The following is a 112,647-nucleotide window of genomic DNA, read 5'->3' on the forward strand; positions in this document are numbered from 1 at the left end:
AAGACGACGACACTGCGCATGATCGCAGGGCTGGAATTGCCGACGGCCGGCACCATCAGGCTCGGCGGCGAGGATGTTACGATGAATCGCGCCTCGGCGCGCGATATCGCCTTCGTGTTCCAGCTGTTTGCGCTCTATCCGCACATGAATGTCCGGCGCAATATCGGCTTTCCCCTGAAATGCGAGGGCGTCGGAGCGGCGGAGCACGATCGGCGGGTGGTGGAGGCCGCGCGTATTTTGCGTATCTCCCATCTGCTCGACCGGTCAGTGTCGGGCCTCGCCGGCGGCGACCGGCAGCGCGTCGCACTTGGGCGAGCCATCGTCCGCCAGCCCAAATGCTTCCTGATGGACGAGCCGCTCGGTGCGCTCGATACCGAAATGCGCGAGGCGATGATTCATGAATTGCGCGGGCTGCATGACCGGCTCGGCGCGACGACCGTGTATGTCACGCATGATCAGCTCGAGGCGATGGCGATGGCCGACATGATCGCGGTGATGAATAATGGCATCGTTGAGCAGGTCGCGAGCCCGCGCGACATCTACGACCGGCCTGCTTCGCTCTTTGTCGCAGACTTCATCGGTTCACCGCCTATGAATTTCCTGCCGTTCCGCGGTCGACTGCAAGTCGGCGCGCAGGCGATCTGGCTCGGCGAGCGCGAAGTTGCAATTCCTGCTGCACGCGAGGCGCTGGTGGAAAGCGACCTCGTCCTCGGGGTCCGGCCGGAGCATGTGCGGTTCACCGATCGCGGCATGGTGCGGGGTGAGGTTTATGGGTCGGAATATCTCGGCACGACGCAGATCGTGACCGTAACGACGCGTTACGGCGCGCTCAAGGCCCGTTCGCCCAGCAGCATATGCTTTCGGACTGGGGAAAGTGTCGGGCTGGACTTCCGGCCGGATACGCTCTCGGTCTTCGACAAGGCGTCGGGCCGGGCCATCCGCACTGCGTTGTATGAAGGAGGTGCGCATGGCTGAAGTTGAGATCAGGGCGGTCTCCAAGGCGTTCCGCCGGACGCACGCCGTCGTCGACCTGTCGCTCTCGGTTGGAGACGGCGAATTCGTTGCGTTGCTGGGGCCGACGGGTGCCGGCAAGACGACGGCGCTGCGACTTGTCGCCGGACTGGAGACGCCAGACAGCGGTTCGATCCGGATCGGTGGACGTGATGTGACCGGCGATGCGCCGGCCGATCGCGACGTCGCCTTCGTCTTCCAGCAATATTCCTTGTATCCGCATCTTAGCGTGTTCGAGAACATGGCCTTCGCGTTACGCGCGCCGATCCGCCGCGTACCCGAGGCCGAGATTCGCGCGAAGGTGCAGGAGGTCGCGCGTCTTCTCCACATCGAAACCAAGCTGCACAACAAGGCGACGCAGTTGTCGGGCGGGCAGATGCAGCGCGTCGCGATCGGCCGGGCCTTGGTGCGCTCGCCCTCGATCTATCTGATGGACGAGCCACTCTCCTCGCTGGACGCCAAGCTGCGCGGCGAAATGCGCCTCGAACTCAAGCGCATCCAGACCGATCTCGGCGCCACGATCCTCTATGTCACCCATGATCAGACGGAAGCGATGACCATGGCTTCGCGCATCGGCGTAATCGAGGCGGGCCGGCTGATGCAGATCGGTACGCCGCGCGAGATTTACGAGAATCCGATCAACGCCCATGTCGCCGCGCGGCTTGGCCAGCCGATGATCAACCTGCTGCCGGCGGCTCTATTTGCCGGCATTCCGCCCGGCGCCAAGACCATTGGCGCGCGCACCGAGCACCTGATGATCGCACGCAGCGGCGGAGACGTGTCGGCAACCGTCACGCGAGTCGAACATCTCGGCGACCAGAGCCATCTCCATCTCGACCTCGGCGGCCGGCCGGTCGTGACGTTGGCCGACCCCGAGGCGAGGTTGGGCCCGGGAGACATGGTGTCGCTCCGACTCAACAAGCCGCTGTTATTCGATGCGGCCGGCGGGAGGGTGGCGGCATGAGTCTCGATCGGGCTGCCAGGGAAAAGCTGGTGCGGGCGTTAGCGGAATCCGTGATCCAGCACGCCGACGAATTGACCAGCCTCGATCAGGCGATCGGCGACGGCGATCACGGGCTGAACATGAAGCGCGGCTTCGAGGCCGTGCTCGCGACACTGCCCGGCCTTGCTGACAAATCGCTACCGGAAATGCTGAAGGCGATCGGAATGACATTGGTCATGAAGGTCGGCGGCGCTTCCGGGCCGCTGGTTGGCACTTTCTTCATGGAACTAGGTAAGGCGCTTCCGGAGCAGTCGATCCGAGCGGATCTCGTCGCGGCGACGGCGAAGGCGATTGATGCCGTCAAAGCGCGCGGGCGCTCGGAGGCGGGGCAGAAAACCTTGCTGGATGTGCTCGTGCCGGTGCAGGTCGTGTTGGCCGGGGGCGGCGATGCCAAGGCGATAGCTGCGGAAGCGGCGCAAGCGGCCGATCGCACCACGCCCATGCTTGCGATCCGCGGCCGTGCGTCCTTTCTCGGCGAACGTTCTATCGGTCATATGGACCCTGGTTCGCGTTCGGCGTCCCTTTTGATCGGCGCGGCAGTCAAGGTGCTGGAATTCGAGGCAAGTTCATGAACAGTTCAAATTCCGGCAATGTCGGGATCGTTATCGTTTCACATTCGCCCAAGATCGCGGAAGGCGCGGCGGATATGGTGCGCCAGATGGTAGGCAGCGCCGTGCCGCTTGCCTGGACAGGCGGCGACATCGATGGAGGGCTCGGCACGAATGTTGCCGGAATCCTCGAGGCGATCGAGGCGGCGTGGTCGCCCGCAGGCGTGGCGGTGCTGGTTGATCTCGGCGGCGCGGAGACAAATTCCGAGATGGCCGTAGAAATGCTGCCTGAAGATCGACGGGCGCGCGTCGTCGTCTGCAATGCCCCGGTGGTCGAGGGAGCTGTGATCGCGGCAACCGAGTCTTCGGGTGGCTCGCCGCTTGCCGCCGTCAAGCGTAGCGCGGAGGAATTCTATGCATGATGCTCACGCCAGCCGGCCGAGCGAAACGCCGGTGCCGCTGACAGCCTCGGCGGTTCTCGTCAACAAAGTCGGACTTCACGCGCGGCCGTCGGTCAAGCTCACGCAGTGCGCGAAGGGCTTTGCCGCGAAGATCGAGCTTGCCCTCGCGGTGGACGGGCCCTGGACGGACGCAAAGAGCCCGGTGAAGGTGATGCGCGTGAAGGCGCCGCAGGGCGCAACGCTGCATTTCCGCGTTACCGGGCCCGATGGCAAGGCAGCGCTCGCTGCCGTACTGGCGCTTGTGCATGATGGTTTCGGCGAGGCCTGATCGCGGTGGCAGAGATTCATCTCATCGGCCGTACTGCCTCGCCGGGCCTCGCGATCGGACCGGTCACCATGCTGACTGCGGCTGTGGCCAAGCGAACGGCGAGCGACGATCCCGCGCAGGAGGCCGCGGCACTGCGGGCTGCGATTGAAGGCGCGAGGGCGGAGATCGCCGAGCAGATCAAGACGATTCAGGGCGAGGTGGCCGACATTCTGGAATTCCAGGTCGCCATGCTCGAGGATGACGCGCTGGCGGATCCTGCATATGGGGTCATCTCGGAGGGGATCACTGCCGACCACGCCTGGCGCTTGGCACTCGATGTGGAGATAGCTGGCTATCGCGCTGCTGAAGATGAATATTTCCGTGCCCGGGCGGCTGATATCGTCGACATCCGCGACCGCGTGCTCGCGCATCTGAGCGGCGTGGATACGGTCGCCAGGATTACCAGCGGCTCGATCGTAGCGGCTGACGACATCACGCCTTCCGCTTTTCTTGCCGCTGACTGGTCGCACGGCGGCGCCATCGCGCTGGCTGCGGGCTCACCTTCCTCGCATGTTGCGATGTTGGCGCGGGCGCGCGGGGCGCCCATGGTCGTTGGGCTCGGGCCACTGTCGTGGAACGGACAGCCACCGGCGTTGGCGCTCGTCGACGGCGATGCCGGCACCGTGATCTTCGATCCTGAGCCGGAAACGCGCCGCCTGTTCGAGCACCGCATGGCGGTTGCGAATGCTGCGCAAGCCGCCGTCGATGCCGGCCGCCTCGACTCGGCACGCACGGCCGACGGCCAGCGGATCGCGGTCCTTCTCAATATCGCCGCGCCCGAAGACCTCGCTGGCCTCGATCCTGCAATCTGCGACGGCATCGGCCTCGTGCGTACGGAATTTCTGTTCGAGGCGTCTCAAGGCCTGCCGGACGAGGATGCGCAATATGCAGTCTATCGGCGCATTCTCGACTGGGCCGAGGGAAGACCGGTGACGATCCGCACCCTCGATGCCGGCGGCGACAAGCCGATCGCCGGCTTGACGATCGATAGCGAGCGCAATCCGTTCCTCGGCCTGCGCGGCATCCGTCTCTCGCTCGCGCGGCCGGACGTGTTTCGGGTGCAACTGCGGGCACTGTGCCGTGCGGCTGTGCACGGGGCGCTGAAGGTGATGCTGCCGATGATCGCGGTCCCTTCGGAGCTCGACCGTGCCAGTGCCCTGCTGGATGCGGAGTTCACGGCGCTCAGGGCGGAAGGGATCGCCTGCGCCCGACCGCCGCTCGGCATCATGGTCGAGGTCCCGGCGGCGGCGCTCCGCGCCGAGGCTTTCGGCGCGGCGTTCTATTCCATCGGCTCGAACGACCTGACCCAGTACACGATGGCGGCGGCGCGCGACATCGGTGCCGTCGCGGACCTCAACGATACCGGCAATCCGGCGGTGCTGGCGCTGATCTCCCGGACTGTCGAGGCCGGACGAAAGCGTGGCGTGGAGGTCTCGCTCTGCGGTGACGCCGCGGCCGATACGCGCCTGACCACGGCGCTGATCGCCACCGGCTTGACAACTCTCTCGGTGTCGCCGATTGCCGTCGCGCGGCTCAAGGCCGCAATCGCAAAGGTGCGTTCATGACGGATGAAGCAGGCGAGGATACCCGCGCGCCTGGTGACAGCAATGTGGCGGATTACAAGGCCATCCTGCGACGGGTGCTCGACAATCGGCCCTCGGGGACGCGGCTGAAGCTGGCGGCGGCGCTGGGCAAGAATCGCTCCTTCGTGACCCAGATCACCAATCCGGCGTATCTGGTGCCGATTCCGGTGAAGCATGTCGCGATCATCTTCGAAGTGTGCCATCTGTCCGGCGCCGAGCGCGCGGCATTCCTCCAAGCCTATGGACGCGCGCATCCCGGCCGGCTGCGTGCACCCCACCGCGAAGCGCACACCCGCACCGTCTCGGTGACCGTACCCGACCTCGGTGACGACAAGAAGAACCGCGCGCTCGAACAGCTGATCGTGGATTTCGCTGCGCAACTCGCGCGCTATGCCGAAAGTGTGGGTTGAGCCATTGATTTGAACTTCAGACGAGATGGGGAGGACGTTCATGAAAAAGCTGATCAACAGCACCGATACGATACTCGAAGAAAGTCTGGACGGTTTCGCGGCAGCCCATGCGGGTATCCTGCTTCTTGGTGCCGAGCGAAAATTCGTCCGGCGCCGCACGTTGAAGCCAGGCAAGGTCGCGCTGATTTCGGGCGGCGGCTCGGGACATGAGCCGCTGCATGCGGGCTTTGTCGGCCTCGGCATGCTCGATGCCGCTTGCCCCGGTCAAGTCTTCACCTCGCCGACACCGGACCAGATGATCGAGGCCGCGGAGGCCGTCGACACGGGCGCAGGCGTGCTCTTCATCGTCAAGAACTACGAAGGTGATGTGATGAATTTCACCATGGCAGCCGAGATGGCCGGGCGGGAAGTTGCGAGCGTGGTGACCAACGACGACGTGGCGGTGGAGAAATCGACCTATACGACCGGTCGTCGCGGCGTCGCGGGGACATTGATCGTGGAAAAAATGGTCGGCGCTGCGGCCGAGACCGGAATGCCGCTTGCCGCTCTCGCGGCGCTGGGCGAAGAGGTCAACCGGCGCACCCGCTCGATGGGGGTGGCGCTGTTGCCATGCACCGTGCCGGCGGCAGGGCGGCCAAACTTCGCATTGGCCGACAATGAAATGGAAATGGGCGTCGGCATTCATGGCGAGCCCGGCCGGCGCAGGGTGCCGTTGGCGTCCGCCGATGCAATCGCCGCCGAGCTGCTCGATGCGATCCTGAAGGATCTGGCGCCCGGCAAGGGGAGTGAAGTGCTGCTTCTCGTCAACGGGTTTGGTGCGACGCCTCTGATCGAACTCTATCTGATGGTCAATGCCGCAAAGCGGATTCTGGACAGCGCGGGGGTGGCAGTGGCGCGCTTCCTGACCGGTTCCTACGTCACATCCCTCGACATGGCCGGTGTTTCGATCACCGTATCTGTGCTCGATAGCAAGTCGACGAAATTATGGGATGCCCCGGTGCTGACCGCAGCTCTGCGGTGGGGCGTCTGATCTCAGCTCGCGGCTTGGTTTTGACCGCAAACAATGACTTATCGACTCCGCTCCCGCGAAACTGAGCCTCGTCGTTCCCACCAAGAGAAAATCCATCGAGAGTTCAATGCAGCTCTCGCGGCTCCGGTCAGCCGGCTCTCATTGTTCTGCCGTCGTCCCCTATTCGCCAGTCCGTTGCCAGGAACAGCTGACGCTGGCCGTTGTCGACAACGAGCGCGAGCTGCTCACCACCGACACGGCCTTCTATGTGCCCGATGACGCCGACGGCCGGTTGACGCTGCGCACGACAATGTATCGATGCGGGCCAATGACGGACGGGTCCACGCCTGCGGCGCGCTGTGGACCGGACCATGAGACGCCAGGCCGAAAGGGCATGGGCGCGATCTATCATTTCCACCGCGGCGAGCTGAAACGGCTCTATGCTAAGGTGACCATGCCAAACGCGATCTGCTTTTCGCCCGCCGGTGGCACCGCTTATGTCAGCGACACAAGGACGGCGCTGCTGCGGCGCGTCGCGATCGATCCCTTGACCGCGCTGCCGACCGGCGAGCCGCAGACGCTCTGCTATCACCGCGGCCAGACCCGCGGCCTAGACGGTCAGGGCCGCCGATCCGCTTCACGGCCAAACATTCGTGCTCGAGGTCGGCGCCACCAGACGCCCCGAGCCACGCATCAGGCTAGCCCGAGCACTAAACCCGAACTTCGGATATAGATCACGATTTTGGTTGTTCACCAGTTTTCCCCCATCTAGGATCGCGCGCACAACAAGCGCGAGCCCTGAAGCCTCGCACGATGAGGGAGAAAACGATGAACCGCATTCGTGCGTTACTGCCGGCGGTGTGTGCGCTGGCGCTGCAACTGTTCCTGCCTGTGATTTCCGGTCAGGCACAGGGCATTCCGCAGAACATTCCCCGCAAGGAACTGCTGATCCTGGAGAACCCGGAAGGCACCATCAAGAACGCCGGCTGGTTCAACATCTGGGCGATCAACGCCGGCGCGCAATCCAACGGCTTGCAGCAGGCCGCGCTCGATACGCTGTGGTACATCGATCCGGAAAGCGGCATCAACGGCGTCTGGGAGAACGCGCTCGCCGCCGACAAGCCGCAATACAATGCCGATTTCACCGAAATGACGGTGAAGCTGAGCAAGGGCATCTTCTGGAGCGACGGCGTCGAATTCACCGCCGAGGACGTGCTGGCGACGGTGATGCTGCAGATCAAGAATCCGGGGATGCGCTACAGCGCGGTGATGGCCAGCAACGTCGCCTCGGTCGAGGCGCCGGATCCGTATACGGTGGTGTTCAAGCTCAAGAAACCGAATTCGCGCTTCCACGCCAACTTCACGGTGCGCTGGGGTGCGGTCTGGATCCTGCCCAAGCACGTGTTCGAGAAGGTGCCGGATCCGGCCAAGTTCGACTTCAACAAGCCGATTTCGCTTGGCGCCTATGTGCTGCACAGCTTTGACCCCGACGGCAAATGGTACATCTGGCAATTGCGTGACGACTGGCAGCGCACCACGCTGGGGCGCTTCGGCAAGCCCGGTCCGAAATATCTTGCCTATGTCGATCCCGGCCCGCCCGACAAGCGCGTGATCGCGCAGCTCAACCACGAGCTCGACGTCATCCATGACATCGCCCCGGAAGGGATGTTCGCCCTCGCCAAGCAAAGCAAGACCACCCGCGCCTGGTTCAAGGGGTTCCCCTACGGCCATCCGGACCCGACATTGCCGGCGGTGATTTTCAATGACCAGAACGAGCTGTTCAAAAACCGCGACGTCCGCTGGGCGCTGGCGCTGCTGATCGACATCAAGGCGGTGTCGATGGCGTCCTATCGCGGCGCCGCCACCATCTCGGCGATCGGCGTGCCGCCGACCGGGACGCATCCGGCCACCTACCATCAGCCGATGGAGGAATGGCTGAAGAGCTTCGAGATCGATACCGGCAAGCGCAAGATCAAGCCCTACGATCCGACCGTCGGCAAGCAGATCGCCGACATGCTGCGGCCCTCGATGGGCGAGCAGATCCCGTCGGATCCGAAGGAGATCGCCCGCGCCTTCGGCATGGGCTGGTGGAAGACCGATCCGCAGGCCGCCGCCGAACTCCTCGAGAAGGCCGGATTCACCAAGCGCGGCGGCGCCTGGTCGACACCGGACGGCAAGCCGTTCACGGTGCGCGTCATGGTCGAAGGCGATCTGCGGCCGGTGATGACCCGCGCCGGCACCATGATCGTGCAGCAGTGGAAGCAGGCCGGCATCGATGCCAAGATCGACGTTGCGCAAGGCACGCTGCCGACCCGCCGAGCCGCCGGCGATTTCGACAGCTTCATCGGCTGGAGTGTCGAGACCTGGGGCGGCCATCAGGACCTGTCGTATTTCCTCGACAGCTGGCACTCGCAGTTCGTTGCCGAGCCCGGCAAGTCGCAGCCGCAGCGCAACTGGCAGCGCTGGTCCAACCCCGAGCTCGACAAGATCATCGAACAGACCCGCAGCGTCGGCTTCGACGATCCGAAATCGATCGAGCTCGGGAAGGACTACGTCAAGCTCGCCGTCAAGGAGATGCCGACCATTCCGCTGATGGCCTACAATGTGTTCACGGCAATGGACCAGACCTACTGGACCGGCTACCCGACCGCGGAAGATCCCTACACCGATCCGGTGCCGAACTGGGGCAACTCCCGCTACATGTTCGTGAAGCTGAAGCCGGCGCATTAAACCGGCAGCGCCGTTTTCTTATCCCTCCTCGCAAGGGGAGGGATCGCAAGCCGCTCACCGCTCAAGCAATGAACTCATGAACGGATACCTCATCTACATCGTGCGGCGGCTGGGGCAATTCGTGCTGGTGGTGTTCATCGGCATCAATCTCGCTTATGTGATCACCCATGCCACGCCGATCGACCCGGTCGAGCAGTCGATCTCGGCGGCGACCTCGTTCGGAAACACCGCGCCGGATGCCATCGAGCAGATGCGCACGTCACTGCGGGAGCTCTACGGGCTCGGCGGCTCGCCGGTCGAGCAGTATCTGGTGTTCTGGAGGCGCATCCTGCGGGCGGATTTCGGGCCGTCGATGTCGGCGTTCCCGACGCCGGTCTCGACGCTAATCGGTCGCGCGCTGCCATGGACCGCGGGGTTATTGGTGATCTCCACCATCATCACCTGGGTGCTCGGCAACCTGCTCGGCGGGCTCGCCGGCTACTACCAGAAGAGCCGCGGCCTGAAGCTGATGGGCGTGATCGCGATGGGGCTGCATCCGATCCCCTATTACATCCTGGCGCTGCTGCTCCTGATCGTGTTCGGCTTTCTGTGGCCGGTGCTGCCGATCGCCGGCGGCTCGGCGATGAACCTGCCGCAGACCTGGACCTGGGACTTCATCTCCAGCGTGCTGATGCATGCCATCCTGCCAGCGCTGTCACTGATCCTGATCGGCATCGGCAGCTGGTTTCTCGGCATGCGTTCGCTGGTCTCAAACGTGGTGACCGAGGATTATGTGATCTACGCCGAACTCGGCGGCGTCGACCGCCACCGCATCTTGACCTCCTATGTGATGCGCAACGCGCTGGTGCCGCAGGTCACCGGGCTGGCGATCTCGCTCGGCGGCATCTTCAACGGCGCGGTCATCACCGAAAAGGTGTTCGGCTATCCCGGCATCGGCTCGCTGCTGGTCGATGCGGTATATGCCGGGGACTACGGCTTGGTGCTCGGCGTCACCACCATTTCCATCGTCGGCGTGTCGATCGGCGTGCTCGCCATCGATCTCCTGTATCCGCTGCTCGATCCCAGGGTGAAGGTGCGCTGATGCTGCGGATCCTGCGCGACCTGCTGCGCTACAACCCCGAATTCCGCATCGGTATCGTGCTGGTGGGTTTTGTTTTGATCCTGTCGGTGTTGGCGAGCTTCTCGCCCTATCCGCCCGATCAGGTCTACGTGGTGCCGCCGGACGTGCCGCCGTCGCCGATCTACTGGTTCGGCACCACCTCGCGCGGCCAGGACGTGTTCTGGCAACTGACCTTCGCGATCCGCAACACCTTGCTGTTCGGAGGTACCGTGGCGCTGATCAGTCGGGTGCTGGCGCTCGTGATCGGGCTTGTCAGCGGCTACAAGGGCGGCTGGATCGACCGCGTGCTGATGTCGATCAACGACACCTTCATCGTGATGCCGCTACTGCCGATCCTGGTGCTGTTCTATTTCGTTATGCGCGACTCGATGTCGTGGCTGATTCTCGCGCTGATCATGGCCTGCCTTGGCTGGGCCTATGACGCCCGCCTGATCCGCTCGGTGGCGATGAGTCTCAAGACCAGGGAGTTCACCCAGAGCAGCGTGTTCTCCGGCATGAGCACTCGCGAGATCCTGGTGCAGGAGCACCTGCCTTACGTGATGCCGATCGTGTTCTCGACAACGATGAACAATATGGTGTGGTCGATCGGGCTCGAAGTGACGCTGTCGGTGCTCGGCTTCACCGACATCAATACCCCGACGATTGGCGGCATGATCTACTGGGCCAACCAGCATACCGCGATGGTCGCCGGCATCTGGTGGTGGATCGCCTTTCCCACGGCCATCGTCGTCATGACCTTCATCGGGCTGTTCCTGCTGGCGGTCTCGATGAATGAATACATCGATCCGCGCAGCCGCCTGAGCCGGATGGGAGGCGCCTCATGACGGCCTCGCCCGCCCTGCCGGCTCGTCCCGATGCGGCTGCGCCGATCCTGGCGGTGCGTGACCTCAAGGCGCATTTCCGCACCAATCATTTCGGCGTCAAGCGCTATGTCAAGGCGGTCGACGGCATCAGCTTCGACGTCCGGCGAGGCGAGATCTACGGCCTCGCCGGTGAATCCAGCTCCGGCAAGACCACGCTGATCAAGACCATCGCCGGGGCTATCAAACCGCCGCTGGAGGTGGTCGGGGGCACCGTCGATTTCGCCTTCCTGCCAGGCTACGGCGGGCTGCACCGGGCGCCGCCGGCCGAAGTGGCGCGGATCCGCTGGCGGCATCTGTCCTACATCATGCAGGGCTCGATGAACGTGTTGAACCCCGTGCGTCGGCTGTGCGCGACCTTTGCCGATTTCGCACGCTCGCATATCGATGCGAGCGACCGCCAGTTCGAGCAGGCCGTGGTCGATCACCTGGCGCGCGTCAAACTGGATGCCTCGGTGCTGACGGCCTATCCGCATGAACTCTCCGGCGGCATGCGCCAGCGCGCCACCATCGCGCTCGCCACCATCTGCCGCCCCGATTTCATCATCGCCGACGAGCCGACCACCGCACTCGACGTCGTGGTGCAGAAGGACGTGCTCGGCATGATCCGCGGCATTCAGCGCGAGATCGGCTCCTCGGTGCTGTTCGTCACGCACGACATGGGCGTGCACGCCCATCTCACCGACCGGCTCGGCATCATGTATGCGGGCCGCCTGGTCGAGGAAGCCGCGACGGCGGAGATCTTCCGCCGGCCGCTGCATCCCTACACCCGGCATCTGATCTCGAGCCTGCCTCGGATCGGCGACGACATCCAGCGCAAGGGCCTCGAAGGCTCGCCGCCCAGCCTCGCCGACCCGCCGCCCGGCTGCCGGTTTCATCCGCGCTGCCCGCTGGCCATGGCGGCTTGCAGTGAGCGCGTGCCCGACATGGTCGAAACCGAGCCGGACCATCGTGTCGCCTGCTTTGCCGTCAACGGGGACCAGGCTCCATGAGCAACGCATTGCTCGAGGTTTCGCACGCCACCAAGGTGTTCAGCCGCGGCGGGCTGTTGTCGAGCCGGCGCATCGTCGCCGTCAATGATGTCAGCTTCCGGATCGAGGCGGCACGGCCGGTAATATTCACCATCATCGGCGAGTCCGGCAGCGGCAAAACCACGCTGTCGCGGATGATCCTGAACATCGAGCAGCCCAGTGCCGGATCGCTGGTGCTCGATGGCACCGATCTTTCCACCGTCCGCAGCAACCGGGATCGCCTCGCGTTCATGCACAAGGTGCAGCCAATTTTCCAGAACCCGTTCGAGGCGTTCAATCCGCTGAAACAGCTCGACCGCTATCTGTTCACGACGCGGCGGCGATTTTCCGCGGCCGTCGGCCAGGACGCGCTCGAAGCCGCCGTCGACGAGGCGCTGCGCAAGGTCGGGTTGTCGCTGAAGGAAGTGCGTCATCGCTACCCCCACGAGATGTCCGGCGGGCAACTGCAGCGCGTCGCCATCGCGCGCGCGCTGCTCTCAAGCCCGAAACTGATCGTCGCCGACGAGCCGGTGTCAATGGTCGATGCCTCGCTGCGCATGTCGATCGTCAACCTGTTCAGGGCGCTGCGCGATGATCTCGGCATCTCGATCATCTACGTCACCCACGATCTCGCCACCGCCTATTACATCAGCGACCGCATCATGATCATGCAGAATGGCCGCGTGGTCGAAAGCGGCGACGCCAGGACCGTGCTGAACGCCCCGCAACACCCCTATTCGCAACAGCTGCGCGCCGCCGTGCTCCTGCCCGAAGTTGCCGGCGGTACAGCGCCGGCCAATTCGCCGTCAACGTAACACCAGGCACCGCATCGGAGAGAAAAGTGAGAAAAGCAAAAGTTCTGATGGACCGCGATTTCGTCATCGGCCAGACCGATCCGCGCCTGTTCGGCGCCTTCGTCGAGCACCTCGGACGTTGCGTCTACGGCGGCATCTACGAGCCAGGCCACAAGACCGCCGACGAGAAGGGATTCCGGAAGGACGTGCTCGATCTGGTGAAGGAGCTCGGTCCCACCATCATGCGCTATCCCGGCGGCAATTTTGTTTCCGGCTACAATTGGGAGGATGGTGTCGGCCCGGTCGACCAGCGGCCGGCGCGGCTCGACCTTGCCTGGTTTACCACCGAGCCGAATACGTTCGGCACCAACGAGTTCATGGACTGGTGCAAGGTCGCCGGCGTCGAGCCAATGATGGCGGTGAACCTCGGTACCCGCGGCGGCGACGCCGCGCGCAACCTCGTCGAATATTGCAACCATCCCGGCGGCACCTATTGGTCTGACCTGCGCCGCGCCCATGGCTGGGAGAAGCCGCACGGCGTCCAGTTCTGGTGCCTGGGCAATGAAATGGATGGTCCCTGGCAGATGGAATACAAGACCGCGGCCGCCTACGGCGCCGTGGCGCGGGAAGCCGCCAAGATGATGCGCTGGGTCGATCCGACCATCGAGCTCGCCGCCTGCGGCTCGTCGGCGCGCAACATGCCAACGTTCGGGCATTGGGAAGACACCGTGATCGAGCACACCTTCGATCACGCCGAATACATTTCGCTGCACACTTACCTCAACAACTACAAGCAGGACACCGCCGCCTTCCTGGCCGCCCCCGACCTGATGGACAGGTTTATCGACGAGGTCGTCGCGATCGCCGATTCGGTAGCGGCGAAGCGCCGCTCAACCAAGCGGATGATGCTGAGCTTTGACGAATGGAACGTGTGGTATCGCACCCGGCGCAAGCGCGCCGACCGGGTCAAGGAAGGCTGGCCGGCGGCGCCGCCGATCCTGGAGGAGATCTACACCATGGAGGACGCGTTGGCGTTCGGCGGCGCCTGCATCTCGCTGCTCAACCATGCCGACCGGATCAAGTCCGCCTGCCTCGCCCAATTGGTCAACGTGATCGCGCCGATCATGACCGAGACCGGCGGACCGGCGTGGCGGCAGACCATCTTCTTCCCGTTCGCGCATGTGAGCCGGCTCGGTCGCGGCAAGGTGCTGCGCGCCCAGGTCGAGTCCGAGACCTACGATTCGGCCTATTACGATCCGCGCGGTACCGACGAGCAGACCTTCCCGGTCAGCAATGTGCCGTACCTGAAGCTGGCGGCGGTCGCCGGCGAGAGCGGCGGCCTCTCGCTGTTCCTGCTCAACCGCGACCTCAGCCAGGAGACAGATATCAGTCTCGAAGCCAGGAGTTTTGGGCGGCTCGCGGTTGGCGAAGCGCTTGAACTGCGGCATGACGACCTCCAGGCGACCAACACCAAGGATGCGGCGGAGCGCGTCAAGCCGGCTCCACTGCAGGGCGTGAGCGTGGAGGGCGGCCAGATTCGGGCTCGGCTGAAGCCGGCGTCGTGGAATGTGATTCATTTGTACGCGAACTGACATCGCGGATCCCGAGCCGGTGCGGTATTGCCGGCTCGGACAGCGAGGACTCCAGCATGCTCGACAGGAATTCGGATCCGAAGAAGCGGACAAGACTCGCCGGCAAGCGGGAACGGGCACGGGCCGTGCCGAAGTCGAACGGTATCCGCAGCTTTCTCAACGTCGATCCCGAGCAGCAGTTCGAGATCGTCCGCGGCCTCGCCTCACCGGTGCGGGTGCGCATCCTGCGGCTGCTGCGGCGGCGCGGTCCGCTCAACGTCAACCAGATCAGCGAGGCGCTGGGGCTGCCGCAATCGACCATCGCGACCAATATCCAGATCCTGGAGGAGTCCGAACTCATCGACACCGAGATCGGTCGTGCCCGCAAGGGCCAGCAGAAGATCTGCGCCGCTCGGTTCGACGAGATCGTGATCCGGCTCGATGGTGAGGAGACCAGTCGGCAAAAGGACATCATCGAGGTCGAGATGCCGGTCGGGCTGTACACCAGTTATAATGTCTCGGCACCCTGCGGGCTGTGTTCGACCAAAGGCATCATGGGCGTGCTCGACGTGCCCGACCTGTTTCTCGATCCGTGCCGGGTGCAGGCCGCCCTGATCTGGTTCGGGCGCGGTCATGTCGAATACAAGTTTCCCAACAACGCAAAAGTGCTGAATGCCAATGTCGAGGCGCTCGAATTCGCGCTGGAGCTATCGTCGGAGGTGCCGGGCACCAATGCCGACTGGCCCTCGGACATCAGCCTGTGGGTGAATGAGGTCAAGGTCGGCACCTGGACCTCACCGGGCGACTACGGCGATCGCCGCGGCGTCCACACCCCGCGATGGTGGAAGCTCGAAGGCTCGCAATACGGCGCGCTGACCCAGTGGCACATTTCCCCAAAGGGCACCTACATGGGAGCGAAGAAGCTGTCGTCGGTGACCCTGGCCCAGTTGCGACTCGCCGAGCACCATTCGATCCGGCTGCGCGTCGGCATCGACGACGACGCGGCCCACCCTGGAGGGGTCAACATCTTCGGCCGCGGCTTCGGCAATCACAATCACGATATCCTGATGCGACTGCACCTGAAGTAGGGACCGGTCCCCCATCGGCGCGACCAGCTGGGTTGCGCGTGCCCTCTTGAGCGTTACGGAAACTCGGCGGTCGTGACGCCAATGCGAGGGGGCGAGCGCTCGAGGGTTCTTGATCCCGCATCGTTTCATCCAGAACCTTCATTGCGGCCAGGGCGCGGCGGTCTTCACCGTTCTCGCTCCAGAACGCCGCAGCAAGAAAAATCAACAGCTTAGAAGATGTTCACTGCGTTCGGGACGCAGGGATGGCCTCGATTAGATCGCAATTTGCACGAGTGTCGGTATCGGCGGTTGCGCCTCCCGCAGCCACCGACAGTTCCCGCAGCAGCTGCTGCGCGAGTCGCCGGAATTCTCAAACTACGACGCCTGCGAGTCAGCTGCCCTCGGCTATCGGACTGCTGGAGCGCTACGCCGAGCTGGACTCTATATTACGGTGACAGTGCACTTAACTGCTATCGCGAATATGTTTGGCGCGCGATGACGAGGCGGGCCGAGTGGCTCACCGCTCCAGCTGGGAAGAAGCTTTGGCGGTGCTTTAGAGCCGCTCCTGCAAGCTCAAATCGTGCAGCTGTTTGTGCGCCTTCACTTGCTCTTCGTCTTGGGCTGCTTTTTTGGCGCCGGGCCCGCTGCGGCTTCCCGCGCCAGCCGCTCTGCCTTCAGCCGCTCTCGATTCTGAGCGAAGGCCTGCTCGGCGAGCGCGTGCTCGGACATTGCCTTCACTGCATCGACTTGGCGGAAGGCCTTGCGTGCTTCACGCTCCGCTTTGCTGATTGGCTTCGGCGGTTGGTGCTCACCAAATGTCTTTGTCATCTTTTCTCGATCCAGACGCTGCTCGATAGTCGGGTCAATTCTTGCTTGTCAGCCCGGCATCTCGCGCCAGGCGCTCCGCCCTGAGGCGCTTATGGTTTTCCTGGAACTCCGGATCGGCGTGGCTGTCCGCGATCGTTTGGCGCGCCCCGATTGGATTTTGCGCCTTTCGGTCTGCTTCATCCGCGAGCTGTTGCTCGGCGGAGCGCGTCCGTTTGGTCATGCTCGATCCTTGCACCTGCGACTTGTCCAGAGCTGTTCAAATGAGTCGTGGGAACAATAGACGCTTGTCGCGCAGTCGGCGACCTCAAAAGTGCAGGGCGTTCACCCAACGGTTCTAGCGCACCGGCGAAGCTGCCACACGAACGCAGACCGGCCCCAAACCTGAGGACATCGTTGGACACGGTCGGACTGCGCAGCGCTGTTTTTGCTGGTCTGAGCGGGAGGGCAATGGTTACATTGCGTCACAGCATGCTCTACAGTAGAGCAATCGTAGATCACTTTAGAGGTAAGCACATGTCATATGCCTATAAGCTGAATGAAGACGTTCGCCACCAGCCCCAGGGTCCACAAGGACGTGCAGCCATTGATCCGGCAATGGTTTACACCATCGTTCAATGCATGCCCATCGAGGCAGATGGACGTCTTCGATACCGTATCAAGAGCAAGTCGGGGAATGTCGAACGGGTCGTGACTGAAGATCAGCTGTCGTACTTTCAGTGATCTGGCGCGCTTGTTGGTCGGAGGAGTTTCGTTGTGCTGAATGATCGAGAAAATATCCTGATCGCGCTTCGAGAGAAGCCGCTCAAAGTCTACGAAGTCATGAAACGCGCCAATGTCGCGAACGAGGAAGCTTGTCAGTCCCTCCTGTTGAAAATGCGAGACGAAGGCTCGGTGAAGTTCGATATCCACAAAGGGCGATGGCTCATCGGATGAGCCGTGAATTGCGGCGACGGTCCGAGCATGTCTTCCTTTTCGGCATGTCTTCAAGCCCCGTCCTGTTTCGCATCCCGTCAACCCCTTCCCACAAAAATATTCCACTTTACCGAAATTCGGAAATGGCGTATGTGTTGCGGCGTCCCGGCTCATCCTTGAGGGGTGATCTCGTGTCGTCTTGTTCGCGAGCCGGGCTTGCGGTGGACGCGGGCAGCGTTGGGTGCGAGAGGAGCGGGCAGGGCGGGTAGTCCCTGTGAGCCCGAAACCGCGTGCCGACGAGCGGCACTATCTAGGGTTCGTCTCGCCTGCATTCTTCCGGCGACGTCGACAACGCTGGAAGATAATGCGGCGAACCAGCGAGCCGTGCGTAAAACCGTGTGGTCCTGGCCGTCGTCGCTACGGCCAAGCTTTCGCGGAGGTGTGGAGCGCCCAACCGGGTCAACCGCACCGTCAATTCGCTGGAAGTGAGGGAGGCCAGAACGAACTCGGCTCCCGGGAGAGCACAGCATAAGCCGTCAAACCACTGCGCAGGGAAGGCGGAGTGATCGGCGCCACCTGGTATGCTGCTGTGCGGTTTTCCTGCGCTACCATTTCGCGCAGCAGACCGCGGGTGCGAGATCAGCACCCGGCCTTCCCTGCGCCCTCTCGGCTTCGAGTGATCATGCAAAGCTCGGGCGAAATGCGGAGCGAAGCCGTTGCCTCATACTCCGTCATTGCGAGCGCAGCGACTTGTCCGCCGAAGCCTTGGCGAAGGCGGAAGCAATCCAGAGTCTTTCCGCGGAGGGATTCTGGATTGCCTCGCTGCGCTCGCAATGACGATGTGGGTAGAGCGGAGAAGCGAAACCCATCAAGGCCAGGCGAACGACGAAGGATGATGGGTTTCTCAAGTGCTGGACCCATCCTACGGAATGTGTCCGCCCTCAGCTCCGATACCAGCTCGCCACATTCCACGTCGTGACGTCCCACCCCGAGATGTCGGTCATGAGGTTGTTGACGGCGCCGCCGGTGATGTAGCGCGACAGCAACGGCAGGAAGATGTTGGCCGCGCAGAAGATCTCATTGACCTTGATCAGCAGCGCGGCGCGCTTGACCGGGTCGAGCTCCTGTTGTGCGGCCTTGTAGGCCTTGTCGGCCTCCGGATCGGACCAGCGCGAGACGTTGCGGCCGAGCCATTTGTTGTCCTTGTTGGCGATCTCCCAGGACACGCACTGGTTCAGGAACCGCTCCGGATCGGGCTGCGGCATCGTCGTGTTGTACATCTCCATGTCGCAATAGAATTTGGAGTAGGTGTCGGGGTTGCCGACGTCGGAGGAGAAGAACACCGATGCGGTGACCGATTTGAGCTCGATCTCGATTCCGGCCTTCTGGCAGGCCTGCTTGATGATGGCCTGCGTCTTCTGGCGCGGGGCGTTGATCGAGGTCTGGAATACGTATTTGAGCTTCTTGCCGTCCTTCTCGCGGATGCCGTCGGCACCCATCTTCCAGCCGGCCTCATCGAGAATCTTGTTCGCCTTGTCGACATTGAACTCGTAAACCAGCTTGCTCGACTTGAACTGGCGGGGCTGGTTGACGAAGCTGGCGGTTGCGACGGCGCCGCGGCCGTAGATGAATTTCTGAATCCCGTCGCGGTCGATCAGCAGGTTGAGCGCGCGGCGCACGGCCGGGTCGGACAGCGTCGGGTGTCTCGTCTTGGCGCTGGAGCGTTCGCTGTCGACCTCGGTCCACGGGTCGGTCGTGTTGAGGATGATGAACTCGACGCCGCCGGAGATCGTGAACTCCACCTTGCCTTTGCCACCGGCCTCCATGCGCTTGAGGATCTCATCCTCGACCAGCAGATTCCAGGCATAGTCATATTCGCCGGTCTGCAGCACGGCGCGCGCCGCGGAGACCGCGTCGCCGCCGCCCTTGATCTCGAACGTGTCGAAATAAGGCTGGTTCTTGACGTGGTAGTCGGGATTGCGTTCGGCCCGGAGCAGATCGCCCGGCTTGAACTCGACGAACTTGTAGGGACCGGTGCCGACCGGCTTCAGATTGCCCGGCGCGTCGCGCGATTTCGCGCCGACGTAGTCGACAAAATGATGTTTCGGCAGGATCTGACCGACCGAGCCGACGAAGGGGTCGGCCCAGAACGGGGTTGGGGCCTTGAAGGTCAGCTTGACGGTGTGGTCGTCGATCTTCTCGACCGTGATGTTCTGATAGGACCCCGTGGTGTAGGCGGCGGTGGCGAGATCCGCGGCGTATTGCCAGGTGAAGACGACATCGTCGGCGGTGAAGGGCTTGCCATCGTGCCATCGCACGCCCTGCTTCAGCTTCCAGATCACGGTGGTGCCGTCGGCGGAGAGGCCGCCATTCGCCTTGGTCGGGACCTCGGCGGCGAGGCAGGGGATGAGATTGCCTTCCTTGTCCCAGCCGGCGAGCGGCTCGAAAAAGACGCGCGAGGCGACCTGGTCTTTGGTGCCGAGTGCGAAATGCGGATTGAGCAGCGTCGGAGCCTGCCAGAGCAGGAGCTTGAGCGGACCGCCGCCGCCGGCCTTGGTCGGCTTGTAGGCCAGCGTGGCGTCCGCCATCGCCACGCCGTTCCAGAGCAGGATCTGGCTCGCGACTGGAGCTGCGATCCCGACCGCAGCCATGGTCTGGATGAACGCGCGTCGCGAGAGCGTGCCCTGCTTCACCTCCGCGATGAAGCCGCGGATGTCGTTTTCGTCCATCAGATGACCTCCAGCTGCCACAGGAACAGTCGTCACCGACCCCATCATGTTGCATCAGGGACGAGGCGGCAATGCCGACAACGTCGGAAAGGCCTGCGGCGAAATGACGAGCGCGCGTTCGGCAAGACGATGTGGCGGCAGGTCGGCAGCTTCTGCCGGGACAGATTTGCCGTCGCGATGGATCTGCCGACTCGCGTTCGCGATAAGTCCTTGATGGCAATGAATCTCCCGTCTGGCATGCCCATTGCACGCGGAACGTGCGTTCGCAATGACAGTGGAGTTCGCGTATGAGCATCGGCAGCATGAGCAGCATCAGTGGTGGAAGCGCGACGGGTTCGTCGTCATCCACCGGCCCCTCGAAATCGACCGATGGTTCGCAGGGAGACGTCTCGACCTTCGCCTCGCTGATGCATGACGGCACGCCTTACGACGAGGTCAAGGTCAATTTGCCGAACGGCATGTCGGTCGGCATCGTTCATTTCGGTGGCGGCGGCCTGGACGCCAGCGCGCTCAAATCCATCGAAGATTTCGTGCAGCGGTTTGCGAGTCAGCAGGTATCGGGAAATTCGTCCTCCGCGACTGGCCAATCGCAGAATGACGACTCCCCTGATACCGTCGGAATCGACAAGATCCACGTCGATCTTCCGAACGGATTGTCGTTCGAGGTCATTCATTCTTCCGGCAATCAGGTCACGGACAGCGCCGCGGTGATGAAGGAGCTCACCGAGGCTGCCGAGGAGCTCACCGAATCCCTCGCGCAATATTCACCGACATCGTCAGCTGCGTCCGCCTATGCCGCGCGGCAGGCCGCGTCATCCGATCGTACGAGCCAGGTTGACGCCCAGAGCTGAGCGGGGGCGCAGCTCGAGATGCCCGGTTGAGGGGGAACGCGCCGCAGGCCGCCGTGCGATCTGCGGGATGCGGCCATGCGCGCGGTTCCAGGGGTCCGTAATTCGTTGCCCTCCACGTGCGCGCCTCATTATATTGCGTCCATGATTGCGACCGGAGCCGCCTGCACGGCGCTCCGCGACGAGGGCCACGCGATGGACGATACGATTGGCTTCCCCGACCCCGGCCTCGATTTGTCGGACGGCTTCAAGCCGCACACCTCGCATTGGGGCGTGTTTTCCGCACGCAATGGCGCAGCCGGGTTGGAGGTGAGGGCCTATGCGGGCGATCCCGATCCGAACGGCATCATCGACAATTTCCCCGGCGCGTTGCGCCACCAGGCGCGCATCGCACAGCCTGCGATCCGCCGCGGCTGGCTCGAGCGCGGGCCCGGTCCCGATAACAGGCGCGGCCGTGACGAATTCGTCTCCGTCAGCTGGGAGAAGGCGCTCGATTTGCTCGGCGATGAGCTTATGCGCATCCGCGACACGCGCGGCCCCGGCGCCGTGTTCGGCGGTTCCTATGGCTGGTCGAGCGCGGGCCGGCTGCATCACGCGCAGAGCCAGGTGCATCGCTTTCTCAACATCGCGATGGGCGGCTATGTCCGCTCGGTGAACTCATATTCCTCGGGCGCTTCCTCGGTGCTGCTGCCGCAGATCATGGCGGGCTACGAGGACATCACCAAGCGCAACGTCACCTGGGAGCAGATCGCGGCCGAGACCGAGATCGTGCTCGCGTTCGGCGGCATGGCGCTGAAGAACTCGATGGTCGCCGGCGGCTCGATCAGCAAGCACGTCGAGCGCGGTGCGATGGAAGCGGCGCGGAAGCGCGGCTGCGAGTTCATCCTGATGAGCCCGCTGCGGGATGACCTGCCTGTCGAGGCCGGCGCGGAATGGATGACATGCATCCCCGGCACCGACACCGCCCTGATGCTCGGCATCGTCCACACGCTGGTCAGCGAAGCTCTGCATGACCAGGCCTTCCTCGATCGCTACACCGAGGGATGGCCGGTGTTCTTGCGCTATCTCACCGGGGAGAGCGACGGGCAGGCCAAGGACGCCGCATGGGCGGCCGCGATCTGCGGCGTCGACGCGAACACCATACACACGCTGGCACGGCGCCTTGCCGGCAAGCGCGCGCTCATCACCGTCTCGCATTCGCTGCAGCGCGCCGAGCATGGCGAGCAGCCGGTTTGGATGGGCATGGTGCTGGCGGCAGCCCTTGGCCAGATCGGTCTTCCCGGCGGCGGCTACGCCTATTCACTGGGCGCGATCGGCTATTACGGCCGCCGCGTCAACGACGTGCCAGGGCCGACGCTGGGGCAGGGCCGCAACGGCGTCCGTGATTTCATTCCGGTGGCGCGCATCGCCGACATGCTGCTCAATCCTGGCAGCACCTATCGCTACAATGGCGAGACGCGCACCTATCCGGACATCCGCCTGGTCTATTGGGCCGGCGGCAATCCATTCCATCATCACCAGGACATCAACCGCCTGCGCAAGGCCTTCGCGAAAGTCGATACGCTGGTGGTGCACGAGCTCGCCTGGACTGCGACGGCGCGCCACGCCGATATCGTGCTGCCCTCGACCATGACGCTGGAACGCGAGGACATTGGCTATTCCACCAACGATCCGCTGATGGTTGCGATGCACCGCATTGCCGAGCCGTTTGGGCTTGCGCGCGACGATTACGATATCTTCGCCAATCTTGCCGATCGCCTCGGCGCCCGCGAGCCCTTCACCGAGGGGCGCACCTCGCGAGAGTGGCTGGAGCATCTCTACGAGCCGACCCGCGTCTCGCTCGCCAAGCGCGGGTTAGAGGCCCCGAGCTTCGAGGAGTTCTGGCAGCGCGGCAGCCTGGTCGTGCCGCAGCAGCCCGACGATGGCGGCCGGCTGCGCAGTTTTCGCGAGGACCCGGTCGCGCATGCGCTGCCGACGCCGAGCGGACGCATCGAGATTTACTCCGCGAAGATCGCCGGACACGGCGATGCGGATTGTCCGGGACATCCGGTCTGGCTCGAGAAGAGCGATATGCCGAAACCCGGCGCGCCGTGCTTCCTCGTCGCCAACCAGCCGGTGACGCGGCTGCACAGCCAGCTCGACTTCGGCGGACATTCGCTCGCCGCCAAACATCGCGGCCGCGAGGTCGCGCGGATGAATCCGCGCGACGCTGACGCGCGCGGCATCAAGGACGGCGATATCATCCGTCTCTTCAACCAACGCGGCGCCTGCCTGGCCGCGGTGAACGTCACTGACGGCATCGCGCCCGATGTGGTGCAGCTCCCGACCGGCGCCTGGTACGACCCGATGGACCCCGAAGACGAGGCGCCGCTCTGCGTTCACGGCAATCCGAACGTGCTGACCCGCGACATCGGTACCTCGTCCTTCGCGCAAGGCTGCACCGGCCAGCTCACGACGGTCGAGGTGGAAAAGTTCACCGGCAATCTGCCGCCGATCCGGGCGTTCGATCCGGTGTAGCGATCACGAAAGCCGAACCGGTCAGCTTTGCCGAGCAGGAAACTGGACCGTCGCTTGACAGCGGGTTCAGGCGACGGTCCAATGCGAACTCAGCGAACTTGTGGAAGTTGTAAGGCCGCGCACAGACGCTAACCGGCCGCTGCCGGGACATCAAGTTTCGCTGTATTGCAACGGCCAGAGAATCATTTCAGCCGCCTCCAAAGCACCACAGATGGCGGCCGGACGTTCGAACGCGTCAGCGTTCGTTGGCAACGGCAACCGCCGCTTCCACCGCATTCTCCAGAATCTCGTCGGACAATGGCTTGTCGTTGACCGCGCGCGCCAACTGAAGTGCGCCGACCATGGTCGCGTAGATCGTGATCGCCTTGCGCCGACGCTCCTTCGCTGTGCCCAGTCTGATCTGCTCCGCCATCAGCACGACGATGTCGGCGACCTTGCCGGTGAAGGCATCGCGTGTCGCCTTCGGATGCCGCGCGATCTCGGCGACCAGCGCGGCGATCGGGCAGCCGGTCCCGGCGTGGTCGCGATGCCGCGTCGAAAGATAGTCGCGGATCGTGGTCTCGAGCGCGACGCCGTTCTCCAGATTGGCCTTGTGCCGCTCTTCGCGCCGGGTGAGCGCATCGGTCAGCACCTCCCGCACCAGATCCTCCTTGGAGGCGAAGTGCGAGTAGAAGGCGCCATTGGTGAGGCCCGCCTCCGACATGATGCCGGCGAGGCCGACCGCGGCTATTCCACTCTCGCGGAACTGCGCCGAGGCGACATCGAGGATGTGCCGGCGGGTTTCGTCCTTGTGTCCCTTTTCGTAGCGCATGGAGCCTGACTCCCTCCTGTGGCCGGCCCGGAAGGTGCCGGCCACAGGATCGTGAGCGATTTGTCTATTGCATTACGACCATAATAAAGCATTATGATAATAATTCAATGGTTGCCGGACCGCTGGTAGCCCCCCGGAAAACCACAGGATCGTGCCCAATGTCAGTCGAGGACGTCGCCGCACCGCCCTTGTCCGCGATCGAGCCCCCGGCGCGCAGCGCGATCGCGCCTCGCACCGTGCCGACATCCGCCGATCAGCGGCGCGCCGCGCTTCTGACGGCACCGATCTTGCCGACGCTGCTCAAGCTCGCGCTGCCGACCGTGACCGTCCTGGTGGCACAGACCGCAGTCAACATCGCGGAGGCCTATTATGTCGGCTATCTCGGCACCGATGCGCTGGCCGGTGCTGCGCTGGTGTTTCCGATCTTCATGCTGATGACCATGATGTCGAATGGCGGGTTCGGCTCCGGCGTCGCCTCGTCGGTGGCGCGTGCGGTCGGCGCCGGTCGCGGCGACGATGCGGATGCGGCACTGTTCCATGCCATCGTGCTTGCGATCATCGCGGGCGCGCTGTTTACGCTGGGCGTGCGCCTTGGCGGCCCCGCGCTGTTCCGCGCGCTCGGCGGCCGCGACGGCGCGCTCGACGCGGCCATCACTTATTCGAACTCTCTGTTTGCAGGCGCGATTCCCGCATGGATCGTCAACCTCCAGGCTGCCGCGCTGCGCGGTTCCGGCAACGTCAAGGTGCCGGCGCTGGTGACGCTGATCGGCGCGATCGTGACGATTCCGGCGTCGCCGCTGCTGATCTTCGGCTTCGGCCCCGTCCCAGGCCTCGGCATCGGCGGCGCCGGCGTCGCCTTCGGGCTCTATTACGGCGCGGCCATGCTGTTCCTGCTGCGCTACATGGCCTCGGGCGCATCCGGCCTGAGGCTGCACATCGTGCCGCTGCGCGCAAGGATTTTCGGCGACATGTTGAAGGTCGGCATCCCCACAGCATTCAACGCCCTGCTGACCAACCTCACCGTCATCCTCGTCACCGGCGCGGTCGGCCTGTTCGGCACCTCTGCGCTCGCCGGCTACGGCATCGCCTCGCGGCTCGACTACATCATGATCCCGCTGCTGTTCGGCATCAGCACGGCGACGCTGACCATGGTCGGCGTCAACATGGGCGCAGGCCAGACCGCGCGGGCGCAAAGGATCGGCTGGGTCAGTGGCGCCGCGGGCATGATCATGACCGGCTCGATCGGCCTCCTGGTCGCGATCTTTCCGACGGCCTGGCTGCATATCTTCAGCCACGACGCGGACGTCGTGAACGAAGGCATGACGTACCTGCGTATCGTGGCACCGGCCTATGCGGCGCTGGGTTTTGGCTTCGTCACGTCGTTCGCCGCGCAAGGCACGGGCCGGGCGATGGGCCCCCTGCTATCCGCGGTCGCGCGCATCCTGATCGCGGCCGGTGGCGGCTGGATTGCGGTTGCGTATTTCGGCGCGGGAATGACCGGGCTCGCCGCCATGGTCACGGTGTCGCTCGCCGCCTACGCCATGATCTGCGTGCTGATCATGCTGTCGCCCTCGACCTGGCGCGCCGATCGCGGCTAGAGCGGGTGCGTGCCTCCGGATTCTTTCCCATTTGACGTCTCACGGAGAAGCATCGCCCGCCGCAGGCGGCAAATATGAACGTTCTTTTCATTGATTTCGCGCTCCGGGCAGGGGAAGACGGTTCCCATCGTTGCTACAGCCGGAGACCAAAGATGTCGTTTCGTTCCGCCCTGATCCTCTCAACCGTGCTTGCCGCATGGTCGGCCGCGGCTTCGGCCGAGACCATCAAGATCGGCGTGACGCCGGGGCCGCATGCGCAGATCTTCGAGGCGGTGAAGCCGGTCGCCGCCAGGCAGGGGCTCGACATCCAACTTATCGAGTTCTCCGACTATGTGGTGCCGAACGCAGCGCTCGATGCCGGCGACATCCAGGCCAATTCGTTCCAGAACCAGCCTTATCTCGACAACCAGAAGGCCGACCGTGGCTACAAGATCGAACAGGTCGGGCTTACCGTGAATTTCCCGATCGGCGTCTATTCGAAGAAGCACAAGGCTTTCGCCGACATTCCCGATGGCGGCAAGATCTCGATCCCCAACGATCCGACCAATGGCGGCCGCGTGCTGCTGCTGCTGCGCGACAAGGGCGTGATCAAGCTGAAGGACGGGACGGGCTTCAAGCCGACCGTGCTCGATGTCACCGAGAATCCCAAGAAGCTGAAGTTCATTGAGGTCGATGCGGCCCAGGCGCCGCGCGCGCTCGATGACGTCGATGCGGCCGCGATCAACACCAATTATGCAACCCAGGCGGGCCTTGATCCCGTCAAGGATCCGATCCTGCGCGAGGACCCCAAGGGCCCCTATGTCAACCTGATCGCGGTGCGCAGCGCCGATAAGGACAAGCCCTGGGTCAAGATCCTGGTCGACAGCTATCACACGCCCGAGGTGAAGGAGTTCATCCTCACCAAGTTCAAGGGCGCCGTGTTGCCGAGCTGGTAGGCAATCTGCCTCGCCAAGGTCCAGCGCAGGACGCCGATCCCGGCGGGCAGCCTTGCGCATTGCCCGCTTGTCTCGGGCTCCGGCAACCGACATCATTGGGCGGCCGTGGCCATCCTCGCCCGACAGGGGTCGTATGAAACGCTTTGCAAACCTGAAACGCCTGGGATTTTTCACGCGGCTTCTCGATGAAGCTCCGCCCGCGGAGCGGTATCGCTTCGCCGCCGAGCAGATCGTGCGCGCCGAGAAGGCCGGTCTCGATTCCGCATGGATCGCGCAGCACCATTTTCACGAGCGCGAGGGCGGCCTGCCGTCGCCCTTCACCTTCCTCGGCTATGTCGCAGCCCAGACCTCGCGCATTCGCCTCGGCACCGGCATCGTCACGCTGCCGCTGGAGAGCGCGGTGCGGGTGGCGGAGGACGCCGCGGTGCTTGATCTCCTCTGCAACGGCCGGTTCGAGCTCGGCGTCGGCACCGGTGGTAATCCGTCCGCCTTCGCCGCCTTTGGCCTCGACGGCACAGAGCGTAACGAGATCTTTGCGCGCAATCTGGAGATCGTCCGCAAGGCGCTGACCGGCAAGCCGCTCGACGGCGGCGACACGCTTTATCCGCAGCGGCCGCAGCTGGACAAGCGAATCTGGCAGGCGACATTCTCGGTTGCAGGCGGCGCGCGCGCCGGCAAGGCTGGAGACGGCCTGCTGCTCTCGCGCACCCAGCCCCGGGCCAAGGACGCGCCAAAGGCCACGCTCGCCGAGATCCAGAATCCGATCATCGATGCCTATCTCGCAGCGCTGCCGCCGGGCGCGGAGCCGCGGATCATGGCGTCGCGCAGCGTGTTCGTCGCCGACGATCATCGCGAGGCCCTGCGGCTCGCCGATATCGGGCTGCGCCGCGCGCTGCCGCAGTTCATGAAGGGCGGTCGCCTTCCCCCCGGCGAGACGCTGGAGGAGATGATCACGGCGTTCGACACCCATGTCGGCGGCGCCGACGAGGTCATTGCCTCGCTGCGATCAGACGCGACGCTGGAGCGGGTGACTGATCTGGTCTTTCAGGTTCACTCGGTCGATGCGCCGCACCCTTATGTGCTGCGCTCTATCGAGCTCGTGGCCGACAAGGTCGCACCGGCGCTGGGCTGGAGCCGGACGGCTGCCGACGTGGTGCTGGCAGGCTAGTTGGGATTTTTTGGATTGCACGAGGCATTATGATGAGTACGCCTGACATCATCGACACGCTCGCCGGGATCAAGCCGGGATCGGCGCTTGACGCCATTCGCGCACGGCGCCTGCAGGCGCGTGACAACGCGCAGAAGAGCTATCTCTCGCTGTTCGAGCCGATCGACGCCGGCGATGTCTCGCTGCTCGAACGCGCCGCGGTCGCGGCCTTCGTGACCGGGCTCCATGGCGAGTCTCCCGTTGCGACCTTCTATCGCGAGAAGCTTGCGGCAAGCGCGGGTGGCGCGGCCCTGCTTGAAGCGGTCGAGGCCGAGATCGCGCGGGGCAAGACCTCGGGGCCGTATGGCTCATTTCCTTCAGGTCCGCTGTCGGTCGAGAACACAGCCGGTCTGATTTATCGCGTGAGTACGGCGAGCAAGTCCGTTCTCGGCACCCGGCTCGTCGCGGCGCTCGAGCATGCGCACCTCCTGGTGTTCCGGCCACGCGATGCGGCATCCACCGACATGAAGGCGCTGCTGGCCGCCGGCTGGTCCAACACCGGCATCGTCACCTTCTCCCAACTCGTCGCATTCCTGTCGTTTCAGGTGCGCGTCGTCAGCGGCTTGCGCTCGCTCGCCGCAGCGAACGCCTAAGAGGAGGCCGCATCATGAGCGCCACCGTCAATCCGCCCGTCGTCTTCACCCAGGATGAGCTTGGCTGGGTCTCGTGGATCGAGCCGTTGCCCGAGGCCGCGCTCACCGAGCGGCATTTCGCCGGTCTCGTCGATCGCGCCCGCGCCAAGTCGGAATATTTCCGCTTGCTGGTGCGCGATCCCGAGGTGCTGGAAGCCCGCACCAAGACCGACAAGGACATCTTCTACAACACAGCCGACGGCCTGCCGCGCGCCGAGCGTGAGCTCGCGGCGGCTGCGACCTCGCGCTACAATGGCTGCATCTATTGCGCCTCGGTGCATGCGCGCTTCGCCAGCACCTATTCCAAGCGCCGCGAGGACGTGCAGAAGCTGCTTGACGAAGGCGTCAACGCCGATCTCGGCGAGCGCTGGAACGCCGTGGTCAAGGCGTCCGTGGCGCTGGCATCGACGCCGATCGCGTTCGGCCCCGATAATATCGCGGAGCTGCGCAGTGCCGGCCTTGACGACGCCGAGATCGTCGACGTCATCAACGGCGCCTCGTTCTTCAACTGGGCGAACCGGCTGATGCTGTCGCTCGGCGAGCCCTCGAAATAGGCAATTTCACCGGCACAAGAATTGCTGCTTGTCTGTAACACCTGACTGGATGGAGCCGTGCATGAGCAACATCAATCGCCGAACCCTGGTCAAGGGCTCGCTCGCCGCCGCAATCGCGGGAACGGCGCTTTCGCGCGCAGCCTTTGCCGACAGCGCCGAGCCGATCCTGCTCGGCGTCAGCGGTCCCCTCACGGGACCGAACGCGCAATATGGCACGCAGTGGAAGCAGGGCTTTGATCTCGCGCTCGACGAGATTTTGGCCGGCGGCGGCATCAACGGCCGCAAGCTGGCCTACAGCTTCGAGGACAGCCAGAGCGACCCGCGCCAGTCGGTGGCGATCGCTCAGAAATTCATCTCCGATCCCCGCATCGTCCTCGAGCTCGGCGATTTCTCGAGCCCCGCATCGATGGCGGCCTCGCCGATCTATCAGCGTGGCGGTCTCGTGCAGTTCGGCTTCACCAATTCGCACCCTGACTTCACCAAGGGCGGTGACTTCATGTGGAGCACGTCGGTCAGCCAGGCCGACGAGCAGCCGCTGCTGGCGGCCTATGCCGTGAAGAAGCTTGGTTTGAAGAAGCTTGCCGTGCTGCACCTCAACACCGATTGGGGTCGCACCAGCCGCGACTACTTCAACAACGCCGCCAAGGAATATGGCGCGGAGATCGTGGTCACCGAAGGCTATATCGCCGAGGAGCGCGACTTCCGCTCCACGCTGGTCCGGGTGCGCGACGCCAATCCGGACGGGCTGGTCCTGATCTCCTATTATTCCGACGGTGCGCTGATCGCGCGGCAGGCCCGGCAGGTCGGGCTGAAGCAGGTGATCTGCGCCGCGAGCTCGGTCTACTCGCCCAAATTCCTCGAGCTCGGCGGCGACGCCGTCGAGGACGTCCATGTCGGCACGCGCTACTTCCCGGAGGATCCGCGTCCGGAGGTGCAGAAATTCATCGCCGGCTTCAAGAAGAAGTACAATGGGCTCGAGCCCGACGCGTTCAATGCGTACGCCTATGACGCGATGAACATGGCCGCCGCCGTGGTGAAGATCGGCGGCACCGATCGCAAGGCGATCCGCGACGCCTTTACCAAAGTGAAGGACGTCCCGAGCGTCATCTTTGGCGCTGCGACGTTCGACGTTGCCAGCCGCCGCGTCAAGGGTGCTATGAATGCCGAGCTCGTCGTGCGCAAGGGCCAGTTCGCGCTTTGGGACGGCAAACCGACCTGACCCGATGGCCGGGGCGCTGGCTTCGGCCGCTTTTCTCTGATTGGGACCATCGCGTGGCTTCCTGGCTCGACTACACGATCAACGGGCTGATCGTCGGCAATGTCTACGCCCTCGTTGCGGTCGGGCTCGCGCTGATCTTCGGCGTCAGCCGGCTGATCAACTTTGCGCAAGGGTCGATCTATCTCGTCGGCGCCTATATCGGCTGGGTCGCGGTGGTGCAGCTGCACACGCCGCTGCCGATCACCATCATCTTCGTCGCGGTGGTGGCGGCGCTGGTCGGGCTGATCATCGAGCGGTTCGGCCTGCGGCCGCTGCAGAACTCGGTGCGGATCGCGCCGCTGCTGGCGACGATCGGCATCAGCTTCGTGCTCGATCAGCTGGTGATGCTGACCTTCTCGCCCAATCCGCGTGCGCTGCCGAGCCAGTTGCCGGACGTGCGCTTCCAGCTCGGCGGCGGCACGATCGGGCCGCTTGATCTCCTCATCGCCGGTGTCGGTATCTCCAGCGCGCTCTCGCTGTTCGTGTTCCTGCGCTACAGCAAGCTCGGCTGGGCGGTGCGCGCAGCCTCGCAGGACCGCGACGCCGCGATGCAGATGGGCGTCGATGTCAACCGCGTCAATCAGGCGGTGTTTGGCATTGCGGCTGCGCTCGGCGGCGTCTCCGGTCTGCTGGTCGGCATGTACTACAACCAGATCGACACCGCGATGAGCCTGCAGGCAACGCTGAAGGGCGTTGTCGCGGAAGTCGTCGGCGGCGCCGGCAACGTGCCGGGTGCTGTTGTCGGCAGTCTGCTGCTCGGACTGGTCGAGAGCTACGGCGTTGCCGTGTTCGGCACCAGCTACCGCAATCTGTTTGCTTTCCTGTTGCTGGTCGTCGTGCTGGTGCTGCGGCCGAACGGCCTGTTCGCCAGCGCCCGGCAGGCGCCGCCCGAGCCGCTCACCGGCACGTTCATCGCGCCGAGCCGGCCGGTGCGCATTCCGCGCTGGGCCTTGGCTGTCGCGGTCGCGGCGTTCGCAGTCCTGCCGCTGCTTCCGGTGTCCTTTTACATGCTCCAGACCCTGATCAACGCCTGGCTGCTTGGCATGCTTGCGCTGAGTCTTACGCTGGTTGCCGGCACGATCGGGCAGGTCTCGCTGGGGCACGCGGCGCTGCTCGCGATCGGCGCCTATACGTCCGCGCTGCTGTCGCTGACGCTCTCCGTTCCGGTCGGTCTCGCCATCATCGCCGGCGGCTTGATGAGTGCCGCGCTCGGCACGATCCTGATCTCGCCGTCGTTCCGCCTGCGCGGGCATTACGTCTCGATCGCAACGCTCGCCATAGGCGAGATCGTGTCGCTGGTGATCTTGAACTGGGAGAGCGTGACGCGCGGCCCGATCGGCATCTCCGGCATCCCGCCGCTGTCGCTGTTCGGCTACGATCTGATCAGCCCCACGTCTGTGTACTGGTTCAGCTTTGCCGTGATGGTCGCGCTGGCGCTGCTCCAGGCGCGCCTGCTCTCGTCGCATCTCGGCCGCAGCTTTCGCGCCATCCGCGACGACGACATCGCCGCGCGCGCCTATGGGCTGAGCCTGAACCGCTACAAGTCGCTCGCCTTCATCTTCGGCGGCTTCGCCGCCGGCGTCAGCGGCGGTATCGCCGTGCATCTGTATTCCTACATCAACCACGAAACCTTCAACACGCAGCAATCCATTTTGGCGCTAACGGTCGTCATCCTCGGCGGCCTCGGCAACGTCGTGGGCGCCGTGGTTGGGGCGGTGGCGTTGGTCGGCCTGCCGGAGATATTCCGGATCGCGGCGGAGTATCGCATCCTGATCTACGGCATCGTGCTGCTGCTGCTGGTGCGGTTCAGGCCGCAGGGCCTGTTGGGGACGATCTGATGGCGGAGGCGCATGCACCGCTGTTGTCCCTGCGCGGCTTGACCCGCCGCTTCGGCGGACTGACCGCCGTCGATGGCATCGATCTCGATCTCGCCAAGGGTGGGCTCGTTAGCATCATCGGCCCGAACGGCGCCGGCAAGACCACGCTGTTCAATCTCGTGACCGGGCTCGACCGGCCGGATGCGGGCGAGGTTCGGTTCGAGGGGCAGGACATCACCGGCCTCTCGCCGGAACGGCTGGCTGGCGGCGGCATCGCGCGCACCTTCCAGCTCGGCCGCGTGTTCGGCAATCTCAGCGTGATGGACAACGTCCTGATCGGCGCCCACACGCGCTTGCGCGCCGTGAAGCCGGCGGTGCCGGTGATCGGCCCGCTCCTGGAATTGGGGCTGGCGCTGTTGCGCCCTTCCAGCGTTAAGGCTGAGGAAGAGCGGCTGCGCGAGGAGGTCAAAACCATTCTCGCCCGCTTCGGCGAGCGGCTGCTGCCGCGGATCGACCAGCCCGCCTACAGCCTGTCCTACGCCAATCGCCGCCGTGTCGAGATCGCTCGCGCGCTGGCGCTGAAGCCGCGCCTGTTGCTGCTCGACGAGCCGACCGCCGGCATGAACCCGAGCGAGACCACGGAGATGCAGGGCCTCGTCGCCGAATTGAAGGCTGAAGGCCTGACCATTCTCCTGATCGAGCACAAGCTGGAGATGGTGATGCGTCTCTCCGACCGCGTCATCGTCATGGACGAGGGCAAGAAGATCGCGGAAGGGCCCGGCGAAGAGGTGCGCAAGGATCCCAAGGTGATCGAGGCCTATCTCGGCCACGGCCTGTCGGGAGCGGCGGAACAGGAGAGCGCGGCATGACCATGAGCGCACCCGAACCGCTGCTGGCCCTGACAAACGTCAACACGTTTTACGGCCAGGCGCAGGTGCATTTCGACCTGTCCATCACCGTTGGCCGCGGCCACATCGTCTGCCTGCTCGGCGGCAATGCCAGCGGCAAATCGACGACGATGAAGATCATTCTGGGCCTGGTGAAGCCGCGCTCGGGCGAGGTGACGTTTGACGGCGCCTCGCTGATCGGGCTGACGACGCCGCAGATCGTCCGCCGCGGCATCGCCTCGGTGCCGGAGGCGCGGCGGTTGTTCGCGGATATGAGCGTCCGCGAGAACATCTTGATGGGCGCTTTCGTGCGCAACGACCGCGAGGCGATCGCGCAGGATCTCGACAAGATGCTGACGCTGTTCCCGAAGCTTGGGCAGCGGCTGTCGCAGCGTGCCGGCTCACTTTCCGGCGGCGAGCAGCAGATGGTCGCGATGGCGCGCGCGCTGATGAGCCGTCCCAGGATGATCGTGATGGACGAGCCGACCATGGGCCTGTCGCCGCTCTATGTCGACCGCGTGCTGGAGCTGATCCGCACCATCAACCAGGAAGGCGTCTCGGTGTTCATGGTCGAGCAGAACGCCAGCCTTGCGCTCGAGATTGCCCACGAGGCCTATGTGCTCCAGACCGGCAAGATCGTGCTGTCGGGGTCAGCGCGGACACTCAAGGACGACCCCCGTGTGCGCGACGCCTATCTCGGCGGGTCGGAGGCGGCGTAAGGCGGCCATGCACGAAAATCGGCCCGATCGCACGGGATTGCATTGGTCCGTATGATCATTCTATGAAAAGATCATACCGTTGACGCAATGAGGCGCGCGGCGGGATGAGTTCGGTGACGAGATGGTCTTTGCGAGCGGTCGAGCCCGCCACCGTGCTGCTGTTCGGCGGGCTCGTCGCCGCCAACGTTGCCGCATGGGCCTGGGCTTTCGCCTTGTTCGCGGACCGGCCCGCGGTGATGGCGACCGCGCTGCTGGCATGGGTGTTCGGCCTGCGCCACGCCGTTGACGCCGACCACATCGCCGCCATCGACAACGTCGTCCGCAAGCTGATGCAGACAGGCGATACGCCGCGCAGCGCTGGCCTCTATTTCGCGCTCGGCCATTCCACTGTTGTTGTGATCGCGACCGTGCTGCTCGCGCTCGGCGTGGTCAGCCTCGGTGGCGATAGCCTGCTTAGGGATCTCGGCAGCCTGATCGGCACCTCGGTGTCGGCGCTGTTCCTGCTCGTCATCGCAGCCATCAATTTTGTCATCTTTGCCGGCCTGTGGCGGACATTTCGGATCGCTCGCGCGTATGGCGTCCATGACGCAGGCCAGCTCGACGCGCTGTTGGCGAATCGCGGCTTTCTCGCCCGCCTGCTCGGCCCGATGTTCCGCCTGGTGACAAGACCCTGGCACATGTTCCCGCTCGGATTGCTGTTCGGGCTCGGCTTCGACACCGCGACCGAGATCGGCCTGCTCAGCATCTCCGCCACCGAAGCCGCGCGCGGCGCGTCGCTCGCCGATATCCTGGTCTTCCCCGCGCTGTTCGCGTCGGGCATGGCGCTGGTCGACACCGCCGACTCCGCGCTGATGGTGAGCGCCTATCGCTGGGCCTTCGTCGATCCCATGCGAAAGCTCTGGTACAACCTCACCATCACCGGCGCGTCCGTCGCGGTCGCGCTGTTCATCGGCGGTATCGAGGCGCTTGGTTTGATCGCCGATCGACTTGGACTTAACGGCGGCGTGTGGGCACTGGTCGATGCCCTCAACGACTCGCTCGCGAATGTGGGCTTCGCGGTGATCGCGCTGTTCGCGCTCGCCTGGCTCGTCTCAAGCCTGCTCTACCGCCGCATGTTCGCGGATCAGGCGCGCCGTTTGCCCGATGCGACCGAGGCGGCGTAAGTGACGAGGTGTCCCTGAATTCGTCGGCTTAGAGCGAAGCCGCGCTCGGCATCGGCTCCACCGGCAGATCATCGCCATTGGGATCGCCCGGGGCGGTCGCCCAGGCCAATTCCACCAGCGTCACGAACCTGCGTCCGCCGCCGTCGAGCTGGACGACGATCAGGCCCTGCTCCTCCATGTAGCCGAGCAGGCGCTGGGCCCGGCGCAGCGAATGCGAGCCATAGGCCCGCGCGATCGCGGCATCGCCGGGGCAGGGCCAGCCTTCCTTGGCGGCGCGGGCAATCATCATGAACACGCCCTGCATGTCGTCGGGCAGGATCGAGGCGCGCAGCGTCACCTCCTGCCAGGCATCGTCCTCGGCGATGTCTGTGCCGAGGCCTGCGCGCGCATGCGTCAGCATGCGGCGGAATTCGCCGAGGTCGGGGACGGATGCGCCGAGGCCCTCGATGCGGCAGCGGACCACGAATTCCTGATAGAGCACGCCGATGGCGCGGAAGCCGGCATCGGGCGCAGCCAGCACGGCGCGCAGCGTCCGATCCACCCGCTCGCGCCGGTCCGCGACCTCTTCGGCACTGACCAGGACCTCGACCACCTCGGGGCGGACTTCGGGCGCTGCTGCCTTGGCCGCACGGAGCTGCTCGAGCAGATCGGGCGCAGGGCGACGCTGCGGGCGGCTGGCATCGGGCGGCGGCGCGGCCAGGATCACGGCGCGGGCATCCTCCAGCGCCGCTTCGGGCATCGGCAGCAGCCGCGGCGTCGAATTGCGCGGGGAGGTCGCGGTCGGGCCGATGTTCAGCCGTAGCGGACGGCGCGACAGCGCAGGTCCGAGCGCCATGAATTGTCCGCGCTCGAGATCGCGGAAGGCTTCAGCCTGCCGCCGCTCCATGCCGAGCAGATCGGCGGCGCGCGCCATGTCGATGTCGAGGAAGGTCCGGCCCATCAGGAAGTTCGAGGCTTCGGCCGCGACATTCTTGGCGAGCTTTGCCAGCCGTTGCGTGGCGATGATGCCGGCGAGCCCGCGCTTGCGGCCGCGGCACATCAGATTGGTCATGGCGCCAAGCGAGAGTTTTCGCGCCTCGTCCGACACTTCGCCCGCGACGGCCGGCGCAAACAGCTGCGCCTCGTCGACCACTACCAGCATCGGGTACCAATGGTCGCGCTCGACGTCGAACAGGCCACCGAGGAAGGCAGCCGCGCGCCGCATCTGGTTCTCGGCATCCAGTCCTTCGAGATTGAGCACGGTGGAGACCCTATGCAGCCGGGCGCGTTCGCCCGCGACCTGAAGGCCGCGCTCGGTGTGATCCTCGGCCTCGATCACCAGATGGCCGAAGCGCTCGGCCAGCGTGACGAAATCGCCTTCGGGGTCGATGATGGCCTGCTGCACCCAGGGCGCGCTCTGCTCGAGCAGGCGCCGCAACAGATGCGACTTGCCGGAGCCCGAATTGCCCTGCACCAGGAGACGGGTCGCCAGGAGTTCCTCGAGGTCCATGGCCGCCACAGCGCCCGCCGTGGTCAGCCCCATCTCGATCGCAACCGTCATATCCCGACTCAGGCCCTTCCATTCGCGGACAGGGGCTTATCAATCGGATCGGGATGCGTCGAGCGAAACAGGACGAATCATCCCGCGTTGCCCACGTCGGATTTCAGTCGGGATTCGAAAGCCGTGGAAGTGCGGTCCGGGGCGGGAGCCGAATCGTCGAGGACTCCTGATTCCGGTAAAACGGAAAGTCGCTTCAGAGGAACCGCGCCGCCGTCTCGTCCGGGAGACGGAATAATCGGCGCGTCCTTGTATGCAATATCCCAGTTGCCATCCCCGGCCGGTTTGCCTTACATGCCGCCAACTCGCCCGCGAATGGGGCGCAAAAATCGCACAAGTTCTCGAGGGGTGAACATGGCGCGTAACGTTCTGATTCTGGGAGCTTCTTACGGCTCCCTGCTGGGCACCAAGCTGCTGATGGCCGGGCACAACGTGACCCTGGTCTGCCGCGCCAAGACCGCCGAGCTGATCAACCGCGACGGTACCGAGGTGCGTATCAAGCTGCGCGACGAGGCCGTGCACCGCGCGATCTTCTCGCGCGACCTGCCCGGCAAGCTCGACGCGGTAACGCCGCAGAATGTCGACGTCTCCCGCTACGATCTCGTCGGCCTGGCGATGCAGGAGCCGCAATACACCAACCACACGGTCCGCATGCTCATGATCAAGATCGCCGCGGCGAAGCTGCCGTGCCTCTCGATCATGAACATGCCGCCGCTGCCTTATCTCAAGCGCATTCCGGCGCTCGCCGACATGGATCTCGAGGAGGCCTACACCAATGCGCTGGTGTGGGAGCGGTTCGAGCCGGGGCTCGTGACGCTGTGCTCGCCCGATCCGCAGGCCTTCCGTCCGCCGGAAGAGGCGGCGAACGTGCTGCATGTTGGCCTGCCCACGAATTTCAAGGCCTCGGCCTTCGCCGACGAGGCGCACAACAAGGTGCTGCGCGAGCTCGAGGCCGATATCGACGCGGTGAGGCTCGACGGTCATGACGTGCCGGTGAAGCTGAAAGTGTTCGAGTCCCTGTTCGTGCCGCTGGCGAAATGGTCGATGCTGCTCACCGGCAATTACCGCTGCATCACCCCGCACGAGCCGCAGTCGATCCGCGACGCCGTGCACGGCGACCTCGCGCGCTCGCAGACGATCTACGACCATGTCGACGCCATCGCGCGCCGCCTCGGCGCCGATCCGCAGGACCAGGTGCCGTTCGCGAAATACGCCAAGGCCGCCGAAAGCCTGCTCAAGCCGTCGTCGGCAGCGCGGGCCGTGGCCGGCGGTGCGCCATTTATCGAGCGCGTCGACCTTCTGGTGAAGCTGATCTCGCATCAGATCGGCGCGCCCAATGCCGAGATCGACCGCACGGTCGATACCGTCGATCAGAAGCTGAACGAAAAGATCGTGCAGGGCGGATCGGGCGCGCAGTAACGGCGCCCGACGGGCAAAACACCTGCAGGAGCTGTCAATCCGCGCTGGCGAAAATATTCCACTTTACCGAAATTCGGAAATGGCGTATGTGTTGGGCATCCCGGCTCATCCTTGAGGGGCGATCTCGTGTCGTCTTGGTTGCGAGCCGGGCTTGCGGTGGACGCGGGCAGCGTTGGGCGTGAGAGGTGCGGGCAGGGCGGGTAGTCCCTGTGAGCCCGAAACCGCGTGCCGACGAGCGGCGCTGTCAGGTTCGTCTCGTCTGTAAGTTTCCGGCTCCGTCGACAGGGCCGGGAAAACTGCGGCGAAATGGCGAGCCGTGCGTACGGCAAAACCGTGTGGTCCTGGCCGTCGTCGCTACGGCCAAGCTTTCGCGGAGATGTGGAGCGCCCAACCGGGTCAACCGCATCGCTAATCTGCGAGGCGAGGGAGGCCAGAACGAACTCGGCTCCCGGGAGAGCACGGCATAAGCCGTCAAACCACTGCGCAGGGAAGGCCGAGTGATTGGCGCCACCTGTATGCTGCTGTGCGGTTTTCCTGCGCTACACATTCGCGCAGCAGACCGCGGGTGCGAGGTCAGCACCCGGCCTTCCCTGCGCCCTCTCGGACAAGAGGGGGCGCGACGAAGCAAAGCTCGGGCGAAATCAGCCGCGAGGACGCGAAGGCGTATCTGCGATTCAAAATGCGAACCGGAAGAGCAAAGCTGTTGCCTCATACTCCGTCATTGCGAGCGCAGCGAAGCAATCCAGAGTCTTTCCGCGGAGGAATTCCGGATCGCTTCGCTGCGCTCGCAATGACGGTGTGTAGCCGCGCGCGGCTGCCTCAACTCCGGCTTGCCACCCGCGCGCGATCGAGATGCTCCTCGATCTTGGGGCGGTCACGGGTGCGCTCGAAGCTGGTGCAGAGCAGCTCCGTCTCCTCGAGTGAGACGGGCGCGCGATACAGCCGGCACATGAACTCGGCGGTGGCGCGTCCCTTGCCTGTGCCGGGGCTGCGCTCGGCCAGGAACATGCAATCGCGGCAGATGCTGGCATCGAGCCGCTGATGGGCTGCGTCGAGATGATTGAGAACCTCGCGCAGCGAGTCGCGCAGGTGAAGGCGATCGTCGGTCTCGAGTGCCCTGACCGCATTGACGACGTGATTGATCGGATCGTGCTGGCTCAGGCATTTCTCGCCCTGCGCGGTGACGTGGAGCACGACAGAACGCTTGTCTTCCTGCGACGGTTTCCGCACCAGGAGGGATTTGCTTTCCAGCGTCTTCACGATCTGCGATGCGGTCGCCCTGGTCGCGCCGATGAAGCCGGCGAGCGCGGATGGCGTGCGCGAGAAGCGATTGGCGCGGCCGAGGAAGCGCAGCGCCATCCATTCCCGATCGCGCAACCCGTGTTGATTTCCTTCGAAGTACCAGGCTCTGGCCGCCTGAACCAGCAGCTCGACGGCCTCGCGTGCCAACGGCATAAATTCCTACCTCGCCCCGGGAATCGCGTGTGCGGCGCCCCGAAGCCGCTTTCCACCATGGCGCACGAATGTCTCGCGAGAGTCCCACATGACCTGGACTGATGAGCACGGCAGGATACTGCGCGAGAAACGCTGCTGCCGACGGCATGCCAACTGCAGAGTCGTCGAACGCAGGCCCGAGCTGCCGTCACTGCCGGACGATGGATCGGAGTTGTACAACCGAAGCCCCTGAGTTCAAGTCACACGCAGACGTTTCTTATGTTCCACCGAAACGATGAATGAGCTTATCAACAAAATCAAGTACAGACACTCGTGAAGACCGGATGTCGCTGCAGGCGAATGTAACGTTCAAGACAATCTCGCTGTTCGGGACACATGATAGTGAACACAATACGTTGCTCCGCAGGCAGCATGCACGCAACTATACGACGGTTTAATTGCACGGCATGTTGTTGTTCGTCGTTGATGCAAATTGATCGAAGCTTGTGCATGACGACGATGTGCATCGGCATGTCATCCACAGGCTTGTGCGATGGGGCCGGGAGAATCGCCAGGGGAACTCGGAAGGAATGCACGCGCCGGTTGTCTCGGCCGTGATCGCAGAATCATGCGTTCGGTCGCTTTCGCCGCTGCCCGCGCTGCTCATCCGGATGGTTGATGCCCAGGCCAGTGGCGGCGATGCATGCGCATGCGCCGGAAGCGGGGCGCCATGCGCGATCGACTGTCGAGAACCACGAGCAGGGCGAGAGCGCAGGCGCGAAGCGCGCCGTCTCCCCTGATTAGTCGCCCTTGAGCATGTCCCTGAGCTCGCGGAACGGATCGCCGCTTGGGGACGCCGAGGCGTCCTGCCGCATCGCGTTGTAGATCCTCGGAACCATGTCGACGGCCTGGTCTAGCCCCGAATCACGTCCCGATTGGTATCCGCCCATCAGGCGAAGGTCGCGGGTGTCCTCGTATTTGGCGATCAGGGTGCGCAATTTGCTCACCAATTCGCGCTCCTCGGGGTCCCAGACGTTGTGGGCGAGACGGGAGACCGAGGCCAGCACATCCACGGCGGGATAGCGCGCCTGGTCCGCAATGTGCCTGGAGAGCACGATGTGCCCGTCCAGTGTGCTGCGGATGGTGTCGGCGATCGGCTCGTTATGGTCGTCGCCGTCGACCAGCACGGAGAAGATGCCGGTGATGGTGCCGGAGCCCTCCTCGCCGGGCCCGGCACGCTCCAGCAGGCGCGGCAGGTCGGTGAAGACTGTCGGGGCATAGCCGCGGGCCACTGCGGGCTCGCCGGCTGCAAGCGCGACCTCGCGGGAAGCATGGGCGAATCGGGTGATGGAATCGACCACGAGCAGCACCGATTCGCCGCGGTCGCGGAAGTATTCGGCCACGGCCATCGCCGTCTTCGGCGCCAGCCGCCGCATCATCGGGCTTTCATCGCCGGTCGATACAATGGTGACGGAGCGGTTACGGTCGTTGCCGAGCACGTCCTCGATGAATTCGCGCACCTCGCGGCCGCGCTCGCCGACCAGCGCCAGCACGACCGTATCAAAACCCTGGCTGCGGGCGAGCATCGCGAGCAGTGTCGATTTGCCGACGCCGGAGCCGGCAAAGATGCCGACGCGCTGGCCGGCGCAGATCGGCGCAAACAGGTCGATGACACGGACGCCGGTGCGCAGCGGCTTGTGGACGCGCGCCCGATTCATCGCCGGCGGCGCTTCCCTCTCCGCCGAGACCGCCCGCGATCCCGGGGTGAGCGGGCCCATTCCGTCCAGCGGAGCGCCGAGCGCATTGATAACGCGTCCCTTCCAGCTCGGATCCGGCGCGAACGACAATGCCGGCATGCGGTAGGCGACCGAGCCGAGCCCTCCGGCGAATTGCCGGTCGAACGGCTTTGCGACGATGCCGTCGCTGTCGATCCGCACCACCTCGCCGATCTGGGGCTTGCCCCCGGAATTGACACCGATCAGCTCGCCGAGCTTGACGGCGCGCGACAGGCCGGAGACGCGGAAATGCGTCGGCGCGATCTCGGAGACCGCGCCGCTGACGCTTGCCAGCGGCGTACTCTGCTGGAGCTCGAGCAGCGCCCACTCAAGTTGACGAAGAGCGTTCAAGGAAACCGTCCACCCAAATTACGCGCGACGCGCAGCCTACTTGCTGGGGTCGCCCAGCGTCTGAATTGCGTTCCGGAGCGTGCTCTCCGTGCCCTCGATCAGCGAGTTGGTGCTGTCGAAGGCGCGCGAGGCCGACATCAGCTTTGTCAATTCCATCATGGGGTTGGCGCTGGAGCCCTCGACATAGCCCTGCTTGAAGCCGTCCCGGCTGAAATCGCCGATGGCGGTCGCGGGACGGTCTGGCGTGACGCCGGAATTGCCGTACCGGTCGAGATCGGCATCGGCCGGAATGCTGAACAGGCCGATGGTGCCGATCTCATTGTTGTCCTGGGTGATCGCGCCGCTACGCGAGATCGAGACCGGCCCGCCGTTCGGGTCGAGCGAGATCTGCGCACCGCCGGAATCGATGACGGGGAAGCCCGACACCGTCTGAAGGTCGCCGTTGGCGGCGATCTGGAGCCGGCCGTCGCGGGTATAGACCGTGCCGTTGGGGCCGGCGAAGGCGATCCAGCCCTGTCCGACCACGGCGACGTCGAGCGGGTTGCCGGTCTCGGTAATGCTGCCTTGCTCGCGCGAGATGATATTCTCGCCGGGCGAGGAGAACGCGACCGGATTCGCGGCGGCCTTCGACAACACCGTCTCGAATTTCACCACGTCGGTGCGAAAGCCGGACGTGTTGACGTTGGCGACGTTGTTGGCGATCGTCTGGAGGCGCTTCTCGAGCGCGACCTGCGCCGACAATCCCACATAAAGAGCCGATTGCATGGTTTACCTGTTGAACTTGATGTTCTGAAGTGTCGTGAGCAAGCCGGCGTCCATGCTGGCCGACGACGTCGACGCGCCGGTGATCAGGACCAGTGCGGGGTTGGTCGAGGTGTCGCTCTGGGCCTGCGTCGCGTCCCACATCGCGGCGAAGCGCTGCACGAATTTGGTGACCTTGGTCGAGTCCTGGAAATCGGTGAGATTGATCTTGTCCGTGATCATCTTGGCCTGCATGTCGATATCGGACGAAGAGATCGTCGGCGACCATCCCATTGCGGTCTGCACCACCTGGGTCAGCGCCTTGTCGGCGAGGATCTGGTAGGGGCTCGTGATCGAGGAGGCCTTGCGCGTGAAGTAGAGCGCAAGCCGCAGGCCCTCGTTCTGGTCGCCGGCGTTCTGCTCCATCGTCTGCGTGACGTATTGGGTCGCCGTGCCGGTCGTGGCCGCGGTCGTCGAGGTCGCGTTGGCGCCATTGGCGGCGAAATTGAAGGCCGTGGCGAATTCCTTGTAGCGGCTGTCGCTGAGCTGGTTGGCGAAGGCGTCCTTGGCCGAGACGCCCTCGGTCAGCACCTTGCGCATGAAGGCCTTGGCATAGGTCATGTCGCTGAGGCCATAGGCCTTCATCGCGTAGGAGTAGAGCCGATAGTCGCCCAGGAAGTCGTCGATCGTCTTCACATTGCCGATATGGCTCAGAAAGTAGTCGGTGTCGCGGCTCACGTCCGGTTCATCCGCGACCTGCGTGAGCGACTTGCTCATGTCCTTGGTCAGTCTGGTGTAATCCGCGATCGTGGATAGCATGGCACGCGCCCCTTTGGCCGCTATTGCGACATCGCCTCAAGCTGCCGCGAATTGCTTGCGTGGGGCTGGCCATGCCGAAGCCAGCTTCGCGCAAGCGTCGCCGACTAGATATTCCCGATGTGATCGGCGATGGAGTGGCGCGTTGCTCAGTTTCGTGGGGATTTTCATCACGGTGGCAGCACTGCTCGGCGGATTTGCCGCCATGGGCGGCCATCTGGCCGTGCTGATGCAGCCATGGGAATTCGTGATCATCTTGGGCACCGCGGTCGGCACCTTCATCGTGGCCAATCCGTGGAAGACGGTCGTGGACACCGGGGTGGCCTGCGTGCAGGCCATCACCGGAGCGGTGCCGGGCGAACGCTATTATCTCGATCTGCTCGGGGCGCTCCATGCGCTGATGCGCGAGCTGCGCGGCAAGGGCCGTAACGAGGTCGAGGCGCATATCGACGATCCTTCGGCCTCGGAGATCTTCAAGGCGTTCCCGAGCGTGCTCGGCGACGCGTCCCTGCTCCAGTTCATCTGCGACTATGTTCGCCTCATCATCATGGGCAATGCGCGCACGCATGAGATCGAGGCGCTGATGGACGAGGAGATCCACACCATCGTGAAGAGCAAGTTGACGCCCTATCACGCGCTGGTGGTGGTGTCCGAGGCGCTGCCGGCGCTCGGCATCGTCGCCGCCGTGCTCGGCGTCATCAAGGCCATGGGCGCGCTCGACCAGTCGCCGAAGCTGCTCGGCGGCTTCATCGGCGCGGCGCTGGTCGGCACCTTCGCCGGCATCTTCCTGTCTTACGGCATCATTTCGCCCTTCGCGCTGAAGATCAAGATGACGCGCGAGAAGAAGTGCCGGCCCTATATCATCGTCAAGCAGACGCTGCTGGCGTTCATGAACGGCGCCATGCCGCAGATCGCCGTCGAGCACGGCCGCAAGATGATCGCGAGCAGCGAGCGGCCGTCGATCGACGTCGTCGAGAACGAGACGATCGCAGGTCCCAAGGCCGTCGTGACCGAAGCTGAACCCAAGGTTGCACGCGCATGACGATGGAGGACGTCGAGATCGATCAGCGGAAGCAGCTGCCGAACTACCTGCTGGATGCAGCCGGCATTTCGATCGAACGCATGCCGATGCTCAATGTGATCTTCGATCGCATGGCAGCATCGTGCACGGACAGCCTGCAGCCGATGGCAGGAACACCGTGCTATTTCTCGGTCAACGGCATCGTCAACGATCGCGTCGGCGACATCATCAAGGACTACGAGGGCAACGCGGTCGCCGCCGTGCTCTACGCCGAGCAGTGGGACTCCCGCGTCATCATCGTGCTCGACCGCGATTTCGTGTTCACCATGGTGGAGGCGATGTTCGGCTCCGATGGCGCCGAGCCGCCGCTCGACGTCGAGCGTTCGTTCTCGAACATCGAGATTCGCCTGGTCCAGGCGCTGTTCGAGCGGTTCGCCAAGGCGCTGCAAACAGCCTTCGCCGGCACCTCCAACGTCACCTTCCGCGTCGAGCGGGTCGAGACCGCCATGGCGTCGCTGGCGATCGGGCGGAGCGGCAACATGTCGATCTGCGCGAACATCATGCTGCAGGCGCTCTACCGCGGCGGTCAGATGTTCCTGATCGTCCCGCACTCCGCGCTCAACCCGCTGCGGCAGAAGCTCGCCCACGTCGTCGTCAGCGACGGTCGCGCGGCCGACCCGCGCTGGCGCGAGCAGATGGAAAGCGAGGTTCACCGCACCGAAGTGACGCTGAGCGCGGTGCTCGACGAGAAGATGATCTCCCTTGAGGACGTCGTGAAGTTCAAGGTCGGACAGGTGCTCGAGCTCGAAGCCACGCCGCGCACGCTGGCGCGGCTCGAGAGCAACAACCAGGTGCTGTTCTGGTGCCAGATCGGCCAGCTTGATGGCTACTACGCCATGCAGGTGGCAGATCCCGTCGATCAGAAGCGGGAGTTCGTCGATGATATCCTATCTCGTTGATGCCGTGCTGCTGATTGCGCTGGCGTTCACCAGCATGCGGGTGACCCGGATGCACCGCGAGCTGGCGCGGCTGCGCAACTATCAGGGCGAGTTCTCGACCATCGTCCACGAGACCGCGGGCGCGTTCGATACTGTGATCACCGCGGCGCATGATTCCACGGCAAATCTCGGCCGGCTCGCCAGCGTGCTGAGCACGAAGATCGACCAGGCTCACGAGGTGATTGCGGCGCTCGACGCGCGGACCGGGCTGCAGCCCGCTGCGACCGCGAACGGCGCCGAGGTCAACAAGCACTAGGGCTGGGGCCGGCTGAACGGACAGATCGGAACGTCGCGGCGCTCCGGGAGCGGAAATACCAAGAGGCGATAACAAATGGCGCAATCCTTCGACTACGAGTCAGCACCCGCATCCGATGATGCCGAGACGTCTCCGCTGGAGCGGCTGGCGGAGATCGCCGCGCGCACTGCGGAGGAGGCCGGCAAGTTCGCCAATGTCGATGCCATCCTGCGCATTCCCGTCACCATGCAGGTGGTGCTGGGATCGGCGACCATCCCTGTGGCGAATCTGATGAAGCTCGGCCGCGGCGCCGTGGTTCCGCTGGATCACCGCGTCGGCGAGCCCGTCGACGTCGTGGTCAACGGCCGCGTCGTGGCCCGCGGCGAGGTGGTCGTCGTCGAAGAGGACAATTCGCGCTTCGGTGTCTCGCTGACCGAGATCGTCGGACCTCTGGGGCAGGGTGATTCCTGACCATGGCGGCACAGGTCGGCATCGCTCCCATCAAGCAGCGAGGCGTTGCCACGCTGGGCGGAACGGAAAAGGTCGCGGCGCTCCTGTTGGCCATGGGCCGGCAGGCGGCCGCGAGCGTGCTCGCGCAATTCGAGCCGCAGGATATCCGGATCGTCACCAAGGCCGCGGCTGAGCTGCGGCCGATTACGGCGCAGGAACTCGAGTCGATCGTCGAGGAGTTCGCCCAGCAGTTCTCGATGGGCGCCAACATTCTCGGCACCCTCGGTGGCCTCGAAGCCGTGCTCGGCGACGTGCTTCCCGCCGACCAGGTCTCGGCGATCATGTCGGACCTGCTCGGCAATTCGAGCCGGTCGGTGTGGGACCGCGTCTCGTCGGTCTCGGAAAACTCGCTGGCGACCTACCTCTCCAAGGAGCATCCGCAGACCGCGGCGCTGATCCTGTCCAAGGTCAAGCCGTCCTGCGCCGCCAAGGTGATGAGCCAGTTGCCGTCGAGCTTGCGCAACGAGCTGATGCGGCGCGTGCTCAGCCTCAAGCCGATCGTCGACGACGCGATGAAGGTCCTCGAGAAGACGCTGCACGAAGACCTGACGCTCAATTTCGCCCGCAACCTCGGCGCCGACACCTACGCCCGCGTCGCCGACATCATCAACAAGATGGAGCGTGGTCATATCGAGGACATGCTGAAGAGCCTGTCGGAGAAGCGGCCGAAGTCTGCCGAAGTGCTGAAGGAGCTGCTATTCACCTTCGACGACGTCGTCAACCTGGCGCCGAAGGCGCGCACCATGATCTTCGACCAGGTGCCGACCGATCGTATCGTCGTCGCGCTGAAGGGCACCGACAAGCACTTCCGCGAACTGATCCTGTCCGCGGTCGCCTCGCGCGTCCGTCGCGTCGTCGAGCACGAGCTCGCGATCGGCGAGCCGTCGAACCAGCGCGACGTGCTGGAGGCGCGCCGCGTCATCACCGACCTCGCCCTCGACCTCGCCGAGAAGGGTGAAATCGAGCTCAATCCCGACCAGGACGATGAGCTGGTCTTCCGCTGACCGCTGAACTGGCATGGCAGAGACATCCGACCAGGAGAGCAAAACAGAAGAGCCGACCGAGAAGAAAGTCCGCGATGCGCTCGAACAGGGCAATATTCCGGTCTCTCGGGAGGCGTCTATTCTCGCGACCATGGCGGCGCTGATGGTGATTCAGGCGTTCCTGATCGGCCAGGGCGTGCAGCGACTGACGCCGACCTTGAAGAGCTTTATCGACGAACCCGACGGCTTCCCGCTCAGCACCGCGGCGGACGCACTGAATCTTATCACCGTGGTAGGCCTCGAGGCGCTGCGATTCCTGGTGCCGCTGGTCGTGATCATCGCGGTGTTCGGGCTCGCCGCGTCGCTGCTGCAAAACGCGCCGCGGTTGGTGCTGCAGCGCATCTTGCCCGACGTCTCCCGAATCTCGCCCGCCAGCGGCTGGAGCCGCATTTTCGGAACGCAGGGCCTCGTGGAGTTCGCCAAGTCGGTGTTCAAGCTCGCCTCGGTGACCGCCGTCGTCTGCTTCGTGCTGCGATCGTCGGAGGCAAGGGCGTTCGAGGCGATGTATACCGATCCCGTCGCGCTGCCGGAGATGATCCTCACCATCGCGATGCGGATCGTATCGGCGATCTGCATCGCGACGATCGTGCTGGTCGCGATCGATCTCGCCTGGGCGCGGTTCCGCTGGCGGCGCGAGCTGCGCATGACCAAGCAGGAGATCAAGGACGAGCACAAGCAGGCCGAGGGCGATCCGCTGATCAAGGCGCGCCTGCGCTCGCTCGCGCGCGACCGCTCGCGCCAACGCATGATCGCCTCCGTGCCGCGCGCGACGCTGGTGATCGCGAACCCGACGCACTTTGCAATCGCATTGCGCTACAACCGCGACGAAAACCCGGCCCCTCTCGTGGTGGCCAAGGGCATGGACGTGATCGCGCTGAAGATCCGCGAGGCCGCCGAGCAGAACAGGATCCCGGTGATCGAGAACAAGGCTCTCGCGCGCGCGCTCTACGAAGCGGTGCAGGTCGATCAGGTCATCCCTGCCGAGTTCTTCCGCCCGGTTGCCGAGATCATCTACTTCCTGCAGTCGAAGCAAACGCCGCGGCCCGAGAAGGTTCAGTAGACTGACCAGGATGGTGCTTCGCGCAACAGCTTGACGAAAGCTTAACGCCCTAGGGTTCTCTCCAATGAATCATAAATGGGGCTGTCGTGGGACCGCTTTTTCTCTTCGAGCTCGCATCGTCGCAGGCACGCTGGCTCGAGCTTCGTCAGTCGACCATCGCCACCAACGTCGCCAACGCCAATACGCCGGGTTTCAAGGCGCGCGACGTCGAGCCGTTCAACAAGGTGCTTGACGGAATGCCGGTCAGGCTCGCGACGACGTCGCCCACGCATATGCAGCTTTCCCCGGCCGAAACCGACACGCGAGCAACCGCGAAGAAGGATAGCTGGGATGTCGTCCACTCCGGCAACTCGGTCAGCCTCGAGCAGGAAATGATCAAGGGCAGCGACGTCAATCGCGACTATTCGATGAACTCGGCGATCGTGCGCTCGTTCAATCGCATGATCCTGACCAGTGCGAAGACCTGAGGTGAACTGACATGCTGGACGCTCTACAGGCTTCATTGACGGTCGCAAGCTCCGGCCTCGAAGCGCAGTCGTCGCGCATGCGGGTTGTCTCGGAAAATCTCGCGAATGCGAGCTCGACCGGGCGCACCGCCGGTGCAGATCCGTATCAGCGCAAGACAATCACTTTCGATGCCGCAATGGATCGTGCCTCGGGCACGCAGCTGGCGAAGGTCAAGGAGATCGGGGTCGACACCACGCCCTACCGTGTCGAGTACGATCCGGGCCATCCCGCGGCCGACAAGGCCGGCTACGTGAAGATGCCGAACGTCAACATGATGATCGAGATGGCGGACATGCGGGAAGTCAACCGGTCCTATGAAGCCAATCTCCAGGTCGTGAAGCAGGTGAGATCGATGCTCGGCATGACCATCGATCTTCTGAGGAGCTGACAATGCTAGAGGCGATTTCATCCACTGCGATCACCGCGGGGCAGGCGGCATCCCGCATCACCGAGACGCAGACCGTTGCGCCCAGTGCGACGTCCCCGGTTCAGGCCGGCGACGACGTTGGCTTCGACTCCGTGATGAAGCAGGTGACCACGGACGCGATCGGCACGCTGAAGGCCGGCGAGAGCGCGTCGATCTCGGCGATACAGGGCAAGGAGTCGACGCGGAAAGTTGTCGAGGCGCTGATGTCGGCCGAGCAGGCTTTGCAGACCGCGGTCGCGGTCCGCGACAAGGTCGTGCAGGCCTACCAAGAAGTCGTTCGTATGTCGATTTGATCTGAAGGAATCACGCTGTGAAATCACTCGCCATCGCGGCTACGGGCATGAATGCCCAGCAGACCAATATCGAAGTCATCGCGAACAACATCGCCAACATCAACACCACGTCGTTCAAGCGTGCACGTGCGGAATTCACCGATCTGTTCTACCAGATGGACCGCATGCAGGGTGTTGCGAACGTCAACGGCGCCTCGCCGATCCCGGAAGGCGCGAATCTCGGTCTCGGCGTCAAGTCGGCCGCAATCCGCAAGCTGCACATCCAGGGCGCGCTTACGCAGACCGGCAACCCATATGACCTCGCGATCAACGGTCGCGGCTGGTTTCAGGTGCTCGGCCCGAACAACGAGGTGCAGTACACCCGCGCGGGCTCGTTCAACACCAACGCCACCGGCCAGCTGGTGACGATGGACGGCTATTTGCTGGATCCCAACATCACGGTGCCGCAGGGAACGGTGCAGGTCACCGTCAACCAGACCGGGCAGGTGTTCGCCAAGCTGGACGCGGAAGTCAATCCGCGTCAGATCGGCCAGCTCAACCTTGCCAATTTCGCCAACGAGGCGGGCCTCGAGCCGCTGGGCAGCAATCTCTATCGCGAGACCACGGCATCAGGTGCGCCGGTCGTCGGTCTCCCCGGCGATGCCGGCTACGGCAAGATCAACCAGCAGTATCTCGAGGCCTCGAACGTCGATCCCGTCAAGGAAATCACCGAGTTGATCTCGGCGCAGCGCGCCTATGAGATGAATGCCAAGGTCATCCAGGCGTCGGATGAGATGGCGCAGACGGTATCGAAGAATCTCAGTCGCTAGTTCCGGTGTGTCGATGTTGAACAGGGTGGGCCTGATCGCACGCGGGTTGGCCGCCGCGCTGCTGGTTCTCGTCTCCGCGCGGCCCGCCGCCGCAGACGAGCGGCGGCTTCCCGTGCCGGCGATAGCGATCCGCGCCGGTGAGCTGATCAGGGACGACATGATCACTGAGCGCGTCTTTGCGCCGAACGTGCTCGGCGTCGCCATGTTCATCGAAGGGCGTCAGGTCCTGGTCGGCCGCATGGCGCGGCGGTCGTTGCTGCCGGGCCAGCCGATTCCAACCAATTCGGTGGAGGATCCCTTCACCATCGCCCGCGGTGCCATGGTCAAGGTCGTGGTTGAAGACTCTGGCCTGTCGATCGTGACCTACGGCGCGGCCATGCAATCCGGTGCGCCTGGCTCGCTCATTACCGTGCGAAACACCGACACGGGCGTGATGATCAGGGCCATCGTCCAGCCGGACGGCACGGTCAAGGTCGCGGACGGGTCATGACCAGAGTCCTGATCGCGCTTCTCCTCATCGTTTCCGCCGCCAGCGCCCAGGCCGCCGTCCGCATCAAGGACATCGCGGACATCAAGGGATTGCGCGAAAACCAGATCGTCGGCTACGGCCTCGTCATCGGCCTTAACGGCACCGGCGACACCCTGCGCAACGCGCCGTTCACGGAACAGTCGCTGCAGTCGATGCTCGAAAACATGGGCATCAATGTCCGGAACGAGACGACGAGCACGAACAATCCGTCGCGGCCGACGACGCTGCGCACGCGCAACGTCGCCGCCGTGATGGTGACCGCCGACCTGCAGCCGTCGATCGGACCGGGCGAGCGGATGGACGTGACGGTATCGTCGCTGGGAGATGCGACGTCTCTGCTCGGCGGCACGCTGGTGATGACCTCGCTGCGCGCGGCGGACGGTGCGGTCTACGCAGTGGCACAAGGTGCGGTCACGGTCGCCGGTTACAGCGTCGGAGGCCAGGCCCAGAACGTCAGCCAGGGCACGCCGACGGCGGGCCGCATTCCGAACGGCGCGCTGGTCGAGCGCGAGGTGCAGGGCAGCCTGCACGAGATGGAATACCTGGTGCTCGAGCTGAAGAACCCCGATTTCGTCACTGCGACGCGAATCCTCGACGCCGTCAATCGCTATGCCGGCGGCCGCTATCGCGCCCAGATCGCCTTCGAGCGCGACTACCGGACCATCGTGCTGTCCAAGCCACGCTATGTCGGACCGGTCCGCTTCCTCGCCGAGATCGGCGAACTCACCGTCGAGCCAGACACGCCGGCGCGGGTGGTGATCAACGAACGCACCGGAACGGTGGTGATCGGTCGCGACGTGCGAATCTCCACTGTCGCCGTCACCCACGGCAATCTGACCGTCCGTGTCACCGAGCTGCCCGTGGTGTCGCAGCCGGCGCCGTTCTCGCAAGGCCAGACGGTCGTGGTGCCCCAGACCATCGTCGAGGCCAACGAGGCCGGGTCGCAGGTGGCGATCCTGAGCGGTGTCGACCTCCAGCGCCTCGTGCGCGGGCTGAACCAGATCGGACTGAAGCCGTCCGGCATCATCGCAATCCTCCAGGCGATCAAGACGGCGGGCGCGCTGCAGGCTGAAGTCATCGTGCAATGATGCACAAGCGTCGTGCAAGCTTGGTCGCTCAATGCTCTGGTCTCGACCGAGAATCGCACGCGATCCGATGCTGAAGCTGGACCACATAGCGCAACTTCTTCTCCTGGCCGCGATGTTCGCGCTCGCGGGCGCTTCGCCCGCGCTGGCGCTGGACGAGCCGAAGTCGTCGAAGCCGCTCAATTTACTTTCCTTCGCCCGTGCCCGCGCGCCCGGCCCGCAGAAGCCGCACGCTCCGGTGACGTCGGTCCCGAGCGATAATTCGAGGGCAACAGCCTGGGCGGCCGAAGATTCGGGTCCCGCCATCACGGGTGCGGTCCCGACAGAGGCTTCTCCGCCGGCACCGGCCCCCGCACCTGTGCCGACGCGTCCGGCGAAGTCCGGCAGCGTCGCGGCGCCGCCGAAGCCGGCGCCGGCTCAAGCTGCCGCGCCTGGGGACAACGAAGTTGCGCTGTTCTGCAGCAACGTGGCCGATCCCGCCGTCGACGCCAGGCTCGCATGGCAGCTGAAAGAGCTGGAGAAGGCTGAGAGCCTGCTGCGGGAGCGGATCGTCGAAGTCGAGGCCAAGCGCGCCGAATACGAGAAGTGGATGGCGCTGCGCGACGACTTCCTGAAGAAAGCGGAAGCGAGCGTCGTCGAGATCTATTCGCGCATGAAGCCGGACGCTGCCGCCACGCAGATCGCCGGCATGGCGGACGAGACGGCCGCCGCGGTGCTCGCAAAGCTCAGCCCGAGGAGTTCGAGCGCAATTTTCAACGAGATGGAGACCGGGCGCGCAGCACATCTCGCCGACCTGCTCGGTGGAATGCGTCGCGTGGATGACGGGAAGACCAAGTAATGAAGAAGCCGATCCTCCTCCTGTCGCTCGTGCTTCTTGGCGGATGCTCCCATGATCCGGCAGAAATCCTGACCGGCCCGAAACTGTCGCCCGTGGGCAGCGGTCTGAGGACGCCGGCCGAACCGATCCCGGTGACGCCCCGCATGCGCACGCCCGTCAGCTATCGCTCGACCTGGGATGACGGCACCGACCTCTACCGCGATCCCCGCGCCCGGCGCGTCGGCGACGTGGTCACGGTGATCATCTCGATGCAGGACAAGGCCAAGCTCGACAACAAGACCAACCGCGCGCGCGATTCGCAGATCCAGTTCGGGCTGAATTGGCTGATGGACGTCGCAGGATGGCAGGACAAGGGCCAGGCCAACGCCAACCTCAACACCAATTCCCAGATCAAGGGCAACGGTCAGATCGACCGCTCCGAGGACATCAAGCTTTCCATTGCGGCCGTCGTCACCGACGTGTTGCCGAACGGAAATATGATGATCAGCGGGTCGCAGGAGTTCGGTATCAACACGGAGATGCGCGTGCTCAACGTCGGCGGTATCGTGCGTCCACGCGATATTTCGCGAACCAACACGATCTCCTACGAGAAGATCGCCGAGGCACGCGTGGCCTATGGCGGTCGCGGAAATCTGTCGGACGTGCAGCAACCTGGATGGGGTCACCGGATCTATGATGCCGTGGCACCGTTCTGAGACTCGCGCGTCGTGGGAGCAGGGGGCGTCATGCGCCTGATTGCCGCCATCGTCGTGCTGACCCTGGTCGCGATCGGCGCGGGCGCGCTTGCGGGCCTGCACCTGTTTGCCGCTGCCGAGCGCGTTGCCGACGCAAAGAAGGGGGCCACCCCGCCGCCGGTCGCGTCGAGCTACGCCGGCAGCGCGCGGCTCCGGAAGTTGTCTCCGATCGTGACCAATCTCGCGTCGCCGGCCAACAATTGGGCCCGGGTCGAGGCCTCCATGGTGACCGACAGCATGAGCGACGAGGATGCCGGCATCCTGGCCGCTCACATCAGCGAGGACATCGTCACTTACTTGCGGTCCGCCTCGGTCACGCAGTTCGAAGGCACGCGCGGGCTCCAGCATCTGCGCGACGACCTGTCCGAACGCGCCAGCATCCGCTCGTCCGGCAAAGTCCGCGAATTGATCATTGAGACGTTGGTGATCCAGTGAAATTGAGAGTCCTGCTGCTTGCATCGCTGCTGGTCGTGCTGCCCGAGGTAGCGTTCGCCCAGATTCCGGACCTCAATTCGCTGCTGCCGCCGGGCAACGGCTCGACCAGCGGCCGCATCATCCAGCTCATGGCGCTGCTGACGGTGCTGTCCGTCGCACCGGGCCTGCTCATCATGGTGACGAGCTTCACGCGCTTCGCCGTCGCGCTCTCCTTCCTGCGCGCCGGCCTCGGCCTTCAGACGACGCCTCCGAATCTCGTGCTGATCAGCCTCGCCATGTTCATGACCTTCTACGTCATGGCGCCGACCTTCGATCGCGCCTGGGAAACCGGCGTGCAGCCGCTGATGAAGAACGAGATCTCGGAGGAGGAGGCTTATCTGAAGATCAGCGATCCGTTCCGCGAGTTCATGCTGGCCCATGTCCGCGACAAGGACCTGCAGACGTTCGAATCGCTCGCCGCGGAAAGCTTTCGCAGGAAGTTCGACGACAAGCGCATCGACATGCGCGTTATCATCCCGGCGTTCATGATCTCCGAGCTCCGGCGTTCGTTCGAGATTGGCTTCCTCATCATCCTGCCGTTCCTCGTCATCGACATGATCGTGGCGACGCTGACTATGTCGATGGGCATGATGATGATGCCGCCGTCGATCCTCGCGCTGCCGTTCAAGGTGCTGTTCTTCGTGCTGATCGACGGCTGGAACCTGCTCGCCTCCGGACTGGTGCGGTCGTTCTCATAACAACGGTGATCGCCAGGCGGCCGGTTATGGTTAGCGAAGAGTAATATTAACCATATGATTTTGCTGCGGAATTCAAGCCCGCCTTAATCCGGAAGCAAGATTCGGCGTGCTAGCAATGCGGCACGGCGGGTTGGACCCCACCCATATCAGTCCAAAGGCATGATGCCGCCCCTCCGTACCGGTGAAAGCCCGGTATGTCCCCCTCGTGAAAATGTAACGCCTACATCAAAGGGACATTCGCAATGTCAAGCCTGCTTACGAACTCGACTGCCATGACCGCCCTCCAGACCCTGCGGTCTGTGAGCTCCCAACTCGCCACCACGCAGACCCGCATCTCGACCGGCCAGCGCGTCTCGACCGCTTCGGACAACGCCGCCTACTGGTCCATCGCGACCTCGATGCGCGCCGATAACGCCGCGCTCTCCGCGGTCTCCGACTCGCTCGGTCTGTCGGCCGCGACTGTCGACACAGAATATACCGCTCTGACTTCGGTTGTCGGCGACAGCACCGGCGGCCTGACCAAGCTGCAGTCGCTGCTGGTCGAAGCCAAGACCGCGGGTATCGACCGGACCAAGATCCAGGCCGACGTCACCCAGATCCAGCAGCAGATGCAGGGCACCGCCGCGGCGGCAACCTTCAACGGCGTGAACTGGCTGAGCACGACGACGGCCACGCCGGCGACGGTCGACCTGGTGTCGTCGTACTCCCGCGTCGGCAGCACGCCGACCACCGGCTCGATCACGCTGACCACTGCCAACTATGCGCTCTATAGCTCGTCCACCACCGGTATCCTGGACACGGTGAGCGGTGGTGCATCGGTCAACACGATCGACATCTCCACGCTGACCGATTCAGCGGCCGACCAGACCACGCTCGATGGCTACATCGCGAAGGTGACTTCTGCGATCAACTCGGTGGCTTCCGCTGCCGCGAACCTCGGCGCCGTGAAGAACCGTATCTCGACCAACACGGACTTCGTGAAGTCGCTGATGGACTCGGTGACGCGCGGTATCGGCCAGCTCGTCGACGCCGACATGAACCAGGAGTCCACCCGGTTGTCGGCTCTCCAGGTCCAGCAGCAGCTCGGCGTTCAGGCGCTTTCGATCGCCAACAGCAGCAGCCAGAGCATCCTCTCGCTGTTCCGCTAAGCCTGAAAACCATCTGGGGGAGGGCCGCGCTTCTCGCGAAGCGCGGCCCTTCTCGTTTGATGTGACGTTCCGCGCACGCCGCAATTTCGGCTGCGCTGTTGCGGCCAGGACACAGGGCCACAAGCCCCGCACAAGCTTCGCGCGCTACGGTCGCTGCTACGACAGGTTGGGCCTTCTTTTCCGCAGCCCAAAGGCATGACGCCGCCCTGTCGTACCGGTGCAAGTCCGGTATGTCCCCAAATCAACTCTATCTTCAAAGGGACATCAAAATGGGTTCTAGCCTTCTCACCAACTCCGCCGCAATGACCGCGCTGCAGACGCTGCGCAACGTCAGCTCCAGCCTCCAGACCACTGAAAACCGTATCTCGACCGGCCAGCGCGTGGCCACCGCTTCGGACAACGCCGCCTACTGGTCGATCGCAACCTCGATGCGTGCCGACAATGCAGCGCTCTCCGCGGTCTCCGACTCGCTCGGCCTGTCCGCTGCGACCGTCGACACCGAATATACCGCTCTCACCGCGGTTGTCGGCGACAGCACCGGCGGCCTGACCAAGCTGCAGGCGCTGCTGGTCGAAGCCAAGACCGCCGGCATTGATCGCACCAAGATCCAGGCCGACGTCACTCAGATCCAGCAGCAGATGCAGGGCACCGCCGCGGCGGCAACCTTCAACGGCGTGAACTGGCTGAGCACGACGACGGCTACGCCGGCGACCTTCGACCTGGTGTCGTCGTTCTCCCGCGTCGGTGGCACGCCGACCATCGGCTCCATCACCCTGACGATCTCCAACTACTCGCTCTATACCTCGTCCACCACCGGCATCCTGGACACCGTGAGCGGTGGTGCGTCGGTCAACACGATCGACATCAGCACGCTGACCGATTCGGCGGCTGACCAGACCACGCTCAGCGGCTACATCACGCAGGTCACCGCTGCGATCAACTCGGTGGCTTCGGCGGCCGCCGACCTCGGTGCCGTCAAGAACCGCATCTCGACCAACACGGACTTCGTCAAGAGCTTGATGGACTCGGTGAATCGCGGTGTCGGTCAGCTCGTCGACGCCGACATGAATGCAGAATCCACCCGCCTCCAGGCGCTCCAGACCCAGCAGCAGCTCGGTGTTCAGGCGCTCTCGATCGCCAACCAGAACAGCCAGAGCATCCTCTCGCTGTTCCGCTAAGCCTGAAAACCATCTGAGGGGGCCGCGCTTCTCGCGAAGCGCGGCCCTTATCATTTTGGCCTGCGTAGTTCGCACGTCAAAGGCGCGATTTCGCGCCTCGAATTGCGGTCCGGTCACGGAGCCACAAGCTTCGCACAAACTCCGCATGCTATCGCCGTCGTTACGACAGGTTGAGCGCGCTTTTCCGCAGCCCAAAGGCATGATGCCGCCCTGTCGTACCGGTGCAAGCCCGGTATGTCCCAAAAATTTCAATTCGTTTTCAAGGGGACGTCAAACATGAGCTCCAGCCTTCTCACCAACTCCGCCGCAATGACCGCGCTGCAGACGCTGCGCAATGTCAGCTCCAGCCTCCAGACCACCGAAAACCGGATCTCGACCGGCCAGCGCGTCGCGACCGCTTCGGACAACGCTGCCTACTGGTCGATCGCGACCTCGATGCGTGCGGACAACGCCGCGCTCTCCGCCGTCTCCGACTCGCTCGGTCTGTCGGCTGCGACCGTCGACACCGAATATACCGCTCTGACCGCGGTTGTCGGCGACAACACCGGCGGCCTCACCAAGCTCCAGGCGCTGCTGGTCGAAGCCAAGACCGCCGGTATCGACCGCACCAAGATCCAGGCCGACATCACTCAGATCCAACAGCAGATGCAGGGCACCGCCGCGGCGGCAACCTTCAACGGCGTGAACTGGCTGAGCACGACGACGGCCACGCCGGCGACCTTCGACCTGGTGTCGTCGTTCTCCCGCGTCGGTGGCACGCCGACCATCGGCTCCATCACCCTGACGATCTCCAACTACTCGCTCTATACCTCGTCCACCACCGGCATCCTGGACACCGTGAGCGGTGGTGCGTCGGTCAACACGATCGACATCAGCACGCTGACCGATTCGGCGGCTGACCAGACCACGCTCAGCGGCTACATCACGCAGGTCACCGCTGCGATCAACTCGGTGGCTTCGGCTGCCGCCGACCTCGGCGCCGTCAAGAACCGCATTGCGACCAACACGGACTTCGTCAAGACGTTGATGGACTCGGTGACGCGCGGTGTCGGTCAGCTCGTCGACGCCGACATGAATGCGGAATCCACCCGCCTCCAGGCGCTCCAGACCCAGCAGCAGCTCGGCGTTCAGGCGCTCTCGATCGCCAACCAGAACAGCCAGAGCATCCTCTCGCTGTTCAAGTAAGCTCCCGCTTCGAAGACGGCCGTGCTCCCAAGGGAGCACGGTCCCCCGCCGTGACCGGCGGAAGTGACGGCACATGATGTGCCCGTAATCGACCTCCTGACGCCAGACCTGATGCAGCAGGCTGCAGCCGATCGCGCGGTGACGCGTTCGATCGCCAGTCCATTGCCGTCGGACTGCCTGCGTCGCCCGAAGTTCTTGTAAAATTGCATCGCCTCGCCTGCGAAGCGACGCACTCGCGTTTTCGCGCAACCTTCAGGCAAGGTTGACAGCGGAGTGTCCTCACCATTCGCATTGGTACGAGGTCATATGTTCAGTCGCGCGCAGCTACAGCAGCTGCTCAACAATCTGCTGGAACTTGGGCCGCGACGTCTGATGGCCTTGGGATTGATCGGCTTCGCCGTCCTCGTCACCGTGGTCGGGGGCGCTTATTACCTGAGCCGACCGGAATTCGAGTCCCTCTATACCGGCCTGAACCGGGAAGACGTGACGCGTATCGGCGCCGCACTGCGCGAGCAGAACATTGCCTTCGATATCAGCGCAGCCGGCGATGCCGTCTCGGTACGGCCGAGCCAGACCGCGCAGGCGCGGATGCTGCTGGCCGAAAAGGGGCTGCCGACCAGCGCCAATTCCGGCTACGAGCTGTTCGACAAGATCGGATCGCTTGGGCTGACCTCCTTCATGCAGGAGGTCACGAAGCTTCGCGCGCTTGAAGGTGAGATCGCGCGCACCGTCCAGCTGATGAAGGGCGTCAAGGCGGCGCGGGTGCACATCGTGATGCCGGTGCGCGGCTCGTTCCGCGCGACGCAGCAGCCACCCTCCGCATCGGTCGTGCTGCGCACAGACGGTGCGCTCGAGGCGCGCACCGCGCAGTCGATCCGCCATCTCGTCGCGGCGGCCATTCCCGGCATGACACGCGACAAGGTCACCGTGCTCGATGCCGACGGCTCGATGCTGCTGGCCGAAGAGGACGAGGTCAGCGCCGCGCCGACCAAGATGGCGAGCCTCCAGAAGACGGTCGGCGGAATGGTGCAGGAAAACATCCGCAAGGCGCTGACGCCCTATCTCGGCCTGGACAATTTCGAGGTCAGCGTCGCGCCGCAGCTCTCCACCGACAAGCGCCAGATCAACGAGACGGTCTACGATCCGGAGACCCGCGCCGAGCGTTCGGTCCGCAATGTTCGCGAAAACGAAAAGTCGTCGAACGCCGACCGCTCGACGCCGACGACCGTCCAGCAGAACCTTCCGGACCAGCAGGTCAACGCCGGCGGCACCAAGAACTCTAGCGAGGACAAGACGCGCCGCGAAGACGTTACCAATTTCGAGGTGTCGTCCAAGACCACGACGACCGTCAGCGACGGCTACTCGGTCAAGAAACTCTTCATCGCCGTGCTGGTCAACCGCACGCGGCTCGTCGCCGACCTCGGCGACAAGACCAACCAGGCCATTGTCGACAGCAAGCTCGCCGAAATCAGCCAGCTCGCAGCGACCGCAGGCGGACTAGACAAGGCGCGGGGCGACCAGATCCAGGTGACTGCGGTCGACTTCGTGGAGGGCTCGCGCGAGCTCGCGCCGGTGCCGCCGATCAGCTTCGTCGAGATGATGAACAAGCAGCTCGGTAGCGTCATCAACGCGGTGACGATCCTGGCTGTCGCCTCGATGCTGGTCTGGTTCGGGCTTCGACCCGCGGTCAACGGCATTCTGACTCATCGCGCCGCGCAGGAGCAGACCGAGGCCGCCGAGGCCGCCGAGCTCGAAGCTGCCTCGGCCCTCGCATTGGCCGACAGCCAGGACCCCGAGCTCAACCTCGTCGAGGACCTCGAAGGCAAGATGCAGCGTACGCCGCAGAAGCGGCTGGAGCAGATCGTCCGCCTCGATCAGATGCAGGCGGCAGCAATCCTTAAAGACTGGATGCGACGCGAGGAGGCGGCATGAACGCGGCAATCGGAAAACTCCTGACGCAATTCGACGCGAACGGCCGGGCCAAGTCGCCGCCGCCTCCGCTTCCGAAGATCCAGGACGTCCTGACGAGAAAGGACGTCCGGCGCGAGCCTCAATCGCAGCCGCAGCCTCAACCGCAGCGTCAGGCGCAGGCGCATCCGCAACTTCAGCCGCCTCCGGCACCCGCGCCGGAAGCCGCGCCGGTCAATTTGCTCGAAGACGCCTATCGACGCGGCCATATCGCAGGCCTTTCGGAAGGCGAATCCAAGCTCGCCGAAGAGCGCGTCCGCAGCGCGATCCGGCTCGGCGAGGAGCGGGCCAAATGGTCCGACCAGCAGGCGGTCGCGATCGTCAACGGTTTTGACACGGCCTGCCGCGAGATCGAGAGCAACATTGCAAGCTCGGTCGCGCGGATATTGCTGCCGTTCCTCGCCGAGGCGGTCCGCGACAAGGCGATCGGGTCCCTGGTCGAGCAGATATCGACGCTGACCTCGAATTCCCCGGTGCCGGCGTTCCGCGTAACCGGACCCAGCGAGCTCATCGACCTCGTCAGGACGCAACTCAATCTGGCCGGCCGCTCTGGCGTCGAATACCAGTCCGCTGACACCGTCGAGGTCCGCGTCCTCGCCGATCAGACCACGATCGAGACGCAGATCTCGACCTGGATGGATCGGCTGAAAGAGGCGCACCGGTAGTTTCACCATGGAGGAGGTCAAGCACGAGCTCGTCATTATCCGTCGGCGGAGCGCTTTCGAAGACGAGAAGGCGCACGGTGGCGTTTGGAAGATCGCCTATGCGGACTTCATGACCGCGATGATGGCGTTCTTCCTGGTGATGTGGCTGCTCAACGCGCTCAACCAGGACCAGAAGCAGGTGGTTGCGAGCTACTTCAACCCGATCAAGCTCGCGGAGAACGCACCCGCGCCGAAGGGACTGAAGGATCTCACCAAGAAGGAGCCGACGACGTTCGAGGGGCAGGATGGCAAGCGCCAGCCGTCCGGCCCGAACGAGGAGCGCCGCGGCGACTCGCCGACGGCCGAGAAGCCGCCCTTCTACGAAGAGAAGGTTCTGTTCCGCGATCCCTACGCAACGCTTGCCGAAATCGCGGCGAGCTCGAACCAGGCCTCGGGCCAGCGCCGCGCCGGTGCGCTGACCTCGGCCGAAGAGGATGGCCTCAAGGGCGGTGATGCCTATCGCGATCCGTTCGATCCCGGCTATTGGAAGCTTGCGCCCGAGGCTTCGAAGGAGGCCGACAGAATCATGGAGGGCGAGCCGAAGCCGAATGCTTCCGTGCGCGACACTCCGGCCGGCACAAATCAGGGTGAGCCGCGCCGCGGCAGGACCGATGATGCCGGCGGCAGCGTGGCCCTCGACGCGCAGGCGTCGTCCACGAGCCAGTCGCCGTTGCTGCCGCCAGGACCGGCGCCATCATCGTCGGCGCGCGACGGCAGCGTTCAGCCGAACACGCAGGCCAGCGTCGTGCCGCAGGCACGTCCGACCGACGCTCCGAAGGAATCCGAGCAGCGTGACGCGGTGCAGGCCCAGCAGCCGACCGTCAAGCAGCTTCAGTCTGCGATCGCCGATGCCCTCTCGGATATCAAGGCCGGCGCCGGGCCGGTGGCCGAGGTCCGTCAGGTCGAGGAGGGCTTGCTGGTCAGCCTGACCGACGATGCGAGCTTCGGCATGTTCGCGGTCGGCTCGGCCGAGCCGCGGCCCGAGCTCGTTCGCGTCATCGACAAGATCGGCCCGCTGATCGCGAAGCGCCGCGGCATGATTATCGTCCGCGGCCATACCGACAATCGGCCCTACAAGTCGGATAATTACGATAATTGGCGGCTGTCCACGGCGCGCGCGCAGATGGCTTATTACATGCTGGTCCGCTCCGGCGTCGATGCGCAGCGGATCGAGCATGTCGAAGGCTACGCCGACCGGCGGCCAAAGCTTCAGAACGATCCGGCAGCCGCCCAGAATCGACGGATCGAGATCCTGATCCGGGAGAAGCGCTCTTGACCAGGCCGCTGCTCCGCGCCGCGATGCTGATGGTGCTGTCGCTCGTGGCGACACGCGCATCTGCCGAACCGACGGCGCCGTCCGGGGAGCCGTTTGAGCTCGTCCGCGCGCTGCAGGCGGTGCAGGACGGTATCGCCAATGGCGACACCGCGGCGCATGCCAGCCACATCGCGCTGATCCGGCAGATCGGCGAAAAATTTCTCGCCGCCGACGCGAGCGTGTGGAGCAATCCGCAGAACGGCCAGGCGGTCGTGATCTATCTGCTCAGCGGCGGCGCTCCGCAGATTGTCCGCAAGCTGCCGCGCGACAAGATCAATGTGGATGCGCGGCTGTTCGACGGCGCGCTCGCTTATGTCGAAGGCCGGCAGGACGAGGCGAGGGACTTGCTCAAGGACATCAAGCCGCGCACGATCTCGTCCGGCATGGGCGGGCAGGTGGCGCTGGTCCAGGGCGCGCTGTTCGCTCGCTCCGAGGCTTCGCTTGCGATCGAGCGTCTCGACGACGCGCGCCTGCTACTGCCCGGCACGCTGGTCGAGGAGGCGGCGCTGCGGCGCGAGATCCTGCTGGTCGGGCAGGCGGAGGATTTCGACAAGTTCGAGTTCCTGACGCTCGCCTATATCCGCCACTACCGCAACTCGGTCTATGCCAGCGATTTCTGGCAGCGCTTCTCCACGGGCATAACGCAATCGACCCTTGCGCTGGATGATCGCCGCTTTGCGCGGATCGCGGCGCTGCTGGAACAGGTCGACCGCGCCAGCCGCCTGAAGCTCTATCTGGTGATCGCGCGTGGCGCGCTGGTTCGCGGCAAACTCACCGTTACCCGGCTCGCAGGCGAGCGGGCGCTGACGCTCAGCGCCGATGCCACGCCCGATCGCGAGCGCGCCCATTTCTACCGCGGCGCATCCCGCGCGCTTACTGACGAATATGACGGCGGCTTTGCCGAGCTGAAGGCGCTCGACAGGACGAAGCTGGCGGAGCGCGACGTCCTGCTCCTCAATGCAACCCTCCAGCTCGCGCTCGATGTCCGCAAGCCGATTGCAGGTCCGACTGCTGCCATGTCGGCCGACAAGCCGCCGCTCACGCCGGCGCGGATCGATCTCGCGTCGTCGAACGCAATGCTCGCGCGCGCCCAGACGCAGCTCGGCGAACTGGAGCTTCTCACTAAGGATCGCCGTCCATGACCAAGCTTAGCGGAACTTCCGGACAGCTTTTCGCAGGCCTCGCCGAAAGTCTTACGCGTGGGGTATCCCGTTCGGCGAAGGGGACGGCGACGACGGGCGCGAAAACGGCGGACGATTCATTGTTTCACGATCTGCTCCACACCGTCTCGAACATGGCCAAGCGGGCGCTGGACGATCAGGGCAGCGACGCGACTGCAAAAGCTGCCTCAGTACGCCCGCGCCTAGCTCCGCTGACCGAGCCCGATACGAAGGACGAGCCGGTGCACGAGCGCACCGAGGACCCCAAGTCGTCGACTAGGAAAGACCCGGTCGATCAAACGGCCAAGGCGGACGTCCCGAGCAGATTAAGCGTTCCGACGATGGTGGGGCAGGAGCTCGCCGCCGCGCAGGCCGTGACGATGCAGACGCCGCAGCCTTCGAACGACAAGAAGGACTCCTCGACGCGCGACGATCGGCCTTCGACGGCGAAGCGTGACATTCAGAGCATCACCGACGCAAGGACGGCGACGGCAGATGTTGCGCGATCCGGCGCAGCGTCATCGACCGTCGCGCGTTCCACGGCCGATGCCTCCGGGCTGCGCCCGCAGCCGGCCGCGGCGACCGTACGGGCGATGCCGGAGCAAAGCGACGTTCAACCGAAAGCCATGCCCGCTGCCACATCCGGGTTCGAAGCCATCTCGGCGAATGTCGAGCGCGCCGCAAAGTCCGCAGGCCGCGACGCCCTGCCGGAAACGACCAAGGTCACGGTGGTTCAGCAGGAGACGCATCTGCCTCCCGTGCCGCAGTTCAGCGCGACCCAGCAGGTCGCAAACGCAGTGGTGTCGGAGCTGAAGGGATCGCCAGCGCCGGCCGCCTCCGCCGCGGCCGATCTCGTGGGCGCCCGGAGCAATTCGCCGGATCAGCCGGTCAAGATCCTCACCGTCAATCTCGAGCCGCCCGATCTCGGCAACGTCACCGTGCGCCTTCGTCTTGTCGGCACCGAGGTGTCGGTTCAGCTTGCCGCGCAACGCAAGGACATCAGCGCGATGCTGGATCAGCAGCGTGACCAGATTCGCGACCTGATGCAGTCGGCGGGCTACGTGGCAGACGTCGCGCCCGTACAGCACGGCTCACTCGACGGATTCAGGGCCGGATCCGGCCAGTCGCAGCCACAGCTCCCGGGTCAGCAACAGCAATCATCCCAGTCGCAAGGCGCGTTCAGCGGCGCGGGCACGTCGTCCGGTCAGTCGGACGGCGGAGCCAGGCAAGCCCGGCAGGATCAGCAGCCCAACCAGGAGGCACGCCATGACCAGGACGTGGCGCCGCATACTCGTCGCGGCCCTGTTTATCTGTAGCGCAGGCGCCGGCAAGGCGGCGGCGACCGACACTGCGCGCCCCTGCGAGCGCGAGATGGCGCGCGCCTCGCAGCAGCACGGGATTCCGCTCGGCATTCTCTATGCCGTCGGCCTCACCGAGACCGGCCGGCGCGGTGCACTCTATCCCTACGCGCTCGGTGCGGAAGGGCAGACCGTGTTCGCCAAGGACATGGATGATGCGATGGCGAATTTCGAAGCGATGCGAGCCAAGGGCATCAAGCTGATCGATCTCGGCTGCATGCAGATCAATCACTATTTTCACGGCGACAAGTTCACGTCGGTGCGGGCGATGTTCGATCCGGCCAGGAACGTCGACTACGCCGCACGCTTCCTCAAGGAGCTGAAGCAACGCGAGGGAAGCTGGACCATGGCGGTCGCCCGCTACAATGCCGGCCCCAACAATCAGCCGGCGCAGAAGCGCTATGTCTGCCACATCGTCGCGCATCTCGTTTCCAGCGGCTTCGGCGCGTGGACCGACAAGGCGCGCTCGTTATGCCAACCCAAAACAACATGAAGAAACGACGTGAAATGACGATGCATCGCATCAAGTTGTGCATCGTCACGGACCATCAGCCCCGCGCAAGCAAGACCCCCCATTGTAACGACAATCTGCCAAAGGAGACCAATTCATGAGCCTGTATGGTGTTATGCGCACCGGCGTTTCCGGGATGAACGCGCAATCCAACAAGCTGTCGACGGTCTCGGACAACATCGCGAACGTCAACACGGTCGGCTACAAGCGGGCTTCGACGGAATTTTCCTCGCTGATCCTCAAGAGCGGCTCCGGCAATTACGATTCCGGCGCGGTCGAGACCACGGTCCGCTACGCCATCACCGATCCCGGCAACCTCCAGTTCACGACTTCGACGACCGACCTCGCGGTCCAGGGCAACGGCTTCTTCGTCGTGCAGGATACCAACGGCAACAACTTCCTCACCCGTGCCGGCTCGTTCGTGCCCGACAGCACGGGCAACCTCGTCAACACGGCCGGCTTCCAGTTGATGGGCTACAACATCCAGAACGGTGCTGCGCCCAACGTTTCCGCCAACGGCTTCGGCGGCCTCCAGGTCATCAACGTCAATCAGATGGCGCTGCAGGCCTCGCCGTCGACGCTGGCGACCGTGGCTGCCAATTTGGATCCGAGCGCGGCGCTTGTCGCCACGCCGGCCGCCGCAGCAGGCCCGGGCAACTACACGTCGAAGACGTCGATGGTGACCTATGACAACATCGGCAACGCGGTGACACTCAACGTCTATGCGGCCAAGACCGGCGCGAATAAGTGGGACGTCGAGGTCTACGATCCGTCTGGAGCCATGCTGACGGGCGGTCCCTCCGCCGCGACAACGTTCAAGTTCGACGTGAGCTCGACCGGAAAAGGCAAGCTGGATCTGGTTGGGCCGCCGCCGAGCGCGACGTCGCTCACGGTTCCAATCCCTGGCGGCTCGGGCACCTTCAAGATCGACATGTCGGCCATGACCCAGGTCGCATCGAGCTTCGACTTCAAGGCGACCGTCGACGGCAATGCGCCGTCCGCCGTGGACAAGGTCGACATCGACTCCAAGGGCGTGGTCACCGCAGTGCTCAAGAACGGCACCCAGCTGCCGAGCTTCCAGATCGCGCTCGCCACCGTGCCAAGCCCGGACCATTTGACGCCCGAGGTCGGCAACGTCTATTCGCCGAACCTGGACTCCGGAAATGTGCAGGTCGGCCTGGCTGGCCAGGGCGGTCTCGGAACCATTCAGTCCGGCGCGCTGGAAGACTCCAACGTCGATCTCGCGGACGAATTGACTTCGATGATCGAGGCGCAGCGTGGCTTCACCGCGAACTCGAAGTCGTTCCAGACCGGCGCTGATCTGCTCGACGTCGTCGTCAACCTGAAGCGCTGATTCCCTCGGCGCCGATCCCGGGCAAGAGAACGTTCAAGAGCACGCCATGTCCCTCACCTCAGCCCTCGACTCCGCCCGCAATTCGCTCATGGCGTCGGGCATCCAGTCGTCGACTGTCTCGCGCAACATCGCGGGCGCCAGTTCGACCGGTTATTCGCGCAAGATCACGGTGCTGGACAATCTTCCCGGCGCCGGCGTCTACGTGGCGGCGATCCAGCGCGCCGCGAGTTCAGGTCTGTACAGCAACGTCCTGACCGCGACCTCCGCGGCCGCCACGCAGAGCGCGATCTATGACGGTCTGCAGAAGATCGCATCTGCCACGGTGGACGATCCGCAACTCGACCAGTCGCCGACGGCGCAACTCAATGCGCTGAAGCAGGCGCTTCAGCAATATGCCAACGCCCCGGACAATACCACGCTGGCCCAGGCCGCCGTCACGTCCGCCAAGGACATGGCGACCGCGCTCAACCAGGCAACCCAGACCGTGCAGTCGGTCCGCGAGGGCGCGGATGCCGACATGAACATTTCGGTCCAGAACATCAACCAGCTGCTCTCCCAGTTCCAGACCGTCAATACGGCGATCGTGAAGGGGACGATCGCCGGCGACGACGTGACCGATTATCTCGACCAGCGCGACAGCATCGTCTCGAAGCTGTCGCAGGAGGTCGGCGTCACGATGTCGATCCGCACCAACGGCGATGCCGCGCTCTACACCGACAGCGGCGTGGTGCTGTTCGACAAGACGGCGCGGTCGGTGAGCTTCGCCCCGACCACCTCCTATTCGGCGAGCATTACGGGCAATGCGGTCTTTATCGACGGCGTGCCCGTGACCGGTGCCAATTCGGTGATGCCGATCAAGTCCGGCAAGCTCGCGGGTCTCGCCCAATTGCGCGACAACGACACGGTCACCTATCAGAGCCAGCTCGACGAAATCGCCCGCGGCCTGATCAATGATTTCAAGGAAAGCGATCAGTCGACCGTCCCGACGCTGGCCGACAGGCCTGGCCTGTTCACCTATCCCCTCGCGCCGACGATGCCCGCGAGCGCCACAGTCTCGGTGGGCCTCGCCGGCACGATCTCGGTTGCCGCGTCGGTCGATCCGGCCCAGGGCGGCAACCCGAACCTGCTGCGTGACGGCGCGATCAGCGGGCCTTCCGCCTACACTTACAACACCGCCGGTAGCGGCGGCTATTCGACCCGGCTGCAGCAGCTCATCAGCAACATGGATGCGTCGCAGCCGTTCGATGCGACCACGCAGGGCAAGCCGAACGGCAGCTTGATCGACTACGCGTCGTCGTCGACGAGCTGGATCGAAAACCAGCGCAAGACCGCCAACGACAGCTCCCAGTACCAGAGCACGCTGCTCGACCGCAGCACGACGGCGCTGTCGAATGTCAACGGCGTCAACATGGACGACGAGATGTCGTTGATGCTTCAGGTCGAGCGTACCTATTCGGCTTCGTCGAAGATCATTTCGACCGTCGACCAGATGTTGCAAGCCTTGCTAGCCGCCGTGGGGAATTAGTCATGATGAGCGCCAACTACATTTCCACCCTGATGTTGTCCTCGTCGTTGAGGTACTCGATCACGAACAACCAGGCTGCGCTGAGCAAGGCCTCGACGGAGGCGACCACCGGCCGCTTCGCCGATGTCGGCCTCGAGCTCGGTGCCACGACGGGAGGCGACGTCACCCTGCGGGCGGACATGAGCTTCGCCGACCAGCTCGTCGATACCAACGGGCTCGTCGCGGGGCGCCTGGACGTGACCCAGGATCGCATCACCCAGCTCAGCTCGACCGCAACGGACTTCCTCAAGGACCTGATCGCCGCGCGCAGCACCGACGGCGGCGGGCGGATCATCCTGCCGCCGGCGTCCTCCAACCTGCAGGACCTGATCGGCGCGCTGAACATCTCCTATAACGGCTCGTATCTGTTCTCGGGCATCAACACGCAGAACCAGCCGATCACGCCTTACACCGCCGGCTCGGCCAGCAAGAACCAGGTCGATGCGGATTTCGCGGCACCGCCACCGACGGGCTTCGGCTTCCCCCAATCCTCGCCCAGCGTGAGCAGCATTACGCCTGCTCAGATGCAGACGTTCCTCAACACCACCTTCGACGCCGAGTTCGCAAGCCCGGCCTGGAACGCCAAGTGGTCATCAGCCACCGACCAGGTCATGCAAAGCCGCATCTCCACGACAGAGATCGCCGACACCTCCGTCAGCGCCAACCAGATCGGCTTCCGCAAGCTCGCCGAGGCCTACACCATGATGGCTGATCTCGGGAATGCGAACCTGAACCAGCCGACGTTCCAGGTCGTCGTGGACAAGGCCATCGGCCTCGTCGGCAGCGCCATCACAGACCTTGCTGCGCTCGGCGGCAGCGTCGGCACGGTCCAGCAGCGGCTCACCACCGCGACCGACAAGCTCAAGACCCAGAAGGACATTCTGAACAATCAGATCGTCGGCATGGAGCAGGTCGATCCGACGGAAGCGTCGGTGCGCGTCAATGCGCTGCAGACCCAGATCCAGACGGCGCTCGCGCTCACCTCGCAGCTCCAGAAGATCAGCCTCATCAACTATCTCTGAGTCAGCGCGGCGGTCGCGTTCGCTTTTAGTTTCTTGCAATTTTTCTGCGCAGAGTTGTCCGGATGACTTTTGAAGCCTACGAAACGGTCGTTGAAGACAGCGGCTACGAGGCGCGCGGGCGCGAGCGGCAGGCGCTCAGCCTCGGCATCGACCGGCTGGAGCGGCTCCAGAAGGAGCACCACAGCAGGGAGGATCAGGTCCAGAGCCTGCTCTACGTCCGGCGGCTGTGGACCATCTTCATCGAGGATCTCGCGCATCCGGAGAACGGACTGCCCGAACAGCTGCGCGCCGATATCATCTCGATCGGCCTGTGGGTCGTCAAGGAAGCCGATCGCCTTCGTGAAGAACGATCGAACGACGTGATGCATCTCGTCGAAATCAACCGCATGATCCGAGACGCGCTTTAATGAAGATTTCCTTGCGGGCGGGCGAACGAGTCTACATCAACGGCGCGGTGCTGCGCGTGGACCGCAAGGTCTCGCTCGAGCTCGTCAACGACGTGATGTTCCTGCTCGAAGGGCAGGTCATGCAGGCCTCCGACGCCACCACGGCGATGCGCCAGCTCTATTTCATCGTCCAGCTCATGCTGATGAACCCGACGGATATCGGTGCCGCCGCCTCGCTCTATGGGCAGCACCACGCGGCCCTGCTCGCTGTGTGCGAGAACCACGAGATGCTGCGCGGGCTCGCCGCGATCGACGAGATGGTCGGCGGGACCCGCTATTTCGAGGCACTGAAGCGGATCCGGGCGCTGTTTCCCCTGGAGCAGGCGATCCTCGCCGGCGCCACCACCGAATCCCCAGTCGAAGCTGCCTGACAGCGGAGAGGCACATGAACGTCCCCAGCGCGACCGATACCACAAGCACCAATTCGACGAACTCGACCTCGTCCCCTACGGCCACGTCGAGCAACACCGTCGACTACAACACCTTCCTGCAGCTCCTCATCGCCGAGATGAAGAACCAGGATCCGACCAATCCGATGGATACGTCGCAATATATGAGCCAGTTCGCCCAGCTGTCGTCGGTCGAGCAGGCGATGCAGACCAATACGAAGCTGGATTCGCTGCTGTCCTCGCAGGCGCTGTCGCAGGCGGACGGGCTGATCGGGAAAAACGTCAGCTTCACCGACTCGACCGGGGCGACCTTCACCGGCAAGGTCGCCTCGATCTCGATCAACAGCAATGGCTCCGTTGCAACCCTCGATGACGGCACCAAGGTCGCGGTCGGCCCCGGCCTCACGATCAGCTAGCCATGAACGAGCGGGACGCCCTCGACATCATCCAGGCGGCGATCTGGACCATCCTCGTTGCCTGCGGACCCGCCGTCGGCGCCGGGATGCTGGTCGGTGTCGGTATCGCGCTGATCCAGGCCCTGACCCAGATCCAGGAGGCGACGCTGACCTTCGTTCCGAAGATCGTCGTCATCCTCGTGGTCGTGGCCGTCTCCGGCTCCTTCATCGGCGCACATATCTCCACCTTCACCGAGATGGTCTATTCGCGGATCGAGCACGGCTTCTGATCCGCGGAACGCTCCGGCCACCACCCCCGCGTAAGCTTTGCGGGGCAAATTGCAGGGCGGACCCTGCTGCCGGTGACCCATGGCCGATACTTTAGTTGCTAGCCTGCCGAACCCGCGACGTTTCGGCGCGGATGCCTTCTTCGCGGGCGGTATCGTGGCCATGCTCACGATCCTGTTCCTGCCGATACCTCCGTTCCTGATCGACCTTGGCCTTGCCTTCTCGATCGCGCTGTCGGCCCTGATCCTGATGGTCGCGCTGTGGATCCAGCGTCCGCTCGATTTCTCCGCGTTCCCGACCGTGCTGCTGATCGCGACGATCCTGCGGCTGGCGCTCAACGTCGCGACGACCCGACTGATCCTGTCTCGCGGCGGGGAGGGCGAACAGGCTGCGGGCCATGTCGTTGCCGGCTTCTCGAAGTTCGTCATGGGCGGCGACTTCGTCATCGGCCTGATCATCTTCGCGATCCTGGTCACGGTGAATTTTGTCGTGATCACCAAGGGCGCGACGCGCATCGCCGAAGTCGGCGCACGCTTCACCCTGGACGCCATCCCGGGCAAGCAGATGGCGATCGACGCCGACCTGTCGGCGGGCCTGATCGATGACAAGGAAGCGCAGCGCCGGCGCCGCGAGCTCGAAGAGGAAAGCTCCTTCTTCGGCGCGATGGACGGTGCCTCGAAATTCGTCCGCGGCGATGCCATCGCCGGCCTGATCATCACCGCGATCAACATCTTCGGCGGCATCATCATCGGCGTCACCCATCACGGTCTGACGCTGTCGCGCGCTGCCGACGTCTACACAAAACTCTCCGTCGGCGACGGTCTGGTCACGCAGATGCCGGCGCTGATCGTGTCGCTTTCGGCGGGCCTCCTGGTCTCCAAGGGCGGCACCAGGGGGTCGGCGGAGCAGGCGGTGCTGCGGCAGCTCGGCGGCTACCCGCGCGCGGTGTCGGCGGCGTCGCTGATGATGTTCGTGCTCGCCCTGATGCCGGGGCTGCCGATGGCGCCATTCGTGCTGCTGGGCGGCGTCATGGCCTTTGTCGGCTACTCGCTGCCGAGGCGGCAGGCTGCCGCGCAACAGAAGGCGGCGGCGCGCAAGGCGGAAGAGCGTGCGCAGAGCGATGCCAAGGAGTCCGTCAAGGAATCGCTCAAGACCGCCGAGATCGAGCTGTCGCTCGGCAGCCATCTGTCGGTCCATTTGCTCGGCTCGCGCAACGAGCTTGCCCACCGCGTCAGCAAGATCCGCAAGAAGTTTGCCAAGCAGTATGGTTTCGTCGTTCCCGAGATCAAGCTGTCGGACAGTCTATCGATCGACCCCAAGGGCTACCAGATCCGGATCCACGATACCCGTGTCGCCCATGGCGAGCTCAGGATCGGCGAGGTGATGGTGCTGGTGGACAAGGACGGCAAACCCGACGTACCCGGCGACGAGGTGATCGAGCCTGCCTTCGGCATGAAGGCGCTGTGGGTGACCGAGGCCTTCACCGATGAGGTCAGGCGGCAGGGCTGCAAGCCGGTCGACAATCTGTCGGTGCTGCTCACGCATCTGAGCGAGGTGCTCAGGGCGAACCTTCCTCAGCTCCTGTCCTACAAGGATATGCGCGGACTGCTTGACCGGCTCGAGCCGGAGTACAAGCGCCTGATCGACGATCTCTGTCCGTCGCAGATCTCCTATTCGGGCCTACTGGCGATCTTGAAGATCCTGCTGGGCGAGCGGGTGTCGATCCGGAACCTTCATCTGATCCTCGAGGCGATCGCCGAGATCGCGCCCCATGTACGGCGGTCCGAGCAGGTGGCTGAGCACGTGCGCATGCGCCTGGCTCAGCAGATCTGCGGCGATCTCTCCGACAATGGCGTGCTCAACGTCCTTCGCCTCGGCAACCGCTGGGATCTTGCCTTCCACCAGAACCTGAAGCGCGATGGCAAGGGCGACGTCGTCGAGTTCGACGCCGACCCGCGCCTGATCGAACAGTTCGCGACCGAAGCCAGTGCTGCGATCCGGAAATTCACCGAAGACGGCACCAGCGTAGTGCTGGCGGTGACCCCGGAAGCCCGCCCCTATGTCCGTATGATTCTGGAACGGGTGTTCCCGACGTTGCCGATCCTGTCGCATGTCGAGGTCGCTCGCAGCGCCGAGATCCGGGCGCTCGGAGCCATCTCGTGATCAGCGGCCTCGCCGACAACGTGCTCGCTACGTTCATCGTGTTCTGCCGTATCGGCTCCTGCCTGATGCTGGTGCCGGGCTATTCCAGCACCAACATTCCGCCGCAGATCCGCCTGTTCGTCGCGCTCGTCACGACGTTCGCGCTGTCGCCGATTCTGGTTTCGGTCCTGAAGCCGCTCGTGGACGATGCGCCGCCGTTGACGCTCGCGCTGCTGATCGGAACCGAGCTCCTGGTCGGCAGCGTCATCGGCCTCGGCGGACGCGTGTTCTTCCTCGCGCTCCAGACCATGTCCACCGTCATGGCGAGCGCGATCGGGCTCAGCAACATCCCGGGCGTGCCGATCGGCGACAACGATCCGACGCCGGCCTCGGTGCCGCTGATCATGGCCGCGGTCACCACCTTGTTCTTCCTGACCGACCAGCATTGGCAGGTCCTGCGCGGATTGATGAACTCCTACGATGTCTGGCATCCCGGTGAGAAACTGAGCGGCGAGATGGCGCTGAACCAGCTCGCGACCCGCCTTACGGACGCGTTCGTGCTGACGCTGCGGATCACCAGCCCCTTCATCGTCTATTCCGTCATCGTCAATTTTTCGGTCGGCCTCATCAACAAGCTGACGCCGTCGATTGCGGTCTATTTCGTCTCGGTGCCGTTCGTCCTGGTCGGCGGTCTCCTGCTGCTCTACCTCATCAGCGACGAGTTGCTGACGCAATTCATGCTCGGCATGTCGTCATGGCTGGCGGGATGACGGGCCATGACCTCGCGCGCGGACAAGCTCGGTCGGATCGTCTCGCTGGTGAAGCTTCAGCTCCGTCTGTCCGAATGGCAGCTCGCGCAATTGCGGCAGCAGGAGCAGACTATGCAGGATGAGCAGGCGTGGCTGGTCGGGACTCTGAACGAGGGAAAACCGCCGGCCGGATCGTCGAGCGAGTCGATTGCGAGGCGCCTCAACAGGACGACCGTCGGCGCACGCGCCGTACAGGAGCGTGCTGCGATGCAGCTCGACAGGGTCCGCTCGGAGAACCGGCGGGCAAAGCAGCTCGAGGAGGTCGCCAAGGTGGCACTGGCCGAAAAGCTGCGCGACGCCGAGAAGCGCTCGCTCGAGGACATCATGGAGACACATGCGGCCGTGCGCGATTTGACGCCGCGGCCAGCCAACCGGAACAAGACATGATCGTGACGCCGACATCCGACCTCGTCCTCGACGTCCTCGACGCCGCCGATCCGGTGGCGCAGCGCGCTGCGACCGCGAAGCTCGACGCGTTGAAATCGTCCGGCGCCGATTTCGCCGCGACGATGGACGCCGAGGCCGGCAAGGCGGCCGACCAATCCGCCGCAAAGGTGACGGAAGCGCAGTCGGGGGTGGTGAACGGTCCGCCGGTGCAGGTGATCAAGAAGCCCGGCCCGGACGAGGTCTATCGCAAGTTCGAGGCGTTCATCCTCCAGACCTTCGTCGAGACGATGCTGCCGAAGGAATCTGAGGAAGTGTTCGGCAAGGGCACCGCGGGCGGCGTCTGGAAATCGATGTTGGCCGAGCAGCTTGGCGCCCAGCTTGCGAAGGGCAAGGGGATCGGAATTGCCAAGCAGCTCGCGTCCGCGCATCCGGCTGGTCCGGATGTGACGGGCAAGTCGGGCTGATGGATCTGGGATATGGGTGAGGAAAGTTGAAGGGTGAATTTGCTATGCAGGTAGAACAAGGCGCAACGCTTCCGGTGATGGAGCAACCGGTCGTTGAACGGCAGATCTTGAACTCCCAGGTCTTGAACTCCCAGGTCTTGAACTCCCAGGTCTTGGACTCCGAGGTGATGACGGCGGCCGCATCGGGCGATGCTCTGTTGCCGGTGCTCCTGCCGAATGTCGGCGGCGACATGCCGTCCGACGACGCCGAAGCGGCAAGATTGGAGGCGACGCGGTCCGAGGAGATCAGCGGCCTGCTATCCGCGATTCGCCGGCTCGAGAACATCGTCGAGGAAGAAACCGTCGCGCTCGCGACCGGGCAGAAGGTCGATTTCGATGATTTCAGCATGCGCAAGAGCCGGAGCATGCTGGAATTCGTCCGCCTGATGCGGGCGCGGATGCATCTCGGCGGCGAAACCGAGATCACGGGCGAGATCCAGCGGCTGCGCGAAAAGCTCGAGCGAAACCGTTCGCTCCTCGAGATGCACTACGACGCCGTGCGTGAGGTCGCGGCCATCATCGTTAGGGCGATCAAGGACGCAGAGTCGGACGGCACCTACACCGGTCGCGCAGCGCGGGACGAAAAATGATCAAGCTGGTGCTGGCCGGGCTCTGGGTATGCATCATCACCGCGGGCACGAGCTATGGAGTGGCCTATTGGAAGGAAAACGGCACTCTGCTGCCGAAGGACGAATATCTCGACGGGCTGCAATACCAGAAGACTCGGGCGCTGAGCATACCCATGGTAGAGAGCGGCGCGGTGCAGGGCTACATCGTCGCGCGCTTCGTCTATACGGTGGAGGCCCGGACCATGCACCAGCTTACCGTTCCGCCCGAGCCGTTCGTCGTGGACGAGGCCTTCCGCAGGATCTATGCCGACGACAAGCTCGATTTCAGGAAGCTCGCCCGCTACGACCTCTCTGTCCTCACCGCAGGGATCAAGCAGCGCGTCAACGAGCGGATGCAGGCCGACATCGTCCAGGACGTGCTGGTCGAGGACTTCAACTACGTCTCCAAGGAAGAATTCCAGCAGAAGCCGTAAGGCGCCGGGCGCGAGACTGCACCGGCGTAACGACGTTTCTGCCGTTGAAAACAAATCGGCCTCTGCGGGTGTCCCCGCAGAGGCCGATGGTCGTTTGTGAGCCGCGGCTCGGGCGCGTCAGTTGCCAGCCGGGTAGGCCGCCGGGGCGGCATGTGCCCGGTTCAGGAGGATGCCGACTTCGTCGAGCTCCTGCATCGGCTCGTCGATGGCCTCGTTGGCGGGGATATTGAGCCGGTATCCAACGTAGCGCCGTGCCACGATCGCGTCGAAACCGAGTCGGTCTCGCAGCTTCTTGCGCAACTTGCTGACGTGGCTTTCGATCACGCTCTCATCGAACGTGGATTCGAAGATGCCGTAGACCGCGTTGAAGATCTGCGTCTTGGTGATCCACTTGCCGTGATTGCTGACCATATACTCGAGAATGCGCAGCTCGCGGCGGGGCAGGGTGAGGGCGTGGCCCGCAATCTCGGGGTCACGTCCGTTGAAGAAGACCTGGATCCTGGTCTCGCAGGGCCTCGGCAGCTCGCCCACCCGGCGGCGCGCGATCGCGGCCGTTCGGGCGAGGATCTCACGCAGGTGAATCGGCACGTGAACCACGTCGTCCACGCCGGATTCAAACAGCTCCAGCGTATTCTTGAGCATCTTCTGGCCGCTCATGGCGATGATCGGAGCCGTGGACCGCTTGCGCATCGCCCTTGGCAGGCTTCCGCGGGCATCGCAATCCCCCAGAAGGAAGGCATCGACCGCTGCCAGGTCCGATTCGTTCGCGGATTGCAGCCAGTCCCAGAATTCTCCGGAGGAGAATCCGATCGACGATACGCCCTCGCGAACGAGCCCTCCTACATAGCTGTTCGTGACGCTCTCGCGATCATCAACGATTATATACATCAGTCTGTCGCCCCTGTTTCGCACTTGCAGCGGCCGGGAGGTGTTGTGATGCTCCGGCTCGACGCCATGCTGTTTGACGATATTTCCCTCCCGCGAACCGTTGTTATGATTTCGATGTTCGCGGGCAGCCCTACGCATTCAGTGCCTGCGTGAGCAGGCCTGCTACTTCGACTCGATACTGAACGCTTACTGCGTGAGGCCCGGCGGGTGTCTTACGGATCACCCCGCGGAGCGGTGAGACAGCGACCTAGAACAGTTGCGCACGTTGCTGATTGGGTCCGAACGCTACTGAATTCAGTCGATCTCCTCGCCAACTGGCGAGAATCACTTGAGTAGGACCGTAACAATTGCCGATTTCCGATCAAGCGTGCGAAACAAAGCGTTTGCTACGTGTGCTTGATGCTGTTGGTTTGTTTCCGGTTGTTTCTTTGTATGCCAAAACATATTAGTTGATTTTGATATCAAACTACTTTTGCACCGTGACGGTCATAAAGTTCCATATACCCGTAGAAACATAGCTGTTTTGGGTAGGGGCACAGAGCCGCCGCAGGGAGGGGTTTTCAATCCCGGATTGACTCTCCTGGCCGCACACCCGCCTGCGACAATTCGACTCATGTATGGCGGTGGGACTCCAGCTTGGCGAAATCTTGGCGAGTGTGTGTCTTTCGAGTCGCACTTTCGCCTCGTGCATGACGCGTTGGACTCATTCGACGCCGCATTGTTTGTGACGAAAAGATTTTTTGATGCGCACGTTTCAGGCAAGCTTCGCCGACTAACTTCGTTCAACAGATCGAAAACGAACGGAGCATTTTCAAATGTTGTCCGATGGAAAAACGCGTCCTGCCGAAACTGCGGATTTGACCGCAGCGGCGAAGCCGGCTCCGGAAGCGCGCGACACGAAGAGCAATAATGCGCCGCGCGCGGCCAAGCCCGCGGCAGGCGTGAAGCCCGTATCGGCAGCGAGTGACGAAGTTGCAGCCAAAGCAGCGCTCGAGGGATTGAAGCGTATTCGCGCCAAGGCGCGCCTCGACAAGATGGCGATACCAAAGCCTGCGCCGGTCGTGATCAAGCCGGCGGTGATCGTGGCCAAGCCGCCGCCGCCGCGTCCGACATGGGTCGCGCCGCTCGCGACATTGGCGGTTGCCGCCATCCTGGTGGTCTGCGCCTGCACCGGCGTCATTGCCTATCTCACTACGCAGCCGAGCCAGACAAATGCCGCGGCCAGTGCCGAGATCAGGAACCTGCGCGATACGGTCGCGCAGCTGCGCAAGCAATTGTCCGGCGTGTCCGAGAATCTCGACGGCCTGCGAACCGCCGTCGATCAGTCGAGCAAGGCAACCAGCGACCGTTTCGGCCGGTTCGCCGAGAATCTGGATCGCATCGAGCGTGTGAGCTCGTCCTCGACCGCGAAGCTCGACAGGCTCGCCCAGGTCCAGGTTCAGCCGCCGCCTCCCGTTGGTGCGCAGCCGTCGCCGGCGATGCCGATGATGGCCTCGGTCGCGGCACCCGAGACCACGGGCTCGGTGTCTCCGGCCGAACGCAGCTCGGTACCGCGAAAGGCGGTCAAGGGCTGGTCGGTTCGCCAGGCTTATGAAGGCATTGCGATCCTGCAGGGGCCGAGCGGTGTCGTCGAGGCCATGCTCGGCCAGCAGGTCCCCAATCTCGGTCGCATCGAGGAGATCAGGAACGAGAACGGCCGTCTGGTGGTGGAAACCAGTGGCGGCGTTGTCTACTCGGCGCGCAAATGAGCGGCGGACAATTCTATTGTCGGTGATGCTCGAAGCTGGTGCATAGCAGGTCGATCTCGGGTTCGGCGATCGGCGCGCGAAACAGCCGGCAGGTGAATTCGACCGTCGTCTTGTTCTCGGAAGCAGTGCGATCCTCCCGGAGGAAAATGCATCGCTTGCAGACGTCGGTGTGGTGCCGCTGTTCGACGGCGTCCGCCTGATCGAGCACGTGTCGCAAGGTGTCGCGAAAGCGGATCTTGCTGTCGTCATCGAGGACGGCGATGGCCTCGACGAGGCCATTGACGGGGTCGCGAGCCAGAAATTTCTTGCCCTGCTGCGTCACGCTCAGCATCACCGAGCGCTTGTCTGTGGCGGAGCGCTTCCGCTCCACATAGCCGAGCCGCTCGAGCTCGCCGATGATGAATGAGGCGGTGCCGCGCGTGGTGCCGACATAGCTTGCCAGCGCCGAAGGTGTCCTTGAGAATCGGTTGGCACGGGAGAGAAAGCGCAGCGCCATCCACTCGCGATCGCGCATGCCGTTTTTGGTGCCTTCGAACCACAGGATTCGCGCCACCTGTCCCAATAATTCAATTGCTTCGCGAGCCAAATTCATATCGATGCCAGATCAGATAAAGCTTTATTCAATTGAGCCGTCGGTAGCGCAATCGCTGCGGGTCAGAATGAGGCTGTCGAGCTTCGCTCGAAGCGGAAACAATTGCCGGCTTGGAAGACGCTTCTCCGTTCTGGAGATGGAACATTCGGGAGTGGAACTAGAGCGTCACGAAGAAAGTTCGAGTAAATATGACGGCTCAACTGATCTGAAAACTTCAGTCAAATGGTGCGGTCTCTCACTCAAATGTCGGGCGGTGTGCTGTGCCCGGGCAACATCATGTGTCGTTGCGGCCACGATCGAGCCCGATAGTTGCGGCGAGACGTTTCGAATTGCGCGAAACCGCACACAATCTGCAACGCGTGATGGCGCCGCTGGCAGCGGGAGAACCCCTTTTTCGGTTAATGGATGTTGCGACGCAATGCGGTCACGCGGTTAAATCGGGCACACATTCACTTGGGAATTCGAGAGTGTCGTCGGGAAGCGAGCAAAGCCTTTTCAAGTTCAGCCTCTCCAAGCAGAGCCGTTCAACGTCAAACGCGCGGCACTGGCCGCCGGAAGTGAGTTTGGCAGTCTGATGCTGTCGCTTGCGACCATCGGCGCCGGCTTCGTGACGCGGCCGATCGGCGGCATCGTGCTTGGCCGTCGGACTGTCGCGATGAGCCTGATGCCGGAGACGGCGCCGGTGAAGCGGCGTGATCGCCGGATCTGAAAGGCCCGGCGCTCGCAGGCTGGTGATTTGCGTTTCGCCGGCAATTATTGGCGAATGCCTCGCCTGAAGGTTCAGACACTGGGGCAAGGCATCAGGAAGGACCAACCGATGAGTATCGAAACCATCATCACGTCTGACGTTATAGGGCTGATTAAGCCGCCCCCGGTGTCGCGCCGCGGCTTCATGAGCGCCACGGCGGCCGTTGCTGCGGGCTACACGCTTGCGGCAGGTCCCGTCCGCGCCGAGGTGATCACGACCGACACCGGCGGCCTCCAGGCTGGAGATGCCAAGATCAAGGTCGGTTCCGAGGAAATGCCGGCCTATTTCGCCCGCCCCGCCGATAACACCAAGGCTCCGGTGATCATCGTCGCGATGGAGATCTTTGGTCTGCACGAATACATCAAGGACGTGACGCGGCGCCTCGCCAAGCTCGGCGCCTTCGCAGTTGCGCCCGACTATTACTTCCGCAAGGGCACGGACCTCACCAAGATCACCGACATCAAGGACCTCTTGCCGGTCGTCAACGCCAAGCCGGACGCCGAGCTGCTCTCCGATCTCGACGCGACGGTGGCCTGGGCGGGATCGCAAGGCGGCGACACCGCGAAGCTCGGCATCATCGGCTTCTGCCGCGGCGGCCGCACGGTCTGGGAATATGCCGCCCATAACGGCACGCTCAAGGCCGGCGTTGCCTTCTACGGTCCGCCGGTCGATGCGCCCAATCCGCTGTGGCCGAAGAGCCCGCTGCAGCTCGCGCCTGAGATGAAGGCGCCGGTGCTCGGCCTCTATGGCGGCGCCGACACCGGCATTCCCGTGGCCCAGGTCGAGCAGCTCAAGGCGGCGCTCGAGCAGAACAAGAAGACGGCCGAATTCAAGATCTATCCGGAAGCGCCGCACGGCTTCCATGCCGACTATCGCGGCAGCTACCGCAAGGATGCTGCGGAGGATGCCTGGAAGCAGGCGCAGGCCTGGTTCAAGAAATACGGCGTGTTGAGCTGACGCTGAATATAAAAGGGCGGCCGATCGGCCGCCCTTTTAAGCGCGTCCGTCGCCCGCTCGCCACAGCGCATCGAGGCCGTGCCGATAGGTCGGATAGGCCAGCGCGACGCCGAGCTCTTGCTTCAGCCGCGCGTTGGAGACGCGAGCGCTGCTGGCATAGAAGCTGCGCGCCATCGCCGACATCTCGGCTGTCGCGAACGCTTCTTCGTCCGGCGGAGCGATGCCCATCAGCTGCGCGGCGTAGGCGATCACGTCCTGGGGCGGTGCGGGCTCGTCGTCGCAGACGTTCCAGGTGCCGCCGCTGTTGTGGTTGATCGCGGCCATGATGGCGCTGGCGATGTCGTCGACATGAATGCGGTTGAAGATCTGGCCGGGCTTGATGATGCGCCGTGCCGTGCCGCTGCGCAGCGTCACCAGCGCGTTGCGGCCGGGGCCGTAGATGCCGGCAAGCCGCAGGATCGCGACGTCGCCGCGTGCCGTCTCCGTCCAGGCCTGCTCCGCCGCGATCCGCATCCGTGCGCGGTCGAGGGTGGACTGTGGCGGCGTGCTCTCGTCCACCCATCCGCCGGCGCGATCGCCGTAGACGCCGATGGTGGAGAGATAGACGACCTTGTGGCGGCCCGCCGCGAGCACGTCGCCGAGCGCCGCGATTGCGGGGTCTCCGGTGCCGCCCGGCGGGATCGATATCACAAGGACATCGGCATCGCCGATACTGTCGACCGTCGCGTCAGCCGGGCGGCTGCCGGAAAAGCCATGCACTTCGATCCCGGCAAGGTCGACCTGCGCGGCGGGATCGCGGACCGTGCCGGCGACATGCGAGAAGCTGCCGCCGAATTTGCGGACGAAATGCCGGGCGCTGTAGCCGAGGCCGAGGATGAAGAGCCGCATGCGTCTCCTGTGCAGGTCGGAGTTCCCGTTCGCGCCGCAGCGCACCTCCGCTCATAAGAGATTTTTGGGTCGGGCAAAAGATATTGCGATTTTACTCGCCGGCTGCCTCGGGCGATGCTCGCTCGTGACAGGGAGGCGTCGACCATGCAGGCGGACGTGGCCATCATAGCGCGATCCGGCGCGGCGGATCTGGTCCGGAGCGCGGCCGCGCTGATCCTCGACGTCGACGGGACGCTGGCCGAGACGGAGGAGCTGCACCGGCGGGCCTTCAACCACGCCTTTGCCCGTCACGGTCTCGACTGGCATTGGGACCGGGCCAGCTACAAGGATCTGCTGCGCGTGACCGGCGGCAAGGAACGCATCCGCGCCTTCCACACCAGGCAGTGGGTCGCGCCGCCCCTGTCGGATGCCGATATCGCCGAGCTCCACCGCATCAAGACCGCCCATTATGCCGAGCTGGTCGAGACCGGTTGCTGCGCCTTGCGGCCCGGTGTGATGGACCTGCTCGCTGCTGCCAAGGCGCGTGGCCAGCGGCTTGCGATTGCGACCACGACCTCGCACGGCAACATCGATGCGCTGCTGTCGCGGGCGCTGGGGGCGCGCTGGGCCGCGGATTTTGATGCGATCGTTGCCGGCGATGATGTGAGGCACAAGAAGCCGGCGCCGGATGTCTATCTCGATGTCCTGGCGCGGCTGAAGCTGGCGCCGTCCAAATGCGTCGCGATCGAGGATTCCGCCAACGGGCTGATTGCGGCCTCGCGGGCCGACATTCCCGTGCTCATCACGCGCAGCATGTTTTTCCAGGATGATGATTTCAGCGCGGCTCGGTTCGTGCTGGACGATCTGTCGGAACTCGCCGTCAAATAAAAAACCGCAAAACAACCCCATGCACAGTAGAACGCTGCCGCGGTCAGTGCACCCGGTGGCTGGCTCTATCGTCCTCGGCCTGCTCGACAATCTGCGCAATCGGGCTCGATTGGTGATGCACCAGAAGCCAGCCGTCGCCGACGCGCCGAAAATGGTTGGCGGCGGCGAGCGCGGTGCCGTCGACGATCTCGATGCAGAGCACGCGCGCACTGTCACCGTCGACGATCGCCTGCGGCTCGGCGCAGACGATCTGCGGACGTTCTGGATTTTGCAGGATGTCGCGCCAGCTTCCGATCACGGTGGCGTGGCCGACGATCGCGGGCCAGCCGGGATGAATGCAGGAAATGGCGTCGTCATCCGCCCACATCCGCTTCATTTCGTCGAAATCGCCGGTCGCGAAGGCGGCGTAAAAAGCCGCGTTCGCGGCGATGACCTTGTCGTCCTTTGCCATGCCTCTCGGGTGCGGCAACGGCAGGCAAAAATCAAGCGCGACTTCAGTCCGACTTTGGACGCAGTGCAGCATTATTGCCCACTTTCTGATCATGCCGAAACGTGCGTCTCCACCGCGCGCCGCGCACCTTCCTTGTAGAGGCGGCCGAGCGCCGCGGTCACGGCCTCGCGCAGGCGCGGCTCGGCACCGAGCGGTCCAAACACTTTTTCCACGCCGAGCAATGCGGGCGCCAGCCGTTCCGCGACGGGACCGGCCTCGCGCGCCAGGCCCGCGAGCTCGGCGGCGAGGGGATCGCGCACGTCGATGGCGCGGCCCTGCTCGTCAAGCGCGGTGACGTAGCGCATCCAGCCCGCCACCGCGAGCGCGTGCGTCGCGATCGGCAGGTTTTTGGCGAGGCGATCCTGCATCGCGCCGAGCAGCCGCTGTGGCAGCTTTTGCGAGCCGTCCATGGCGATCTGCCAAGTGCGGTGATGCAGCGCCGGATTGGCGAAACGCTTGAGCAGCGAGGCGCGATAGGCGGCGAGATCGGTCCCCGCAGGCATCGTCAGCGTCACCGCGGCCTCTTCCATCACCTGCGCGGCGAGGCGCGCGAAATACGGATCCCGCATGGTATCGGCGATGGTCTCGTAGCCGGCGAGATAGCCGAGATAGGCGAGCGCGGAGTGGCTGGCGTTGAGCAGCCGCAGCTTCATCAACTCGAACGGCTTGACGTCGGTGACGAGCTCGACGCCCGCGGCAGCGAGATCGGGCCTGCCCGCGGCAAAGCGATCCTCGACCACCCATTGCGTGAACGGCTCGGTCATTACAGGCCAGGCGTCACGCATCCCGAGTGCCGCGGCTACCGCATCGCGGTCGGCATCCGTCGTTTCCGGCACGATGCGATCGACCATGGTGCAGGGGAAGGCAACGTTATCCGCGATCCATTTGCCGAGGTCCTTCGACCGGAGTGCCGCGAACTGCGTCACGATCCGCTGCACGGTGTGGCCGTTGGCGGCGAGGTTGTCACAGCACAGCACGGTGAACGGCGAAAGTCCCTGCGCCCGTCGGCGCGCCAGTGCGGCCACGATGAAGCCGGGCGCCGAGCGTGGCGCGTCAAAATTGTTGAGATCGTGCACGACATCAGGATGCCGCTCGTCGAGATCGCCGGTCTGCGGCGTGTGGCAATAGCCCTTTTCGGTCACGGTGAGCGAGACGATGCGAATGGCTGGATCGGCCATCCGCTCGACCATCGCGCCCGGCTTTTCGCGCGCGACGACGCTGTCGAGCAGCGCGCCTATGACGCGATGCTCGGTGCCTTCGGCGGCGCGCACGGCGACCGTGTAGAGATGATCCTGCGGGGCGAGGGCGTCGCGCGTGTCCGGACTGCGCAGGCTCGCGCCGATGATGCCCCAGGCATTGGCGCCTGCGGCAAGACAATCGTCGATGACGACGGCCTGATGGGCGCGATGAAAGGCGCCAAGACCGAGATGCACGATGCCGGGCGTCACGCGTGAACGGTCGTAGGCCGGGCGGCGGATGGCTGGCGGCAGCCGGTCGAGATTGGCGCGGCCAAGGCGCGTTGAACTAAGCCGCATGGTGTCTCTCCCTGTGTTTGGCGGCTGCTTGACATGGCGGCCGTCCTCGGTCAATGCTTCGGTCAATTGGTAAGGCCAATTATCCAAAATTGGCGGGCCGCCGGGGTGGAAGCCTTCCCGGCGAGACCCTTTCGGGGAGGCCAGCGTGCCGCTGGAAGCTGTGGAGGCGAGACGGCTCTATCGCCAAATCGCCGATCAATTGCGAAGCCTGATCGACAGCGGCGAGTACTCCGTCGGCAGCCGCTTGCCGACCGAGCGCGAGCTCGCCGATCAGCTCAGGGTATCGCGGCCGACGGTGCGCGAAGCCCTGATCGCGCTCGAAGTGGAAGGACGCGTCCGCATTCGCGTCGGGTCCGGCATCTATGTGATCGACCCTTCGGACGCCACGCCAACGCCGTCCGCCGTGATAGAGGGGCCATTCGAGCTGTTGCGCGCCCGCGAATTCCTCGAAAGCGCCATCGCCGAGCAGGCCGCGCGCGTGGCGACCAGGGACGATATCGCACGCATCGATGCCGCCCTGGTCGCGATGGAGAACGTCGCGCACCCCGGCGAAGCCTCGATGGTCCATGACCGCGCCTTCCACATCGCGATCGCCGGATGCCTCGGCAACGCCGTGCTGGTGCGCGTGGTCGGCGAGCTGTTCGACCAGCGGCTCAATCCCTATTTCGCGCAGCTTGCGCATTATTTTGAGAATCCCGGCACATGGCGCACCGCGCTCGGCGAGCATCGGGCCGTGCGCGATGCCATTGCGACGCGTCAGCCAGCGGCGGCCCGTGACGCGATGCGCGATCATCTCGCGCATTCGCAGGAGCGTTTTGCGCAGAATTTTGGCGCCGAGAGCGCCACGGGATCGCCGGCGATGCGGAAACGGACCGCGCGATCCGGCGCACCTCCGGCGAAGCCAAAACGACCGTCGAAGAAGCCCGCCAAAAGCGGCAGCGCGCGACGGCGATGAGATTGGGCGGCTCGCCTCGATTTTGAGGCGGGTGAACAAGAAGCAGACTTAAGTGGAGGATATTCAGTGTTGAAGAAGATGACGATGATGCTGGCGGTCTCGGCCGCCGCAATGCTCGGGGCGACGAATGCCGGCATGGCGCAAACCAAGCTGAAATGGGCCCATGTCTACGAGACCTCGGAGCCGTTCCACACCGCTTCGGTCTGGGCCGCACAGGAGATCGGCAAGCGCACCAACGGGCGCTACCAGATCGACGTCTATCCGGCGTCCCAGCTCGGCAAGGAAGCCGACATCAACCAGGGCCTCTCCCTCGGTTCGGTCGACATCATCATCTCCGGCTCGAGCTTCGCGGCCAAGAGCTTCCCGCCGATCGGCGTGACCTATTATCCCTATACGTTCCGCGACGCCGATCACCTGCTCGCCTACACCAAGAGCGACATCTTCAAGGAACTCGCCAAGGGTTACGAAGACAAGAGCGGTCACCACATCATCGCGGTGACCTATTATGGCGTGCGCCAGACCTCCTCGAACAAGCCGATCAAGACCTGCGCGGACCTGAAGGGCCTGAAGATGCGCGTGCCCGATGTGCCCGCCTATCTCGCAATGCCGCGCGCCTGCGGCGCCAATACCGCGCCGATCGCGTTCGCCGAAGTCTATCTCGCGCTCCAGAACGGCACCGTCGAGGCGCAGGAGAACCCGCTGACCACGATCGAGGCCAAGAAGTTCTACGAGGTGCAGAAGCACATCGTGCTGACCGGCCACATCGTCGACCACCTCAACACCGTGGTGGCCGGCGCGCTCTGGAAGAAGCTCAGCGACGAGGACAAGAAGATCTTCACCGACGTCGCGCAGGAAGCCGCCGCCAAGGCCACCGAAGAGATCAAGCAGAACGAGGCCAAGCTGGTCGCCTTCTTCAAGGAGAAGGGCCTGACCGTGACCGAGGTCGACAAGAATGAGTTCCGCGACATCGTGCTGAAGAACGTTCCGTTCGAGACCTTTGGGTATCGCAAGGCCGATTGGGAACGGATCCAGGCGGTGAAATAACGGACGCTTGCGTTCTAAGACCCTCATGGTGAGGAGCGCGGAACGCGCGTCTCGAACCATGGAGGCCCCGGTGTCGCCCGGGGCCATCCTTCGAGATGCGCGTTCCGCGCTCCTCAGGATGAGGAGAAGAGTGGGTTCGACGCTCACGCGCCGACCCGGAATGACGTTCACGTTCTCCAAGGAGTAACCACATGTCGACCGCCGAAGTGCACCGGCAGATTACCGGGGACGAGATCGCCCATACCTTCGAGGAAGAGGCTACGCCGAAGGTCGATCTCGGCATCTACGCGTTCGAGGACTGGATCGCGCTGGCGATCTTTTGGGTGATGGCGCTTGCCGTCTTCCTGCAGTTCTTCACCCGCTATGTCCTCAACGACAGCTACGCCTGGACCGAGGAGATCGCGACCTATTGCCTGATCGGCGTGGTCTTCATCGGCGCCTCGATGTGCGTGCGGCTGTCGCGGCATATCCAGGTCGACCTGATCTACCGCTATCTGCCGCATGTCGTGGCGCGTGCGCTGTCGACAGTGATCGACCTGATCCGGATCGCCTTCTTCGGCTACGCCGTCAAGCTGGTCTGGGTTTACATCCAGATCATCGGCGACGAGTCCATGACCACGATCAACTTCCCCAAGAACTACGTCTATTACGCCGTGCTGCTCGGCTTCGTGCTGATGTTCGCGCGCTCGCTGCAGGTCGCGCTGCAACATCTGCGACAGGGCTATTCGATCCTCGAACGCCCTGGCGCCTACGACGGTTTTGAAGGGTAATCTGATGCTGCTATTGCTTGGAGGCTTTCTCGTCCTGATGCTGCTCGGTGTTCCCGTGGCGATTGCCATGGCCGCGTCGTCGTTGCTCTACATCCTGGTCAGCGGCGTGACACCCGATGTCACGCTGGCCCAGCGCATGATCGCCGGCGTCGAGAGCTTTCCGTTGCTCGCCGTGCCCTTCTTCATCCTGGCCGGCAATCTCATGAACATCGCCGGCGTCACCGGGCGCATCTACAAATTCGCGGTCGCGCTGGTCGGCTGGATGCGCGGCGGCCTCGGCCACGTCAACATCATCGGCTCGGTGATCTTCTCCGGCATGTCCGGCACCGCGATCGCGGATGCCGCTGGCCTCGGCACCATCGAGATCAAGGCGATGAAGGACCATGGCTACACCACCGAGTTCTCGGTCGGCGTCACTGCGGCCTCGGCCACGCTCGGCCCGATCATTCCGCCGTCGCTGCCTTTCGTGATCTACGGCATGATGGCCAACGTCTCGATCGGCGCGCTGTTTCTGGGCGGCGTCATTCCGGGCGTCGTCCTGACGCTGCTGATGATGGCCACCGTCACCTACTTCGCGCACAGGAACAAATGGGGCAGCGACACGCCGTTCTCCTGGCCGCAGCTCGGCTCGGCCGGCCTCGAGATCGCCATCGTGCTCGCGTTCCCGCTCGCGATTTGGCTGATGACGCTCGCCGGCATGTCGATCAACCTGGCCGTCGTGATCGGGCTCGGTGTGCTGCTCGCGATCGACTGGTATTTCGACTTCTCCGCGGTGATGGCGCTGATGGCGCCCGTCATCCTGATCGGCGGCATGACCCTCGGCTGGTTCACGCCGACTGAAGCCGCTGTTGCGGCGGTAATCTGGTCGCTGTTCCTTGGCCTCGTGCGCTACCGCACCATGACCTTGAAGACTGTGGCGAAGGCGACCTTCGACACCATCGAGACCACGGCCTCGGTGCTGTTCATCGTCACCGCCGCCTCGATCTTCGCCTGGCTGCTGACGGTGTCGCAGGCTGCCCAATTGCTCTCGGACTGGATGCTCAGCATCACCCACAACAAATGGGTGTTCCTGGCGCTCGCCAACGTGTTGATCCTGTTCGTCGGCTGCTTCATCGACACCACGGCGGCGATCACCATTCTGGTGCCGATCCTGCTGCCGATCGTGCTCAAGCTCGGCATCGATCCGATCCATTTCGGCCTGATCATGACGCTGAACCTGATGATCGGCCTGTTGCATCCGCCGCTCGGCATGGTGCTGTTCGTGCTTGCCCGCGTGGCGAAGCTCTCGGTCGAGCGCACGACGGTCGCGATCCTGCCCTGGTTGGTGCCGCTGATGCTTGCACTGATCGCGATCACCTACATTCCCGAACTAACCCTCTGGCTGCCGAAATACATGGGACTTTCCAAATGACATCGACCTCTCTCGCCGCAACCCTGTTCGGCCCCGAAGACCTGCGCATGATCGAGCATCCGCTCGACAAGCTGGCCGACGGCATGGTGCGCATCCGTTTCGGGGCCGGCGGCATCTGCGGCTCGGACATGCATTACTTCCGCCACGCCCGGACCGGCGATTTCGTGGTGAAATCGCCGCTGGTGCTCGGTCACGAGATCTCGGGCCAGGTCGTCGAGATCGCGGGCTCCGCAGCCAACCTGAGGGTCGGCGACCGCGTCGCCGTCAACCCGTCGCGCTGGTGCGGCCATTGCGGCGCCTGCCGCGAGGGTCGCCAAAACCTCTGCGAAAATATCTACTTCATGGGCTCTGCGTCGAAGACACCGCACATGCAGGGCGGCTTTGCCAATTATTTCGATGCGATCCCGGCGCAGTGCGTCAAGATCCCGGATCATGTGTCCTATCAGGCCGCGGCGCTGGCCGAGCCGCTCGCGGTCTGCCTGCACGCGGTCGCGCGCGCCGGCAACATCCAGGGCAAGCGTGGCATTATTTTTGGCGCCGGCCCGATCGGGCTTCTGACCATGCTGGCCGCACACCGCGCCGGCTTGGCTGACATCACCGTGGCCGACATCGCGCCGGCCCCGCTCGCCTTCGCGACCCGGCTCGGTGCATCGCATGTCGAGAACGTCGCAAATGGTGACGAGGGCCTCAAGGCGCAGGCCGCCTCGCGTCCCTACGACGTTGCATTCGAGGTCTCGGGCACGGCCGCGGGGCTCGCAAGCGCGATCGGCATTATCAGGCGCGGCGGCGTGGTGGTGCAGATCGGCAATCTGCCGGGCGGCCAGATTCCGACACCGTCGAATGCCGTGATGGCGAAGGAGATCGATCTGCGCGGCTCGTTCCGCTTCGGGCTTGAATTCATGACAGCGGTGGAACTGATTGGTGCGGGCAGCGTCGACGTGCTGTCGCTGGTCACCGCCGAGCGGCCGCTTTCGACCGCGCCCGACGCGTTGCGATTGGCGCTCGACCGCTCGCAGAGCGTCAAGGTCGTGCTGACCGCGAACTGATCGGAGGTTCTACATGATGCTCGAAGGATGGCGCTGGTACGGACCGGATGATCCGGTCTCGCTCGACGATGTCAGGCAGGCCGGGGCGAGCGATATCGTCTCGGCGCTGCATCAGGTGCCGATTGGCGAGGCCTGGACGCGCAAGGCGGTCGAGGAGCGCAAGAATTTCATCGAAAACGGCCAGCCGGGCCGCTCGCAGCTGACGTGGTCGGTGGTGGAATCGATTCCGATCCCCGACGACGTCAAGCGCCTCGGGGCCAAGGCGACGCAGTCGATCGAAGCGTGGATCGCGAGCCTGGAGGCGGTCGCGGCCAGCGGCATCAAGATCATTTGCTACAATTTCATGCCCGTGGTCGACTGGTGCCGGACCGATCTCGAATGGGAGCTGCCGAACGGCGCCCGCGCCATGCGCTTCGACCAGGACCGCTTTGCGGCGTTCGAGCTGCATATCCTCAAGCGCCCCGCGGCCGTGCAGGAATATTCGCCGGAGCAGCAGGCCCGCGCAAAAGCGCTGTTCGAGAAGATGAGCCGGGCCGACATCGACTATCTCATCATGGCGATCGCCAGCGCGCTGCCGGGCTCGACCACCGAGCCGATGACGATCCCGCAATTCCGCGACCGGCTGGAGACCTATCGCGACATCACGCCAAAGGTCCTGCGCCAGCATCTCGCCGAGTTCCTCGCGCGTGTCGCGCCGGTCGCCGAGCAGCTTGGCGTGTCGCTGACGCTGCACCCGGATGATCCGCCGCGCCCGCTGTTCGGCCTGCCGCGCGTTGCGTCCACGGCAGAGGATTATCAAGCGCTGTTCGACGCCGTGCCGTCCAAGGCCAACGGCATCTGCCTGTGCACCGGCTCGCTCGGCGTGCGCGCCGAGAACAATCTGCCTGCGATGGCCGAACGGTTCGGCCCGCGTATCGCCTTTGCCCATCTGCGCGCGACCAAGCGCGAGGCCGATGGTCTGACGTTCCACGAGTCCGATCATCTCGACGGCGACGTCGACATGGTCGCGGTGCTCAAGGCGCTGTTGAAGGAGAACGCGCGGCGGTCACCGGACAAGCAAATCGTATTCCGCCCTGACCACGGCCACCGCATGCTCGATGATCTCGCCGCGACCAAGCGCACCAATCCCGGCTATACTGCCATCGGCCGCCTCCGCGGCCTCGCCGAGCTCCGCGGCGCGATCCGCGCGATCGAGCATCGTTGAAGAACCGTCATTGCGAGCGCAGCCAAGCAATCCAGAATCCCTCCGTGGAAAGACTCTGGATTGCTTGGCTGCGCTCGCAATGACGTGGAGCGAGAGAGGCGCCGAAGCTTCCACAACGTGGATGGCCCGGGCCTTGTCCCAGCCATCCACGTTTTGCCCCGCGGCACAAAGAACGTGGATGCCCGGGACAGGTCCGGGCATGACGACCTCCCGTGAATGTTCGCTGGCCACTCAGTAGCAGGCGGCCATCGCGCCGAGCGTCGGATACAGCTTGTCGATCGCGGCGATCTCGCTTTGCATCTGGGCGAGGATCCAGTCGCGGATCTCCGCAGCGATGGGGCGCATCGGCCGGTTGCGCGGCGGCAGGAATTCGCAGATGCGGCGCGTGGTGGTGAGCCGGTCGGAAGCCGGTACCAGCGCGCCGGTCAGCAACCAGTGCGAGGCGACCGTCAGCCAGCCGAGCGCGATGCCCTGGCCGAGCAGGGCCGCCTGCATCACGACGGCATAATCGGTGAAGCTCAGCCCCTTGGCGGCGCCACGCCGGCCGGTGAGCAGCGACGAATAATCCGCGGCCCAGTCGCCCGGCGTCTCGGCGAGGCGGATGATGGTGTTGCCCTCGGTGGGATCGGTCTCGCCGAGATAGCCGGGGCTGCACATCGGCAGCATCACTTCCTTCATTACCAGCGTGCCTCCGGACGACGGCTCCTCGCGATCGCGGAAACGCATGCCGAGATCGACATTCTCGACCGGCCCGCGTAGCGCGCCGGAGATCAGCTGGAAGCGCAGATCGGCCTGGGGAAACTGCCGCTGCAGCTTGTCGATGCGCGGCATCAGCCAATGCGTGGTGAAGGCGGAGGAGACCGACAGCGTCACCGTCTCGGTGCCCTTGCGGCGCCGCTCGATTTCGGTGAGACCCGTCTCGATGCTGCGAAAGCCTTCGAGCACGCGGCGATACAACAGCTCGCCTTCCTCGGTGAGCACCGCGCGGCCCGCCTTGCGGTCGAACAGGCGGACGCCGAGATGCTCCTCGAGCTGGCCGAGCATGCGGCTCACCGCGGGCTGCGTGACATTCAATTCGGCGGCGGCCGCCGTGAAGCTGCCGTTGCGTGCCGCTGCGTCGAAGACGAACAGGGCGTTACTGGAGGGCAGCATCCGGCGCAGTTCGGGCATAACGTCATGTTATGAGCGCGGTGAGAATTTGGCAATTGCCGAGTTTTGCCAAGTCTGGTGTCATTGGCATCGTAGCCTAAAGACAGGGGTGTTCGGAACAGGATTTGGTGCGGCGCACGGCTGCATCCGCGAATGCTCCAAAACGCTGTCTATAATGCAGGCTTATGGCGCGCAGTGAGGCACGCCATCGCAGGGAACGAGGCGAGGTCGATCGTTGAACAAACGAGCGGAAAGCGTCGAGATCAGGTCCGCCAGCAAGGCGTACGGTGCCGTTCGCGCCCTCGACGACGTTTCCCTCAATGTCGGCGCCGGCGAGTTCGTCTCGCTGCTCGGTCCCTCCGGCTCCGGCAAGACCACGCTGCTCGGAATTCTGGGCGGCTTCATCCTGCCGACATCAGGCACAGTTCTCTTCGGCGGCCGCGACGTCACCTGGATGCCGCCGCACAAGCGCGACATCGGCGTCGTGTTCCAGAACTACGCGCTGTTCCCGCATATGAGCGTCGGCGAGAACGTCGCCTTTCCGCTGCGCGCGCGGCGCCTGCCGAAAGCGAGCTGGCCCGACAAGGTACGCGCGGCGCTATCGATGGTGGGCCTTGCCGGCTACGACGAGCGCGGCATTGCGCAGCTTTCCGGCGGCCAGCGCCAGCGCGTCGCGCTCGCACGCGCCATGATCTTCGAGCCGCGTCTGATCCTGATGGACGAGCCGCTCTCCGCGCTCGACAAGCAGCTCCGCGAATCCATGCAGATCGAGCTGCGCGCGCTGCACCGGCGTATCGGCGCGACCATCATCTATGTCACCCACGACCAGCGCGAGGCGCTGACCATGAGCGACCGCGTCGCCGTGATGAAGGACGGCCGGCTGATCCAGATTGATAAGCCCGAGCGCCTGCATGATCATCCCGCCGATTCCTTTGTCGCGAGTTTTATTGGCGAAGCGACCATGCTGCCGGTCCGCCGCGTCGATGGCTCCAGCGTCGCGCTCGGCAATGCGCTGCTGCGCAGCGCCCGCGCCATTCCCGACGGCGCCGCCCTGATGCTCGCCGTGCACAGCGAAAAGCTCCTGATCGACGACGGCGCGCAGGACGCCGCCTGCAACCGCCTGACCGGGACGGTCACCGACATCGTCTACCAGGGCGAGAGCCTGCGCATTTTTCTTTCGCTCACCGACGGCATCGCGCTCAGCCTGCGCCAGCCGAGCTACCACCAGGCCTACGGCCGCATCCCACCGCTCGGCGGCAGCCTCACCGTCACCCTTCACCCCGAGGACACCATCGTCGTGCCCAGAGCGGACTGAACTTCAGCCTTGTCCAACCGAGAGAAGAAACCGATATGTCGACCCAAGCCGCGTTCAGCAATTTCAAGGTCCTCACCTTCGACGTCGTCGGCACCTTGATCGATTTCGAGACCGGCGTGCTCGCCGCGGTGCGCAGGATCTCGGGCAAGACGCCGGCCGAGCTCAGCGACGACAAGATCTTCGAATCCTACAAGCGCGGCCGCGACAAGCATTACGAGCGCTCCAGCGAGGTGATGTTCCACGTCTATCGCTATCTCGCCAAGGAGCTCGGGCTGTCGTCTGACGACGCGTCCTGCGACATGTTCCAGCTTTCGGTGCTGCGCTGGGGGCCCTTCCCGGACTCGGTCGAGGCTCTGAAGCGCCTGCGCACGAAATTCCGGCTGGTCGCGATGACCAATGCCGACCGCGTCGCGCTGTCCTGTTACGCGCACTCGCTCGGCAATCCCTTCGACGACACCGTCTGCGCCGACGAGACCGGCGTTGCAAAACCCAATCCGGAATTCTTCGCCTACAACAAGGGCCGTCAGTCCGCGTTCGGCTACAAGCAGTCCGATATCCTGCATGTCGCGCAGAGTCAGTACCACGACATCGGGATCGCGCGGAAACTCGGCTACAAGGTGTGCTGGATCGAGCGCCGCCAGGGCATCGCCGGTTTTGGCGGCACGCCGGCCGTGGAGACGCTGACCAAGCCGGACTTTCATTTCCCGACGCTGAAGGCGCTCGCGGATGCCGCGATCGGGCCGGCGGCATGACACGGGACTGGAACGCGCTGCCATCGGCCAATTCGCTGTGGGAAGCCACGGCGGAGCCGGCGCGCGCGTTTCCGGTCCTGTCGGGGGAGCAACAGGCGGATGTGGTGATCATTGGTGCCGGCTATACCGGCCTGTCCGCCGCGCACCACATTGCCAAGAGTGGTCTCGCGTCAATCGTGCTCGAGGCCAACCGTCCCGGCTGGGGCGCGAGCGGGCGCAATGGCGGCGTGATCACCGCAAAGTTTCGGCTCTCGTTCCGCGAGATCGACGCCAGCCATGGCCGCGCCATGGCAAAGCGCATGTATGAGATCGCGCATGAATCCACTGATATCGTCGAGGAGCTGGTCTCCGAATTCGGTATCACCAGCGCAAACCTGACCCGCACCGGTCAGGTCAAGGCCGCGCATAACGAGACCACGCTGAAGGCCGCGATCGACGAAGCCAACTGGATGACGCGCGAGATGGGCTCGGCCGAGGTCCGCATCCTCGACAAGCGGCAAGTGCACGACGAGACCGGCTCCGACATCTTTGTCGGCGGCGTGCTCAATCCCGGCTCGGGCGGCATCCATCCGCTGAACTATCTGCGCGGCCTCGCCGATGGCGTGGCGCGCCAAGGCGTTCCGATCTTCCAGCAATCGCCGGTGATCAAACTCCGGCGCGAGAACGGCGGCATCGTCGCCGAGACGCCGCAGGGCGCGGTGCGCGCCAGGCAGGCGATCATCGCCACCAACAGCTATTCCGACGTGACCGGCGCGACCGCGCGCATGCAGCGCACGCTGATCCCGTTCCGCAGCGCGATCATCGCGACTGAACAACTGCCGCGCAATCTCGCGGGGCGGCTGATGCCGACGGGGCGCACCTACACCGAGACCAAGCGCATGATGCGCTGGTTCCGCATGGTCGACAACCGCGTGATCTTCGGCGGTCGCGGCGCCTTCGGCAAGCAGGACTCGCAAGCCGCCTTCGACGCGTTGCGCAAGGCGATGATCGGCATCTTCCCCGATCTGGCCGATGTCCCGCTTGCCTACAAATGGTCGGGCCTGGTCGGCATGACCTTGGACTCGGTGCCGCATATCGGCCGGATCGACGACCGCACGCTGGTCTCGATGGGCTACAACGGTGCGGGCGTCGCGATGTCGAGCCTGATGGGCCGCTATCTCGCCGCCTTCGTGCGCGGCGAGACGCCCGATGTCGGGCTGCTCGACGTCAGCCGCATGAAGGCCGTTCCGTTCTATCCGCTGCGCGAGCCCGCCGTGCGCATGGTCGCCGGCTGGTACCAGTTTCTCGATGCGATCGGTCGGTGAGATCTTTTTTGGCGATGGAGGAGGCGAGGATGAACACGAAACGGAATTTGGGATTGGGCTGCGCGCTGCTGGGCGCGATGGGATTGACTACCGCGGCTGATGCCGCCGAGCAGATCACCTTCGTCTCGCAGGGCGGCGCATATCAGCAGGCGCAGACGGTGGCGATCCTCGATCCCTCCGCCAAGAAGCTCGGCATCACCATCAACCAGGATTCCATCCCCGACGCCTGGCCCGCGATCAAGACCCAGGTCGGCAGCGGCAAGCCGATCTGGGACGTGGTGGACACGCCGACCGGCTATTGCCTGCGCGGCGGCGAGCAGGGGCTGATCGAGAAGCTCGACTTCTCGAAAATCCCGAACGCGGCGGCGATGCCGGAGGCCTATCGCAGCCCGTACTCGGTGTCTTACGAGTTCTATTCCAGCGTGCTGGCCTTTAGCCAGAAGACGTTCCCGAAGGATGCGCCGAACAGCTGGGCCGATTTCTGGGACGTCAAGAAATTCCCCGGCCGGCGCGCGCTGCGCAACCATCCGATCGCCACGCTGGAAGCGGCGCTGATGGCCGACGGTGTCGCGCCTGACAAGCTTTATCCGCTCGACGTCGATCGCGCCTTCAAGAAGCTCGAGGAGATCAAGCCGAACATTACGGTGTGGTGGACGTCAGGCGCGCAGTCGGCGCAGCTCCTCAATGACGGCGAGGTCGACATGGAGATGGCCTGGAACGGCCGCGTCAGCGCGGTGGCGAAGGAGGGCGCCAAGGTCGCCTTCACCTACAACCAGGGCATCCTGCAGAGCACCTCGCTCTGCATCCTCAAGGGCGCGCCGAACCTCGACACCGCCGTGAAGTTCCTCAACGAGGCCGTCGATCCCGTGCACCAGGCCAATCTGCCGCTCAACATCGATTACGGCCCGGGCAATCCCAAGGCGTTCGAGACCAGCGTGATCAAGCCGGAGCGCGCGGCGCAATTGCCGAGCGAGCCGGCCAATGCGGCCAAGCAGGCGCTGATGTCCTACGCCTGGTGGTCCTCGCCGGCCGGCGAAGCCGCCGAGAAGCGCTGGGCATCCTTCATGCAGAAGTGAGGCAGCCTTGGTGACATCTGTGCCAGATCCATCGCAAAAGCATCAGCGCCGTGAGCACGGCCTGATGCTGGCGCTGGTGTCGCCGGCGCTGCTGGTGATTCTGTTGCTGATCGTGCTGCCGGTCGGCTGGCTCGCCTGGCAGTCGATCTACCATGACGGCTTCACGCTGGAGAATTATCGCCGCGTCTTCACCGAAGACATCTACTGGCGGAGCTTCGCGCTGACCTTCGAGATCAGCCTCGCAGTCACCATCATCGCGCTGCTGCTCGGCTATCCCGTGGCCTATCTCGCCAATTCCGTGCCGAAGGGATGGAGCATCCTGACCCTGTCGCTGGTGGTGCTGCCGTTCTGGACGTCCGTGCTGGTGCGCGCCTATGCCTGGCTCGCACTGCTCCAGCGCACCGGCGTGATCAACCAGTTGTTGCGTTATCTCGACGTCATCTCCGAGCCGCTGGCGCTGGCGCACAATACGTTCGGCACGGTGGTCGCTACCGTGCACATCCTGCTGCCCTTCATGGTGCTGCCGCTCTACGCCACCATGCAAAAAATCCCCGGCGATCTGATGCAGGCCGGCGCCAGCCTGGGTGCGAGCCCGTCGCTGACGTTTGCCCGCGTGTTCCTGCCGCTGTCGCTGCCGGGCGTGCTCGCCGGCTGCACCATGGTGTTCGTGCTCTGCCTCGGCTTCTACATCACGCCGGAATTGCTCGGCGGCGGCCGCACGGTGATGGTGTCGATGCTGGTGAGCCGCAATGTCGAGCTCTATAACCAGTTTGGTGCGGCCAGCGCGGTCGCCGTGGTGCTGCTGCTCAGCGTGCTCCTGATTTTCTTCGTCGTCAGCCGGTTCATTTCGCTCGATCGCGTGCTGGGGCAGAAATGACGCGCATCTCGCCCGCACGGATCGCCCTCTACGTGATCAGCACGCTGGTGCTGGTCTATCTGATCCTGCCGGTCCTGATCATCGCACCGATCTCGTTCTCCAGCGCGCGCTTCCTGACCTTCCCGCCGCCATCGTTCTCGCTGCGCTGGTATCAGCAATATTTCGCCAATCCGGCCTGGATGCAGGCGACGCGGGTGACGCTGACGGTTGCGCTGCTCACGGTGGTGATCGCAACGCCGTGTGGCGTCGCCGCCGCCTATGCCATCAGCCAGTCGAAGCTGCGCATCATGCGCGTCATCCACATGACGCTGCTGCTGCCGCTGGTGGTGCCGATCATCATCACCGCGGTCGGCATCTTCTTCGTCTATGCCAAGGTCGGCCTGGTGGCGACCTTGCCGGGCCTCGTGCTGGCGAATGTGATGCTCGGCCTGCCTTACGTCGTTATCTCGGTGCTCGCAGGCTTGCAAAGCTTCGACCCCGCGCAGGAGATGGTGGCCCGCAGCCTCGGCATGAACCGCCTGCGCAGCTTCTTTGCGGTGACGCTGCCGCAGATCAAGTCCAGCGTGGTCGCCGGCGGCATCTTCGCTCTCATCTCGGCGATGGACGAGACTATCGTCGCGCTGTTCATCTCCGGCGGCCAGTATCAGCCGCTGACCAAGCGCATGTTCACCGCGCTCCGCGATGAGATCGATCCGACCATCGCAGCGATCTCGACGCTGATGACGGCGGCGTCGTTCATGCTGTTGCTATTGGCGAGCACGCGGCAGAAGCGGAGCGGGTGAGGGCGGTCGCTAAGCCCCTGCCGCCAGCCAGGCCAGGATCATCTCAACGATCTGGGTCCTGCTCTTCGCCAGCACCCTGGGCTCGCTGAGGTCGCGGTCGAACAGCGCGCCAAAGGTGTGGCGGTTGGCGACGCGGAAGAAGCAGTAGGAGGAGATGGCCAGATGCAAATCGATGGCGTCGACGTCGTCGCGGAACGCGCCCTCGGTACGGCCGCGCTTGAGGATGCCGTCCAGCGTTGCGATCACGCTGGCGTTGAGCTGGCGCAGTTGCTGATTCTGCTTCAGGTGCTTGCCGTGGTGGATGTTCTCGATTGAGACGAGGCGGATGAAGTTCGGATTGCGCTCGTCGTGGTCGAAGGTGGCCTCGATCAGCCGGCGCAAGCCCTCGCGCGCGTCGCAGCTGGCGATGTCGAGCTGATCCTCCAGCGCGCGGATGCTGCGATAGGCTTCCTCGAGCACGGCGAGATAGAGCTGCTCCTTGCCGCCGAAATAATAATAGATCATCCGCTTCGAGGTGCGGGTTCGCGCCGCGATGGCGTCGACGCGGGCGCCGGAATAGCCCTCGGAGGCGAATTCGGCCATCGCCACTTCGAGGATGTCGCGCTTGGTGCGCTCGGGGTCGTTGGTGCGCTTCGATGGGGGTGGCATGCGCTCGAGCATCACTGTTTCTCCCGACCGTTTCTATGGATCACCTTGAAGGTGAAGGCAAATTTCGCCCAATCCGACGTCTTTCGTGGCGGACTTGCGTAAACGTACTAGTTCGTACATTATGGATGGAAACCAAGATTGCGGCAACCAAAAGCAAAAACTCGCGCACCGCCGGGACGGGCATGACGCGAGCCGCGACCGCCATCGCACACGGGGAGGAATTTTGATGAGCTCGACCTCAATCGCATCGCTGCACGCGCCATCCGGCGCGGCAACCACGCAAAACAAGCTGCCGAAGCGCGCCGCACTCGTCAGCTTCGTCGGCAGCATGCTCGAATACTACGACTTCTTCATCTACGGCACCGCGGCGGCGCTGATCTTTCCAAAAGTGTTCTTCGCCAATGTCGATCCCGCGACCGGGACGCTGCTCGCGCTGCTGTCGTTCGGCATCGGTTATATCGCGCGTCCCGTCGGCGCCGTCATCCTCGGCCATTTCGGCGACCGCATCGGCCGCAAGACGGTGCTGCTGTTCACGCTGGTGGTGATGGGTTGCTCAACGTTGGCGATCGGCCTGTTGCCGGATGCCAAGACGATCGGCAACGCCGCGCCCATCATCCTGACGCTGCTGCGCCTGCTGCAGGGCCTGTCGGCGGCCGGCGAGCAGAGCGGGGCGAACTCGCTGACGCTGGAGCATTCCGCCAATTCCAACCGCGCCTTCTTCACGAGCTGGACCCTGAGCGGCACCCAGGCCGGCGCGATCCTGGCGACGCTGGTATTCATTCCCATAGCCAGCATGCCGGAAGAGCAGCTGCTGAGCTGGGGCTCGCGCATTCCGTTCCTGCTCTCCGCGCTGGTGCTGCTTGTCGCCTACCTGGTGCGGCGGACCATGCCGGAAACGCCCGTGTTCGAGGACATCAAGGACAAGGCGCAAGTGGCGCGCTTTCCCGTGGTCGCGCTGCTGCGTGACTACTGGCCGGACGTGCTGCGCGTCATCGCCTGCGCGCTGATCGCGACGGTCAGCACCATGACCGCGGTGTTTGCGCTCGGCTATGCCACCAGCAAGTTCGGCGTCGCGCGTCCGACCATGCTGTGGGCCGGCGTGCTCGGCAACGTCGTGGCGCTGTTCGCCCAGCCGCTCTGGGCCTTGCTCGCCGACAAGATCGGCCGCAAGCCGGTGTTCATCGGCGGCGTGCTTGGCTGCGCCGTGCTGCTGTTCCCCTATTTCATGCTGGTGACGTCGGGCAGCACGCCCGCGATCTTCGCCGCCGCGATTGGCCTGTACATCGTCTACTCCGCGCCCAACGCGATCTGGCCGTCGTTTTATGCGGAGATGTTCGAGGCGCGCGTGCGCTATTCGGGCACCGCGATCGGCACCCAGCTCGGCTTCCTCGCCGCCGGCTTCACGCCGCTGGTGAGCGCGAGCCTCGTCGGCGAAGGACCGAACGGCTGGATTCCGGTTGCGCTCTTCGTCGCCGGTTGCTGCGTCGCCTCGGCCGCGGCCGCATCGACCGCGCGCGAAACCCATAAGGTCGACATCGCCGATCTCGGCAAGCGGCGCGCGTAAGCGAAAACAGGGACACGATCGTATGCTGACCAACACAGTTCCGACCACGCTCGGCCCGATCATCGGGGCCGAGCAGGGCGCCGTCCGCGCCTTCAAGGGCGTGCCGTTCGCGACTGCACGGCGCTTCGCCAAAGCGAGGCCACCGCTTGCGTGGATGGAGCCGCGAAAATGCACGGATTACGGCCCTTACGCGCCGCAGCCCGGGCATCTCGATCAGGCGGAGGAGTCCTGTCTCAGCCTGAATATCTGGACGCCGACAGGGATCGATCGCCCGCTGCCGGTGCTGTTCTTCATCCATGGCGGCGCCTTCGTCACCGGCGGCGGCGCCGATTATGACGGCGCATTCCTCGCTGCGCATGGCCCGGCCGTCATCGTCACCATCAACTATCGGCTCGGCCCGCTCGGCTTCCTGCAGCTGCATCGCCACGGATTGGGCGAAGCCAACAATCTCGCGATCTCGGATTCCCTCACAGCACTCGACTGGGTCCATGCCAATATCGCCAATTTCGGCGGCGATCCGAACCGGCTGACGCTGTCGGGCCAGTCGGCCGGCGCGTCGATGGTGATTGCGCTTGCAACGCTACCGCAGGCAAAGGGCAAGTTTGCCCGCGCGCTCGCGCTGAGTGCGCCGGGGCGCAACATCATGAGCGCCGACCATGCCGATCAGGTCGCACGCCGCGTCATCGAAGAGCTCGAGCTTGCGAGCGATCCTGCCGCGATTGCCTCCGTGCCGCTGCCAAAACTCTTCGCCGCGGTGGAACGCGTCGGCCGCAGGATCGCCGACGAAACCACCTCAGGCACCGTGTTCGGCCCGGTGCTCGACGGCACCGTGATCCCGCGCGAGCCGCGTGAGGTCTTCGCTGAGGGAGGCTTGCGCGACATTCCGCTCTGGCTCGGCTCCTGCCGCGACGAGATGGTGATGTTTTTGAAAAGCACGCCGCCGGCCGCGATGATCCGCAGCACCGAGCGCAATGTCCGCGTTGCTTTCGGCGATGCCGGCTGGGAGCGCCTGCTGGCCTGTTATCGCGGCTCGGCGCGCCTCGATGAGGATCCGTACGAGGCGCTGCTGTCGGATGCGTTCTGGCATCGCCCGATGACTGATCTCGCGCGGCAGCACGCAGCCGCAGGGGGCGCAGTGTGGCTGAGCCGGTTCGATCATCGTCCGGCGCTGCAACCGTTCTTGTCGCAAGGACCGACCCACGGCGCCGACAATGCCTGCCTCTGGGCGCATCTGCCTGCCTTCATCGATCGCCCGATCCTGCAGCGAAAGGGCGGCCCGATGACCCCGGCCGATATCGACGTCGCGGCGCGGTTTCAGATGAGCCTGCTGCGCTTCGTGACGTCAGGCGCGCCCGATGTTGTGGAAGCCTGGCCGCGGTTCGAGCCGGCCAAGGAGCCACTCGCAATCTTCGGCCAGCCGTTTCATATTGTGCCTCTCAACGAAAGCGCGCGCTCCCGCCTCTGGGCGGAGCTGAGCAATGGCACCAACGACAAAAACGACATGAGGGAGGCCGTATGAGCATCTTGAACAGGAATGCTACGTGGCCCGCGATGCGGATCGCTGTGCTCCTTGTGCTGCAGGCGGCTTCGTCCGCATCGGCGCAGATCGTCGCGACGCCTGTTCCCGGAGACCCCGTCAGCATCGATAGCGGCGCCGTCTCCGGCAAGGTCCTGCCGTCGAACGTGAGAGCCTATTTCGGCATTCCCTTTGCCGCGCCGCCGCTCGGTGATCTCCGTTGGCGCGCGCCGCAAAAGGTCGAAGCATGGAAGGGCGTTTATCACGCCGACCGGCTGGCGCCCGAATGCATCCAGGTGCTGCGGCGGCACAATCTCAATCATTATTTCGGCGAGGAGGCGACCAGCGAGAACTGCCTCTATCTGAACATCTGGGCGAGCGCCGATGCCAAGCCGGGCGCGAAGCTGCCGGTCGTGGTCTGGATCTATGGCGGCGGCTTCACGCTCGGCTCCAGCGGCATGGCGATGTATGACGGCGAGAACGTCGCGAAGAAAGGCACGATCTTCGTCAGCTTCAACTACCGCGTCGGCATTCTGGGCAATCTCGCCCATCCCGAGCTGACCGCGGAATCGCAAAATCACGCCTCCGGCAATTACGGCCTGATGGACCAGGTTGCGGCGCTGCAATGGGTCAAGCGCAACATCGCGCAATTCGGCGGCGATCCTGATAGCGTCACCATCACCGGGCAGTCGGCCGGCGCGATGTCGGTGTCGGCGCTGGAGGCGAGCCCGCTCGCGAAGGGCCTGTTCAATCGCGGTTTCGCGATGAGCCTGAGCATGTTCGACAACCGCTTTAAATTTCCGGCGCTCCCCGCCGCCGAGAAGATCGGCCTCGAGGTACAATCGGCGCTCGGTGCGTCCTCGCTCGCCGAGATGCGGCAGATCCAGGCCGACAAGATTCTTGCAATTCAGAAGGACTGCCAGCTCGGCTGCGCCGGCACGATCTCCGTCACGCCCGATATCGACGGCTACGTGCTGCCCGACACGGTCCCGAACATCTTTGCGGCGGGCAAGCAGAACGATGTCGGCACCGTCGCCGGCTTCACGCGCGATGAGAGTTCGAACGATCTGCGCACCGCCGGCACGTTGGAGGCCTATGTCGCCGCGGCACGAAAGCTCTATGGCGACCAGGCCGATCGTTTCCTTGCGCTCTATCCCGCGAAGACCGACGAGGAGGCGAAAGCCATGGGGTTGACCGCCGCGCGCGAGGGGCTGGTCGAGATCGGCACGCGCAACTGGGCCGAAGCCCAGGCGAAGACCGGAAAGGCGCCGTTCTACATGTACATGTTCTCGCGGGTGCATCCGTTCGCGGCGAACGTCGAATTCTTCGACAATCCGCAGAAGATCGGCGCCTATCACACCTCTGATGTGCCTTACTGGTTCGGAACGCAGGACGCCTTCAACAAATTCCGCACCACGCGCAACTGGACCGAGCTCGACCGCGCGCTGTCCGAACGAATGATGGACACGCTCGTTGCCTTCGCGCGAACCGGCAATCCCGCGACGCCGGCAACGACATGGCCGCAATGGAAGCAGGACGCGCAGAGCTATGTCGAGTTCGGCGACGAAACCGGTGTGCGCGAGGAGAACCGGGCGCGGCTCGATTTCCACACGCCCGCCAACGTCACGCCCTCGACGCCGCGGGTCTCGCGGGACTAGGTGCCGTACTCAAACTGTCAATCGGCGTTGAACTGGACCCCCGGCCTGACCAGATGACCTCGCATTCGGATCGCCACATCTTCGCGGGCATCCTCCCTGTGGAGAGACGCCTGCAGGAGTTTGTGGCAAGCTTGTCGGTTATCGCATCGGGCTTTAATTCCTGCCCAGGCGACACCGGCGAAGGAGATCAGTCCATGCAGCGGAAAAGTTGGGCCTCGGAAGAGTGCCCCATGGCCCGCTCCGTTGACGTCATTGGCGACTGGGGCAGTTTGATGATCCTGCGCCAAGCCTTTGGGGGCACGACCCGATTCGACGATTTCCAGAAGGAGCTGGAGATCTCGCGGAACCTGCTGACCGCGAGACTGAAGAAACTCGTCGTCTGCGGCATTCTCGAACGCCGGCCGATCGCCGAGGAAGCGCGGCGGCACGAGTACGTTCTGACCGAAATGGGCGAGGATCTCTTTGCGACTATCATCGCACTCCGCCAATGGGGCGACCGATGGCTGTTCCGGCCCGATCCGCCCCCTATTCGAATGCTTGACGGCATCGACGGCAGCGAACTGGAGCCGATAAAGGTCCGCTCCTCCCGTGGGCGGGAGATCAAGCTTGCGGATTTTCGCTTGCGCCGGCGCGCCACGGGCAAGCAGAAGGCTCGGGCCGACAACCTCTAGTTCACGCCGACGCCGTGAGGGGGCTTGTCAACATTCATTCATGCGCATTAAAGTTCAATAATGAGACTAACGGGTCGGACGACCTAGCGCGAGGAGAATGAAATGCGGGCAGCGTATATCACCGGCTATGGCGACAATTCGGTGGTCAGCTACGGGGAGGTCGGCGACCCCGTCCCGGGCGCCGACGAGGCGCTAGTCGAGGTCCGGGCCGCCGGTGCGAATCCCGTCGAGGTCGCCATGCGCCAGGGTCTGTTCCATGCCGCCTTTCCATTCACGTTTCCGCAGGTGATGGGCTACGACGTCGCGGGCGTTGTTGTCTCCGCGCCCCCTGGCGGGGCGTTCAAGGCAGGTGACGAGGTTTACGCCCGCCTGCCTAACCGGCGTCCCGGCGCCTATGCCGAGCGCGCAGCCGCTCCACTCAATCTCCTGGCCCACAAGCCGCGCACCCTGTCCTTCGAGGAGGCGGCGAGCCTACCGACCGTCGCCTTGACCACCTGGCAGGCATTTGTGGAGCGCGCGCGGCTCAAGGCCGGCGAAAGCATCTTGATCCAGGCAGGGGCAGGCGGCGTCGGCGCCTTCGCCATCCAGCTCGCTAAGCACCTGGGGGCCTACGTCGTTGCGACGGGCGGACCGGACAGCCAGACGTTCATGGCTGGGCTCGGAGCGGATCGCACCATCGACTACACAACCGAATCCTTCGAGGCTGCCGGCCCGTTCGACGTGGTCTATGACGGTGTGTGCGGTCCGCTGACCGAGCGTGGCATCGACACCCTGCGCGAAGGCGGCCGCTATGTCGGCCTCGTGCGCACCGCCGACGCCCAGAGCTATCGCGAAATCGGCTTCCCGCCTCCCGTGGCCGAGCAAGCTTCGGCGGCCGTTCGACCGTTCATCGAGCGCGCCGCCGCCCGCAAGGCGGAGTTTCATGGCCCCCTCACCCGGCCGGACGGCGCTCAACTGGCGGAGATCGCGGCCCTGATCGACACCGGCGCCATCCGCGCCTCCGTGAGCGCGGTCTATGGCCTCGATCAGCTCGCTGCCGCCTACCAGATTCTAGCCGGCAGACATACGCGTGGGAAGCTCGTCATCGTCCCCTGAGGCAAGGCTCCGGCTCGTTCAACAAGTCCGCGGAACAGAGGCAATCATGAGCGACATCCCCACCAGGATCAGCATCGACAAGTCCACGCCGGGGTATTGGCGCGTGACTTTCAACAACCCGCCGATCAACGCGATCGACGATCGCACCTACGACGAGTTCTATGACCTGGTGGAGGAGATCGACGCGGACGATGCGCTGAAGGTCGTGACCCTCGAGAGCGCCAACCCCGACTTCTTCATCGCTCACTACAGCACGGCCGAGCCTCGCAGCCGGTTCGGCGCGCCACGCTGGATCGAACCGGCCACCAAGCTGGCTCATAGTAACGTCCTCAGCATTGCAGTGATCCGCGGCCGGGCGCGCGGCGGTGGAAGCGAGTTTACCCTGGCTTGCGACATTCGCTTCGCCAGCAAGGAAAAGGCGATCTTTGGCCAACCAGAGGTCGGATGCGGCCTCATCCCAGGCGGCGGGGCGCTTCAACGCCTGCCTATCCTGGTGGGCCGCTCTCGCGCCATGGAGATCATCCTCGGTGCCGACGATTTCGATGCCGAGACCGCCGAACGATACGGCTGGATCAACCGCGCCATCCCCGAAGCCCACCTTGATGAGTTCGTTGCGAATTTCGTGCGGCGCATCCTGTCGTTCGACAAACAGGCGCTGAGCACCTGCAAAGCGACGATCAACCAGCACGGGCTGCCGGATCCCGCTCAGCTGCAGGCGACGCAGGACACCTTCTTCACGACGTTCGGCTGGCCAGGCGCGGCAGAGCGCATCGCTAAGCTGCGCGCGCGAGGCATTGGAACCGCTGGCGACTTTGAGCTGAACCTCGGCCGCGAAGTCGGGAATCTTTAGGCGACATGCTGACCTTCCCACAGCCACTCGAGACGCCTGACCCAGCGTCGGGGCCGCGAGTCTCGCGCGACTAGCGCGGGCTGACAGCCGGGCCACGCCTGTAATCTGCTTCACAGGCGGATGCGCCGATCTGCGCTAGATGAAGTCAGGCCCCGCGACCGCAGGGCCGGCTTCGGAGCTGGCGATGATGGCTGCACTGGCAAAGGCAATATCCCGCGCGACGGGAACTAATCTTGACGTCGAGACTCTGAAGATCCTGGTGATCTTCTCGGGCGCGGGCCTGCTGGTCTCGCTCGTGGCTGCGATGATCTATGGACAGGCTTTCAACGGGGCTCTGTTCTGAGCGCGTTGCGATCCGTTAAGCCACCGGATCCCTGGGAGCATCCGAACGGCTGCGGAGATCCGGCGCCAGCGGCGGTGCCGGCCTCACGGGAGCATCGTCGCGCGCAGCGCCGCTGCCATGCGCGACGAGAGCGGGCCCTTTGTCACGATACGCGACGATCCAGATCAGAAAGCCCAGAAGCGCCAGCGCGGCGCCGACGGGGCCGGTGGAAGTCCAGCCGAGCCCCTGGCGAATGGCGAGGCCGCCGAGGAATGGGCCGAGCGCATTGGCGGTGTTGAATGCCGAATGGTTGAGCGCGGCGGCGAGGCCCTGTGCGTCTCCCGCGACGTCCATCAGCCGCGTCTGCAGCACCGCACCGAGCGCGACGCTGGCGCCGATCGCGAAAATGTCGATCGCAAGCAGCCAGGGATTGCCGGCCGCGAGCGGAAACGCCAGCAGCGCGACGGCTGCGAACAGCAGGATGACGCCTGCGGTGGGCATCAGCGCGCGATCGGCGAAGCGCGGCACGAACAGATTGCCGAGCGTGGCGCCGATACCGAAGATCGCGAGAAAGAACGGAATGACCTCGGTGCTGACCTTGGTGACCTCGATCAAGGTCGTCGCCAGATAAGTGTAGACGGCGAACATGCCGCCAAAGCCGATGGCGCTGATCGACAGCGTGATCCAGACACGGCCGCTTCGGAGCGCGCCGAGCTCGCGCAGCGGATCCGACCGGCCGGCCTGGTCGCGCGGCGCGAACAGTGCACAGAGCAGCATCGTGAGCAGCGCCAGCACCGACACGAGGCCAAAGCTCGCGCGCCAGCCCACTGCCTGGCCGATCAGGTTGGCCAGGGGCACGCCGACGATGGTGGCGACGGTCAGGCCGAGCATCACCTGGCCGACCGCCCGCGAGCGGCGATGTTGCGGAACGAGCGAGGCCGCAACCAGCGCGGCGATGCCGAAATAGGCGCCGTGGGGCAGGCCTGAGAGAAAGCGGGCTGCGATCATCGCGCCGAAGCCCGGTGCAAGCGCGGTGAGGGCGTTGCCGAGCGCGAACACGGCCATCAGCGCCAGCAATTGCGTGCGCCGGGCGAACCGCGCGCCGAGTACGGCAATCAGCGGCGCACCCAGCACCACGCCGAGGGCGTAGGCGCTGATCGCGTGTCCGGCGGCCGGCTCGTCGATATGAAGGTCAGCCGCGAAAAACGGCAGCAGGCTCATCGATGCGAATTCGGTGGTCCCAATCGCAAAGCCGCCCATCGCGAGCGAGAACAGGACGATGGCGAGATGAGGGGGCGCGGAAGCCGGGTTCGATGTCGTGCTTGGCGAGGTCGCGTGGGGCGAGGTCGTCATGTGTCCTGCAATGGTGGCGTCGAGGGGAACCAGCCCGGCAAACGTCGCCACCCCTGCAGTCTTTATCTGTTGTACTTAAACCAGCATCGGTCCGCGTCAACTCCGGAAGCGCCACGTAAGGCAGGGCGCATATCAGCGTCCCGGTTTGCTCAGGGCATCCCCGTTAATGTGTCTCGTGAAACCGGCTCAAGACCCCTTCAGGCGTTCACTGCGCGGCTGAAGACGTCCCTTGCATCATGATCGATCAGAACTGCACTTCGCCCGGAATGTCGTCAGCGCTGAGGCCGACGGTTTCATAGGCCTTCAGCAGCCATTCGCGGGTCTGGCCAAGCGAACGGTTGTAGTCGGCCCAGGCGCTGAGGAAATCCTTGTAGCGGCGATCGGCTTCGGCGCGGATGCCGAGATTGGTCGGCAGCGTCAGGATCGGCCGCGGGATCGCGAGCTCGCCAAGCGTCGGATTCTTCTTCAGCGTGAAGATCGATAGCACCGCCAGCGAGACGTTGCAGTCGGCGCGGCCGGTCGATACCGCGAGGATCGCCTCGTCGCGCGTCTTGAAGCCGAGAATGTTCGCCTTCGGGCAGTAGCGGCGCGCGATGGTCTCGTGCGTCGAGCCGATGTCGACGGCGATCTTGACCTCGGGCTTGTTGAGATCGGCCCAGGTCTGCGGCTTGGCAAACCCCTTCTTGGTGATGACGGTGAAGGAGTGCACCAGGATCGGGGTCGAGAAGTCGATGACGAGCGAACGCTCCGGCGTCGGGTTCACGGCGAAGGCGAGGTCGACCTTGTCGGCCTGCAGGTCGAGGATCTGGTTGCCCCAGGTCGATTCCAGCATCTCGACCTTGGCCCCTAACTTGCCAGCGATGTCGGTCGCCATGTCAATGCAGGCGCCCGACCACTGATTGGTCGCGAGGTCCTTGTGGAAATAGGGATCCTGGCCGGCGATGACCGCGATGCGCAGCACGCCGCTCTTCTTGATGCGATCGAGGGTGGAGGCCGGCGCAGTGTCGGCCTTGGCCGAAGCGGTCGCGGCCATTGCGGCGCCCGCCAGTGCGACGGTGGTGAGTGCGTCCCTGCGGTTCATGGGCAGTTGCTCCTGAAGAGAGTTCAGCCGGCTTCTGGACTATTCTTGTATTCAGGATTAAATGCAAGATAGTATTTTTCTGCCCAAGCCGTGAAAGAGGATCCGTGCGAGCCGTTTTCGTAGATGCAAACGACACACTTGCGGCTGTGACTGAAAAGCTGCTGCGCGCCGACAAGCTCCCGATCGGCATCAACCGCAACCCCGCGATCACGCCCGACGACCTGCCGCGCCTGATGCAAGGCGTGGAAATCATGATCGTCGACCACACCGCGGTGCCGACGCCGATTGCCGCGACGTGCAAGGCGCTGAAGCATGTCGTCTTCCTCGGCACCGGCGCGCGCAGCTACATGAACCCGGAAGAGCTTGGCCAGCACGGCATCTCCGTGCACACCATCAAGGGGTATGGCGATACTGCTGTGGCCGAATGCGCGATCGCGTTGATGTGGGCGTCCGCCAAGAGTTTTGGCGAGATGGATCGCGGCATGCGCGAGGGCAACTGGCTGCGTCGCGACGCGGTGCAGCTCACCGGCAAGACGCTCGGCCTGATCGGCTTCGGCGGCATCGCCGCGGAAGCCGCGCGCATGGCGGCGGGCTGCGGCATGAAGGTGATGGCCTGGAACAGGACGCCGAAGACGCATCCGGGCGTCGCGTTCGTGCCGCTGGAGAAGCTGCTCGCCGAGAGCCATGTCATCTCGCTGCATCTCCTGCTCAACGACGAGACCAAGGGTTTTCTGTCACGCGAGCGCATCGCGCAGATGCGTCCCGGCAGCATTCTGATCAACACCGCGCGCGGCGCCGTGGTCGACGAGGACGCGATGCTAGAGGCGCTGCGCTCAGGCCACATTGCGCACGCCGGCCTCGACGTCTTCACCGTCGAGCCGCTGCCATCAGGCCATCCCCTGACAAAACTGCCGAACGTGACGCTGTCGGCGCACTCGGCGTTCCGCACGCCCGAGGCGAGCGACAATCTCATCGGCGCAGCGCTCGATCATTGCCGCCGCATCATCGCGAGTGGCGGGTAGTGCAAACATCAGGGACAGGCATGATGCCTGCGCAGGGTCCGAGCAGCCTTTCGAACTTGCGCGCTCCGTCCGCGTGTCCTACGCCACCTCGAACAAAACTTGCGTGAGGAGCTGTCATGACCATTCGCAACACCCGCACCGGGGGCCAGATCCTGATCGATCAGCTCGTCGCCCAAGGCGTCGATCGCGTCACCTGCGTGCCGGGCGAGAGCTACCTTGCGGCACTCGACGCGCTGCATGACAGCCCGATCGACGTCGTGATCTGCCGCGCCGAAGGTGGTGCCGCGATGATGGCGGAAGCCTATGGCAAGCTCACGGGACGGCCAGGCGTCTGCTTCGTCACCCGCGGCCCCGGTGCGACCAATGCCAGCCACGGCGTCCACATCGCGATGCAGGATTCGACGCCGATGATCCTGTTCGTCGGCCAGGTCGACACCGGCATGCGCGAGCGCGAGGCGTTTCAGGAGCTCGATTACAAGGCGGTTTTCGGCTCGATGGCGAAATGGGCGGTCGAGATCGATCGTCCCGACCGCATTCCCGAGCTGGTCGCGCGCGCCTTTCGTGTCGCCATGCAGGGCCGTCCGGGTCCGGTGGTGATCGCGCTGCCGGAGAACATGCTGACCGAGACCGCCGCTGTTGCCGATGCCATGCGCATAGAGCCGGCGGTGAGCTGGCCCGCGCCCGCCGACATCGAGCAGGTCGGTGCGATGCTTGCGAGCGCCAAGGCGCCGCTGGTCATCCTCGGCGGCTCGCGCTGGACCGATGAAGCCACCAAAAGCATCGCGCGCTTTGCCGAACGGTTCGACCTGCCGGTCGCGACCTCGTTCCGCCGGGCGTCGCTGATCGACGCCGATCATTCTCACTATGCCGGCGATCTCGGCATCGGACCGAGCCCGGGCCTGAAGGCGCGCATCGACAACGCCGATGTCGTTCTGCTCATCGGCGGTCGCATGTCGGAGATGCCGTCCTCGTCCTATACGCTGCTCGACATTCCGACGCCGCAGCAGAAGCTGATCCATGTGCATCCGGGCTCCGAAGAGCTCGGCCGCATCTATCAGCCAGTGTTGGCGATCCAGGCGACGCCTGCCGCGTTCGCCGCCGCCGTCGAGCCGCTGAAGCCTTCAGGCTCAGTTGCCTGGAAGGGCGAGGCCGCCAAGGCGCATGCCGATTACCTCGCCTGGACCGACAAGGCGCGCGAGCTGCCGGGCACGTTCCAGTACGGTCAGGTCATGACCTGGCTGCGCGACCGCTTGCCGAAGGACGCGATCGTCTGCAACGGCGCCGGCAATTATGCCGGCTGGATCCATCGTCATCACCGCTTCCACAGCTTTGCGTCGCAACTCGCGCCGACCTCGGGCTCGATGGGCTATGGCGTGCCGGCGGCGGTTCTCGCCAAACGGCAGTTTCCGGACCGCGTCGTCGTCGCCTTTGCCGGCGACGGCTGCTTCCTGATGAACGGCCAGGAGTTCGCGACCGCCGTGCAGTACGATGCGCCGCTGGTCGTCATCGTCGTCGACAATTCGCAATACGGCACCATTCGCATGCACCAGGAGCGCGACTATCCCGGTCGCATCGTCGGCACCCAGCTCAAGAACCCCGACTTCGCGATGTACGCGAAGGCGTTCGGCGGCCATGGCGAGCGGGTCGAGCGCACCGAAGAGTTCGCGCCGGCGTTCGAGCGGGCGCTTGCCTCGGGCAAGCCGTCGATCCTCCATTGCATCATTGATCCGCGCGCGATGTCGGTCGGCAAGGATTTTGTGCCGGCGGTGAAGGCGTAAGCGATGCCGCAAGCCCGCCACGTCGCCATCATCGGAGCCGGCGCGGTCGGTGTGATCAGCGCCATTGAGGCGCTGCGCGACGGCCATCGCGTCACGCTGATCGATCCGGGCGAGCCCGGTGGCGAACAGGCGGCGAGCTATGGCAATGCCGGCTGGCTCTCCTCGCATTCGGTGATCCCGCCGGCGGAGCCCGGCGTCTGGAAAAAGGTGCCTGGCTATCTCCTGGATCCGCTCGGCCCGCTCGCGATTCGCTGGTCATATCTGCCGAAGGCGCTGCCGTGGCTGATCAAGTACCTGCTGTCGGGCTGGACCGAGGCGCGCGTCGAGAAGACCGCCTTTGCGCTGCGCGACCTCCTGAAGGATGCGCCGCTCTTGCACCGGAAGCTCGCGGAAGAGGCGGGCGTCCCTGAATTGGTCGAGCGCAACGGCGTGATGCACGTGTTCCCGTCGCGCGGTAACTTTGACAACGATCTCGGCTGGCGCTTGCGCAAGAAGGTCGGCGTCGCATGGATGGAGCTGAACGCCGACGAGATGCGTCAGCGCGAACCGGACCTGCATCCGCGCTACACCTTTGGCGTGGTGGTGGAAGAGGCCGGCCGCTGCCGCGATCCCGGTGCCTACGTTGCAGCCCTCGCCCAGCATGCACTGGCGAGCGGCGCCAAGCTCGTCCGCGCGAAGGCGACGGGCCTCAAGCTCTCCGGCAACAAGCTCGTCGCCGTCCTCACCGAGACCGGCGAGATTCCCTGCGATGCCGCAGTGGTCGCGGCCGGCGCGCATTCAAAACGACTGACGGCATCGGTCGGCGATCCCCTGCCGCTCGAGACCGAGCGCGGCTATCACGTCATGATCGAGAATCCGGAATCGGGTCCGCGCAGCTCGATGATGGCGTCCGACGCAAAAATGGTGGTGAACTGGACCGACAAGGGCCTGCGCGCCGCCGGCACGGTCGAGATCGCCGGCCTTGAGGCCGAGCCGAACTGGAAGCGCGCCGAGATTTTGCGCAACCACCTCCTCGGCATGTTCCCAAAGCTGCCGAACGATATTCCGGCCTCGCGCATCAAAACCTGGTTCGGGCATCGGCCGAGCATGCCGGACGGCATGCCCTGCATCGGCCACGCACGCGCGTCGCGCGACATTGTCTATGCCTTCGGCCACGGCCATATCGGCCTGGTCGGCTCGGCCCGCACCGGCCGCCTCGTCGCGCAGCTCCTGAGCGGCAAGCAGCCGGAAATTCCGCTCGCGCCGTTCGCGCCTACCCGCTTCCTCTGAGGTCGCATCATGACCACTGCAGCCAGCTCGCCTTCTCGTATTGCCCGTGGCGGCAAGGCCATCTACGGCGCGCCGCTCGGCATCCTGATGCTGGAGGCGCGCTTTCCCCGCATTCCCGGCGACATGGGCAACGGCACGACCTGGCCGTTTCCCGTGCTCTATCGCGTGGTGAGCGGCGCTTCACCGGAGAAGGTGGTGCTGAAGGGCGCGGCCGGCCTGTTGCCTGACTTCATCGATGCGGCCAAGGATCTGGTGCGGCTCGGAGCCGAGGCCATCACCACCAATTGCGGCTTTCTCTCGCTGTTCCAGAAGGAGATCGCG

The 112,647-nt window shown here is 64.4% G+C and carries 113 protein-coding genes (2 of these 113 running past the window's edge); 94 read left to right on the forward strand and 19 right to left on the reverse strand.

All coding sequences use genetic code 11. The annotated features are described in order from the left end of the window. The 16 genes from ABIC09_RS06565 to ABIC09_RS06640 form a co-directional block, all read left to right on the forward strand. Positions 1-975, forward strand: the 3' portion of a protein-coding gene (locus tag ABIC09_RS06565) for an ABC transporter ATP-binding protein (protein ID WP_148750850.1). It extends 123 nt beyond the left edge of the window; 975 of the gene's 1,098 nt are visible here — the last part of the coding sequence; its start codon lies off the left edge, out of view; it ends in the stop codon at positions 973-975. Further along, positions 968-1,975, forward strand: coding sequence for an ABC transporter ATP-binding protein (locus ABIC09_RS06570; protein WP_354033140.1), 1,008 nt, complete (start codon positions 968-970; stop codon positions 1,973-1,975). Before ABIC09_RS06565 ends, ABIC09_RS06570 begins: the two co-directional genes overlap by 8 nt. After that, on the forward strand, positions 1,972-2,586 hold the full coding sequence (gene dhaL, locus ABIC09_RS06575) for a dihydroxyacetone kinase subunit DhaL (RefSeq protein WP_148750852.1): 615 nt from the start codon (positions 1,972-1,974) through the stop codon (positions 2,584-2,586). Before ABIC09_RS06570 ends, dhaL begins: the two co-directional genes overlap by 4 nt. Beyond that, positions 2,583-2,984, forward strand: coding sequence for a dihydroxyacetone kinase phosphoryl donor subunit DhaM (gene dhaM / locus ABIC09_RS06580; RefSeq protein ID WP_148750853.1), 402 nt, complete (start codon positions 2,583-2,585; stop codon positions 2,982-2,984). The genes dhaL and dhaM overlap by 4 nt, the downstream gene beginning before the upstream one ends. After that, the gene (locus ABIC09_RS06585) at positions 2,977-3,291 is read left to right on the forward strand and encodes an HPr family phosphocarrier protein (RefSeq protein ID WP_148750854.1); all 315 of its coding nucleotides are present in this window, start codon (positions 2,977-2,979) and stop codon (positions 3,289-3,291) included. Before dhaM ends, ABIC09_RS06585 begins: the two co-directional genes overlap by 8 nt. Before the next feature lie 5 nt (positions 3,292-3,296). Further along, positions 3,297-4,895, forward strand: a complete 1,599-nt coding sequence (ptsP, locus tag ABIC09_RS06590) for a phosphoenolpyruvate--protein phosphotransferase (RefSeq protein ID WP_354108762.1) — start codon at positions 3,297-3,299, stop codon at positions 4,893-4,895. Further along, the gene (locus ABIC09_RS06595; RefSeq protein ID WP_354033138.1) at positions 4,892-5,323 is read left to right on the forward strand and encodes a hypothetical protein; all 432 of its coding nucleotides are present in this window, start codon (positions 4,892-4,894) and stop codon (positions 5,321-5,323) included. The genes ptsP and ABIC09_RS06595 overlap by 4 nt, the downstream gene beginning before the upstream one ends. A 40-nt stretch (positions 5,324-5,363) precedes the next feature. After that, entirely contained in the window at positions 5,364-6,353 is a 990-nt protein-coding gene (dhaK, locus tag ABIC09_RS06600; protein ID WP_354033137.1) for a dihydroxyacetone kinase subunit DhaK, read from the forward strand. A gap of 106 nt (positions 6,354-6,459) precedes the next feature. After that, on the forward strand, positions 6,460-7,065 hold the full coding sequence (locus ABIC09_RS06605) for an SMP-30/gluconolactonase/LRE family protein (RefSeq protein ID WP_354108763.1): 606 nt from the start codon (positions 6,460-6,462) through the stop codon (positions 7,063-7,065). Between the two features lie 95 nt (positions 7,066-7,160). Then, positions 7,161-9,062, forward strand: a complete 1,902-nt coding sequence (locus ABIC09_RS06610; protein ID WP_354108764.1) for an ABC transporter substrate-binding protein — start codon at positions 7,161-7,163, stop codon at positions 9,060-9,062. Between the two features lie 76 nt (positions 9,063-9,138). Next, on the forward strand, positions 9,139-10,143 hold the full coding sequence (locus ABIC09_RS06615; protein WP_354108765.1) for an ABC transporter permease: 1,005 nt from the start codon (positions 9,139-9,141) through the stop codon (positions 10,141-10,143). Next, positions 10,143-11,006, forward strand: a complete 864-nt coding sequence (locus ABIC09_RS06620) for an ABC transporter permease (protein WP_354108766.1) — start codon at positions 10,143-10,145, stop codon at positions 11,004-11,006. The genes ABIC09_RS06615 and ABIC09_RS06620 overlap by 1 nt, the downstream gene beginning before the upstream one ends. Then, positions 11,003-12,034, forward strand: a complete 1,032-nt coding sequence (locus ABIC09_RS06625; protein WP_354108767.1) for an ABC transporter ATP-binding protein — start codon at positions 11,003-11,005, stop codon at positions 12,032-12,034. Before ABIC09_RS06620 ends, ABIC09_RS06625 begins: the two co-directional genes overlap by 4 nt. Next, on the forward strand, positions 12,031-12,867 hold the full coding sequence (locus tag ABIC09_RS06630; RefSeq protein ID WP_354108768.1) for an ABC transporter ATP-binding protein: 837 nt from the start codon (positions 12,031-12,033) through the stop codon (positions 12,865-12,867). The genes ABIC09_RS06625 and ABIC09_RS06630 overlap by 4 nt, the downstream gene beginning before the upstream one ends. 26 nt (positions 12,868-12,893) lie before the next feature. Continuing rightward, complete coding sequence (gene arfA, locus ABIC09_RS06635) at positions 12,894-14,438, forward strand: arabinosylfuranosidase ArfA (protein WP_502917653.1); 1,545 nt, start codon at positions 12,894-12,896, stop codon at positions 14,436-14,438. 56 nt (positions 14,439-14,494) lie between these two features. Beyond that, on the forward strand, positions 14,495-15,505 hold the full coding sequence (locus ABIC09_RS06640; protein WP_148750865.1) for an ArsR/SmtB family transcription factor: 1,011 nt from the start codon (positions 14,495-14,497) through the stop codon (positions 15,503-15,505). 579 nt (positions 15,506-16,084) lie between these two features. Here the strand turns inward: ABIC09_RS06640 and ABIC09_RS06645 are convergent. The 4 genes from ABIC09_RS06645 to ABIC09_RS06660 all read right to left on the reverse strand — a co-directional run bounded on the left by ABIC09_RS06645 (position 16,085) and on the right by ABIC09_RS06660 (position 19,953). Continuing rightward, a complete protein-coding gene (locus tag ABIC09_RS06645; RefSeq protein WP_148750866.1) occupies positions 16,085-16,312 on the reverse strand; it encodes a hypothetical protein in 228 nt (75 codons plus the stop codon). Between the two features lie 34 nt (positions 16,313-16,346). Next, complete coding sequence (locus tag ABIC09_RS06650) at positions 16,347-16,532, reverse strand: hypothetical protein (RefSeq protein WP_148750867.1); 186 nt, start codon at positions 16,530-16,532, stop codon at positions 16,347-16,349. Between the two features lie 296 nt (positions 16,533-16,828). After that, positions 16,829-17,221: a hypothetical protein gene (locus tag ABIC09_RS06655; protein WP_354108769.1), complete on the reverse strand. Its 393-nt coding sequence runs from the start codon at positions 17,219-17,221 to the stop codon at positions 16,829-16,831. A 944-nt stretch (positions 17,222-18,165) separates the two neighbouring features. Further along, positions 18,166-19,953 carry a peptide ABC transporter substrate-binding protein gene (locus ABIC09_RS06660; RefSeq protein ID WP_354108770.1) on the reverse strand — a complete coding sequence of 596 codons (1,788 nt, stop codon included), beginning with the start codon at positions 19,951-19,953 and terminating at the stop codon, positions 18,166-18,168. Positions 19,954-20,240: 287 nt separating this feature from the next. On the opposite strand from ABIC09_RS06660, the gene ABIC09_RS06665 reads away from it, so the two are divergent. Beyond that, positions 20,241-20,804, forward strand: a complete 564-nt coding sequence (locus ABIC09_RS06665; protein ID WP_354033128.1) for a hypothetical protein — start codon at positions 20,241-20,243, stop codon at positions 20,802-20,804. A gap of 192 nt (positions 20,805-20,996) precedes the next feature. Then, positions 20,997-23,318: a molybdopterin guanine dinucleotide-containing S/N-oxide reductase gene (locus ABIC09_RS06670; RefSeq protein WP_354108771.1), complete on the forward strand. Its 2,322-nt coding sequence runs from the start codon at positions 20,997-20,999 to the stop codon at positions 23,316-23,318. A 235-nt stretch (positions 23,319-23,553) separates the two neighbouring features. Here ABIC09_RS06670 and ABIC09_RS06675 read toward each other — a convergent pair whose 3' ends face one another. Further along, complete coding sequence (locus ABIC09_RS06675) at positions 23,554-24,129, reverse strand: TetR/AcrR family transcriptional regulator (RefSeq protein ID WP_148750873.1); 576 nt, start codon at positions 24,127-24,129, stop codon at positions 23,554-23,556. Positions 24,130-24,287: 158 nt separating this feature from the next. Here ABIC09_RS06675 and ABIC09_RS06680 point away from each other — a divergent pair, with 158 nt between their 5' ends. From ABIC09_RS06680 to ABIC09_RS06725, 10 genes are all read left to right on the forward strand, one after another. After that, positions 24,288-25,727 carry an MATE family efflux transporter gene (locus ABIC09_RS06680; protein WP_354108772.1) on the forward strand — a complete coding sequence of 480 codons (1,440 nt, stop codon included), beginning with the start codon at positions 24,288-24,290 and terminating at the stop codon, positions 25,725-25,727. 152 nt (positions 25,728-25,879) lie between these two features. After that, a complete protein-coding gene (locus tag ABIC09_RS06685) occupies positions 25,880-26,662 on the forward strand; it encodes a MetQ/NlpA family ABC transporter substrate-binding protein (RefSeq protein WP_354108773.1) in 783 nt (260 codons plus the stop codon). A 133-nt stretch (positions 26,663-26,795) separates the two neighbouring features. Further along, positions 26,796-27,830, forward strand: a complete 1,035-nt coding sequence (locus ABIC09_RS06690) for a putative FMN-dependent luciferase-like monooxygenase (protein ID WP_354108774.1) — start codon at positions 26,796-26,798, stop codon at positions 27,828-27,830. Positions 27,831-27,862: 32 nt separating this feature from the next. Continuing rightward, a complete protein-coding gene (locus ABIC09_RS06695) occupies positions 27,863-28,462 on the forward strand; it encodes a CMD domain protein (RefSeq protein WP_354108775.1) in 600 nt (199 codons plus the stop codon). A gap of 14 nt (positions 28,463-28,476) precedes the next feature. Continuing rightward, positions 28,477-29,055, forward strand: a complete 579-nt coding sequence (locus ABIC09_RS06700) for an alkylhydroperoxidase domain protein (RefSeq protein WP_354108776.1) — start codon at positions 28,477-28,479, stop codon at positions 29,053-29,055. 61 nt (positions 29,056-29,116) lie between these two features. Continuing rightward, entirely contained in the window at positions 29,117-30,274 is a 1,158-nt protein-coding gene (locus tag ABIC09_RS06705; protein WP_148750879.1) for an ABC transporter substrate-binding protein, read from the forward strand. A gap of 53 nt (positions 30,275-30,327) precedes the next feature. Further along, positions 30,328-32,151: an ABC transporter permease gene (locus ABIC09_RS06710; protein WP_354108777.1), complete on the forward strand. Its 1,824-nt coding sequence runs from the start codon at positions 30,328-30,330 to the stop codon at positions 32,149-32,151. Further along, positions 32,151-32,999 (forward strand): ABC transporter ATP-binding protein, encoded by an 849-nt coding sequence (locus ABIC09_RS06715; RefSeq protein WP_354085459.1) that lies wholly within the window; start codon positions 32,151-32,153, stop codon positions 32,997-32,999. Before ABIC09_RS06710 ends, ABIC09_RS06715 begins: the two co-directional genes overlap by 1 nt. Next, positions 32,996-33,736 carry an ABC transporter ATP-binding protein gene (locus ABIC09_RS06720; protein ID WP_354033120.1) on the forward strand — a complete coding sequence of 247 codons (741 nt, stop codon included), beginning with the start codon at positions 32,996-32,998 and terminating at the stop codon, positions 33,734-33,736. The genes ABIC09_RS06715 and ABIC09_RS06720 overlap by 4 nt, the downstream gene beginning before the upstream one ends. A 104-nt stretch (positions 33,737-33,840) precedes the next feature. Further along, entirely contained in the window at positions 33,841-34,899 is a 1,059-nt protein-coding gene (locus ABIC09_RS06725; RefSeq protein WP_354108778.1) for a HoxN/HupN/NixA family nickel/cobalt transporter, read from the forward strand. Positions 34,900-34,927: 28 nt separating this feature from the next. Here the strand turns inward: ABIC09_RS06725 and ABIC09_RS06730 are convergent, their stop codons facing one another. Further along, a complete protein-coding gene (locus tag ABIC09_RS06730; RefSeq protein WP_354108779.1) occupies positions 34,928-36,439 on the reverse strand; it encodes a helicase HerA domain-containing protein in 1,512 nt (503 codons plus the stop codon). 351 nt (positions 36,440-36,790) lie between these two features. Here ABIC09_RS06730 and ABIC09_RS06735 point away from each other — a divergent pair, with 351 nt between their 5' ends. After that, the gene (locus ABIC09_RS06735; protein ID WP_354108780.1) at positions 36,791-37,855 is read left to right on the forward strand and encodes a ketopantoate reductase family protein; all 1,065 of its coding nucleotides are present in this window, start codon (positions 36,791-36,793) and stop codon (positions 37,853-37,855) included. An 819-nt stretch (positions 37,856-38,674) separates the two neighbouring features. Here the strand turns inward: ABIC09_RS06735 and ABIC09_RS06740 are convergent. The 4 genes from ABIC09_RS06740 to ABIC09_RS06755 all read right to left on the reverse strand — a co-directional run bounded on the left by ABIC09_RS06740 (position 38,675) and on the right by ABIC09_RS06755 (position 42,975). Further along, complete coding sequence (locus tag ABIC09_RS06740; RefSeq protein WP_148749559.1) at positions 38,675-39,310, reverse strand: MarR family winged helix-turn-helix transcriptional regulator; 636 nt, start codon at positions 39,308-39,310, stop codon at positions 38,675-38,677. A 779-nt stretch (positions 39,311-40,089) separates the two neighbouring features. Beyond that, positions 40,090-41,415 carry a flagellar protein export ATPase FliI gene (gene fliI, locus ABIC09_RS06745; protein WP_354108781.1) on the reverse strand — a complete coding sequence of 442 codons (1,326 nt, stop codon included), beginning with the start codon at positions 41,413-41,415 and terminating at the stop codon, positions 40,090-40,092. Between the two features lie 36 nt (positions 41,416-41,451). Beyond that, on the reverse strand, positions 41,452-42,180 hold the full coding sequence (flgF, locus tag ABIC09_RS06750; protein WP_148749557.1) for a flagellar basal-body rod protein FlgF: 729 nt from the start codon (positions 42,178-42,180) through the stop codon (positions 41,452-41,454). A gap of 3 nt (positions 42,181-42,183) precedes the next feature. Then, positions 42,184-42,975, reverse strand: a complete 792-nt coding sequence (locus ABIC09_RS06755) for a DUF1217 domain-containing protein (protein WP_354108782.1) — start codon at positions 42,973-42,975, stop codon at positions 42,184-42,186. Positions 42,976-43,117: 142 nt separating this feature from the next. Between ABIC09_RS06755 and motA the strand changes: the two genes are divergently transcribed. The 38 genes from motA to ABIC09_RS06945 all read left to right on the forward strand — a co-directional run bounded on the left by motA (position 43,118) and on the right by ABIC09_RS06945 (position 75,101). Continuing rightward, positions 43,118-44,014, forward strand: a complete 897-nt coding sequence (motA, locus tag ABIC09_RS06760) for a flagellar motor stator protein MotA (protein WP_354108783.1) — start codon at positions 43,118-43,120, stop codon at positions 44,012-44,014. Then, positions 44,011-44,952 carry a flagellar motor switch protein FliM gene (locus ABIC09_RS06765; protein ID WP_148749554.1) on the forward strand — a complete coding sequence of 314 codons (942 nt, stop codon included), beginning with the start codon at positions 44,011-44,013 and terminating at the stop codon, positions 44,950-44,952. The genes motA and ABIC09_RS06765 overlap by 4 nt, the downstream gene beginning before the upstream one ends. After that, the gene (locus ABIC09_RS06770) at positions 44,933-45,247 is read left to right on the forward strand and encodes a hypothetical protein (protein ID WP_354033116.1); all 315 of its coding nucleotides are present in this window, start codon (positions 44,933-44,935) and stop codon (positions 45,245-45,247) included. Before ABIC09_RS06765 ends, ABIC09_RS06770 begins: the two co-directional genes overlap by 20 nt. A 75-nt stretch (positions 45,248-45,322) precedes the next feature. Continuing rightward, on the forward strand, positions 45,323-45,697 hold the full coding sequence (fliN, locus tag ABIC09_RS06775; protein WP_354033115.1) for a flagellar motor switch protein FliN: 375 nt from the start codon (positions 45,323-45,325) through the stop codon (positions 45,695-45,697). Between the two features lie 2 nt (positions 45,698-45,699). Next, on the forward strand, positions 45,700-46,740 hold the full coding sequence (locus ABIC09_RS06780; protein ID WP_148749551.1) for a flagellar motor switch protein FliG: 1,041 nt from the start codon (positions 45,700-45,702) through the stop codon (positions 46,738-46,740). Positions 46,741-46,753: 13 nt separating this feature from the next. Continuing rightward, positions 46,754-47,839 (forward strand): flagellar biosynthesis protein FlhB, encoded by a 1,086-nt coding sequence (gene flhB / locus ABIC09_RS06785; protein ID WP_354108784.1) that lies wholly within the window; start codon positions 46,754-46,756, stop codon positions 47,837-47,839. 86 nt (positions 47,840-47,925) lie between these two features. Continuing rightward, the gene (gene flgB, locus ABIC09_RS06790) at positions 47,926-48,306 is read left to right on the forward strand and encodes a flagellar basal body rod protein FlgB (RefSeq protein WP_148749549.1); all 381 of its coding nucleotides are present in this window, start codon (positions 47,926-47,928) and stop codon (positions 48,304-48,306) included. An 11-nt stretch (positions 48,307-48,317) separates the two neighbouring features. Further along, positions 48,318-48,734 carry a flagellar basal body rod protein FlgC gene (gene flgC / locus ABIC09_RS06795; protein ID WP_148749548.1) on the forward strand — a complete coding sequence of 139 codons (417 nt, stop codon included), beginning with the start codon at positions 48,318-48,320 and terminating at the stop codon, positions 48,732-48,734. A 2-nt stretch (positions 48,735-48,736) separates the two neighbouring features. After that, positions 48,737-49,066 carry a flagellar hook-basal body complex protein FliE gene (gene fliE / locus ABIC09_RS06800; protein ID WP_354108785.1) on the forward strand — a complete coding sequence of 110 codons (330 nt, stop codon included), beginning with the start codon at positions 48,737-48,739 and terminating at the stop codon, positions 49,064-49,066. Between the two features lie 17 nt (positions 49,067-49,083). Continuing rightward, complete coding sequence (flgG, locus tag ABIC09_RS06805) at positions 49,084-49,875, forward strand: flagellar basal-body rod protein FlgG (protein WP_148749546.1); 792 nt, start codon at positions 49,084-49,086, stop codon at positions 49,873-49,875. A gap of 13 nt (positions 49,876-49,888) precedes the next feature. Further along, complete coding sequence (gene flgA, locus ABIC09_RS06810; protein ID WP_246229652.1) at positions 49,889-50,365, forward strand: flagellar basal body P-ring formation chaperone FlgA; 477 nt, start codon at positions 49,889-49,891, stop codon at positions 50,363-50,365. Then, the gene (gene flgI / locus ABIC09_RS06815; RefSeq protein ID WP_148749544.1) at positions 50,362-51,492 is read left to right on the forward strand and encodes a flagellar basal body P-ring protein FlgI; all 1,131 of its coding nucleotides are present in this window, start codon (positions 50,362-50,364) and stop codon (positions 51,490-51,492) included. The genes flgA and flgI overlap by 4 nt, the downstream gene beginning before the upstream one ends. Before the next feature lie 67 nt (positions 51,493-51,559). Then, on the forward strand, positions 51,560-52,327 hold the full coding sequence (locus tag ABIC09_RS06820; RefSeq protein ID WP_354108786.1) for a MotE family protein: 768 nt from the start codon (positions 51,560-51,562) through the stop codon (positions 52,325-52,327). Continuing rightward, positions 52,327-53,022 (forward strand): flagellar basal body L-ring protein FlgH, encoded by a 696-nt coding sequence (flgH, locus tag ABIC09_RS06825; RefSeq protein WP_148749542.1) that lies wholly within the window; start codon positions 52,327-52,329, stop codon positions 53,020-53,022. Before ABIC09_RS06820 ends, flgH begins: the two co-directional genes overlap by 1 nt. Positions 53,023-53,052: 30 nt before the next feature. After that, positions 53,053-53,496, forward strand: coding sequence for a flagellar basal body-associated FliL family protein (locus tag ABIC09_RS06830; protein WP_148749541.1), 444 nt, complete (start codon positions 53,053-53,055; stop codon positions 53,494-53,496). Further along, a complete protein-coding gene (fliP, locus tag ABIC09_RS06835; RefSeq protein WP_148749540.1) occupies positions 53,493-54,233 on the forward strand; it encodes a flagellar type III secretion system pore protein FliP in 741 nt (246 codons plus the stop codon). The genes ABIC09_RS06830 and fliP overlap by 4 nt, the downstream gene beginning before the upstream one ends. A gap of 242 nt (positions 54,234-54,475) precedes the next feature. Next, positions 54,476-55,381, forward strand: a complete 906-nt coding sequence (locus tag ABIC09_RS06840) for a flagellin N-terminal helical domain-containing protein (RefSeq protein ID WP_148749539.1) — start codon at positions 54,476-54,478, stop codon at positions 55,379-55,381. A gap of 269 nt (positions 55,382-55,650) precedes the next feature. Continuing rightward, entirely contained in the window at positions 55,651-56,559 is a 909-nt protein-coding gene (locus ABIC09_RS06845) for a flagellin N-terminal helical domain-containing protein (RefSeq protein ID WP_148749538.1), read from the forward strand. Between the two features lie 276 nt (positions 56,560-56,835). Further along, positions 56,836-57,744, forward strand: coding sequence for a flagellin N-terminal helical domain-containing protein (locus ABIC09_RS06850; RefSeq protein WP_354108787.1), 909 nt, complete (start codon positions 56,836-56,838; stop codon positions 57,742-57,744). A 306-nt stretch (positions 57,745-58,050) separates the two neighbouring features. Continuing rightward, entirely contained in the window at positions 58,051-59,676 is a 1,626-nt protein-coding gene (gene fliF / locus ABIC09_RS06855; RefSeq protein WP_354033111.1) for a flagellar basal-body MS-ring/collar protein FliF, read from the forward strand. Then, complete coding sequence (locus tag ABIC09_RS06860; protein ID WP_354033110.1) at positions 59,673-60,377, forward strand: hypothetical protein; 705 nt, start codon at positions 59,673-59,675, stop codon at positions 60,375-60,377. Before fliF ends, ABIC09_RS06860 begins: the two co-directional genes overlap by 4 nt. Positions 60,378-60,384: 7 nt before the next feature. Continuing rightward, positions 60,385-61,692 (forward strand): MotB family protein, encoded by a 1,308-nt coding sequence (locus ABIC09_RS06865; RefSeq protein ID WP_354033109.1) that lies wholly within the window; start codon positions 60,385-60,387, stop codon positions 61,690-61,692. After that, positions 61,689-62,873: a chemotaxis protein gene (locus ABIC09_RS06870; protein WP_354108788.1), complete on the forward strand. Its 1,185-nt coding sequence runs from the start codon at positions 61,689-61,691 to the stop codon at positions 62,871-62,873. The genes ABIC09_RS06865 and ABIC09_RS06870 overlap by 4 nt, the downstream gene beginning before the upstream one ends. Next, positions 62,870-64,207 (forward strand): flagellar hook-length control protein FliK, encoded by a 1,338-nt coding sequence (gene fliK, locus ABIC09_RS06875; RefSeq protein WP_354108789.1) that lies wholly within the window; start codon positions 62,870-62,872, stop codon positions 64,205-64,207. The genes ABIC09_RS06870 and fliK overlap by 4 nt, the downstream gene beginning before the upstream one ends. After that, a complete protein-coding gene (locus tag ABIC09_RS06880; protein ID WP_148749531.1) occupies positions 64,158-64,742 on the forward strand; it encodes a transglycosylase SLT domain-containing protein in 585 nt (194 codons plus the stop codon). Before fliK ends, ABIC09_RS06880 begins: the two co-directional genes overlap by 50 nt. Positions 64,743-64,857: 115 nt before the next feature. Beyond that, entirely contained in the window at positions 64,858-66,114 is a 1,257-nt protein-coding gene (locus ABIC09_RS06885) for a flagellar hook protein FlgE (RefSeq protein ID WP_354108790.1), read from the forward strand. A 46-nt stretch (positions 66,115-66,160) separates the two neighbouring features. Next, complete coding sequence (gene flgK / locus ABIC09_RS06890; RefSeq protein WP_354108791.1) at positions 66,161-67,639, forward strand: flagellar hook-associated protein FlgK; 1,479 nt, start codon at positions 66,161-66,163, stop codon at positions 67,637-67,639. A gap of 2 nt (positions 67,640-67,641) precedes the next feature. Then, complete coding sequence (locus ABIC09_RS06895) at positions 67,642-68,700, forward strand: flagellar hook-associated family protein (RefSeq protein WP_354108792.1); 1,059 nt, start codon at positions 67,642-67,644, stop codon at positions 68,698-68,700. 62 nt (positions 68,701-68,762) lie between these two features. Continuing rightward, on the forward strand, positions 68,763-69,107 hold the full coding sequence (gene flaF / locus ABIC09_RS06900; protein ID WP_148749527.1) for a flagellar biosynthesis regulator FlaF: 345 nt from the start codon (positions 68,763-68,765) through the stop codon (positions 69,105-69,107). Next, positions 69,107-69,517, forward strand: coding sequence for a flagellar biosynthesis repressor FlbT (gene flbT / locus ABIC09_RS06905; protein ID WP_354108793.1), 411 nt, complete (start codon positions 69,107-69,109; stop codon positions 69,515-69,517). Before flaF ends, flbT begins: the two co-directional genes overlap by 1 nt. A gap of 14 nt (positions 69,518-69,531) precedes the next feature. Continuing rightward, the gene (gene flgD, locus ABIC09_RS06910) at positions 69,532-69,951 is read left to right on the forward strand and encodes a flagellar hook assembly protein FlgD (protein ID WP_148749525.1); all 420 of its coding nucleotides are present in this window, start codon (positions 69,532-69,534) and stop codon (positions 69,949-69,951) included. Between the two features lie 2 nt (positions 69,952-69,953). Next, positions 69,954-70,220 carry a flagellar biosynthesis protein FliQ gene (fliQ, locus tag ABIC09_RS06915; RefSeq protein ID WP_148749524.1) on the forward strand — a complete coding sequence of 89 codons (267 nt, stop codon included), beginning with the start codon at positions 69,954-69,956 and terminating at the stop codon, positions 70,218-70,220. Between the two features lie 79 nt (positions 70,221-70,299). Further along, positions 70,300-72,381 carry a flagellar biosynthesis protein FlhA gene (gene flhA, locus ABIC09_RS06920; RefSeq protein ID WP_354108794.1) on the forward strand — a complete coding sequence of 694 codons (2,082 nt, stop codon included), beginning with the start codon at positions 70,300-70,302 and terminating at the stop codon, positions 72,379-72,381. Continuing rightward, the gene (fliR, locus tag ABIC09_RS06925) at positions 72,378-73,130 is read left to right on the forward strand and encodes a flagellar biosynthesis protein FliR (RefSeq protein ID WP_354033100.1); all 753 of its coding nucleotides are present in this window, start codon (positions 72,378-72,380) and stop codon (positions 73,128-73,130) included. Before flhA ends, fliR begins: the two co-directional genes overlap by 4 nt. A 6-nt stretch (positions 73,131-73,136) precedes the next feature. Next, entirely contained in the window at positions 73,137-73,556 is a 420-nt protein-coding gene (locus ABIC09_RS06930) for a hypothetical protein (protein ID WP_354108795.1), read from the forward strand. Next, on the forward strand, positions 73,553-74,020 hold the full coding sequence (locus tag ABIC09_RS06935; RefSeq protein WP_148749520.1) for a rod-binding protein: 468 nt from the start codon (positions 73,553-73,555) through the stop codon (positions 74,018-74,020). Before ABIC09_RS06930 ends, ABIC09_RS06935 begins: the two co-directional genes overlap by 4 nt. Before the next feature lie 44 nt (positions 74,021-74,064). Then, complete coding sequence (locus ABIC09_RS06940; protein WP_354108796.1) at positions 74,065-74,649, forward strand: flagellar biosynthesis protein FlgN; 585 nt, start codon at positions 74,065-74,067, stop codon at positions 74,647-74,649. Further along, positions 74,646-75,101, forward strand: coding sequence for a hypothetical protein (locus ABIC09_RS06945; protein ID WP_354108797.1), 456 nt, complete (start codon positions 74,646-74,648; stop codon positions 75,099-75,101). The genes ABIC09_RS06940 and ABIC09_RS06945 overlap by 4 nt, the downstream gene beginning before the upstream one ends. Before the next feature lie 117 nt (positions 75,102-75,218). On the opposite strand, the gene ABIC09_RS06950 is transcribed toward ABIC09_RS06945, so the two are convergent. Further along, positions 75,219-75,989: a response regulator transcription factor gene (locus ABIC09_RS06950; protein WP_187434668.1), complete on the reverse strand. Its 771-nt coding sequence runs from the start codon at positions 75,987-75,989 to the stop codon at positions 75,219-75,221. Positions 75,990-76,804: 815 nt separating this feature from the next. Between ABIC09_RS06950 and ABIC09_RS06955 the strand changes: the two genes are divergently transcribed. Further along, positions 76,805-77,737, forward strand: a complete 933-nt coding sequence (locus ABIC09_RS06955) for a hypothetical protein (RefSeq protein ID WP_354085437.1) — start codon at positions 76,805-76,807, stop codon at positions 77,735-77,737. 13 nt (positions 77,738-77,750) lie between these two features. Here the strand turns inward: ABIC09_RS06955 and ABIC09_RS06960 are convergent, their stop codons facing one another. Then, the gene (locus ABIC09_RS06960) at positions 77,751-78,329 is read right to left on the reverse strand and encodes a MarR family winged helix-turn-helix transcriptional regulator (RefSeq protein ID WP_354033095.1); all 579 of its coding nucleotides are present in this window, start codon (positions 78,327-78,329) and stop codon (positions 77,751-77,753) included. A 574-nt stretch (positions 78,330-78,903) separates the two neighbouring features. Between ABIC09_RS06960 and ABIC09_RS06965 the strand changes: the two genes are divergently transcribed. Both ABIC09_RS06965 and ABIC09_RS06970 read left to right on the forward strand, forming a co-directional pair. Next, positions 78,904-79,038: a hypothetical protein gene (locus tag ABIC09_RS06965; protein WP_283812712.1), complete on the forward strand. Its 135-nt coding sequence runs from the start codon at positions 78,904-78,906 to the stop codon at positions 79,036-79,038. A gap of 108 nt (positions 79,039-79,146) precedes the next feature. After that, positions 79,147-80,034, forward strand: a complete 888-nt coding sequence (locus tag ABIC09_RS06970; protein ID WP_354108798.1) for a dienelactone hydrolase family protein — start codon at positions 79,147-79,149, stop codon at positions 80,032-80,034. Positions 80,035-80,070: 36 nt separating this feature from the next. Here ABIC09_RS06970 and ABIC09_RS06975 read toward each other — a convergent pair whose 3' ends face one another. After that, positions 80,071-80,922: an SDR family oxidoreductase gene (locus tag ABIC09_RS06975; protein WP_354033094.1), complete on the reverse strand. Its 852-nt coding sequence runs from the start codon at positions 80,920-80,922 to the stop codon at positions 80,071-80,073. Between the two features lie 144 nt (positions 80,923-81,066). On the opposite strand from ABIC09_RS06975, the gene ABIC09_RS06980 reads away from it, so the two are divergent. Beyond that, positions 81,067-81,789, forward strand: a complete 723-nt coding sequence (locus tag ABIC09_RS06980) for an HAD family hydrolase (RefSeq protein WP_354108799.1) — start codon at positions 81,067-81,069, stop codon at positions 81,787-81,789. 43 nt (positions 81,790-81,832) lie between these two features. Here ABIC09_RS06980 and ABIC09_RS06985 read toward each other — a convergent pair whose 3' ends face one another. Together ABIC09_RS06985 and ABIC09_RS06990 are read right to left on the reverse strand one after the other, a co-directional pair. Continuing rightward, positions 81,833-82,240, reverse strand: coding sequence for a nuclear transport factor 2 family protein (locus ABIC09_RS06985; RefSeq protein ID WP_354108800.1), 408 nt, complete (start codon positions 82,238-82,240; stop codon positions 81,833-81,835). A gap of 89 nt (positions 82,241-82,329) precedes the next feature. Beyond that, positions 82,330-83,814, reverse strand: a complete 1,485-nt coding sequence (locus tag ABIC09_RS06990) for a mannitol dehydrogenase family protein (protein ID WP_354108801.1) — start codon at positions 83,812-83,814, stop codon at positions 82,330-82,332. 145 nt (positions 83,815-83,959) lie between these two features. On the opposite strand from ABIC09_RS06990, the gene ABIC09_RS06995 reads away from it, so the two are divergent. The 6 genes from ABIC09_RS06995 (at position 83,960) to uxuA (ending at position 90,244) form a co-directional block, all read left to right on the forward strand. Next, entirely contained in the window at positions 83,960-84,769 is an 810-nt protein-coding gene (locus tag ABIC09_RS06995; RefSeq protein WP_354108802.1) for a FadR/GntR family transcriptional regulator, read from the forward strand. 84 nt (positions 84,770-84,853) lie between these two features. Continuing rightward, complete coding sequence (locus tag ABIC09_RS07000; RefSeq protein ID WP_354085549.1) at positions 84,854-85,813, forward strand: sialic acid TRAP transporter substrate-binding protein SiaP; 960 nt, start codon at positions 84,854-84,856, stop codon at positions 85,811-85,813. Between the two features lie 191 nt (positions 85,814-86,004). After that, on the forward strand, positions 86,005-86,583 hold the full coding sequence (locus ABIC09_RS07005) for a TRAP transporter small permease (RefSeq protein WP_354085431.1): 579 nt from the start codon (positions 86,005-86,007) through the stop codon (positions 86,581-86,583). Between the two features lie 4 nt (positions 86,584-86,587). After that, complete coding sequence (locus ABIC09_RS07010; protein ID WP_148749508.1) at positions 86,588-87,994, forward strand: TRAP transporter large permease; 1,407 nt, start codon at positions 86,588-86,590, stop codon at positions 87,992-87,994. Next, the gene (locus ABIC09_RS07015; RefSeq protein ID WP_354108803.1) at positions 87,991-89,040 is read left to right on the forward strand and encodes an L-idonate 5-dehydrogenase; all 1,050 of its coding nucleotides are present in this window, start codon (positions 87,991-87,993) and stop codon (positions 89,038-89,040) included. Before ABIC09_RS07010 ends, ABIC09_RS07015 begins: the two co-directional genes overlap by 4 nt. 13 nt (positions 89,041-89,053) lie before the next feature. Then, positions 89,054-90,244: a mannonate dehydratase gene (gene uxuA / locus ABIC09_RS07020; RefSeq protein ID WP_354108804.1), complete on the forward strand. Its 1,191-nt coding sequence runs from the start codon at positions 89,054-89,056 to the stop codon at positions 90,242-90,244. A gap of 231 nt (positions 90,245-90,475) precedes the next feature. Here uxuA and ABIC09_RS07025 read toward each other — a convergent pair whose 3' ends face one another. After that, a complete protein-coding gene (locus ABIC09_RS07025) occupies positions 90,476-91,414 on the reverse strand; it encodes a LysR family transcriptional regulator (RefSeq protein ID WP_354108805.1) in 939 nt (312 codons plus the stop codon). 214 nt (positions 91,415-91,628) lie between these two features. Here ABIC09_RS07025 and ABIC09_RS07030 point away from each other — a divergent pair, with 214 nt between their 5' ends. The 6 genes from ABIC09_RS07030 to ABIC09_RS07055 all read left to right on the forward strand — a co-directional run bounded on the left by ABIC09_RS07030 (position 91,629) and on the right by ABIC09_RS07055 (position 97,499). Then, positions 91,629-92,708 carry an ABC transporter ATP-binding protein gene (locus ABIC09_RS07030; RefSeq protein WP_354108806.1) on the forward strand — a complete coding sequence of 360 codons (1,080 nt, stop codon included), beginning with the start codon at positions 91,629-91,631 and terminating at the stop codon, positions 92,706-92,708. A gap of 35 nt (positions 92,709-92,743) precedes the next feature. After that, positions 92,744-93,460: an HAD family hydrolase gene (locus ABIC09_RS07035; protein ID WP_148749503.1), complete on the forward strand. Its 717-nt coding sequence runs from the start codon at positions 92,744-92,746 to the stop codon at positions 93,458-93,460. After that, positions 93,457-94,764: an NAD(P)/FAD-dependent oxidoreductase gene (locus ABIC09_RS07040; protein WP_354108807.1), complete on the forward strand. Its 1,308-nt coding sequence runs from the start codon at positions 93,457-93,459 to the stop codon at positions 94,762-94,764. Before ABIC09_RS07035 ends, ABIC09_RS07040 begins: the two co-directional genes overlap by 4 nt. A 29-nt stretch (positions 94,765-94,793) precedes the next feature. Continuing rightward, positions 94,794-95,840, forward strand: coding sequence for an ABC transporter substrate-binding protein (locus ABIC09_RS07045; protein ID WP_354108808.1), 1,047 nt, complete (start codon positions 94,794-94,796; stop codon positions 95,838-95,840). A 64-nt stretch (positions 95,841-95,904) separates the two neighbouring features. Further along, positions 95,905-96,717, forward strand: coding sequence for an ABC transporter permease (locus ABIC09_RS07050; RefSeq protein ID WP_354108930.1), 813 nt, complete (start codon positions 95,905-95,907; stop codon positions 96,715-96,717). Beyond that, positions 96,714-97,499: an ABC transporter permease gene (locus ABIC09_RS07055; protein ID WP_354108809.1), complete on the forward strand. Its 786-nt coding sequence runs from the start codon at positions 96,714-96,716 to the stop codon at positions 97,497-97,499. Before ABIC09_RS07050 ends, ABIC09_RS07055 begins: the two co-directional genes overlap by 4 nt. Before the next feature lie 9 nt (positions 97,500-97,508). On the opposite strand, the gene ABIC09_RS07060 is transcribed toward ABIC09_RS07055, so the two are convergent. Continuing rightward, a complete protein-coding gene (locus ABIC09_RS07060) occupies positions 97,509-98,159 on the reverse strand; it encodes a TetR/AcrR family transcriptional regulator (protein ID WP_148749500.1) in 651 nt (216 codons plus the stop codon). A 214-nt stretch (positions 98,160-98,373) separates the two neighbouring features. Here ABIC09_RS07060 and ABIC09_RS07065 point away from each other — a divergent pair, with 214 nt between their 5' ends. The 7 genes from ABIC09_RS07065 (at position 98,374) to ABIC09_RS07095 (ending at position 105,844) form a co-directional block, all read left to right on the forward strand. Beyond that, positions 98,374-99,711 carry an MFS transporter gene (locus ABIC09_RS07065; protein ID WP_354108810.1) on the forward strand — a complete coding sequence of 446 codons (1,338 nt, stop codon included), beginning with the start codon at positions 98,374-98,376 and terminating at the stop codon, positions 99,709-99,711. Positions 99,712-99,733: 22 nt separating this feature from the next. Continuing rightward, a complete protein-coding gene (locus ABIC09_RS07070; protein ID WP_354108811.1) occupies positions 99,734-101,230 on the forward strand; it encodes a carboxylesterase/lipase family protein in 1,497 nt (498 codons plus the stop codon). Further along, positions 101,227-102,885 (forward strand): carboxylesterase/lipase family protein, encoded by a 1,659-nt coding sequence (locus tag ABIC09_RS07075; protein WP_354108812.1) that lies wholly within the window; start codon positions 101,227-101,229, stop codon positions 102,883-102,885. The genes ABIC09_RS07070 and ABIC09_RS07075 overlap by 4 nt, the downstream gene beginning before the upstream one ends. A 53-nt stretch (positions 102,886-102,938) precedes the next feature. Then, on the forward strand, positions 102,939-103,556 hold the full coding sequence (locus ABIC09_RS07080; RefSeq protein ID WP_354108813.1) for a winged helix-turn-helix transcriptional regulator: 618 nt from the start codon (positions 102,939-102,941) through the stop codon (positions 103,554-103,556). A 102-nt stretch (positions 103,557-103,658) separates the two neighbouring features. Then, positions 103,659-104,651, forward strand: coding sequence for an NADP-dependent oxidoreductase (locus ABIC09_RS07085; protein ID WP_354108814.1), 993 nt, complete (start codon positions 103,659-103,661; stop codon positions 104,649-104,651). A 46-nt stretch (positions 104,652-104,697) separates the two neighbouring features. After that, on the forward strand, positions 104,698-105,501 hold the full coding sequence (locus ABIC09_RS07090; RefSeq protein ID WP_354108815.1) for an enoyl-CoA hydratase/isomerase family protein: 804 nt from the start codon (positions 104,698-104,700) through the stop codon (positions 105,499-105,501). 184 nt (positions 105,502-105,685) lie between these two features. Beyond that, on the forward strand, positions 105,686-105,844 hold the full coding sequence (locus tag ABIC09_RS07095) for a hypothetical protein (RefSeq protein ID WP_354108816.1): 159 nt from the start codon (positions 105,686-105,688) through the stop codon (positions 105,842-105,844). 15 nt (positions 105,845-105,859) lie between these two features. Here ABIC09_RS07095 and ABIC09_RS07100 read toward each other — a convergent pair whose 3' ends face one another. Together ABIC09_RS07100 and ABIC09_RS07105 are read right to left on the reverse strand one after the other, a co-directional pair. Next, positions 105,860-107,176, reverse strand: coding sequence for an MFS transporter (locus ABIC09_RS07100; protein ID WP_354108931.1), 1,317 nt, complete (start codon positions 107,174-107,176; stop codon positions 105,860-105,862). A gap of 244 nt (positions 107,177-107,420) precedes the next feature. Continuing rightward, a complete protein-coding gene (locus ABIC09_RS07105) occupies positions 107,421-108,257 on the reverse strand; it encodes a transporter substrate-binding domain-containing protein (protein ID WP_354108817.1) in 837 nt (278 codons plus the stop codon). A gap of 104 nt (positions 108,258-108,361) precedes the next feature. On the opposite strand from ABIC09_RS07105, the gene ABIC09_RS07110 reads away from it, so the two are divergent. From ABIC09_RS07110 to ABIC09_RS07125, 4 genes are all read left to right on the forward strand, one after another. After that, positions 108,362-109,279: an NAD(P)-dependent oxidoreductase gene (locus tag ABIC09_RS07110; RefSeq protein WP_354108818.1), complete on the forward strand. Its 918-nt coding sequence runs from the start codon at positions 108,362-108,364 to the stop codon at positions 109,277-109,279. 116 nt (positions 109,280-109,395) lie between these two features. Further along, positions 109,396-111,057 carry a thiamine pyrophosphate-binding protein gene (locus tag ABIC09_RS07115; protein ID WP_354108819.1) on the forward strand — a complete coding sequence of 554 codons (1,662 nt, stop codon included), beginning with the start codon at positions 109,396-109,398 and terminating at the stop codon, positions 111,055-111,057. A 3-nt stretch (positions 111,058-111,060) separates the two neighbouring features. Beyond that, positions 111,061-112,326 carry an NAD(P)/FAD-dependent oxidoreductase gene (locus tag ABIC09_RS07120; protein WP_148749490.1) on the forward strand — a complete coding sequence of 422 codons (1,266 nt, stop codon included), beginning with the start codon at positions 111,061-111,063 and terminating at the stop codon, positions 112,324-112,326. A gap of 9 nt (positions 112,327-112,335) precedes the next feature. After that, on the forward strand, positions 112,336-112,647 hold the 5' end (the start) of the coding sequence (locus tag ABIC09_RS07125; protein WP_148749489.1) for an aspartate/glutamate racemase family protein. 432 nt of this gene lie beyond the right edge of the window; the window shows 312 of its 744 coding nt (coding positions 1-312); its start codon is at positions 112,336-112,338; the stop codon falls past the right edge of the window.

The organism is Bradyrhizobium sp. S3.12.5, from assembly GCF_040548225.1.
In the GTDB taxonomy this organism is placed as follows: Bacteria; Pseudomonadota; Alphaproteobacteria; order Rhizobiales; family Xanthobacteraceae; genus Bradyrhizobium; species Bradyrhizobium cytisi.

Excerpts from the sequence above, each read along its gene's own strand:
- ABIC09_RS07035 (WP_148749503.1), top strand. The coding sequence starts at position 92,744 with ATGTCGACCCAAGCCGCGTTCAGCAATTTCAAGGTCCTCACCTTCGAC.
- ABIC09_RS06665 (WP_354033128.1), top strand. The coding sequence starts at position 20,241 with ATGAGCATCGGCAGCATGAGCAGCATCAGTGGTGGAAGCGCGACGGGT.
- ABIC09_RS07080 (WP_354108813.1), top strand. The coding sequence starts at position 102,939 with ATGACCTCGCATTCGGATCGCCACATCTTCGCGGGCATCCTCCCTGTG.
- ABIC09_RS06620 (WP_354108766.1), top strand. The coding sequence starts at position 10,143 with ATGCTGCGGATCCTGCGCGACCTGCTGCGCTACAACCCCGAATTCCGC.
- ABIC09_RS07005 (WP_354085431.1), top strand. The coding sequence starts at position 86,005 with ATGTCGACCGCCGAAGTGCACCGGCAGATTACCGGGGACGAGATCGCC.
- ABIC09_RS06630 (WP_354108768.1), top strand. The coding sequence starts at position 12,031 with ATGAGCAACGCATTGCTCGAGGTTTCGCACGCCACCAAGGTGTTCAGC.
- ABIC09_RS06690 (WP_354108774.1), top strand. The coding sequence starts at position 26,796 with ATGAAACGCTTTGCAAACCTGAAACGCCTGGGATTTTTCACGCGGCTT.
- ABIC09_RS07095 (WP_354108816.1), top strand. The coding sequence starts at position 105,686 with ATGATGGCTGCACTGGCAAAGGCAATATCCCGCGCGACGGGAACTAAT.
- flhB (WP_354108784.1), top strand. The coding sequence starts at position 46,754 with ATGGCAGAGACATCCGACCAGGAGAGCAAAACAGAAGAGCCGACCGAG.
- ABIC09_RS07040 (WP_354108807.1), top strand. The coding sequence starts at position 93,457 with ATGACACGGGACTGGAACGCGCTGCCATCGGCCAATTCGCTGTGGGAA.
- fliF (WP_354033111.1), top strand. The coding sequence starts at position 58,051 with ATGTTCAGTCGCGCGCAGCTACAGCAGCTGCTCAACAATCTGCTGGAA.
- ABIC09_RS07010 (WP_148749508.1), top strand. The coding sequence starts at position 86,588 with ATGCTGCTATTGCTTGGAGGCTTTCTCGTCCTGATGCTGCTCGGTGTT.
- ABIC09_RS06675 (WP_148750873.1), bottom strand. The coding sequence starts at position 24,129 with ATGCGCTACGAAAAGGGACACAAGGACGAAACCCGCCGGCACATCCTC.
- ABIC09_RS06595 (WP_354033138.1), top strand. The coding sequence starts at position 4,892 with ATGACGGATGAAGCAGGCGAGGATACCCGCGCGCCTGGTGACAGCAAT.
- fliN (WP_354033115.1), top strand. The coding sequence starts at position 45,323 with ATGGCGCAATCCTTCGACTACGAGTCAGCACCCGCATCCGATGATGCC.
- ABIC09_RS06820 (WP_354108786.1), top strand. The coding sequence starts at position 51,560 with ATGCTGAAGCTGGACCACATAGCGCAACTTCTTCTCCTGGCCGCGATG.
- ABIC09_RS07090 (WP_354108815.1), top strand. The coding sequence starts at position 104,698 with ATGAGCGACATCCCCACCAGGATCAGCATCGACAAGTCCACGCCGGGG.
- dhaM (WP_148750853.1), top strand. The coding sequence starts at position 2,583 with ATGAACAGTTCAAATTCCGGCAATGTCGGGATCGTTATCGTTTCACAT.
- uxuA (WP_354108804.1), top strand. The coding sequence starts at position 89,054 with ATGATGCTCGAAGGATGGCGCTGGTACGGACCGGATGATCCGGTCTCG.
- ABIC09_RS07025 (WP_354108805.1), bottom strand. The coding sequence starts at position 91,414 with ATGCCCGAACTGCGCCGGATGCTGCCCTCCAGTAACGCCCTGTTCGTC.
- fliK (WP_354108789.1), top strand. The coding sequence starts at position 62,870 with ATGACCAAGCTTAGCGGAACTTCCGGACAGCTTTTCGCAGGCCTCGCC.
- flgA (WP_246229652.1), top strand. The coding sequence starts at position 49,889 with ATGTTGAACAGGGTGGGCCTGATCGCACGCGGGTTGGCCGCCGCGCTG.
- ABIC09_RS06640 (WP_148750865.1), top strand. The coding sequence starts at position 14,495 with ATGCTCGACAGGAATTCGGATCCGAAGAAGCGGACAAGACTCGCCGGC.
- ABIC09_RS06850 (WP_354108787.1), top strand. The coding sequence starts at position 56,836 with ATGAGCTCCAGCCTTCTCACCAACTCCGCCGCAATGACCGCGCTGCAG.
- ABIC09_RS07075 (WP_354108812.1), top strand. The coding sequence starts at position 101,227 with ATGAGCATCTTGAACAGGAATGCTACGTGGCCCGCGATGCGGATCGCT.
- ABIC09_RS06700 (WP_354108776.1), top strand. The coding sequence starts at position 28,477 with ATGAGCGCCACCGTCAATCCGCCCGTCGTCTTCACCCAGGATGAGCTT.
- ABIC09_RS06990 (WP_354108801.1), bottom strand. The coding sequence starts at position 83,814 with ATGCGGCTTAGTTCAACGCGCCTTGGCCGCGCCAATCTCGACCGGCTG.
- flgH (WP_148749542.1), top strand. The coding sequence starts at position 52,327 with ATGAAGAAGCCGATCCTCCTCCTGTCGCTCGTGCTTCTTGGCGGATGC.
- dhaK (WP_354033137.1), top strand. The coding sequence starts at position 5,364 with ATGAAAAAGCTGATCAACAGCACCGATACGATACTCGAAGAAAGTCTG.
- ABIC09_RS07115 (WP_354108819.1), top strand. The coding sequence starts at position 109,396 with ATGACCATTCGCAACACCCGCACCGGGGGCCAGATCCTGATCGATCAG.
- ABIC09_RS07015 (WP_354108803.1), top strand. The coding sequence starts at position 87,991 with ATGACATCGACCTCTCTCGCCGCAACCCTGTTCGGCCCCGAAGACCTG.
- ABIC09_RS06650 (WP_148750867.1), bottom strand. The coding sequence starts at position 16,532 with ATGACCAAACGGACGCGCTCCGCCGAGCAACAGCTCGCGGATGAAGCA.
- ABIC09_RS06885 (WP_354108790.1), top strand. The coding sequence starts at position 64,858 with ATGAGCCTGTATGGTGTTATGCGCACCGGCGTTTCCGGGATGAACGCG.
- ABIC09_RS06705 (WP_148750879.1), top strand. The coding sequence starts at position 29,117 with ATGAGCAACATCAATCGCCGAACCCTGGTCAAGGGCTCGCTCGCCGCC.
- ABIC09_RS06950 (WP_187434668.1), bottom strand. The coding sequence starts at position 75,989 with ATGTATATAATCGTTGATGATCGCGAGAGCGTCACGAACAGCTATGTA.
- ABIC09_RS06735 (WP_354108780.1), top strand. The coding sequence starts at position 36,791 with ATGGCGCGTAACGTTCTGATTCTGGGAGCTTCTTACGGCTCCCTGCTG.
- flgI (WP_148749544.1), top strand. The coding sequence starts at position 50,362 with ATGACCAGAGTCCTGATCGCGCTTCTCCTCATCGTTTCCGCCGCCAGC.
- ABIC09_RS06680 (WP_354108772.1), top strand. The coding sequence starts at position 24,288 with ATGTCAGTCGAGGACGTCGCCGCACCGCCCTTGTCCGCGATCGAGCCC.
- ABIC09_RS06965 (WP_283812712.1), top strand. The coding sequence starts at position 78,904 with ATGCTGTCGCTTGCGACCATCGGCGCCGGCTTCGTGACGCGGCCGATC.
- ABIC09_RS06980 (WP_354108799.1), top strand. The coding sequence starts at position 81,067 with ATGCAGGCGGACGTGGCCATCATAGCGCGATCCGGCGCGGCGGATCTG.
- ABIC09_RS06725 (WP_354108778.1), top strand. The coding sequence starts at position 33,841 with ATGAGTTCGGTGACGAGATGGTCTTTGCGAGCGGTCGAGCCCGCCACC.
- ABIC09_RS06740 (WP_148749559.1), bottom strand. The coding sequence starts at position 39,310 with ATGCCGTTGGCACGCGAGGCCGTCGAGCTGCTGGTTCAGGCGGCCAGA.
- ABIC09_RS06720 (WP_354033120.1), top strand. The coding sequence starts at position 32,996 with ATGACCATGAGCGCACCCGAACCGCTGCTGGCCCTGACAAACGTCAAC.
- ABIC09_RS06645 (WP_148750866.1), bottom strand. The coding sequence starts at position 16,312 with ATGACAAAGACATTTGGTGAGCACCAACCGCCGAAGCCAATCAGCAAA.
- ABIC09_RS06975 (WP_354033094.1), bottom strand. The coding sequence starts at position 80,922 with ATGCGGCTCTTCATCCTCGGCCTCGGCTACAGCGCCCGGCATTTCGTC.
- ABIC09_RS07120 (WP_148749490.1), top strand. The coding sequence starts at position 111,061 with ATGCCGCAAGCCCGCCACGTCGCCATCATCGGAGCCGGCGCGGTCGGT.
- ABIC09_RS06615 (WP_354108765.1), top strand. The coding sequence starts at position 9,139 with ATGAACGGATACCTCATCTACATCGTGCGGCGGCTGGGGCAATTCGTG.
- ABIC09_RS06625 (WP_354108767.1), top strand. The coding sequence starts at position 11,003 with ATGACGGCCTCGCCCGCCCTGCCGGCTCGTCCCGATGCGGCTGCGCCG.
- ABIC09_RS06780 (WP_148749551.1), top strand. The coding sequence starts at position 45,700 with ATGGCGGCACAGGTCGGCATCGCTCCCATCAAGCAGCGAGGCGTTGCC.
- ABIC09_RS06685 (WP_354108773.1), top strand. The coding sequence starts at position 25,880 with ATGTCGTTTCGTTCCGCCCTGATCCTCTCAACCGTGCTTGCCGCATGG.
- ABIC09_RS07055 (WP_354108809.1), top strand. The coding sequence starts at position 96,714 with ATGACGCGCATCTCGCCCGCACGGATCGCCCTCTACGTGATCAGCACG.
- ABIC09_RS06945 (WP_354108797.1), top strand. The coding sequence starts at position 74,646 with ATGATCAAGCTGGTGCTGGCCGGGCTCTGGGTATGCATCATCACCGCG.
- ABIC09_RS06840 (WP_148749539.1), top strand. The coding sequence starts at position 54,476 with ATGTCAAGCCTGCTTACGAACTCGACTGCCATGACCGCCCTCCAGACC.
- ABIC09_RS06770 (WP_354033116.1), top strand. The coding sequence starts at position 44,933 with ATGATATCCTATCTCGTTGATGCCGTGCTGCTGATTGCGCTGGCGTTC.
- ABIC09_RS07105 (WP_354108817.1), bottom strand. The coding sequence starts at position 108,257 with ATGAACCGCAGGGACGCACTCACCACCGTCGCACTGGCGGGCGCCGCA.
- ABIC09_RS06880 (WP_148749531.1), top strand. The coding sequence starts at position 64,158 with ATGACCAGGACGTGGCGCCGCATACTCGTCGCGGCCCTGTTTATCTGT.
- fliQ (WP_148749524.1), top strand. The coding sequence starts at position 69,954 with ATGAACGAGCGGGACGCCCTCGACATCATCCAGGCGGCGATCTGGACC.
- ABIC09_RS06755 (WP_354108782.1), bottom strand. The coding sequence starts at position 42,975 with ATGCTATCCACGATCGCGGATTACACCAGACTGACCAAGGACATGAGC.
- ABIC09_RS06970 (WP_354108798.1), top strand. The coding sequence starts at position 79,147 with ATGAGTATCGAAACCATCATCACGTCTGACGTTATAGGGCTGATTAAG.
- ABIC09_RS06670 (WP_354108771.1), top strand. The coding sequence starts at position 20,997 with ATGGACGATACGATTGGCTTCCCCGACCCCGGCCTCGATTTGTCGGAC.
- flhA (WP_354108794.1), top strand. The coding sequence starts at position 70,300 with ATGGCCGATACTTTAGTTGCTAGCCTGCCGAACCCGCGACGTTTCGGC.
- ABIC09_RS06960 (WP_354033095.1), bottom strand. The coding sequence starts at position 78,329 with ATGAATTTGGCTCGCGAAGCAATTGAATTATTGGGACAGGTGGCGCGA.
- ABIC09_RS06865 (WP_354033109.1), top strand. The coding sequence starts at position 60,385 with ATGGAGGAGGTCAAGCACGAGCTCGTCATTATCCGTCGGCGGAGCGCT.
- flgD (WP_148749525.1), top strand. The coding sequence starts at position 69,532 with ATGAACGTCCCCAGCGCGACCGATACCACAAGCACCAATTCGACGAAC.
- ABIC09_RS06570 (WP_354033140.1), top strand. The coding sequence starts at position 968 with ATGGCTGAAGTTGAGATCAGGGCGGTCTCCAAGGCGTTCCGCCGGACG.
- ABIC09_RS06660 (WP_354108770.1), bottom strand. The coding sequence starts at position 19,953 with ATGGACGAAAACGACATCCGCGGCTTCATCGCGGAGGTGAAGCAGGGC.
- ABIC09_RS06765 (WP_148749554.1), top strand. The coding sequence starts at position 44,011 with ATGACGATGGAGGACGTCGAGATCGATCAGCGGAAGCAGCTGCCGAAC.
- ABIC09_RS07065 (WP_354108810.1), top strand. The coding sequence starts at position 98,374 with ATGAGCTCGACCTCAATCGCATCGCTGCACGCGCCATCCGGCGCGGCA.
- ABIC09_RS07085 (WP_354108814.1), top strand. The coding sequence starts at position 103,659 with ATGCGGGCAGCGTATATCACCGGCTATGGCGACAATTCGGTGGTCAGC.
- dhaL (WP_148750852.1), top strand. The coding sequence starts at position 1,972 with ATGAGTCTCGATCGGGCTGCCAGGGAAAAGCTGGTGCGGGCGTTAGCG.
- ABIC09_RS06845 (WP_148749538.1), top strand. The coding sequence starts at position 55,651 with ATGGGTTCTAGCCTTCTCACCAACTCCGCCGCAATGACCGCGCTGCAG.
- ABIC09_RS06605 (WP_354108763.1), top strand. The coding sequence starts at position 6,460 with ATGCAGCTCTCGCGGCTCCGGTCAGCCGGCTCTCATTGTTCTGCCGTC.
- ABIC09_RS06860 (WP_354033110.1), top strand. The coding sequence starts at position 59,673 with ATGAACGCGGCAATCGGAAAACTCCTGACGCAATTCGACGCGAACGGC.
- flgK (WP_354108791.1), top strand. The coding sequence starts at position 66,161 with ATGTCCCTCACCTCAGCCCTCGACTCCGCCCGCAATTCGCTCATGGCG.
- ABIC09_RS06935 (WP_148749520.1), top strand. The coding sequence starts at position 73,553 with ATGATCGTGACGCCGACATCCGACCTCGTCCTCGACGTCCTCGACGCC.
- ABIC09_RS07000 (WP_354085549.1), top strand. The coding sequence starts at position 84,854 with ATGATGCTGGCGGTCTCGGCCGCCGCAATGCTCGGGGCGACGAATGCC.
- ABIC09_RS07070 (WP_354108811.1), top strand. The coding sequence starts at position 99,734 with ATGCTGACCAACACAGTTCCGACCACGCTCGGCCCGATCATCGGGGCC.
- ABIC09_RS06895 (WP_354108792.1), top strand. The coding sequence starts at position 67,642 with ATGATGAGCGCCAACTACATTTCCACCCTGATGTTGTCCTCGTCGTTG.
- ABIC09_RS07100 (WP_354108931.1), bottom strand. The coding sequence starts at position 107,176 with ATGACGACCTCGCCCCACGCGACCTCGCCAAGCACGACATCGAACCCG.
- ABIC09_RS06585 (WP_148750854.1), top strand. The coding sequence starts at position 2,977 with ATGCATGATGCTCACGCCAGCCGGCCGAGCGAAACGCCGGTGCCGCTG.
- ABIC09_RS07060 (WP_148749500.1), bottom strand. The coding sequence starts at position 98,159 with ATGCTCGAGCGCATGCCACCCCCATCGAAGCGCACCAACGACCCCGAG.
- ABIC09_RS06715 (WP_354085459.1), top strand. The coding sequence starts at position 32,151 with ATGGCGGAGGCGCATGCACCGCTGTTGTCCCTGCGCGGCTTGACCCGC.
- flgC (WP_148749548.1), top strand. The coding sequence starts at position 48,318 with ATGCTGGACGCTCTACAGGCTTCATTGACGGTCGCAAGCTCCGGCCTC.
- ABIC09_RS06830 (WP_148749541.1), top strand. The coding sequence starts at position 53,053 with ATGCGCCTGATTGCCGCCATCGTCGTGCTGACCCTGGTCGCGATCGGC.
- ABIC09_RS07050 (WP_354108930.1), top strand. The coding sequence starts at position 95,905 with ATGCTGGCGCTGGTGTCGCCGGCGCTGCTGGTGATTCTGTTGCTGATC.
- flgF (WP_148749557.1), bottom strand. The coding sequence starts at position 42,180 with ATGCAATCGGCTCTTTATGTGGGATTGTCGGCGCAGGTCGCGCTCGAG.
- ABIC09_RS06940 (WP_354108796.1), top strand. The coding sequence starts at position 74,065 with ATGCAGGTAGAACAAGGCGCAACGCTTCCGGTGATGGAGCAACCGGTC.
- ABIC09_RS06730 (WP_354108779.1), bottom strand. The coding sequence starts at position 36,439 with ATGACGGTTGCGATCGAGATGGGGCTGACCACGGCGGGCGCTGTGGCG.
- ABIC09_RS07045 (WP_354108808.1), top strand. The coding sequence starts at position 94,794 with ATGAACACGAAACGGAATTTGGGATTGGGCTGCGCGCTGCTGGGCGCG.
- ABIC09_RS06610 (WP_354108764.1), top strand. The coding sequence starts at position 7,161 with ATGAACCGCATTCGTGCGTTACTGCCGGCGGTGTGTGCGCTGGCGCTG.
- fliE (WP_354108785.1), top strand. The coding sequence starts at position 48,737 with ATGCTAGAGGCGATTTCATCCACTGCGATCACCGCGGGGCAGGCGGCA.
- ABIC09_RS06695 (WP_354108775.1), top strand. The coding sequence starts at position 27,863 with ATGAGTACGCCTGACATCATCGACACGCTCGCCGGGATCAAGCCGGGA.
- ABIC09_RS06930 (WP_354108795.1), top strand. The coding sequence starts at position 73,137 with ATGACCTCGCGCGCGGACAAGCTCGGTCGGATCGTCTCGCTGGTGAAG.
- ABIC09_RS06955 (WP_354085437.1), top strand. The coding sequence starts at position 76,805 with ATGTTGTCCGATGGAAAAACGCGTCCTGCCGAAACTGCGGATTTGACC.
- ABIC09_RS06985 (WP_354108800.1), bottom strand. The coding sequence starts at position 82,240 with ATGGCAAAGGACGACAAGGTCATCGCCGCGAACGCGGCTTTTTACGCC.
- flbT (WP_354108793.1), top strand. The coding sequence starts at position 69,107 with ATGAAGATTTCCTTGCGGGCGGGCGAACGAGTCTACATCAACGGCGCG.
- flaF (WP_148749527.1), top strand. The coding sequence starts at position 68,763 with ATGACTTTTGAAGCCTACGAAACGGTCGTTGAAGACAGCGGCTACGAG.